General features: G+C 54.6%; 71 protein-coding genes, 5 tRNA genes and 1 pseudogene. 37 read left to right on the top strand and 40 right to left on the bottom strand.

The features are described from left to right. Both NTX59_00385 and NTX59_00380 read right to left on the bottom strand, forming a co-directional pair. The coding region (locus tag NTX59_00385; protein ID MCX5784124.1) for a recombinase family protein at nt 1-1,581 on the bottom strand (1,581 nt) is incomplete at its 3' end. Further along, entirely contained in the window at nt 1,578-1,760 is a 183-nt protein-coding gene (locus tag NTX59_00380) for a MerR family transcriptional regulator (GenBank protein MCX5784123.1), read from the bottom strand. The genes NTX59_00385 and NTX59_00380, both read right to left, overlap by 4 nt. Before the next feature lie 380 nt (nt 1,761-2,140). Here NTX59_00380 and miaB point away from each other — a divergent pair, with 380 nt between their 5' ends. The 20 genes from miaB to NTX59_00280 all read left to right on the top strand — a co-directional run bounded on the left by miaB (nt 2,141) and on the right by NTX59_00280 (nt 18,761). Further along, on the top strand, nt 2,141-3,418 hold the full coding sequence (gene miaB / locus NTX59_00375) for a tRNA (N6-isopentenyl adenosine(37)-C2)-methylthiotransferase MiaB (protein ID MCX5784122.1): 1,278 nt from the start codon (nt 2,141-2,143) through the stop codon (nt 3,416-3,418). Beyond that, nucleotides 3,415-3,891, top strand: coding sequence for a PilZ domain-containing protein (locus tag NTX59_00370; protein MCX5784121.1), 477 nt, complete (start codon nt 3,415-3,417; stop codon nt 3,889-3,891). The genes miaB and NTX59_00370 overlap by 4 nt, the downstream gene beginning before the upstream one ends. 96 nt (nt 3,892-3,987) lie before the next feature. Continuing rightward, the gene (gene miaA / locus NTX59_00365; GenBank protein MCX5784120.1) at nt 3,988-4,965 is read left to right on the top strand and encodes a tRNA (adenosine(37)-N6)-dimethylallyltransferase MiaA; all 978 of its coding nucleotides are present in this window, start codon (nt 3,988-3,990) and stop codon (nt 4,963-4,965) included. A gap of 106 nt (nt 4,966-5,071) precedes the next feature. Next, nucleotides 5,072-6,337 (top strand): GTPase HflX, encoded by a 1,266-nt coding sequence (gene hflX / locus NTX59_00360; GenBank protein ID MCX5784119.1) that lies wholly within the window; start codon nt 5,072-5,074, stop codon nt 6,335-6,337. Between the two features lie 80 nt (nt 6,338-6,417). Beyond that, complete coding sequence (gene plsY, locus NTX59_00355; GenBank protein ID MCX5784118.1) at nt 6,418-7,086, top strand: glycerol-3-phosphate 1-O-acyltransferase PlsY; 669 nt, start codon at nt 6,418-6,420, stop codon at nt 7,084-7,086. After that, nucleotides 7,076-7,654, top strand: a complete 579-nt coding sequence (locus NTX59_00350; GenBank protein MCX5784117.1) for a bifunctional nuclease family protein — start codon at nt 7,076-7,078, stop codon at nt 7,652-7,654. Before plsY ends, NTX59_00350 begins: the two co-directional genes overlap by 11 nt. After that, nucleotides 7,647-7,913, top strand: a complete 267-nt coding sequence (locus NTX59_00345) for an HU family DNA-binding protein (protein MCX5784116.1) — start codon at nt 7,647-7,649, stop codon at nt 7,911-7,913. Before NTX59_00350 ends, NTX59_00345 begins: the two co-directional genes overlap by 8 nt. A gap of 102 nt (nt 7,914-8,015) precedes the next feature. After that, nucleotides 8,016-8,348: a MerR family transcriptional regulator gene (locus NTX59_00340; GenBank protein ID MCX5784115.1), complete on the top strand. Its 333-nt coding sequence runs from the start codon at nt 8,016-8,018 to the stop codon at nt 8,346-8,348. A 163-nt stretch (nt 8,349-8,511) separates the two neighbouring features. Further along, nucleotides 8,512-8,583, top strand: a tRNA-Pro gene (locus NTX59_00335). Between the two features lie 155 nt (nt 8,584-8,738). Further along, nucleotides 8,739-9,875 carry a glycosyltransferase gene (locus NTX59_00330; protein ID MCX5784114.1) on the top strand — a complete coding sequence of 379 codons (1,137 nt, stop codon included), beginning with the start codon at nt 8,739-8,741 and terminating at the stop codon, nt 9,873-9,875. A 213-nt stretch (nt 9,876-10,088) separates the two neighbouring features. Further along, a tRNA-Pro gene (locus NTX59_00325) sits at nt 10,089-10,161 on the top strand. Nucleotides 10,162-10,302: 141 nt separating this feature from the next. Further along, the gene (locus NTX59_00320) at nt 10,303-10,581 is read left to right on the top strand and encodes an acylphosphatase (protein MCX5784113.1); all 279 of its coding nucleotides are present in this window, start codon (nt 10,303-10,305) and stop codon (nt 10,579-10,581) included. Between the two features lie 14 nt (nt 10,582-10,595). After that, complete coding sequence (locus NTX59_00315; GenBank protein ID MCX5784112.1) at nt 10,596-11,660, top strand: sigma-70 family RNA polymerase sigma factor; 1,065 nt, start codon at nt 10,596-10,598, stop codon at nt 11,658-11,660. A gap of 448 nt (nt 11,661-12,108) precedes the next feature. Then, a complete protein-coding gene (locus NTX59_00310; protein ID MCX5784111.1) occupies nt 12,109-12,651 on the top strand; it encodes an adenine phosphoribosyltransferase in 543 nt (180 codons plus the stop codon). A 305-nt stretch (nt 12,652-12,956) separates the two neighbouring features. Further along, nucleotides 12,957-13,028 (top strand) — tRNA-Arg (locus NTX59_00305). A gap of 115 nt (nt 13,029-13,143) precedes the next feature. Next, nucleotides 13,144-13,842 carry a tetratricopeptide repeat protein gene (locus NTX59_00300; protein ID MCX5784110.1) on the top strand — a complete coding sequence of 233 codons (699 nt, stop codon included), beginning with the start codon at nt 13,144-13,146 and terminating at the stop codon, nt 13,840-13,842. A 418-nt stretch (nt 13,843-14,260) separates the two neighbouring features. Further along, entirely contained in the window at nt 14,261-15,487 is a 1,227-nt protein-coding gene (locus NTX59_00295) for an alginate export family protein (GenBank protein MCX5784109.1), read from the top strand. Nucleotides 15,488-15,561: 74 nt separating this feature from the next. Further along, the gene (locus tag NTX59_00290) at nt 15,562-16,938 is read left to right on the top strand and encodes a hypothetical protein (GenBank protein ID MCX5784108.1); all 1,377 of its coding nucleotides are present in this window, start codon (nt 15,562-15,564) and stop codon (nt 16,936-16,938) included. 568 nt (nt 16,939-17,506) lie between these two features. Continuing rightward, complete coding sequence (locus tag NTX59_00285; GenBank protein ID MCX5784107.1) at nt 17,507-18,001, top strand: hypothetical protein; 495 nt, start codon at nt 17,507-17,509, stop codon at nt 17,999-18,001. A 628-nt stretch (nt 18,002-18,629) separates the two neighbouring features. Continuing rightward, the gene (locus tag NTX59_00280; GenBank protein ID MCX5784106.1) at nt 18,630-18,761 is read left to right on the top strand and encodes a hypothetical protein; all 132 of its coding nucleotides are present in this window, start codon (nt 18,630-18,632) and stop codon (nt 18,759-18,761) included. 1,110 nt (nt 18,762-19,871) lie between these two features. Here the strand turns inward: NTX59_00280 and NTX59_00275 are convergent. The 11 genes from NTX59_00275 to NTX59_00225 all read right to left on the bottom strand — a co-directional run bounded on the left by NTX59_00275 (nt 19,872) and on the right by NTX59_00225 (nt 33,170). Beyond that, nucleotides 19,872-21,017, bottom strand: coding sequence for a HEAT repeat domain-containing protein (locus NTX59_00275; protein MCX5784105.1), 1,146 nt, complete (start codon nt 21,015-21,017; stop codon nt 19,872-19,874). A gap of 55 nt (nt 21,018-21,072) precedes the next feature. Further along, the gene (locus NTX59_00270) at nt 21,073-23,934 is read right to left on the bottom strand and encodes a hypothetical protein (protein MCX5784104.1); all 2,862 of its coding nucleotides are present in this window, start codon (nt 23,932-23,934) and stop codon (nt 21,073-21,075) included. Nucleotides 23,935-24,015: 81 nt separating this feature from the next. Beyond that, nucleotides 24,016-25,014, bottom strand: a complete 999-nt coding sequence (locus NTX59_00265; GenBank protein MCX5784103.1) for a tetratricopeptide repeat protein — start codon at nt 25,012-25,014, stop codon at nt 24,016-24,018. Further along, the gene (locus tag NTX59_00260; GenBank protein MCX5784102.1) at nt 25,004-26,212 is read right to left on the bottom strand and encodes a S1 RNA-binding domain-containing protein; all 1,209 of its coding nucleotides are present in this window, start codon (nt 26,210-26,212) and stop codon (nt 25,004-25,006) included. Before NTX59_00260 ends, NTX59_00265 begins: the two co-directional genes overlap by 11 nt. Nucleotides 26,213-26,216: 4 nt before the next feature. Then, the gene (locus tag NTX59_00255) at nt 26,217-26,816 is read right to left on the bottom strand and encodes a lysophospholipid acyltransferase family protein (GenBank protein ID MCX5784101.1); all 600 of its coding nucleotides are present in this window, start codon (nt 26,814-26,816) and stop codon (nt 26,217-26,219) included. 70 nt (nt 26,817-26,886) lie between these two features. Beyond that, the gene (gene cmk / locus NTX59_00250) at nt 26,887-27,597 is read right to left on the bottom strand and encodes a (d)CMP kinase (GenBank protein ID MCX5784100.1); all 711 of its coding nucleotides are present in this window, start codon (nt 27,595-27,597) and stop codon (nt 26,887-26,889) included. A 16-nt stretch (nt 27,598-27,613) separates the two neighbouring features. After that, a complete protein-coding gene (locus tag NTX59_00245) occupies nt 27,614-28,333 on the bottom strand; it encodes a deoxynucleoside kinase (GenBank protein ID MCX5784099.1) in 720 nt (239 codons plus the stop codon). A gap of 159 nt (nt 28,334-28,492) precedes the next feature. Then, on the bottom strand, nt 28,493-29,584 hold the full coding sequence (locus NTX59_00240) for a PilT/PilU family type 4a pilus ATPase (GenBank protein ID MCX5784098.1): 1,092 nt from the start codon (nt 29,582-29,584) through the stop codon (nt 28,493-28,495). 68 nt (nt 29,585-29,652) lie between these two features. After that, entirely contained in the window at nt 29,653-30,795 is a 1,143-nt protein-coding gene (ftsZ, locus tag NTX59_00235) for a cell division protein FtsZ (protein ID MCX5784097.1), read from the bottom strand. Between the two features lie 112 nt (nt 30,796-30,907). After that, nucleotides 30,908-32,137 (bottom strand): cell division protein FtsA, encoded by a 1,230-nt coding sequence (gene ftsA, locus NTX59_00230; protein MCX5784096.1) that lies wholly within the window; start codon nt 32,135-32,137, stop codon nt 30,908-30,910. Nucleotides 32,138-32,273: 136 nt separating this feature from the next. Next, nucleotides 32,274-33,170, bottom strand: a complete 897-nt coding sequence (locus tag NTX59_00225; GenBank protein MCX5784095.1) for a hypothetical protein — start codon at nt 33,168-33,170, stop codon at nt 32,274-32,276. Nucleotides 33,171-33,274: 104 nt separating this feature from the next. Here NTX59_00225 and NTX59_00220 point away from each other — a divergent pair. The 3 genes and pseudogenes from NTX59_00220 to NTX59_00210 all read left to right on the top strand — a co-directional run bounded on the left by NTX59_00220 (nt 33,275) and on the right by NTX59_00210 (nt 33,962). Further along, nucleotides 33,275-33,346: transfer RNA gene (locus NTX59_00220), tRNA-Lys, on the top strand. Nucleotides 33,347-33,488: 142 nt separating this feature from the next. After that, nucleotides 33,489-33,584, top strand: a pseudogene (locus NTX59_00215) (prepilin-type N-terminal cleavage/methylation domain-containing protein). Continuing rightward, nucleotides 33,558-33,962: a type IV pilin protein gene (locus NTX59_00210; protein ID MCX5784094.1), complete on the top strand. Its 405-nt coding sequence runs from the start codon at nt 33,558-33,560 to the stop codon at nt 33,960-33,962. Before NTX59_00215 ends, NTX59_00210 begins: the two are co-directional and overlap by 27 nt. A gap of 206 nt (nt 33,963-34,168) precedes the next feature. Here the strand turns inward: NTX59_00210 and NTX59_00205 are convergent, their stop codons facing one another. Further along, nucleotides 34,169-36,892 (bottom strand): hypothetical protein, encoded by a 2,724-nt coding sequence (locus NTX59_00205; protein MCX5784093.1) that lies wholly within the window; start codon nt 36,890-36,892, stop codon nt 34,169-34,171. A gap of 723 nt (nt 36,893-37,615) precedes the next feature. Between NTX59_00205 and NTX59_00200 the strand changes: the two genes are divergently transcribed. The 6 genes from NTX59_00200 (at nt 37,616) to NTX59_00175 (ending at nt 46,303) form a co-directional block, all read left to right on the top strand. Beyond that, nucleotides 37,616-40,123, top strand: coding sequence for an adenosylcobalamin-dependent ribonucleoside-diphosphate reductase (locus NTX59_00200; protein MCX5784092.1), 2,508 nt, complete (start codon nt 37,616-37,618; stop codon nt 40,121-40,123). A gap of 160 nt (nt 40,124-40,283) precedes the next feature. After that, complete coding sequence (locus NTX59_00195; protein ID MCX5784091.1) at nt 40,284-42,251, top strand: tetratricopeptide repeat protein; 1,968 nt, start codon at nt 40,284-40,286, stop codon at nt 42,249-42,251. Between the two features lie 98 nt (nt 42,252-42,349). Beyond that, nucleotides 42,350-42,982 carry a dTMP kinase gene (gene tmk, locus NTX59_00190; protein MCX5784090.1) on the top strand — a complete coding sequence of 211 codons (633 nt, stop codon included), beginning with the start codon at nt 42,350-42,352 and terminating at the stop codon, nt 42,980-42,982. Between the two features lie 89 nt (nt 42,983-43,071). Continuing rightward, entirely contained in the window at nt 43,072-44,121 is a 1,050-nt protein-coding gene (locus NTX59_00185) for a DNA polymerase III subunit delta' (GenBank protein ID MCX5784089.1), read from the top strand. A 1-nt stretch (nt 44,122) separates the two neighbouring features. Further along, a complete protein-coding gene (gene metG, locus NTX59_00180) occupies nt 44,123-45,601 on the top strand; it encodes a methionine--tRNA ligase (protein MCX5784088.1) in 1,479 nt (492 codons plus the stop codon). A gap of 39 nt (nt 45,602-45,640) precedes the next feature. Next, nucleotides 45,641-46,303, top strand: a complete 663-nt coding sequence (locus NTX59_00175) for an LssY C-terminal domain-containing protein (GenBank protein MCX5784087.1) — start codon at nt 45,641-45,643, stop codon at nt 46,301-46,303. 43 nt (nt 46,304-46,346) lie between these two features. Here NTX59_00175 and pssA read toward each other — a convergent pair whose 3' ends face one another. From pssA to NTX59_00140, 7 genes are all read right to left on the bottom strand, one after another. Further along, nucleotides 46,347-47,156, bottom strand: a complete 810-nt coding sequence (gene pssA, locus NTX59_00170; protein MCX5784086.1) for a CDP-diacylglycerol--serine O-phosphatidyltransferase — start codon at nt 47,154-47,156, stop codon at nt 46,347-46,349. A 95-nt stretch (nt 47,157-47,251) separates the two neighbouring features. Next, nucleotides 47,252-47,878 (bottom strand): phosphatidylserine decarboxylase, encoded by a 627-nt coding sequence (locus tag NTX59_00165; protein ID MCX5784085.1) that lies wholly within the window; start codon nt 47,876-47,878, stop codon nt 47,252-47,254. Nucleotides 47,879-47,939: 61 nt separating this feature from the next. Further along, a tRNA-Leu gene (locus tag NTX59_00160) sits at nt 47,940-48,023 on the bottom strand. A gap of 225 nt (nt 48,024-48,248) precedes the next feature. Continuing rightward, on the bottom strand, nt 48,249-48,677 hold the full coding sequence (locus tag NTX59_00155) for an NYN domain-containing protein (protein MCX5784084.1): 429 nt from the start codon (nt 48,675-48,677) through the stop codon (nt 48,249-48,251). 41 nt (nt 48,678-48,718) lie between these two features. After that, nucleotides 48,719-49,897: a redoxin domain-containing protein gene (locus NTX59_00150; protein MCX5784083.1), complete on the bottom strand. Its 1,179-nt coding sequence runs from the start codon at nt 49,895-49,897 to the stop codon at nt 48,719-48,721. A 12-nt stretch (nt 49,898-49,909) separates the two neighbouring features. Continuing rightward, nucleotides 49,910-50,587 (bottom strand): class I SAM-dependent methyltransferase, encoded by a 678-nt coding sequence (locus tag NTX59_00145; GenBank protein ID MCX5784082.1) that lies wholly within the window; start codon nt 50,585-50,587, stop codon nt 49,910-49,912. A gap of 14 nt (nt 50,588-50,601) precedes the next feature. After that, a complete protein-coding gene (locus NTX59_00140) occupies nt 50,602-51,276 on the bottom strand; it encodes a hypothetical protein (GenBank protein ID MCX5784081.1) in 675 nt (224 codons plus the stop codon). 80 nt (nt 51,277-51,356) lie between these two features. Between NTX59_00140 and NTX59_00135 the strand changes: the two genes are divergently transcribed. The 7 genes from NTX59_00135 (at nt 51,357) to NTX59_00105 (ending at nt 58,183) form a co-directional block, all read left to right on the top strand. Beyond that, entirely contained in the window at nt 51,357-52,853 is a 1,497-nt protein-coding gene (locus NTX59_00135) for a phosphoglucomutase/phosphomannomutase family protein (protein ID MCX5784080.1), read from the top strand. Nucleotides 52,854-52,988: 135 nt separating this feature from the next. After that, entirely contained in the window at nt 52,989-54,272 is a 1,284-nt protein-coding gene (gene eno / locus NTX59_00130) for a phosphopyruvate hydratase (GenBank protein MCX5784079.1), read from the top strand. A 117-nt stretch (nt 54,273-54,389) separates the two neighbouring features. After that, nucleotides 54,390-54,680 carry a septum formation initiator family protein gene (locus tag NTX59_00125; GenBank protein ID MCX5784078.1) on the top strand — a complete coding sequence of 97 codons (291 nt, stop codon included), beginning with the start codon at nt 54,390-54,392 and terminating at the stop codon, nt 54,678-54,680. A 241-nt stretch (nt 54,681-54,921) separates the two neighbouring features. Next, a complete protein-coding gene (locus tag NTX59_00120; protein ID MCX5784077.1) occupies nt 54,922-55,551 on the top strand; it encodes an MBL fold metallo-hydrolase in 630 nt (209 codons plus the stop codon). A 116-nt stretch (nt 55,552-55,667) separates the two neighbouring features. Continuing rightward, nucleotides 55,668-56,294 (top strand): HAD-IB family phosphatase, encoded by a 627-nt coding sequence (locus tag NTX59_00115; protein MCX5784076.1) that lies wholly within the window; start codon nt 55,668-55,670, stop codon nt 56,292-56,294. 91 nt (nt 56,295-56,385) lie between these two features. Next, a complete protein-coding gene (gene lgt, locus NTX59_00110; GenBank protein MCX5784075.1) occupies nt 56,386-57,282 on the top strand; it encodes a prolipoprotein diacylglyceryl transferase in 897 nt (298 codons plus the stop codon). Beyond that, entirely contained in the window at nt 57,263-58,183 is a 921-nt protein-coding gene (locus NTX59_00105) for an RluA family pseudouridine synthase (protein ID MCX5784074.1), read from the top strand. The genes lgt and NTX59_00105 overlap by 20 nt, the downstream gene beginning before the upstream one ends. A gap of 107 nt (nt 58,184-58,290) precedes the next feature. On the opposite strand, the gene NTX59_00100 is transcribed toward NTX59_00105, so the two are convergent. From NTX59_00100 to NTX59_00035, 14 genes are all read right to left on the bottom strand, one after another. Next, nucleotides 58,291-59,892 (bottom strand): DUF1957 domain-containing protein, encoded by a 1,602-nt coding sequence (locus NTX59_00100; GenBank protein MCX5784073.1) that lies wholly within the window; start codon nt 59,890-59,892, stop codon nt 58,291-58,293. Between the two features lie 115 nt (nt 59,893-60,007). Then, nucleotides 60,008-60,430, bottom strand: a complete 423-nt coding sequence (locus tag NTX59_00095) for a DUF4912 domain-containing protein (protein ID MCX5784072.1) — start codon at nt 60,428-60,430, stop codon at nt 60,008-60,010. Between the two features lie 200 nt (nt 60,431-60,630). Beyond that, a complete protein-coding gene (gene kbl / locus NTX59_00090; protein ID MCX5784071.1) occupies nt 60,631-61,878 on the bottom strand; it encodes a glycine C-acetyltransferase in 1,248 nt (415 codons plus the stop codon). A gap of 1 nt (nt 61,879) precedes the next feature. Further along, a complete protein-coding gene (locus NTX59_00085) occupies nt 61,880-62,143 on the bottom strand; it encodes an acyl carrier protein (protein MCX5784070.1) in 264 nt (87 codons plus the stop codon). 181 nt (nt 62,144-62,324) lie between these two features. Next, nucleotides 62,325-64,043 (bottom strand): acetate--CoA ligase, encoded by a 1,719-nt coding sequence (gene acsA / locus NTX59_00080; protein ID MCX5784069.1) that lies wholly within the window; start codon nt 64,041-64,043, stop codon nt 62,325-62,327. Nucleotide 64,044: 1 nt separating this feature from the next. Continuing rightward, on the bottom strand, nt 64,045-64,419 hold the full coding sequence (gene acpS / locus NTX59_00075) for a holo-ACP synthase (GenBank protein ID MCX5784068.1): 375 nt from the start codon (nt 64,417-64,419) through the stop codon (nt 64,045-64,047). 132 nt (nt 64,420-64,551) lie between these two features. Continuing rightward, the gene (locus NTX59_00070; GenBank protein MCX5784067.1) at nt 64,552-65,499 is read right to left on the bottom strand and encodes a PorV/PorQ family protein; all 948 of its coding nucleotides are present in this window, start codon (nt 65,497-65,499) and stop codon (nt 64,552-64,554) included. Next, nucleotides 65,496-67,205 carry a lectin like domain-containing protein gene (locus NTX59_00065; GenBank protein MCX5784066.1) on the bottom strand — a complete coding sequence of 570 codons (1,710 nt, stop codon included), beginning with the start codon at nt 67,203-67,205 and terminating at the stop codon, nt 65,496-65,498. The genes NTX59_00070 and NTX59_00065 overlap by 4 nt, the downstream gene beginning before the upstream one ends. Nucleotides 67,206-67,465: 260 nt before the next feature. Beyond that, on the bottom strand, nt 67,466-68,965 hold the full coding sequence (locus NTX59_00060) for a hypothetical protein (GenBank protein ID MCX5784065.1): 1,500 nt from the start codon (nt 68,963-68,965) through the stop codon (nt 67,466-67,468). Nucleotides 68,966-69,201: 236 nt separating this feature from the next. Next, nucleotides 69,202-71,211 carry an NAD-dependent DNA ligase LigA gene (ligA, locus tag NTX59_00055; protein MCX5784064.1) on the bottom strand — a complete coding sequence of 670 codons (2,010 nt, stop codon included), beginning with the start codon at nt 71,209-71,211 and terminating at the stop codon, nt 69,202-69,204. Continuing rightward, the gene (gene nusB / locus NTX59_00050; GenBank protein ID MCX5784063.1) at nt 71,208-71,639 is read right to left on the bottom strand and encodes a transcription antitermination factor NusB; all 432 of its coding nucleotides are present in this window, start codon (nt 71,637-71,639) and stop codon (nt 71,208-71,210) included. The genes ligA and nusB overlap by 4 nt, the downstream gene beginning before the upstream one ends. Nucleotides 71,640-71,827: 188 nt before the next feature. Beyond that, on the bottom strand, nt 71,828-72,517 hold the full coding sequence (locus NTX59_00045; GenBank protein ID MCX5784062.1) for an OmpA family protein: 690 nt from the start codon (nt 72,515-72,517) through the stop codon (nt 71,828-71,830). Nucleotides 72,518-72,583: 66 nt separating this feature from the next. Next, a complete protein-coding gene (locus NTX59_00040; GenBank protein MCX5784061.1) occupies nt 72,584-74,116 on the bottom strand; it encodes a hypothetical protein in 1,533 nt (510 codons plus the stop codon). Nucleotides 74,117-74,125: 9 nt separating this feature from the next. Beyond that, entirely contained in the window at nt 74,126-74,866 is a 741-nt protein-coding gene (locus NTX59_00035; GenBank protein ID MCX5784060.1) for a MotA/TolQ/ExbB proton channel family protein, read from the bottom strand. A gap of 91 nt (nt 74,867-74,957) precedes the next feature. Here NTX59_00035 and NTX59_00030 point away from each other — a divergent pair, with 91 nt between their 5' ends. After that, nucleotides 74,958-75,233, top strand: a complete 276-nt coding sequence (locus NTX59_00030) for a hypothetical protein (GenBank protein ID MCX5784059.1) — start codon at nt 74,958-74,960, stop codon at nt 75,231-75,233. Here the strand turns inward: NTX59_00030 and NTX59_00025 are convergent. The 5 genes from NTX59_00025 to NTX59_00005 form a co-directional block, all read right to left on the bottom strand. Continuing rightward, nucleotides 75,211-76,152 carry a HAMP domain-containing sensor histidine kinase gene (locus NTX59_00025; protein MCX5784058.1) on the bottom strand — a complete coding sequence of 314 codons (942 nt, stop codon included), beginning with the start codon at nt 76,150-76,152 and terminating at the stop codon, nt 75,211-75,213. The two genes, NTX59_00030 and NTX59_00025, sit on opposite strands and share 23 nt — an antisense overlap. Nucleotides 76,153-76,155: 3 nt before the next feature. Then, on the bottom strand, nt 76,156-77,883 hold the full coding sequence (locus NTX59_00020) for a PorV/PorQ family protein (protein ID MCX5784057.1): 1,728 nt from the start codon (nt 77,881-77,883) through the stop codon (nt 76,156-76,158). A 1,303-nt stretch (nt 77,884-79,186) separates the two neighbouring features. Next, entirely contained in the window at nt 79,187-79,624 is a 438-nt protein-coding gene (locus tag NTX59_00015; GenBank protein MCX5784056.1) for a hypothetical protein, read from the bottom strand. Nucleotides 79,625-79,703: 79 nt separating this feature from the next. Further along, entirely contained in the window at nt 79,704-82,514 is a 2,811-nt protein-coding gene (locus tag NTX59_00010) for a hypothetical protein (protein MCX5784055.1), read from the bottom strand. A gap of 444 nt (nt 82,515-82,958) precedes the next feature. Then, nucleotides 82,959-97,988 carry an IPT/TIG domain-containing protein gene (locus NTX59_00005; GenBank protein ID MCX5784054.1) on the bottom strand — a complete coding sequence of 5,010 codons (15,030 nt, stop codon included), beginning with the start codon at nt 97,986-97,988 and terminating at the stop codon, nt 82,959-82,961. Nucleotides 97,989-98,148 lie beyond the last annotated feature (160 nt).

Genomic DNA, 98,148 nt, shown 5'->3' with positions numbered 1-98,148 from the left:
GGGATACGGGTTGCGGTTTAGGGTTGTTTTCCATTTCTGCTCTGCCTCAATAAATAAAAAATTAAATGGCGCGAAAAATTCTGCATTTCGGAGTTTTTTGTCGGAGATTTTGATGTTCCTGAACACCAGGTTGACCATGCGCTTGCGGTCGGTGGCGCTGAACAACTCTTTCTGCGGATCACCGTCGGAACGGAACTCATGGACCCTCGCCAGATAGTCCGCGGATTTTTCGCGGTCTATCTGGCGCAACTCGTAGAAGGCCGCCAGCTTTTTCAGCTCTTCGCCTTTCTGCATTAATTCTTTGTTTGAGGCCTCAAAAACTTCCTTGGACATGAGGCTTTCTATGTAGGCGTCGGTCAATTTCGCCTGTTTGGCGAAATTGTCCGACAGGCTTTGGCGAACCGCCTTTTTTGCCTTTTTTTCGTCTTCCTGGGGCCTGATGGCCGGACAAGTCATGTTCGGCCATCGGTCCCTTAATTTGTCGTTTTTGAGCAGTATTTCAAGCATGTGCTCAAGATGTGGTTCAATGGCCTCGGCCTTAACGCTTTTGTTGCGGCAGGTGGTATAACTGCGCGTCCTTGAAGAGCAGCGATACCATTTTTTTGTGGCCTTCGTGCGGTGGTTCGATACCGAGGATGCGCCCACATACTTATGATTGCATTTGCCGCAGAACATCAGGCCGGATAACAAGTAGTCCCCCGGCTTGGCCTTGCGCAGGGCGATGCGCTTTTCAGCGCGAAGCTTTTGCGCTTGCGCAAAAACTTCGTCGCTAATAAGGGCCGTGTGTTTGCCTTGTGCGGTAATAATTTTATCAGGAGAGTTCTTTACGTATTTATAACCCTTGGCTGTTTTCTTGGTTTTGTCGTAGTGGTGTGCGTTCCAAACGATCTTGCCGGTGTAGATAGGATTTTTAAGGATATCGCCTATAACCTTGGTGCCGAAATAATTGCCCTTACGGTTCCTTACGCCTTGCTTGGTAAGGATGGTTCCTATAGCCAGGGTGCTTTTGCCCTCAAGGTAAAGGGCGTAAATGCGCCGCACAACCTCGGCCTCGCTTTCCACTACCTCCAGCAGCTTGGCGGCTTTGTTATATTTGTAGCCGTAGGGCGTGTATCTTGAGCCCTGCCAGTTGCCCTGCTGAACGCCTTTGACCATGCCGGGGAATACTCGCTCGGCTATGCGGTTGCGCTCGAACTCGGCAAAACTGCCAAGTTGCTGGAACATAAGCTTGCCGGCCGAGGTTGTGGTATCAAAGGGTTCCCCCGCCGACTTAAAGCCCACGCCGTAGCTGCAAAGCTCCTCTACCAAATTTAAGAGGTCGCGCAGGTTCCGGCTGAAACGGTCCAATTTGGAAACTAACACCAAATCGAATTTGCCGCTTTTGGCGTCAGCCAAAAGTGCGGCAAGCGCGGGCCGCCTGTCCGAGGTGTAACCGCTAATACCGTCGTCCGAGTAGATCTTGTAAATCTCAAGGCCTTCCCGTTTGGCAAAAGCTTCAAGGGTTTCCCTTTGCACCTCAAGGGAATAGCCTTCCTTGGCCTGGTCTTCCGTGGAAACTCTTAAATATAAAGCGATTTTCATTTGGCCACCTTAATTGTTTCTTTCCACTTTTTAAGTTTCTTTAAATCCGTTTCCGTGAATATCGGGAAGTCCCGATAGTCACGGCTAGGTTTCACCCAACCTTTTTTCATCCAGTAGTAAATTGTTTGACGGGTTACGCCTAATTGTTTAGCGGCTTCAACCATGTTGTAGCGTTTCATAAGGATATGATACATCTTTTTACACCTTTTGTCTTTTCTTTTTTATGGGGTAAATGTGCGCTTTTGCGTGGCGTAAAAGCGCGCAAATGGGCGGGCGGGATAAAATAAGGCGGCTAAGGCCGGGTCTGCCCGGCTTGTCGGGCTGTCCCGGCCTTAGCTTCCTTGTTGTATGGGTTGTTTCTGCCTCTTCCGGTGGCGACATAATATTAACAGAAAATCCCGCCTGGGCGCCGCGAAGCAAGCCGAGGCGGGGTTTTTATCAACCGGTGGCCACCGGCTCAACTCTTCTGGTTCTGGAACATCAAAATCTCCGACAAAAAACTCCGAAATGCAGAATTTTTCGCGCCATTTAATTTTTTATTTATTGAGGCAGAGCAGAAATGGAAAACAACCCTAAACCGCAACCCGTATCCCGCCGCCCGGGAAAAGTCTGTATTATTACATTCGGATGCCAGATGAACGAGGCGGACTCCGCGGACATTGCCGCGGCTTTCCACGAAAGGGCTTTCGAACTGACAGAGGATATTTCCAAAGCAGACGCCGTGGTGATAAACACCTGCACCGTGCGCCAGAAGGCGGAGGATAAAGCCGTTTCGCAGATAGGACGCCTCAGAAAATGGAAGCGCGATAAACCCGCCGGCAAGGTTTTCGTAATGGGCTGCGCGGCCCAGCGCCTGGGGGGAAAATTCCTTAAAACCAAATTCCCGTTCATAGACGGCGTACTTGGGGCGAAAGAACTTGGCCGCCTGCAAGAACTGCTTGACGCTCATTTTGAAACGCCGGGAACCGTCCCCGCTGAAATTTTCAAATCGCCGCTTTCGGCTTATGTAACTATCATGCGCGGCTGTTCGCTTAAATGCTCTTATTGCGTGGTGCCCTCGGTGCGGGGAGAAGCCGTTTGTATTGAGCCCGAGGCCATACTTGAAGAGGCCCGCGCCAAGGCCGGGGCCGGCGCGCGCGAGATAGTCCTTTTGGGCCAGACGGTAAACGCCTACCGCTGCGGCAAAACCGCTTTTGCCGGACTGCTTAAAAAAGTCTGCGCCATTAAAGATGTGCGGCGGGTACGTTTCATGAGCCCGCACCCGCTTTTTTTTGACAAGGCGTTTTTTGAGCTGCTTGCCGGCGAGCCTAAACTTTCCCGCCATATACACCTGCCGGTACAGTCCGGTTCGGACCGCATCCTTAAGCTGATGAGGCGCGGCTATACCCGCGCCGGGTACCTGGACCTTATCGCCCGCATGCGCGCGGCCGCCGGAGACGTTTCCGTTTCCACTGATTTTATAGTGGGCTATCCGGGCGAGACTGAAGAAGATTTTTCGCGGACGCTCGCGCTGGCGCGGGAGGGGGGATTTTCTTTCGCCTTCTGTTTCAAGTATTCCCCACGCACTGATAAATCCGAAATGAAAACGCAGATAAGCGAGCCCCTCATGGAGGCGCGTCTTGAACGCCTGCTTTCCGCCGTCAAGGAAAATTCGCGTGACATTTTAAAGAAAAGAATTGGTAAAATAGAGGAAGTGCTATTTGAGACAGAAACTTCCGGCAGGACGTCCACTAATTTCACCTGTTTCACGGACAGGGCAGGCTCCCCCGGAGAGACGCTGAGAGTTGAGATAACCGGCACTGACAAAAACATCCTGAACGGGAAGGTGATAAGATGAAAAAGAATAAAGTTGTAAAAGAAAGACGCCAGCATGTGCGCCTGCCCATACTGCACGGTATACTTGAACCGGTGGATGTCCAGTTTTCAGCCAAAGCGGAAGGCGGTAAAACCAAGCCGCAGCCGGCCATACTTGTGGATCTTTCCGCCGGCGGCATGCGCCTTATTACTTTCCTTGAGCCCCCGCACTCAAATGAGCTCAATATCATCCTTAAACTCGGCGGCATCCGGGAAATACCCGTTACCGGCAAAATTTCATGGGTCAAGGAAAGGGGCGGCGTTTTCATGAACGGCATTTCTTTTTCCAGCATCAGCCCCGACGACCGCAAGCGGATAAACGAAATGGCCGAAGATTACGCCGACTGCGACACCCGCATGATCTTAAAACTCCCGGAAGTGTGCGTTGAAACCTGCCGGGCGCATGGCCTGTGCAACAAGCCGCAAAAAGACGATTTACCTTTCAAGAAGAAGTAAAAACGCCCCGAACAGCGAGTAGCGAATAGGGTATAGCAATAAGGGGGCTTTTCGCTATTTACTATTCACTGTTTGCTGATTTCTGCCCATTAACTGATGTTCCAACCATTCTTCAAGCCCATAACCCTCATGGGGGCTAACGCCTCGGGTAAAACCGAAGTGGCGCTGGCGCTGGCCGCCAGGGTCAACGGGGAAATCATTTCCGCGGATTCAAAACAGATTTACAAATATCTTTCGGCCGGTACCGCCAAACCCGCGGGCGCCTGGACTGAAACGGAGGGCCAAAGCGTTTACCTGGTCAGCGGCGTGCCCTACCACCTGGTGGACATTATTGACCCGCGTTCAAGTTATGACGCCGCCTCTTTTGTGCGCTCGGCCCGCCAGAAGATCAATGAAATAAAAGCACGGGGAAAAACCCCGATAATTGCCGGCGGCACAGGCATGTACATACAAGCCCTTTGGAACGGCCTTGACCCGCTGCCCGCGGCCGACCCCGCGCTTCGCGCGGAACTGGCAGCCAAAGCCGAGCGGGACGGCAAGGAAGCGCTGCACTCGGTTTTAAAGGAACTTGACCCGAAAGCGGCAAGCATCATCCCTCCCGGAAACATCCAGCGCGTTATGCGCGCCATAGAGATAACCAAACTCGCGGGCCGCCCGGTTTCCGAGATCTGGTCGGGGCGTTTTTTTAACGCCCTCCCGGCGCATCTGGGGACTTTCATTTTTTTCCATTGGAAAAAAGAGCTTTTAAACGAACGCATAAAACAGCGCGCCATTACCCGTTTTGACGAATGGCTTCAGGAAACAAAAAACCTGCTGGAGCGCGGTTACCCTGAAGACGCGCCGGGGCTTAAATCGCTGGGGTATCCGCAGGTTCTTGATTTTCACTCAGGACGACTGACCCGCGCGGAAGCCATCCACTCCATTACCATGCTCTCAATGTCCTACGCGAAACGCCAGAACACCTGGTTTTCCAGGTACAAAAACGCCCGGCGGCTGGATCTTGAAAGCTTCTCGGACTACAAGCCGGAAGAAATAGCCGATGATATTGTGAATAGGCTGAAGGCTGAGGGCTGAAGTATGGGAACTGGCGGCGAAGGGCGAATGAAGGGGGGAATTTGTATAAATCAGGAACTCCTTCCCTAACCCCTGGTCTCTGGCCCCTATACCCTGTTGTTAAGATATGATAAAAGCGATTCTTCTGTCGGTTAAACTGAAAAGCCGCGCGGAGGCGGATTTTTCCTCGGATACCTCGCTTGAGGAACTCTGGCGCCTGGCCCAAACCGCTTCTCTTGAGCCGGTGAAAAAACTTACGGTCACCCTTTCCGCTTATAATCCCGCCACGCTCATCGGCTCCGGTAAAATTGAAGAGCTAAAAGAACTTATCAAAGAAACGCGCGCCGGGCTCGTGATTTTTGACAAGGCCCTCACAAGCGCCCAGCAGAGGAACCTTGAACGCCTGCTCGGTGTTCCGGCGATAGAGCGCACATTCCTCATACTTGAGATCTTTTCCCAGCGGGCGCGCACCAGGGAAGGACGCCTGCAGGTAAAACTGGCGCGTTTTTCTTACGCCGCGTCGCGCCTTACAGGCAAGGGCGCGGGCCTTGAGCAGCAGCACGGCATGATAGGGACCAGGGGCCCTGGCGAACGCAAAATCGAATACGAACGCCGGGCGCTGCGCGACAAAATAATAGAACTTAAAGCCGGAATTGAAACGATAAGGAAAGAACGCCGGAACCAGCGCAAAACCCGCGACGCGCTGCCCATGGCGCAGATATCTTTAGTGGGCTATACGAACGCCGGCAAGTCCACTTTGCTTAACCGCCTTACAGGCGGCAGACACTCCATTTACACCGACGACAAACTTTTCGCCACCCTTGACCCGGCCACCAAGCGCGTTAAACTTCCCGGCGGCGGCTGGGCGCTTTTTACCGACACGGTGGGCTTCATACAGAACCTGCCCCACCAGCTGATAGCGGCCTTCCGCTCCACCCTTGAGGAAATAACTTACTCCGACCTGATAATACATGTGCACGACGGAGCTTCCTCTTATCTTAAAACCCAGCACGAAGCCGTGGCTGAAACCCTGAAAACACTCGACCTGGAAGGCATACCTGTAATTAATGTCTTTAACAAGGCCGACCTCGTTAAAAACCCGGCGCTTTCCATCTGGTCGCCGGCGCGCCTGAACCCGGTATTTGTTTCGGCGCTCTCCGGCTCCGGGATGAAAGAACTTTTGGAACTTGCCGAAAAATCGCTCTCGCGCAAATGGAAAGAATACTCGCTCGAACTGCCCGCGCGAAGGAACGATCTGCTCGGGGAACTCTATAAAGCCTGCGCAGTAAAAGAAACTCTTTATGAAGACGGCAGGATAAAAGTGGCCTTCAAGGCGACTCCGGAGAATTACGAAAGGATCGTTAAAAGGATAGCGGCGAGCGTACAGCGGTGAGGGGTGAGGGAATGAATAAGAAACTCCTTCCCTAACCTCCAGCCGCTAACCCCTATCCACTTTTTTATATAATCTGAAGAATGGTTAAAACCTCTCTGCTTTTAATAGCCAGTTACCTGTTGGGAGGAATTCCCACGGGTTACCTTATAGGCCGGCTCAAAGGCATAGACATACGCCAGCACGGCTCCGGCAACCCCGGCACGGCCAATGTTTATCGCACTTTGGGCAAATGGCCGGGAATACTTACCTTCATCGTGGACTTTCTTAAAGGCTTTGCCCCGGCCATGATCGCAATGCGTTTTTTCTATATTGAAGGCTCCGTTGACTTCAGCAAAGGCCACTGGTGGATACCGGTGGCCGCGGGCGGGCTTGCCATAGCGGGACACATCTGGACTCCTTTCCTTGGTTTTAAAGGCGGCAAGGGAGTTGCCACTTCGGCTGGAGTTTTCATGGCTCTTCTGCCCTTGCCGACTACGGGAGCTTTCGTGTTTTTCGGCCTGGCCGTGGCCATAACCCAGCATATTTCGGTAGGTTCCATGGCGGCCTCGGTGGCGCTGCCGGTGTTCTGCTTTTTCCTGAACCCGCCTCAAAGAAAACCGCTGACCATAATGGCCTGCGTGGTCTGCGCGCTTATTTTCTACACGCACATCCCGAATATCCGCAGAATACTGCAAGGCAAGGAACTATCTTTCAAGCACAAACCGGGGACGGCGGCGGAAACGGAAGAAAAAGGCAAAAATGACCGATGAAGCGGGAAACAGCCGTGAAGTGGAAGTGAAAATTTACTCTATAGCCACCAGCCTTACCGAATCAATTATTTTTCTTGATGAATCGGGCGGCACGCGCATTCTGCCCATTTGGATAGGCCCGATGGAAGCGCAGGCCATAGCTATACGTCTTTCCGGATATCCTTCCCCAAGGCCCATGACCCACGACCTTATTTTTTCCATGCTCAAAAAGCTGGGTCTGAAAGTTGAAAAAGTGACTATCACGGATATCGTGGATAACACCTACTATTCCAGCATCCGCGTAACCGGAACCGAGGGACAAAACCCGGTCATTATTGACGCCCGCCCCTCTGACGCCGTGGCCGTGGCCGTGCGCTTTGGCTGCCCCATTTATATAAGCGAGACTGTCTTTTCTAAAACGCAGGTTCTCAGCAAGCCGATAACTGAAGACGAGGTGGTGAAATTCAAGCAGGATCTTAAAAGCCTGAAGCCGAACGATATTATAAACCAGCTTCTTAAAAAGCCGCCGATCCACGGCCCCGAGCCCGGGGAAGAAGACGAAACGCTGGAGGATGAAGAAGATGAATAAGCTTGATCTGATAAAGGAAATAACCAGGCATCTGACCACGGAAAAAGACGCCAAGATCGCGGTAACTAAAACCTTTGAGATAATTGTGGAGGCCCTGCGCGACAATCAGAAAGTTGTAATTTCAAATTTCGGGACTTTTAAAGTCAAAGAACGCCTGCCGCGCCAGATGAGGAACCCTAAAACCAACCAGCGGGTGATGGTGGGCACGCGGCGCAGCATCCGGTTCAAACCTTCAAAAAAACTTACCATAGGAATGTAAGTACGGCAGGGGCTGGAGGACAGAGGCTGAGGAAGAAATATTTAAGATGCGGTATTCCACCACTAACCCCTCACTTCCGACCACTAACCTCCGATCTCCCATATGTCCGAAAAAACATATTTAACCATAAGTGAGATTTCAAGCAGGACAAAACTGCCGCCGCACACTATCCGCTATTGGGAAACGCGCGCCCTTCTGCGCCCGCTTCGTCTTGCAAGCGGCCATCGCCGCTATACTAAAGCCGACCTTGAAACGATAAACGAGCTTAAGGACCTGGTGCTTTTGAAGGGCTATACGCTTACCGGGGCAAAAAAATTTTTACGTTCAAGAAAAAAACCGGCCGCCGGGCAGGCTATAAAAAGTGTAAGCGGGGTAAAGGCCGAATTACTGGAAGAAATACGAAACGAACTTAGCCAGTTCATAAAAGAGCTATAAAATCCAGAGCTGGAAGCGCTGAAGTCTGAAGTTAACGAATTTGAAGAGGAGAATGCTTCGGTTCAGCTTTCCGGAACTTCAGTTCTTCAGCTCTGGCAAAAAAGCGGCTAAAGAATGCTAGAATAGTGATTCAGTTAACAAGTTTTGGTTCAAGTTGCGCTACCGGGGCGTGGCTCAATGGTAGAGCGCTCGCTTGGGGTGCGAGAGACTGCGGGTCCGATTCCCGCCGCCCCGATGGAGCGACTTGAACGCGGCCAAAAGTCACTTTCCGCCAGCCGCCTTTTCCCCGCTTACAGCTTGTGGCTTATGATTTGCTGGCAGTTAACCCACGCAGCGGAAACCGGCCAATGGCCGGTTTTTTTATTATAAAATATCTCTACTGTCCTTTATATGACCACAACACATTCAGCGCAATATCCTTTAAAGATAGGCCTTATTTACGGCTGCGCGCCCTCCGGCCATTACAGCGCCGCCAGGGCGCTCGCTGATTTTTTCCCGGCCGCCATAATTGAGCCGGTGTTTATAAACCTGTCCGAAGTCTATCCGAACATCGGGCCATTCGTCGCAAAAACCTATATCGAAGTTTTAAAAAAAACCCCGTTCCTGTGGAATTATGTTTACGACAACGATTTTGTGGCCTTCGCTTCCGGCGCGTTAAAAAACACTGTTCTCTCTTTTTATTCCCAAAAGCTTTCAGAGCTTCTCACCGCAAAAAACATAAAGGCGGCGGTCTCAACCCAGGCCCTCTCGGCCATGCTGATAGCTAAAAGCTCCGCCCTTAAAAATATTCCGCTTTTCTCCGTACTGACCGATTTCAACGCCCACTCCTATTGGCCGGCTGAAAACGTGGCGGGCTATTTTGTACCCTCAAAAACCGCCGCGCAGGGCCTGCTTAAGAACGGAGCCGATCCGGCAAAGATATTTGTGACCGGAATACCGGTGCGAAAGGAATTTCTGGCCCCGTACGACAAGCAGACGGAAAGAAAAAATATCGGGCTCGCGCCAAACCTGTTTACGGTCCTTATAACCGGCGGCAGCCGCGGCATGGGGGAAATATTTTCAGCCGTTGAAGCCCTGGAACCGTTTTTCGGCAGATTGCAGGCTATGGTAATGTGCGGCGAGGACAAGGCCCTGGCACGCAGGCTTTCACGAAGCACTATGCACAAGAAACGACACCTTAAAATCCTTGATTACACGGATGCCCCGAGCGCCTACTATGGCGCGGCGGATCTGGTGGTGGCCAAACCCGGGGGTGTGACAGTGGCGGAAACGCTCTCGCTTGGCAAACCGCTCATAATTTTTTCTCCGCTGCCGGGGCAGGAAGAACTTAACTCCGCTTTTCTGCTGAAGAATCGCCTGGCGGATCTGGCAAAAAACGGCCGCCAGCTTCAGGCGCTGGTGAGACGCCAGCTTGACAGCAGCCAGCGCTCCGCTGAACACCATATAAAACTGCCGTCAGCCTTCTCAAAGCCCTACGCCGCAAGGGATATCGTCGCGATGATACTTGAAAAGATAATAAAAAATTGAGAGCCGGACGGCAGGGATCAGAATTCAGAAGTCAGTAGCCAGAATTCAGAATAATGAATTCTTTCCATTGCCCTCGTCTTCATTCTGGCTACTGGATTCCGACTTCTGGCTTCTGAGCAACTACAATTCTTCCCCAAAGCAGCGCAAAGAATGCTAGAATAGGTTCAGGTGAAAGTTAACGGGTAACAGGTTTTATTTGCCCGCAGTTCATATCGGGGCGTGGCTCAGCTGGTAGAGCGCTCGGTTCGGGACCGAGAGGCCGTGGGTTCAAATCCCACCGCCCCGATTTTTTTATTACAATTCAACCATTTTCCCCATCTTCAATTTTTAATCCTTCAGCCTTCAGCCCTCAGTCTTCAGCCTTTCCTTCCCCTTGCACTGTCAATATCGCTTGCCTGTTTTTAATCTTTTTAGTATCATTGGTTTAATGAGGATAAGTTTCAGGGTCGTAGGACAAGTACAGGGCATTGGCTACCGCTGGTTCGTTAAAGAAACAGCATCCGACCATCACCTGAACGGCTGGGTGCGCAATGTGACTGACGGTTCGGTGGAAGGCGAGGTTCAGGGCCCTGTTCCGGAACTGAATGCTTTTCTGAAACATTTAAAGAACGGGAACTCCTGCGCCAGTGTGGAGAAAATGGAAACCCAGGAACTTATGGATTCGGGCACCGGGGAAAACGATTTTTACATAAAAGCGTCGATTTGACGAGAGGAAAAAACATGGCAGAAGAAAAAGAAGAAACCGTTGAAAACGAAGAAGAAAAAGCTGAAAAAACCGAAAAACCTGAAAAAGCCGCGGAAAAGGGCGGTAAACTAAGCGATATCAATATTGATTCCACGAATCAATACATCAGGAAAATAAGCCAGATAGACCACAAAATTTCAAGGGAAGAATCGCACGAGCTTTGGAAACGCGTGAAGCGCGGCGACAGGCGCGCCAAACAGCGCATCATGGAGTTAAACCTGAAGCTGGTTATCCCGATAGCCAAGCGCTTCCTTTATCCCGGGGCTGATCTGATGGACCTGGTGGAAGAAGGCAATTTGGGCCTTCTCCACGCAATAGATAAATTTGAACCCAGCAAAGGATACAGATTTTCAACCTACGCCTGCTATTGGATAGAGCAGTGCGTGAGGCGCTCGGTGGAAGAAAATTCAAAATCCATAAGGATACCGCCGCACGCCTGGACCGCGCTCCGGAAATGGCTCAAGCAGTGGGATAAAATGCACGGCAAACTGGGCCGCGATCCAACGATGGCTGAGATGGCGCGCCAGATGCACTGGAACGCCAATCAGGTGCGCACCGCCATCAACGCCTCGGAGGTGGTTACAGGCATGTCTTCAATGGACGCTCCGCTTACCGGCGAAAACGAAGACACCATGGGCGACACCATGAAAGACTCCGATTCCGACAGGCCCGAAAACCTGATCTCCATTTTACGCCTGCATGACGAGCTTAAAACCGCTCTGGTGGAAATAGGCGAACGCGAGCGCATGATAGTTGAATACCGCTACGGTCTTTCCGGTCAGACACCCATGACCTTAAACGACATCGGAAAGAAACTGGGGCTGTCGCGCGAGCGCGTGCGACAGATCGAGGAGCGGGCCCTTCTGCGCCTTCGGCGCGTGGCATCCAGGATGGGCCTTATTGAGCTTGGCAGGCGCCAGGACCACACCAACCTTCAGCCAGGCTGGGACCAGCCGAAATTAAAAACCGACATACTCGGCGAATCCATCCCGACCAAGCCCTATGTGCCCAGAAGCCAGGTAAAAAAGGTGCGCAGGTAAGGGCTTGCAACAAAATAATATGACCATTTGGAGGCCCATATTTGAGCCGGATGCAAGGCGCGACGAGGGGAAACCGCCATGCGGTGTCCCCTCAGCTGGTGGGAAAGGGTGAGCATAGCGGTGCCTATGTGACTGAGGCCGTTTTGATGCACACCGTGCTTGTTACGGCACCTACGCAAGTATTGGAGCAACGCGGCAGCCGGTTCAAAGATGGGCCTCCCCCTGGGGGCTGGTCGCTTTCGGGCTGCGCCTTTGCGGCATTCCGCTAATGTACATATAGTACATGTCGCTACATGCCGCTTCGGCTCGCTCCAAAATCGGCTCAGCCAAAAGGGCATATTATTTTGCTGCAAGCCCTAAGGCGAAGACAAAAAAGCGAAAACCGTATGCGGCTCCGCTTTGCCTTTGGCGGGCTGTCCGCGGCAAAAAAAGCAAAAGGGAATTTTTTATGAGCGAGAACAGCCTGACAGAAGCGACGGAAAAGATAAAAAAAGCAATAAGGGATGTGCCGGATTTTCCCAAAAAGGGGATTTTGTTTAAGGATATAACTCCTCTGTTGGCCGATCCCGCGGCATTCAGGGAAACGGTGAAGCTTATGGCGGAACCGTACCGCGGCCTCGGCATAACCAAGGTACTTGGCATAGAAGCCAGGGGGTTTTTGCTGGCGGCGCCGATAGCCATGGAATTGCATGCGGGACTCGTGCCTGTACGCAAGAAAGGCAAACTGCCCTATAAAACAGTTTCCGCCACCTACGAACTGGAGTACGGCCAGGACACTTTGCAGATACATGAGGACTCACTCGGGAAGAACGAAAAAGTACTGATAGTCGACGACGTGCTGGCAACCGGCGGCACAGCGCGCGCCGTATGCGAGCTGGTTGACAAGCTGGGCGGCCAAGTGGCCGCAATAACCATGCTGATAGAGCTGGAATTTCTCAAAGGCCGGAGCAAACTCACAGGCCGAGAAGTTCATTCTTTGATAAAGTATTGACAGCGGAAGCTAGGCGGCTGGACAGCGGGGCAGCTAGGCAGCCCGGAATTATACAGAAAAGCAAGCGCTCATTATCCGTAGCCGCCCAGCTGTCCAGCATAACACGTAGTGTGATAAACCCGCACGATTACCTTCGTAGTGAGTGCGGGGACCTTATAAAAGAGGTTCAGCGAGCGTCCGCCTGAGGCGGAAAGCGAGCGACGAAGGGGAGCTTAGCTCCCCTTGTGGAGCACCGGGCGCCACCTTATAAAGCCCGGCGGCTAATTCGCCCCGATCGCTGTGCAGTGCGAGCGGGGTGCGACAATGCCCCCGTCGTTCAACGGATAGGACGAGAGTTTCCTAAACTCCAAATAGAGGTTCGATTCCTCTCGGGGGCACGTCAACCGCAGCAAATAGCGAATAGGGATTTAGGGGCGGAATTTCCTTGTTTCCACACCCTATACGCTCGCCGCTAACCGCTAAACGAGAAGATTTACCAAGGAGATAATAACTATGCCCGATAAAACCTGGATAGACAGCGGTAAAAGCGAAGCGCCTAAACGGATGGACAAGGCTTTGGCATGGATAAAGAATAACCGCGAAACTTTTATAGGAACAGCGGTTATAGTGCTGGCCGCGCTGATTTTTGCAGTATATTTTTTCGTGCATTATTCCGACCTGCGCGATACAGCCTGGAAAAATCTTTTTATAGCCCAGCAGGTCGGCTTCAGCGGCCATGCGGCTGAAGCTCAAACACAATTAAGCTCCATTGAAACCACTTACCCAAATACCAGCGCCTATGGCTACGCCATACTTACGAACGGAGACATCTTTTTCGCCCAGGGCAAATATAAGGAAGCCGAGGCCGAATACTCAAAACTGCTGACCGGAGGCGCCAAAGAGCTGAGGCCGTTTGCCCTCTACAGCCTGGCAAAGAACAAAGAAGCGGCCGGAGAGCTGCCGGCGGCCGAAGCCCAGTATAAAGATTTTCTTTCCGCCTATCCGGAGCATTTCCTGGCTCCTGAGGTCCAATGGTCGCTGGCGCATTGCTATGAAGCGGCCGGCAACGCGGATGAAACAAAAAACGCCTGGGAAAAGATAGTTCTGCTTTATCCCGAAACCTCCTGGGCCGCCCAGGCAAAAGCGCGACTGGCTCCCCCGGCCGAACCCGCCAAAAAAGAACCCCCTGTTAAAGCGCCGGTCAAACATTAATGCGGTTGTTCCAAACGTGCCATACCATAGGCCATAAGCCGTAAGCTTTAAGGAGTTCCTTACAAGCCTATGGCGTATGGCTTAAAGCTTAAGGCAGCCTTTTTGCATATGGCCTGCGGCGTCCGGCAGTAGAAAAGGATAGTGACATATAATCCGAAAAGCGCTTGACACTGCGGAAACCTTTTTGTAATAATAAGATTGCTCTGTAAAGGAGCTCCCAAAGGCCAAAAGCCGTGGGGGTCCGCAAAACCCGAAGGGGGGTAAGCGGAGCGCCGATTTAAAAGGCGCTTCTCCTGAAAGGCCGTAGGCCCCTGAAAGGGGCGCAGGCAAACCGGACGCGGGGGGAAACCCCGGCCGAAGGTGGAGCGAAAAGCCCCGGCAACGGGGGCTTACGACAAAGCAAGGAGGAGTATAATAAATGAAAAAAGTAATAGGAATGCTTGCGGTAGTCGCGTTTGCCTCTTCGATGGCCAGCGCCCAACTGCTCAAGAACTTCAAGTACACAGGGAACTTAGACGTTAACGCCACAAGCGGAGATCACAGCATTGTTGCCACGAAAGCTTCGTTCAGCAACATCAATTCCCGCCTCATGCTGGGAATGAACTTCGACCTCAACGATGATGTAAACGCGCAGGTTACCGCCATAAAGAGCGACTATCGCTATTACGGCACTGACAGCCAGAATGTGGACGCGCTCACCGCCAACATAAAGTTCGCGGAAGCTTATATAAACCTGAAGAACGTGCTGGGCATCAACCACAAGGTCGGTAAGCAGTTCTACGGTAAGCCCGGAGACATAGTGATATACTACGGCCCCAGCTACCAGAACCTCGACACCGCCATAGCCAACTTCACCGTCTCCTCACTGGACGGCTGGTACGGCGAATGGGCGAAGAACAAATGGACCGTAACAGGCCTTGCGGCCAAAGTAACGGAAAACTCCCTGGTCGCCGCGACGGACAAAAACCTCTACGGAGTCACCGGGAGCTATGCTCTCTCCGACATCGTAAAGCCGGCCGTTTATTTCTACGAGAGCAACGACGGCGCCAATGTCACCCTCCACAACACGCTTGATGTTGTCGGAGTGAAAGCCGATGGCAAATATCAGGGCGTGGGCTATGGTGTGGAATACGCCATGAACTTCGGCAAAAACAAAGTCACCACCAAAAGCTATAAGGGCTCGGCTCTGAAAGCCAATGCCAATTACAGCCTTGACGCAAAAACCGCCGGCAAATTCGACTTCACCGGCGAATTCGCCATGGGTACCGGCAACAAAGCTACCACCAGTGCCACCAAAAATGAAGAGTTCACCGCGATAAGCAGCAACTACCTGCCCGGTATGATATTCGGCCCATACTACAAGTGTGGTCTCGGCAACCTGACCACATTCAATGTGGGCGCCAAATTCATGCCTAAACAGATAGAAAAGCTCAGCATCGCCGGAACTTTCTACAACTTCGGCTACACCCAGAAAGTGGGCCTTGTAAGCACGATCGGCACCGAGCTTGACTTCGCCGCCACATGGAAACATTCAGAGAATGTCTCTCTGAAAGCTTACTATGCGTCGTTCAGCGCAGACAGCAAATACTCGACCAAAACAAACGCAGAAACGCTGATGGGCCTGAACCTTGGAGTTAAGTTCTAATTCTCATAAAAGAGAAACCAAAAAAGAACCCCGGGTTAACCCCCGGGGTTCTTTATTTTATATAATTAATCCCAATGGCAAAGTCCGGCAAAGGTAAACATATTAGCCTATGGCTTAAGGCCTATGGCTTAAGGCTTACGGCTTATGGCGCGGCCGCGCTCCTTTTTCCAGCGGCCGCTTCCGCCACGAAGCTTGATCTTTCCTCAAATGTGGAACTGAAAGCCTCAAATTACCAGCACATGATATACGGCGAGCGGCGCAATTCACAGCCCTTATATTCCGAAAACGCCACACTGGGTTTTATAATAAAAGACATCCGCCTTGAAAAAACCCGGGACTCAAAAATGGACGTGGGAGTGGTGCTTAAAAGCGCCGGAGTGGGCGCCTCCTCCGACACGGTAATAAACCCGCAATTCCAGGACGCCATAAACCGCCTTCCAAACACCGACGGCACGCCTTTCGTGAAAGAGGCCTATGTAAAAATTTATCATTTTGTCCGCCCCAATATAACCGCCACCATAGGCCGGCAGGCATTTACTCTTGGCCAGGGCATAACGCTCTCGGACGACGGCCTTGGAATGCCGGGCGCAAGGCTGGAGGCCGAAGAACTCCTTAACAGGCGCATAAAGGCCGAGGCGTTTTTTTTCAGGCCGTTCAAAAATTTTAACTACTATAAGATTTACGGCGGCGGCGTTTATTATCCGTCCAACGAAGGCCTGTGGCATATTTACCACTTTTGGGAAAAAGGGAATGACCCGGGTGATACGGTTCACCCCGCCAATGCACTGCTTTACAATCCCCTCTCAACGACCAAAAAATTCACCGGCCTCAGATATTTTCTGAACCACAATGCGCTGGATTTTGACGGAGAGTTTATGCTGCAGAGGGGTCAGGCAAAAATAGCGGGGGGGAAAACAATTGATTACGCCGCCGACGCCTTCCTTATAAAGGGCTCCTGGACCCAGAACCTGGGTTCTTTCGGGCCTTCCCGCGCGCGCATGGCTTATGGCCGGGCTTCAGGCAACCCAAGCGCACCGACCGGGGGGACGGACAAGGCCTTCTTCCCGTCTTTCGGCAGGAAATACGATGGTATTGAGCGCTTCGGTTTCGGCGCTATAGCCGGGGCCACACTCTACGATACCGTAAAAACCTCCTCCACCCCCACCGGCCTGCCTTATGGCGTTTCCGGCCTTAATGTGATAAACCTGGGCATGGACTTGCCCTACAAGAAACTGGTTATCTCCGCGGATTTTTACCGCTTCAAGGCCTCACAGAACATTTCAGCAGGCGGTTCCCTGCAAATAGGCAGTGAATTGGACCTTAAAGCCGTCTACAAAATGGGCGAAGATTTGCAGTTAAACGCTGTTTACGCCGTTTTCAACCCATTAAGCCTCTACTCCCTGACCACCCCCGTTAAGCTCGTTTCCACGGCCCTTTCCGCCCGGTTTTAGAAGCCACCACAAGCTGGAACAACTCAAATAACTCACAAGTTTAATTCGAATATCTTCTACCTGAAGGCTTGACGCTTCGCCGGTAAAATTTCATTGTAAATTTTATGCGTTAGTTCTCAGCCTTCCAAAAACCTGCGCATTTTGCCTTGCCACGCTGTACATCCGCTACTATCGCCCATGTGTCCCGGTAAGCCGCCTACGGCGCGTTACCTGTCCTGTGGGGAGAGCCCCCACTCGGTGGGGGGGCTTGTCTTATGCCCCTCCCACCTGCTTGCGCGACTTTGGAGGGCCTTTCCGGCCCCGAAGCAGGCGGTATGGTGACTTGCTTATGACTTGTGCACAATCCTATCCACAGCCTGTTGGCATATAATTGACATAAACCGGCATATATTGACATATAAATATATATAGGATAGAATAATGACATAAAGAAGGGCCTATACAGTGATAAAGACACAAAGAGACAGAGGACAGGAACCGCCAGGCAGCGGGGCGGCTGGGCAGCTCCATAGAAACAAGCGGGATCATTAGCTCGGGACACATTAGAAGCCGCCTGGCAATAAAAACTATGACAAATCTTAAACTCAGACTAAAGCACCCGTCGGGAGCGGAATTTGAAGCCGAAGGCCCCGCAGAATTTATACTGACGGAAAAAACCAGCTTCCTGAAAACCATAGAAACCGGGGTGACGGCCAGTTCATCAGGCGCCGCGAATCAGGACCAAAGAGAGTCAGAGCAGAACGCCGCATTCTGGGATAGAATAACGACAAAAAAACATGATTTGACCATCCTTAAAATCAAGCCGCCGGATATGACCGCCCGGGAAGCCGCCCTGGTGCTTTTAGCAGCCTCAAAAAACAAAGAAAACAGGCAGAGCGCCAGCGCCATAACACTGTCGAAAGCGGTTAGGGCCTCCGGCTATTCTCCGGATCGCCTTGACCGGCTGCTGGCCGGTGACATCAAAGCGGGCAGAATAACCGCCTCGGGAGCCAAAAGAAACCGTTCCTACGCCATAACGGACTCCGGCATGGAAGCCGCCTGGCTGGCAGCCAGGAAAATATAACGGCAGGCAGGAAACACCCATAATCTGCACGTTTACGGTTCCCGGAGCAGGGAAAATAAGGCATAACCCAAAACAAGACCGAACCGAAACTCCGATTTATTTTTTCGGCAATTCTCCGCCTAAATGCCCTCTAAAAGCCATAAAAGATCATTCATTGTCCCACAGCCGGCTTACCCGCAACACAACTTACGATAAGATATATTATGTTAACTTGTGCTATCCAATAACCCCTCCTGTTTGCTTATAAATAATATAAGTATTTTGTGAATTAGCTATATTTAATAAGCATTATTCCTTAATATGTAATATTGTTTATAGCTTTTTATTACTGGCACTCACGGTGAATCAGGGTTTTGCTGAAATTTTGTTATTTTATTTTTTTTAAAAATTTTTTTTGGCTAAATCAGCGAAATCGGACTCGGCCAAAGGTTGGATAAATCTCAAAAAAGCGTTTTTTTAAAATACCATCAAAGCGCGGACATAAGAACCTGGAGCGAAAGCAAAAAATCAGGCAGCTTTCATAGCCCGTTAAAACACCATCAAAACCTGAAAATGCGTTATAACAAGCGCTCCATCAAACCGCCTCCCCCCCACCCCGGGGATCGCTAAAAACCGGAAAATCGTCAAAATGCTTAAAATACCATCAAAGGCAACGTATCAGGAAACCATAAAATCAGGAAATTTTGGGGGGAATACAAAACACCATCAAACACTTGGAATGGAAAAGCTTGAAATGCAGCGGGGCGCTTTTATTTTTTAAAAAATACCACAAACGGCTAAAACGGTATTTTGAAGGTCTGTTTGTCGTACATATAAGCCAGCCGGCAATTTGCATTGGGGCGCAAAAACACAATAAAAGCCTGAAATCAGCCGGGGTATGGCGAACCTTGTGGCTTATTGGTATGTACTGAAGGGTAAAATGCCTTTTAAATCGCTATAAACGGTATATACGGGGGAAAATGGCTCCAAAAATGAGTTTAGGGACATTATCTCACACTTTTAGCCCGAATCCTTCAGTTGTGACTCTGGCCTGTCGCGGGCCTCTGGCGCTGCCCGCGACTGAAGGATTCGCCCGGAGGGCAGCTCTTTTGGCCAATGAATCAGAATTGCAATGGCCAAAAGGGCTGGCCCCGCCCTTTTGGGGCATAACTCTCTATCCCTAATCGACATTAGCGTAAGACCATTAGCTTTCACTTCACGGCCAAAAGAGCGGGGCTGGGTTACCCCGCCCTTTTACGCTCGTGGGCGATTTTTGAACGCCTTTTTTGTGCGTTTTGTATTGTAAACACATCCGCCCCGCTTATAGTCGGAAAAGGGCGGCCCCTTTGGGGTGAAACTTGCAGTCAACTGCAACTTTCGGGTTAGGGGAAGTTTATAATGAATGGAAGGGTCTTTTTTGGGGAAAACCCATTGGCGTCCGGATTGGCGCTGTCCGACGAGCCATTATACCGAGCGGAATCATCAGGTAACCGGCGGCCAAAAGAACTGCGGCCAGAGTTGACCAGATATCTCTTCCGTCAGGAGCCGCTTTGGAGAGGGAAATATAGCCGGTTATTATAATAATGACGGCCGAACCCGGTATATAGCTGTCTTTCTTAGTAATCCCCCCCTCACGCGCGTCAATTATTCCCTCCGGAAAGGCTTTGGCTGCCTTTCCTGGGATAGTGTTGCTGTTTTTTTTATTTTTATGGGACATGGCAGGGGATTTAAGATTCCAGATCCAAGATTCCGGATTCGAAACTCAAAAACTACGATTCAAGATTGAAGATTTGGGATTTAATTTTGGATCCGCAATCTTCAATCAGCAATTGTTGCTTATTCCTGCCTGTCCGATCTTGAATCCGGAATCTTGAATCTTCAATCCGCTTACCTACTTGGCCGGCGGAGTAAGCCTGGCTATAAGACGCTGACGGATAAAATCAAGCATACCCTTGCTTGTCGGATCCTTTTCAGCCGCAAACATTTCCTCAATAAAGCCCAGGCTGTGCTCGTCGCCTATATTGCCTATCACGTTCAGCGCCTGACTTTTCAGGCTCAGGTCGGACGATTTGGCGAATTCGTAAGCGGTATCAAGGCCGCTTTTGTCGTCCATTTTTGAAAGCGCAAGCGCCGTTTCCACGCGCACAGCCGGATCTTCGTTAGGGTTAAGATTTTTTTTCAACTCATCAAGCGCTGATTTATCTCCGATATTTCCCAACGCGCGCACAGCTTCCAACCGGATATATTTATCATTATCCGCCAGCATCTTTATCACGGTCTGCTCCGCCTTCTTTGACTGCAAGTCTCCCAAAGCGGCTATTGCCACCCTGCGCGAACCGGCGTCAGTGTCGGCAAGCATGGAAATCAGTTGGTCTTCGGCCGGGGCGTATTTCATGGCTCCCAGAGTGTGCGCTGCCGCATATTTTACCGCTGTGGAGGTGTCGTTAAGCGCCTTTAAGAGCGCCGGACCTGAGGTAGGGGCCATTATGTAAGAAAGTGAAATGGCCACGGCCTGTCTGACGGTGGGCTCTTTATCGGTAGTGAGCATCTCGGCAAGCTGCGGCGCGGCCTCGATCGCGGAAAGCATTCCAAGGCCGTCCACGGCGGCTACCCTGACCTGTGCGTTTTCATCTTTCAGCGCGGCTATAAGATACGGCATACCCCTCGGGTCCCGGCTCTGCGACAGAGAATCAGCCCCCTGGCGGCGAACGCCCGGTTCCGCGGCGCTAAGCTTTGCCACCGCCTCGTCAAAAGGGGTTGCAACGGCCGTAGGAGGAACGACATTGGCAGGCGGCCTGCCCCTGTTCGCTTTTACGCCGGCCGGTTCGCTTGTAACTTTTTTTATGACAGCGGCCGGTTTAGTCTGGATCGTTTGAACGCCGGGTTTTTTTTTCAGAGCCGGTTTTGTCTTATGAACAGGCGCCTGCGTCTGCGCGGAGGTCCGTGTGGAGACCACAGTCCCTGTCTGAGCGCCGGCCAAAATCGCAAAAGCGAAAACAGATGATACTGTAAAACCTGTCATATTTTTAAGTTTCATACTATGGATTCTAGTTCTTTTATCTCCTTACAGTCAATAATGAGAATCCCCGCAATTAGAACAACGGCCCGAGATAAACATAAAAGATCTTTCCCCCGTCGGTGGTGCGCCGGGCGTAGTCAAAACTAAGCACCAGTTGGAATGTCTGAAGTATAAAAGTATGTATGTCTATTCCCACTCCGACCGAATTCCTTATTTCTCTGGATTTAGGAAAGCGCGCCATGGACGGATCGGTCCAGCCGCAGGCGGAATCCATAAAAACCTTGCCGTAAACGGCCTTAAAATAGAAGTCGGGGAACATATACCACATATAATAATTCATGTCGCCGGACAGCGGCACCCTGAATTCCGCGTTGTTTATGAACGTCACGGGAGTGTCATACCGGCTGGCGGAGCTGGAATACCCCCTCACCCCGCCCAGCCCCCCGAAGTCAAAAGTCCACCTGTCCCGCCCCGTACTTTCGGCCGCCACGAAGCGGTTGACGAAAGTGGAGCGTTTTGAAAGCGGAAAATATTTAAGGTATTCAAGGACATAAGCGTCGTATTGTAAATTGCCGCCGAATTTTTCCACAGCCTTGACATAGCCGGCCTTCGCGAGCGAACCGCTGACCGCCGTAAGGTAAAGGCCGTTTACGGTGTCGCGCACATAGGAGACCTGAAAAGCACGCGTACGCAGGCGGTCCGCTTTGACGATATCGGTATAAGTATCGGTCTCATTTTTATTTACGACCGTAAACTCAACGCGGTTGTAGCGGTTAAAAGGCCAGGCCGTGCCCACGGACTGCTGAGAAGAACGCTTGTTGAAGTTGAGCCCGTCCGAGCTGGTATTATCATGGGAATTTTCTCCCGAAGCCGCCGCCGTCAGCGGCATGCGCCAGCGGGAATAACCGTAAGCGGTCTGATAATTTAAAAAATCCGCTCCGGAATTATAGCTTGCATACAAGCTCAGGTTATGGCGCCCCAGCATATCGGAGGCCTGCCAGTAATTCATCAGGTACAGCCCGCCCGGAGAAGAAAATATAAAAGCCGGGAAAAAGAGATCGGTGGAGGCGCTGAATTTATAAGGCTTATCCGTGCCCCCCAAAGCTTGGAGGGGCGCCTTGGAGTCCGGGCTCTGGACGGCTGCAGCTGAAAACACCGGCTCATAAAGGAAATTGCGCGCGTCCCCGGAGTAAATATTCATATTTCCTTTCCTGAAACCCGAAAAATACAGGCGTCCGCCGGAATCCGGCGACGGGGTGAAATTCCCTCCCATGGAGCGTGTGAGCCTCAGCGCTTTTCCTGAAGCGGGTTCCAACTGGTAAAGATCGAATATATTGCCTGCGTCGGAAACAAAGAATATTTTTTTTGAATCAGTTGAAAATACCGGGTCATAAATGCTGCCGTCCATTGAAAGAAGGTCTTTCAGGCGGCCGTCAGAATAAAAACAGAGATCTCTTTTCTGGCCCTCAGGGGCGTCCACCTCGCAGGAATAGGCCAGGCCCGAACCGTCCGGCGCGTAAGCCGGCGAATCTTCGTCCTGCGGGCTTTCGGTAAGCCTTTTTAACTCCGTGTAAGGGACATTCCCTTTCTCCGCGCGCGCGGCGTTTACCTCGTAGAGGTCGTTAAAACCCCCGCGCATACCCACAAAGGCGAGCCTTGAGCCGTCGGGGGAAAAGACCGGCTGACGCGCTTCCTGAAGGCCCTCCATGGCGGAGCGGGTTATTCTTCCGTCGGAGGTCCGGTAGAAATAGAGATATTCCCTGTGGTTCTTCTGGCCGGAAAAGACCAGACAGGTCCCGTCCGGAGACCATGCCAGGTTCCTCAAAGGCTTCGTGAAGCGGCCGTAGGGGATATTCTCTATTCCGGAGGTAAACGGATTTAAACGTTTTTCTTTTCCGCTTGAAAGATCCTTAATGAACACGGAGGGCGGCTGGCCGTAGCGGGTGGAGATATATGCGAGTTTTGTCGAGTCTGGGCTTAAGGCCGGACTTACGTTGAACTCGGGGATGCCGCCGGAACCGGAAGTAAGTTTTTTCCCGTAAATTTCCGGCTCGGAGAGACGCTCTTTTTGGGCCTGGGAGAGATAGTTAAGCTCCTCATACTCCCTGAATTTCTTGTCAAAAGCGAAAATATCTATGCCGATAAGCGGCTGCAGCACGGAGCTTGCCTCATAGCGGGTCCTGAAAAGCTCAAGCATCTTACGCGGCTTTTCACTGCCGTACTGCGAGGCAAGAAACCGCATGGCCCGGGCGCCGGTCTTATAAGCCAGCGTCACCTGATGCGGTTTCAGGTGGCCGAACTGGTTCAGTCGCCAGAGCGGAATAAGCCCGCCTGAAAGAGCGGCGTCGCGCGTGTACATTTCTTCGACGGCAAGATCCAGGCCGCCGGTTTCATATTCGGCCATGCCTTCCATCATCCAGGAGGGATAAACGAATGTTTTAAGGATCCGCGCCGATTTCCAGAAACCGTCTATCAGCACGCTGAACTGCATTTCGTGGGTCAATTCGTGTTCCATTACGTCTTTGAGCCAGCCCTTGGAACCGTCGGACCAGACCATAAAGCGGTCTTTAAAAGGCTCGGTAAGCCCGCCCACCCCGTCGGAAACATCGGCGATGCCTGTCTGCTCCATGTCGTTTATCGAGGAATAAAGGAAAAAAGGAAGACGTTTGGAAAGCGACGGGTTAAGGTCCGCCGATTCGCGCTTATAGGCGGCCTCAAGAGTTTGGGCCGCGTAGTCAAGCCAGGGCTTTGAGTCGCCGTAGTAGTGTATGTCAAAATGTTCCGTGGAATAAACGCGCCAGTTAAAATCCCTGACCACCACTTTGTTTTCTTCCTGCGCGCGCGCGGGAAGGATGTATAACGCAAAAATCTGTAAAATTAAAAAAACCGCCGACGGCAGGGGTTTTGACGATCCAGGGCTCGCGCGTTTCTGCATTTCTCCCCGATAGACAGTATCTGCGGAAAAAGTCCGGCAGACCCATGATAGCGGCAAAAGACGGCCGCGGAAAAGTATCCCCTACTTTCTCCTGCTTTCCTGTGTTTTGCGCTGCCTTCTTTCGCTTTCTGCCGCCTTCTGTGCGGCAGCTTTGCGGGCCCTCTCAAGACGTGCCAGGAGCGACTTTGCCTCTTCATGGGCCGGGTTAATTTTTAAAAGCTCACTAAAAGCGGAGAAGGCGCCGTCATTATCCTTGAGTTTCAGGCTTGAATCGCCAAGCAGCCAATAAGCCTGAGCCCGGTCTATAAGGGGCGAATATTCAGCGTTTGCGAGCGTTGATTTTAAACTCGCCGCCGCCTTGGCATAATCTTTAAGGTCATAGGCAATGCGCCCTTCGGTATAAACTGCCCGGAAAGCCGCTTCCCCTCCAAGGCCTTTGAGCGCCAGAAGGGTTTTGGAATAATCCTGATTATTCTTCCAGCGGGCCAGGACAAGATTTTCAAGGACCACGGGGGTTTTGGGATACTTAAGTTCCAAAATCTCATAACCCCGCGCGGCCTCGGGGAAACGGCCGGCGGCGTAATCAAGTTTTGCCAGGCGCATTGAAATTTCAAAATCATCGGGGCGGTTGCGCAGGAACTTGCGATATTCGTCGCCGGCGAAATCATAAAGACCCACACCCTGATACATCACCCCCAGGTAATAAAACAGGCGGTCGTCCGAAAACCCGAGCTGGCGGGCTTTTTCAAAATCTGCTATGGCATCGGGGTAAAACGCGGGGCCCTTTTGGAATTTAAGCAGGCCGGAATTAAAAAGGGCTTTCAGGTCTTCGGGATCGGTCTTCAGGCGCTCCTGGGCGAGCGCGATTTTCCTGTCCAGCCGCTTCTCAAGCGCGGGAGATGTTTGTTCCTCTCTCTGGAACGCCTCACGCTCCAGCCCCCCCCGCCAGGCGCGGGGAACGGCAAGAGCAAAGATAAGAACCGTCAAAAAAAAAACGGAAAGCGCCAGCGGCGCCCTGTAGCGGAGAGGGACTTTATTTACCGCGCCGCGTATAATTTCACGCCATCCCTCATACCTCACCTTCATCCTCCGAATTGTCCAGCAGTATCTGCCCCAGGGTGAGCGTGGGAGAGCCTTTGAGATATTGCTGCATCCTCTTTCGGTCTTCAAGCTCCTCGTGAGAGCGCACGGAAAGCGTAAGCTCGTAGGTGGATGAGTTCACGCCCACGACCACCGCGGTAAGTTCCTGCCCCGCTTTGGGCGCGCCTTCGGAGCCGTACTCCTCCGCGGGGACAAAACCGTCCACCTGCTCCGAGACTTTTACTTTGGCGCCTTCGGGGGCAAGGGCCAGTGTCTTAACGCGCACGACGGACCTGTAACCGAATTTCTTTTTAAGTATATCCACTGGATTCGGCGTAAGCTGTTTTATACCGAAAGAAAGCTTCTCCGTCGCTTTGTCGACCGAGAGCACCTTGCACTTTATGCGCTGGCCGCGTTTGTAGGTTTTAAGAGCTTCGGCCGGATTTTTCCAGGCGGCGTCGGAAAGCCGCACATATCCCTCTATGCCCTGAAACCTCACGAACATCCCCTCGCCGGTAACTTTGGCCACCACCGCGCGCACCACGTGTCCGGCGGTAACAGAACCTATAACTTCGGTCTTGCGGATATTTTCGTCCTCTTCAAGCACCTGGCGCCTGGAAACCACCGCTTTGCGGTCTCTTTCGGAAAAGTCCACGATGTAAAACTTTATCCTGGCGTTCGGCGGGAGATAATGTTTATGGGCGCCTCCGATCTCGGAAAGCGACAGCGGCATGAAAACCCGCAGGCCGGCCAGGTCCACCGCATAGCCGCCCTTTACTATCCCGGTCACGCGGCCTTTCAGCCTTTCCTTGGCCTGAAACATCGTTTTTGCCCAGTTCCAAGCCATTTTCTCCCGGGCTTTCTTGTGGGAAAGCAGGGTGTGACGGCCTTCGCCGCCCTTTTTCTCAAGCACCGCTATTATTTCCGCGCCCACCTGCGGGAGCGATTTTTCGCCTTCAAAGTCGGTCAGCGGGATAATAGCCTCTTTTTTCTCTCCGATGTCCACCAGAACATGCTCAGGGGTTATCTGCACCACTTTCACTTTTACGATGTCCCGGGAATAAATTTTTGAGGTGACTTCGGCTTCAGCCTTCAGGAGCTCATCCATGGACATTTCTTCATCCGCTCCGGATTTAACCTCCTTTTCCGCGGGATTGACGTCCTCATTTATCTGCTGTGGAATTTCATTGGTTTCCATGGGGTTACTGCTCCTTAGTTATTGAAAAAATATCCGACATGAGCGATTTTGAAAATTCTTCGTAAGATTCTCTTGGGGTGGCTCGCGCCAGGGGTTCAAAATGCCTCACATTTCCGAACTTAATTGTTATTTTACCTAATTTTAAGAAATTTTCGGTATTAAAAATTCTCGCGCACAGCACAGGGGCGCCGCTTTTGGCCGCAAGCATGGCGGCGCCAAGCTTGGGCACAAGAGGCCTGCCCGGCCTCGCACGCGTACCTTCCGGGAAAACCACAAGACAACCGCCGCCATTGAGCGCCTTGAGGCCCGCCCTGAACGCGCCCAGGTCGCCGCCGCCGCGCCGCCTGTCTACCGGAATAGCTCCCCAGCTTTTGAATAGCGCGCCCAGCGGAGGAAAAGCAAAAAGCTCTTTTTTAGCGAGCATGCTTATCTTTCGCGCAAGCGCCACGTGGGCACCCAGGGCGGGAGGATCGGCGTTTGAAACATGATTGGCCACTATTATAAGCGGGCCGCCGCGCGGTATTTTCTCCAGTCCGGATATTTTTATGGAATTGAAAATCCGGAAATAGAGTCTTATAAAGAAAAAAACGACGTTTATGCCCACTTGGTTTGTTCCTGTTTTAAGGCGGTAATCAGTTGCCGGTTAACTGCGGTATTCGGTATTCAGTAACTGGTTACTGATCACTGTTTTTAGCGGCTTTCTCGATGGCGCTGCGGCAAAGCTTTACGATTTCCTCCACCGCCTGGGCGCGCGTGATGCGGGTGGAATCAAGATAAAAACCGTCTTCGGCTTTTTTAAGCGGATTGTTCTTGCGCTGTGAATCCTGAGCGTCCCGCTTTATTATGAAGTCAAGAATTTGCGCATACTCGGCCCGGAGCCCCTGCTCGCTCAACTGCCGGAAACGCCGTTCGGCACGGGCTTCCGGAGAAGCGTCAAGGTAAATTTTAAGCTCCGCGTCGGGAAAAACGTTGGTTCCGATGTCACGGCCTTCCATGACAAGTCCGCCTTCAGCCCCGGCGCCTCGCTGCATATCGCGCATAAAACCGCGCACGCGGCCGAGCAGCGCAAGAGCGCTTGTGGCCTTGCCCACGCTTTCAGTGGTTATCTCGCGGGTCAGCGCGCGGCCGTCAATGGAAACCAGCAGTTCGGACCCCGTGCCGCGTGCAAAACCCCACTTCAGTTTTCCCGCAAGATCCATCAGAGCGTCTTCATCAGCCAGATCAAGGCCGGCTTGAAGCGCTTTCCAGGCAAGCGCCCTATACATCTTACCGGTACTCAAAAAACCATACTTCAGGCGTTCAGCCACCATCCTGCCGACGGTGGACTTTCCCACTCCCGCCGGGCCGTCTATGGCCACAATAATGCCGTTTTTCCGCTTTGACATTTGGGAGCCTTGAGAGTTACTTAGCCACCGGCACCTTATTTGGAAGGTTTTCCTTGTTTTCCATGCCAAGCTTACGCAGCGGGCGCACCCATTTGGTGAAATTTGAGGGTTTAAGCGAATATTCATGCACCAGGCGCGCAACCTCGCTTATGGGATGGTAAGTCTCCCAGTTAAGCCGCAATATACGCACGCCGGCGTCTTCCATTTCGTCCACGAACTGGTAATAATTGTCCTGCAGGCTCCGCAGGTATTCCGGCGTTATGGTACGCTCCATCTCGCGCCCGCGCGACTTGATGCGCGCTATCGAAGTTTCCACCCGGCAGTCAAGGAAGATCATCAGCTGCGGGAACACCAACTCGCGCAAAACCATGTTGTCGAAAAGGTCAAGGTAGGTGTTGTAATCCATGTCGGTTATTATCTTATCCGGGTGCTGGTTGAGCATGCGCGCGAAGATAGTGTCTTCCCATATTGTCCTGTCCTGCACCACTCCGCGGATCTTGCCAAGGCTTATGCGCGAAACGAATTCCCTGTGCTGGCGGAAGCGGTGATTTAAAAGCCAGATCTGCATGATGGTGCCGTACTGCTTCATGTCGTCGTAGAATTTCTGAAGGTAGGGATTGCCGCCCACCTCTTCAAGCACCGGCTCAAAATTAAGCGCCTTGGCCAGTTCCATGGTCAGCGTCGACTTGCCTACGCCGATAATTCCCGCGATGCCGATATAGCCTTCAGCGAACATAGTTGCCTTCCTTATGAAACAAAATGAAAATTTTCCGCCATACGCCGTAGGCCGTACGCCATAAGCTTTTAAGGAGTTCCTTAACTGGCCTATGACCTATGGCTTACGGCCTATGGCACGGCTGGAACAGCCGTATGACTTATGGCAGGCCGCCGTGGTCTACCTTCCCTTGCTTTCCATCTCCTGCTCTATGCCTTTTATGGCAAGCAGCACATCGTCGGGGTTGGAGGCGGCCTGCATTATGTCCTCAAGCTTTGCCAGGCCCGCTTTGTGCAGTTTGACCAACGACTGGTTAAAACTCTGCATACCGTAAAATGCGCCCTTGGGGATGGCCTGGTTTATACCATCCATGTTATTTTCAGCCAGCAGCTTTTTTATATGGGGCGTGGCGCACATCACCTCAACGGCCGGGATGCGGCCGCCGTTTGAGCATGGCAACAGCCGCTGCGAAATAACGCCTTTAAGCGTTTCCGACAACTGCATCCGCACCTGTGTCTGCTGATGCGTGGGGAATATGTCTATTATCCTTGAAAGCGTCTGCACGGCGTTTAAGGTATGAAGAGTGGCAAACACCAGATGCCCGGTTTCAGCCGCGGTAATTGCCGCCTGCGTGGTTTCCAGATCGCGCATTTCCCCCACCAGTATAACGTCCGGATCCTGGCGAAGCGCCGCGCGCAGCGCATCGACAAAAGAAGTGGTATCGGCGCCCAGTTCCCGCTGGCTGATAATGCACTTTTTTTCCGTGAACACGAATTCTATCGGGTCCTCTACGGTTATAATATGGCTTTCCCACTTCTGATTTAAATACTCTATCATGGCGGCAAGCGTTGAGGTTTTGCCGGAGCCGGTTATGCCGGTGACCAGAATAAGCCCGCGCTCGCTGGTAAGCAGCTTCTTCAGGGACTCAACCGGCAGGCGCAGTTCTTCAAAAGTCGGAATTTGGCGCGGGATATGCCTTATCGCCACGCAGACCTTGCCTTTCTGCACAAAAACATTAAAACGGAAGCGTCCTATTTCCCCGCCGTCAACAGAAAAATCCGCCTCGTGCTTTTCGTTGAAAATGGATTTGAGCCGCTGGTTCATGAGCGGGAAGATCATGGCTTCGACTTCTTTGCCTGTCATGGCGGAGGCATTTATCGGAGTGATAGTGCCGTTGATACGCAGACAAACGGGGGCGTCGCTGCGGACGTGCGTGTCGCTCGCTTTGTTTTGCACCATCACTTTTAAGAGCATATCCAGCGTTATTGCCATTGAATTTTCCTTAGGGGGCGCTGAAAAAGTTTACTAAAAATAACTTTCCGGCGGTAAAACCAGCGCCCCTACTTCAGCCTTTTTGAACCGGCCTTCCGCCTGAGAAAAGCGGGTTTTTCCATATCTTCCGCGAACTGCGAGGAGACCTGCTCTGGAACGGCGGAAAAATCGTCCGAACTATAATCCCTGATTTTACTGCGGGGACGCCTGGACAGATCCGATATTAAATCGTTTTTCTTTGCCGGAAAGCCGGTGGCGATAACGGTTATTTTCAACTCATCGCCCATCTCTTCATCGTATGCCTGGCCGTATTTCATAAAAACATCGGGATTAACAGATTTCATGATGTAATCCATGGCCTCGCTGATTTCCGACAGAAGCACATTCCTTGAGCTGGTGAAGTTGACCAGCAGGCCCTTGGCACCGTCAATAACCGCGTTTTCAAGCATGGGGGAATTTATGGCCTTGGCCGCGGCGTCCGTGTGTCGCGAGGGTCCTGAGGCGCGCCCTATGCCTATAAGGGCCTCGCCCGATTTGGTCATTATTTTTCTCACATCCGCAAAATCCACATTAAGATCGCCGGCCTTGGTTATAAGGTCTGAAATGCCCTGTATAGCCTGGCGCAGAACATCGTCAGCCAGGCGGTAGGCCTCGTTTGTGGTAGTTTTGCGGTCCACTATTTCCAGCATCCTCTGGTTGGGAATTACAAGCAGACAGTCCACATACTTGCGCAATTCGTGAATGCCGGCCTGCGCCTGGGCGGCTCTCACGGCGCCTTCAAAGTCAAAAGGTTTTGTAACCACGCCTATAACCAGCGCCTTCGTATTGTCTTTGGCCACTTCCGCCACCACCGGCGCGCCGCCGGTGCCGGTACCGCCGCCCATGCCGGCCGTTATAAAAATAAGTTCCGAATCGGCGACAGTTTCCTTTATAGTATCCACGGACTCAAGCGCGGCTTCACGGCCCCGCAAAGGGTCTCCGCCCACCCCAAGGCCCTTGGTAAGGTTTTCGCCTATCTGTATACGGTTTGAGGCTTTGCTGCGCCGCAAATCCTGGGCGTCGGTGTTAAGCGCCACAAACTCCACCTGGCGCACATCGGCTTCCACCATGCGGTTGACGGCGTTGCCGCCTCCGCCGCCCACTCCGATAACTTTTATGCGGGCTTCCCTTTCGTTCAACTCCCCGCTGTAGCGTATTCTCGTTTCTGTCATATAAAAATTATAGCGAATAGCGAACAGTAAGATAGCGAATAGTGGGAACCGGGAGAACCCTGCTATTTACTATTCGCTATTTGCTTTCTTACTATTTGCTTGCTACCTCAGCCTAAAACAGGTCCTTCAGCCAGCGCCACGCCCTTTTTTCAAGCGACACTCTGGCCGCGCCGGGCGTGTCGGTGTTCCAGGTTTTCAGGTTGGGATAGCAAACAAGCCCCAAGGCGCCCAGGTAAGGCTGGGTTGAGTATTGCGGCGGACACTCAAGGATCGGCTGCACCGGAGCGCCCAGCCGCGACTGCTTCAGGTCAAGCAGCTGTTCCGCCGCCGAACTCATGCCTTTTAAAAGCGCGGAACCGCCGGTAAGGATGGCCCCCCCCGGAAGGTCGGAATAATTCGAATTCTGAACAGCGGCGTTCACCCTTTCGTAAATTTCCTCGGCCCGCGGCTGGATAAAATCAAGCAGGTCGCGCGGCTTCACTTCTTTTTTGGTCACGGAGTCCAGACCGGTGATTGTTATGGTTTTATCATCCTCAACAAGATTCGAGAGCACGGCGCCGTACTTCTCCTTTATCTCCTGGGCAATGGCCATCGTGGTGCCAAGGCCGTAGGCAATGTCGCGGGTTATATAGTCGCCGCCGGAGGATATCTCTTTTGAAAAATGCACGCTTCCCTCGTAATAAATGCCGGCCGAGGTGGTTTGACCGCCGATGTCTATAAGCAGGCAGCCCAGGTCTTTTTCCTCGCTTGAAACCACAAGCTCCCCCACCGCGAGCAGCGTGTATATGGTATCGACCACGCGGAAGCCCGCCTGCGACACTGACTTCATCAGGTTGTTTATGTGGGAACTCGATGCGGTTACTATGTGCACGCCCACTTCCAGAAGAGAGCCTTCCATTCCCACCGGATTAGGCACTCCGCGCTGGCGGTCGAGAGAGAAGCCCTGCGGGATCACATGAAGTATTTCCCTGTCGGAGGAAATGGGAACGGCTTTGGCGGTTTCTATGACGTTCGACACGTCTTCGGCCGTTATTTCACGGTCGGTGCGCGCTATATTATAGGCGCCGCGGTTATTGAAAGATTGTATGTGCGCTCCCCTCACACCCAGGTAAACCTCGCCCACTATTTCCTTGGCCTTTTCCTCCGCTTCCTCCATAACATCCGCGACAGCGCGGGCGGTTTCCGAAATATTGACAACCACCCCGCCTTTCAGGCCTTTGCATGCCACCGAGGCGCCGGAGAGAACCCGTATTTTGTCGTCCTCAGGATTACGTGCGGCAATAACGCAGGTAACCCGGCTTGAACCCATATCAAGCCCGGCTATAATCTCTGATTTTCCCATATTAAGCTCCAATACCTGCCCCGCTCTTTTGGCTCTACATCGGGCCCAAAAGGGCTGGGCCCGCGCAGGTGCCGTAAGGGCCTATGGCTTTCAGACGGCCAGAAGCCCGGTCTATAAATGAGATATAAAAATCTTGTTATTGCGCCGTCCGCGGTCTGGAAACAAAAATCCTGCCTTCTTTGAAAAATCTTAAATCCACACTGACAGGAAACTTTAACTTTAAGGAAACATCCTTCAAGACCTCGTTCAATCTTAATATTTTTAAGCGCGTGAATTCAAATTCTCCCCATAGCACTTCGCAGCCGTTCTCAAGGAACAGCCTGCAAAACTTTTCCCGCGGCCGGTATTCAAGGCGCGTCGGAGGGCTGGAAAAATTTTTACGCAAAAGGCCTATATCCCCGATAAAACCGGATAATGCCGGCAAAGCCCCATCCTCAAAACTGTCATCCCGGCGATTCCGGCCTGCCCCGCTCTTTTGTATCTGCGTCGGGACCAAAAGGGCGGGATTTCCAATACCCTCAAACTGCCCGTAAATTTCAGTCCGCAAGCCGGTTTCAGCCACCTTTGAGAAATTTTCCGTCAACAGCCTTCCGCTTTCAGACAGATAAGCTGTGGTCCCTCCGGGAAGGAACACAGGCGATACCACCGGCTCAAGGCGCACCGTGACAAACGCGCCTCCGCTAAAAAAATTACGCCTGACTAAAACGTCGCGCACCGCCGTGTGGTGGTTTTTGATCTCAAGAGCCAAAAGGGAGCAATCCGCCGATGAAAGCGGCCGGCCCTGCCTGGCTAGAAAAAGCCCTCGCGCGTATTCATTAATGGAAGGTACGGGACAATCCAGTTTCAGCTCTTTGAGCCGGAACGAAAAAAACGCGCCCGGGGAAAAACCTGAAACGACCCCGAATGACTTGAAACCGCCATAAACCGCAAGCGCGGCAGCAAGCGCAAGTCCAAGAAACAGTCGGGAGCGTTTAAGGAGCTGTTTACGCACCTTGCCCCTGAAACGCACTTTATAGCGCCTGTTTACCGGCATGCCTACATTATATTCTATTTCGGTTCCTTCAAGCTAAAATTGATGCGGAATTTGCAACGGTAGTTTATTTTTGTATAATCTAGCGGTCGTTTAGGTTGTTTTGGGCGCCCGTAGCTCAGGGGTAGAGCATTCGCCTTTTAAGCGAGTGGTCGCGCGTTCGAATCGCGCCGGGCGCACGAACTTCATTGAAAATCACATAAGGTTCACTCAAAATAGCGTGATATGCTATACTTTCATACGAGCCGGAGTGAATTAGTGATACCGGCCCGCTCCGCATTAGGCGGGCTGTCCGCGGCTAAGTTGAACGGAGGGGTATATATGAAAAATAAAAATAGGGCGGGTTTCACGTTAATAGAACTTCTGGTAGTCGTGCTCATCATCGGTATTCTGGCTTCCATCGCCATACCCCAGTATTTTAAAGTGGTCGAAAAATCAAGGGTGGCTGAACCTCAGAATATATTTTCAAGCATTGCCTCGGCCGAGGAACGGGCTATGGCAAGGAACGGCCAATACACCAATGACTTTAACCTGCTTGACCTGACTCTTAAAAACACCTCCGGCACGGACTGCACCGGAACGGCCGCCTGCGCGATGAAATATTTCAGCTACACCATACCGTCGGCCACGAACGTCACATTTACAATTACAGCCACCAGGAACTCCGGGGGCACCGCACCAGCGATACCCGCAAGGTATTCAGGCGGCTATACGATAAGCTACACCGTGCCCGGCAACTCTTTATCCTGCGGCGGAGCGGGCGCAGCCAACTGCACCATTGACCTTATAAACTAAGAAGTTTTTTGATCAATAATAAAACCCGTCCCCCGAGCTTCGGGGGACGGGTTTTTTCTATGCCTTATTGATATCGGAAAATTGGCAGACGCCCCCTTCCCGACTTTTAGGGGACGCCGCATGGCGGTTTCCCCTCCTACGCGTGCCCCGCCTTTTCGGTCCCAATATATATTCAAATAGAGCGGGGTGTGTGTTAATTTTTCGGGTTATTGATTCCCCCGTGATTTCAGCTCTTCCTGAAGCTGTTCCACAAGCTTTTTGCTTTTCTCGTACTCCATGCTAATCTGCTTCATTTTATCGAATTCCGCCGCAAGCGTTTTAAATTCGGCGTCTTTGGCTTTTAAGGCGGAATTTACACCCTGGACCTCATTTTCCAACGCGCTTCTCCTGGTCCTCTCTTCATCGTAATTGTTCTTTGCCCTTTCATAATTATTCTTTGCCCTTTCAAAGTTTTTAGCCAGGTCCTGGGCCGCGCCCCTTAATTGCTCCGCCACCACGTCCTTTTCGTTCAGGGCGTCGCGAAGCGCCGCTATTTCTCTGGCGAACGATTTCTCTTTTTCCGTAAAATCTTTCCCCAGTATATCCCGAATGACGCCGGCTTGTTTTTTTTCTTCCTCCAGAGTCCTGAAAAACTCCTCCTTAAGAGCGATTATTTCCTCGTCTTTCTTCGCGACAGAAGCCCGCCAGAATTCCATTTCCTTTTTGACGGAATCGGCCTGCTTTTCGCTGGCGGCTTTCTGCTCTTCCGCGTTCTTAAGCTTGAGCATCATGTCGCTGATCTTCTTCTCGTCATCGCTGACAAAGATCTCAAAGTTCGACTTGAGCGTTTCGGATTGATATTTCAGCTCCCGGCATTCCTTCTCTTTGGCGGAGAATTTATCGGACAAAACCGCTATTTCATCCGCGGCGTTCCTTTTTGCCTGAGCCAGGTCCGCCTGCAGCGAGTTGAGCTTCGTCTGCCTTTCCTCGGATAGTTTTTTCAAGGCCTCGGTTTTCGGCAGGCTATCGGCAAGCTTGGAGCGGAAATCTTCGAGCGTGCGGCGGTATTCGGCTTCCTGAACTTCATGCGCCCGCTTGAAAGCCTCGAATTCCTGATCCGCTTCCGACAAGGCCGTCTGTTTTTCATCGCAGGCGCGACGCAAATTTTCCTTAAGTCTGGCCGCTTCCCGGTCTTTTTCAGCCAGCTGCTCGTCGTAATATTTTTCCTTCTCGGTGTATATCCTGGTGAGCTTCTCGTGTTCAAGAAGCACCATTTCTTCCCGTTCAATTTTTAAAGCTTCAATATTGCCTCTAAGCTGGGACAGTTTTTTTTCGGTGAATTTCCTTTCCTCGGCAAAATTCTGGGCCTGGGCGTCAAGCTCCGCCTTGCGGACTGCGGAAGATTCGGTAAGGGCGGCGGCGCGCTCTGAGTCATGGACGGACTTGAGCTGCACCCTGAGCGTCTGCAGGTCAGCCTCGCGTTTTTCGCCAAGGGCGTCGAGCTCACGGCGAAGCGCGGTTATTGAGCTTTGCAGGCCGGCTTTATCGCGCGAGACCTCTTCCACATCCTTCCTTAGATGGGCTATCTCCTCGATTTTCATGCGCAGGCTGTCTTCGTAAATGCGGCCGCCGGTTTCGATCTCGCTTCGAAGCGCGGCAATGTGTTTTTCCACCTCAACTTTAAGCCGCACCTCATACTCGGACTGCAGCTGTTTCTCGCGGAAAGAGTTTTCCTCAGCTTTCAGGCTTAACTGGGTCTGCAGTTGTTCCACTTTCTGCACTGCCGACTCGCGGTCAGTCTGCATGGTTTTCATGGTTTGCTCAAAGATTTTAAGGTTGCGCGCCAGGTAATCTATTTCTTCCTGGCGTTTTTTGAGTTCCTGCTTATAGTTTAGGTCAACCTCGCCCAGCTTCTCCGCTAACCGGTTGCGTTCGTGCTCAACCGCTATTTTAAGACGCTTGGGAATTTCCATTTCCATGTCGCGGTAATGGCTCTTTTCGGTTTCAAGAGCCGCGGTCAGCCGCGAAATCCTGCCATCAGAATCTTCACGCCGGTTTTTCTTCTCTATTTCAAGCGTTTTTATGACGCCCTCAAGGCTTGCGAGGGCGTCCTTATAGCGTTCAAGATCCTGGTCGCGCCTGCGCACGGCCTCGGGCAGATCCTTGAGCTGTTTATCAACAAGGGCGAGCTTAATCCTGTAGTCCTCTATTTCCTGGTTTTTCTCCAGCAGTTTTTTATCTATTTCGAGGTCTTTCTGTTTCAGCGCCTTTTCGCGCTCGTCCACCTCTTTCTGCCAGCTGTCACGGCTCCACTTGAAAACAGCCTCCTGCTTTTTCAGCTCCAACGCCGCGGCGGCCTCGCGCTTTTCGAACTCTTCCAGCCGCGTACTGTAGACTTTTTCCTGCGCGGCTTTGCCCAATTCAGCCTCTTCTCCTATTTTTTTCCTTTCGCTTTCAAGCCTGGCCGAATAGAGTTTTTCGAACTCCTGCTGCTTAGACACCTGTTCCTGGCGCAGCTGCCAAAGTTCCGACTCAACCTGCGACCAGCGGACGCGGAGCTCTTCGGATTTTTTCTGGTAATCGTCAAGCATTTTGTTTTCTTTCTGCTTCAGGATCTCTTCCTGTTTAGAAAGCTTATCCACCAGTTCTTTTTCACGCTCGTTAAGGCGTTCAAGCTTTGAGCGGAATTGGTATTCAAGCGAATCCTGCTTTGATTTCATCTCCTCATCATGACTGCGCAGGATTTTCTCAATTTCGGCGTTTTTGGATTTAAGCTGGTTCTCAAGGAAAGCCGACTGGCTGGCCCGATCCTGCAGATTCTGACGATTTTTCAGCCCCTCTTCTTGCAGGACGCGGATTTTATCAAGCGACCAGCGCAGGGCCAGGCGCGCGGTTTCCACGTCGTTTATGGTCTGCTCGTTAAGGGAATTTTCATCAAATTTTTCATTCATAGAATTCTCCGTTTCCGCCGGTGACTCTGGCCTGTCGCGGGCCTTTGGCGCGGTCCGCGACTGAGGCGGACCCGCCGGTTTGTTTGGCGGGCAACTCAACTTGTCGGAACTACATATTCAATTATAGGTATCTGCCGCTAACTTAATGTTAATATTCAGTTAAATATATGTTGCGCGCGATACCCCGGCGGTTTTGATAACCCGCCGCCTGCTTATTTGCCGAAGGCCCCGCACTTTGGCGGGACCCCTTCCGGCAGATTAATCCACAGCGCCTCCGGCCTGTTCCGCCTTAGGCGGATTGTCCGCGACCGGCGGACATCGCATGGCGGTTTTCCCTGCCTTTCTGAAAAAGTGCGGGGCGGGCGGGGTAATTGTACTAAATTCGCCTTTTTGGGAATTGTTTCAGCCGGCGGGAGGTCCTTATTCCTGCTGAAATTTAACGCGAATTCTCTCTTCCGGAATTGCGCTTTTTCCCCTGCCGCCCGGGGATTTACCGCGAGAAACCGGGAATAGCCGCGGTCTCCGCTTTTTAATGCATGGCTTTTCATTCCCGGCTTTACACCTCCCTATTTGCCGCTGCCGTCTTAAAATTTGACAAACGATTGAAGGATTGATAGATTAGAGTTAATTCCAAACTTTTTAGTTCAGGGTTCCGCAAGTCCAACCTTTAGAACTTTCCTAAAAAGACGGGGATAAATACAAAACCGGGGAGTCTCAAGCGACATGAAAACAATGACAATGGAAAAAAGAAAAATAGCGCTCAGCGAAAACCAGTCCAAGGTGATAAAGGACAAGTACCTGCGGGACGAAAACACCGTTGAGGAGCTTTTTGAGCGCGTTTCGCACAACATCTCTCTTTCGGAAATAATTTTCAATCCTGAAGCGGAAAAATGGGGCGCCTTTGAGGGAGTGCGCTGCCGCATAATGGAAACCAATACTGACGGAAATCCCACACGCACCATCCTTTTTCACGACGGGCTGTTTGAATGCTCGGAGCGGGAAGAGAACTTCCTTAAATTTATTTCAAACCTTGAAAAAATACACAAAAACATAACTCCGGCCAAAGAAGCGGCTCTCCGCTGGCAGACCGAATTTTACAACATGATGGCGGATTTTGATTTCCTGCCGAATTCCCCGACCCTTATGAACGCGGGCCGCGATCTGCAGCAGCTCTCGGCCTGCTATGTGCTCCCTGTGCCGGACTCCATGGAGGGCATTGCAAAGGCGCTTACCGCACAAAGCCTGATACAGAAATCAGGCGGCGGCACGGGGTTCTCGTTTTGCCGCGTCCGGCCGAAGGGCGACGTTGTAAAAAAGACGAACGGCGTAGCCTCAGGCGCTATCTCTTTTATGAAGCTCTTTGACAAGCTTACCGATGTGGTAAAGCAGGGCGGCACGCGGCGCGGCGCGAACATGGGCATACTGCCCTATTGGCACCCGGAGATAAAAGACTTCATCACCGTAAAGTCGCAGCCCGGCGTGATGGAAAATTTCAACATTTCCGTGGCGCTTGACGACAAATTCATGAAAGCGGTGGAAACCAATTCTTCTTATGATCTGATCAACCCGCACACCAAAGAGGCGGCAGGATCGTTGAAGGCGCGCGAGGTGTTCAACACGCTGGTTGAATCCGCCTGGACGAGCGGCGACCCCGGCATAGTTTTCATAGATAAGATAAACGAAACGAACTCAAATCCCACCCCGGCGCTGGGACAGATAGAAAGCACGAATCCATGCGGCGAACAGCCATTGTTGCCCTGGGAATCGTGCAACCTGGGGTCCATAAATCTGGCCAACTTCGTTACCGGAGATATAACGCGCGGACAGCTTGATTACGAACGGCTGGGAAACACTGTTTCAAAAGCTATACGTTTTCTGGACAACGTCATAGAGATAAACAATTATCCTCTGCCCGAAATCGAAAAGATAGCCAGGGGCAACCGCAAAATAGGCCTCGGCGTAATGGGCTGGGCTGAAACCGCCGTAAAACTGGGCGTTGCCTACGACAGCCCCGAAGGCCTTAAAAAAGCGGAGGAGGTAATGAAGTTTATTAATGACAAATCCCTTGAAGCTTCCGAGGAACTGGCCAGGGAACGAGGCGTTTTCCAAAACTGGAAAGGCTCCATTTACGATGCGGAGAGCAAATATTTCAAAGGCGTGGCCGCAAAACCAAGAAACGCCTCGCGCACTACTATAGCGCCCACAGGCACCATAGCTATAGCGGCCGGCCTGCAGGGCTCGGGCATAGAGCCTTTCTTTGCCGTGGCCTATACCCGCTACAACGCCAAAGCCCTTGAAGCCATAAAGAGCGGCAAGGACGCCGAAGCCAAGGATACTTTTTTCGAGGTTAACCCCTTGTTCAAGAAGATAGCGGAGAAGAACGACTATTTCGGCATGGAAGAAAAAGCTCTTTGGAAAAAGGTGGATTCAAACCATAAAGCGGTCAGGGGAATACCGGAAATCCCGAAAAACATACAGGACTTATTTCCCACCGCTCATGATGTATCCGTAGAATATCATGTAAAAATTCAGGCGGCTTTCCAAAAACACATAGACAATGCCGTCTCAAAAACCATTAACATGCCCACAAGCGCCCTGGTGGAGGATGTGCGGAACTGTTATCTGCTGGCTCATAAACTGGGCTGCAAGGGCCTGACGGTTTACCGCGACGGCTGCAAATCGCAGCAGGTTTTAAATATCGGCTCCACCCTGCCCCAGGCAAAAAGCAAAAAGAAAAAAATACCGTACCAGTCTTTCGGCGTGTCGTCCGAGTATTTTCAGCTGAAAACCGGCTACGGACCCCTGCACATACATATAAACTATAACGAGCACGGCCCCTACCAGGTGTTTACCAACATCCCCCCGCTCGGGACCGAAATAAGCGGCCTTACCGCCCTCATAGGTATTTTGCTTTCAAAATATCTTACTGAAGGCGGCGACCCGATAAAGGTAATAAAGCATCTTAACTCGGTTAAGGGCGACAGGCCGATGGGGCTGGGAGAGAACCGCATTAACTCCATCGCGCACGGCATAGCCATCGCGCTCAGGAGCCACTTAAAGCGGACCGGCATGCTGGCCTCCGACCAGGACATTAACGGACAGGAAAAGCTGGAGCTGTGGGAAATCACGCGCACCCAGTACTGCCCGAAATGCTATTCTTCAAACGTGTCGTATGAATCAGGCTGTTCCGGCCCCACCTGCCATGACTGCGGCTATTCGGAGTGTTCTTAACGGCAGCGAATAGCGAATAAGGAACCCCGCCTCAACCGCGGGGTTTCTTGTTTTTGACTTTCCGAAGAACTCAACCACCGGTCCCTATTCGCTTTTCGCTATCCCCTGTTTTTTTACTATACTGTCTATATTCGGATGTTAACTTCCGTGGACTATTTAAATGTCAAAGATAATCATATTCCTGTTGCTTATTGCTCCGGTTCTTGCGGCGGAAACTCACAAAAAAACCGATACTTACCAGGCAATTGCGGACGAACTCCTGAAAGACTGCACAGGCATCAATAAAACAATCGCCGTGACAGGATTTTCATATTCCGACGGCCGGGATTCCAGGGACGGCGGCGTTGTAGCCGGGAGAATAACCGCCAAACTGCTAAAAGTTAAAAAAAACAAGATAATTGGGCGAAAAGAGATAGATAATGCGTTTGAAGAATTAAAACTCCAACGCTCCGGCGCCATTGGCTCCGATTCCGCAAAAGAGATAGGCAAAATGCTGGGAGCCGACTGGATAGCAGTAGGGACCCTGACTGAATTGCCGGACAAACAAATAGCGCTGAACGCCCACCTGGTCGATGTTGGATCCGGTGAGATAATAAACGCCGCCAACGCCCGGATAAAAAAAGACTGGCTAAAGCAGTACAGAAAACTTCTCGCGGAAGAAAACAAAGCGATTGAGAAAAACCCGAAGACTGCACAGATATTTTACGAAAGGGGAGTAATGTACGCTGACCTGGGAGAATACGATAACGCCATAGCCAGCTTCGGTCTGGCGATCAGCCTTAATCCGGCCCATTTGAAAGCTTATTTTGGCAGAGGAAACGCATACTATCATAAGGGCAAGTATGACAAGACAATTGAAGATTGTTCCAAAGCGATAGCGATTGACCAGAAGTATACTGCGGCATATATTATCCGCGGAGACGCATATAAGTTCAAAGGCGAGCGTGATAAAGCAATTGAGGATTATTCCGAGGTTATAGCGATTAACCCGAAGGATGCCATGGCGTATTCTGTCCGCGGCCTGACCTATGACGATAAGAACGAATATGACAAGGCAATTGTGGATTTATCCAGGGAGATAGCGATTGACCCGAAGTATGCAGAGGCTTATACTATGCGCGGAATTGCCTATGGTCATAAGGGTGAATATGACAAGGCGATCGAAGATTTATCCAGGGCGATAGAAATTGACCCGAAGTATGCCGAGACATATTCCAACCGCGGGATCGTCTATGCTCACAAGGGTGAGTATGACAAGGCGATCGAAGATTCTTCCATGGCGATCGAAATTGATCCGAAGAATGCCAAGGCATACGGCAGCCGCGGACTTGCCTATGATTTTAAGGGCGAGTATGATAAGGCGATTAAAAATTATTCCAAAGCGATAGCAATTGATCCAAAACTTGCTACGGCATATTGTAACCGCGGAATTGCCTATGCCAATGAACACGGATATGACAAGGCGATCGAAGATTTATCCAGGGCGATAGCGATTGACCCGGAGTATGCCGAGGCATACTCTAACCGCGGAATTATCTATACCCACAGTGGCGAGTATGATAAGGCGATCGAAGATTTGTCCAAGGCTATCGCGATTGACCCGAAGAATGCCAAGGCATATGGCAGCCGCGGACTTGCCTATGATTTTAAGGGCGAGTATAATAAGGCGATTCAAGATTGTTCCCAGGTGATAGCAATTGACCCGAAGCTCGCTGCGGCATACTGTAACCGCGGAATTGCCTATGCTAATAACCACGAATATGACAAGGCTATTGAAGATTTATCCAAAGCGATAGAAATTGACCCGCAGTATGCCGAGGCATATGCAGTCCGCGGATCGGCCCATGCCCAGAAGCGCGAGTATAACGCGGCAATCGAAGATTTTTCCAAGACAATAGCGATTGACCCGAAGCTTGCTAAAGCATATAAAGCTTATGGCAGCCGCGGACTTGCCTATTATCAGAAGGGCGAGTTTGACAAGGCAATTGAAGATCTATCCGAAGTGATAGCAATGGACCCGAAGGATGCTCCCGCATATTCTTTCCGCGGAAATGCCTACCGTGCGAAGGGTGAGTTTGATAAGGCAGCCGCTGACGAGGAAAAATACCAAAGCCTGCTTAAAAAATAGCCCCCGCCGGGAGATTTTTATTTTTTCAACATTAAGACACTCAACCGCTATTCGCTATTCGCTTTCCCCTACCCTTAGCCCTTTGCTATCATATAGCTATGAAGAGAGGTTTTTTCATCGTTCTTGAGGGCCCCGACCGTTCGGGAAAATCCACTCAGGCTAAACTTTTGAAAGAATGGCTTAAAAGCAGGGGGTTTTCCGTTATACTGACGCGCGAACCGGGCGGAACCAAGGTTTCCGAACAGGTGCGCAAAATACTTTTAGATCCGAAAAACGACATAGCGCGCCTGACCGAACTTTTTCTTTACGAATCTTCCAGGGCCCAGCATACGCTTGAGATAATATTGCCGGCTCTCAAAGCGGGCAAGGTGGTTATCTCCGACCGTTTCACTCTCTCCACCACCGCCTACCAGGGTTATGGCCGCGGCTTGCCCATAAAAACCGTAAACACGCTTAACGCCGCAGCCACCTGCGGCCTGCAACCGGATCTTATTTTTGTTTTTGACATCCCCGACAACATATTTGCCGAAAGGGAAAGACGGGCGCAAAAGCTTTTGGGGCCCGACCGTATAGAACTTGAGTCTGCCGCTTTCAGGAAAAGAGTGAACAGGGCTTATAAGATCCTGGCCAAAAAACCCGGCGTGGTGCGCATAAACGGCGCGCTATCCGTAACAGATATCCGTCAAAAGATCATCGGGCGCGTCGGGCGGCTGGTAGGCGGGAAGAATTAAAGATTCAAGATTCCGGATTTAAGATTGGATAAGCAGAAAGAATTGGAAATTGTCTTCTAAACTTGAATCTTGAATGAGGTGTTTTTTACATGGGGCTTTCTCAAATTATCGGCCACGATAAAATGGTGGCGCGTCTGAAGTCCATGCTGGTCTCGGAACGCGTGCCGCCTGCACTGCTGTTCACAGGCCCCGAAGGCGTAGGGAAGTTTTTGGCCGCCAAAGAATTCGCCAGGGCTCTAACCTGCCTGCATAAGCCTCTGGAAGAGCCAGTTGCCGAAGAAAGCCTTTTCAACTCTCTTTCAGAACCCGTCACTCATAACTCATCACTCATAACTCATAACTCAGATGATGCCTGCGGCGTTTGCGCCTCCTGCCTGCAGATAGACAGCGGAGCCCACCCTGATGTCAGAATTATAGACACCATTTTCCAGGCGGCTCTTCTTGACGAGGAAGAAAGCCGCAACCTGAAGGTGGACACCATACGCGAGGTTTGCCGCTACGCTAATCAGACACCCATCCTTTCCGCCCGTAAGGTTTTTATAATCCGCGACGCAGAGGCCATGGTGCCGCAAGCCCAGAACGCGCTTTTAAAAACTCTTGAGGAGCCGCCGCCAGACACTGTGCTTATACTCACAGTTTCAAAGAAAAACGCCCTGTTCTCAACCATAATATCCCGCTGCTACATCCTTGACTTCACCGCCCTGCCGCGCCCGGCGCTTGAGAGGCTGCTTGAGGCGCAAGGGCTCTCTCTTAACGAAGCAGCCGCATTAAGTTCGCTGTCGCAGGGCTCGCTTAAAAAGGCTCAGGATTTACTTAAGCTTTCCGACCGCCTTAAAGGCGCACCCCCGCTTGACGGAATGGGAGCGTTTAAAATGTCCGCGTCGCTCCCTAAGGACACCCACCGCGCAAGGCATGAGGTGGGCACACTGCTTGATTTGCTGCTCGCCGGAGCCAGGGTCCGCTGGGCCGCCGCGCCGGAGGGCTTAAAAAAACCGCTTTCCGCCCTGGTGACAAAGCTGCTTGCCTTGCGGCGCATGATAACCCAGAATGTATCCTATGCCCTCATACTTGAAACAGCTTTGCTTGAAAGCGAAAAACTCGGCATTTTACCTGAGAACATAATAAAGCAGGAGACTTAAAATGGATAAAAAATATTTCTATATAACCACCCCTATTTATTATGCGAATGACAAACCGCATGTGGGCCACGCCTATACCACGCTGGCGGCCGATGTGCTGGCCCGGCATTTACGCGCCGCCGGGAGGGATGTTTATTTTCAGACCGGTACCGACGAACACGGCGCGAATATAGAGAAGATAGCCCGTGAGAAAAATATCGAGCCTAAAACCTGGTGCCGCGAGATTTCAGCCGATTTCCGGAATCTCTGGAAAACCCTGAATATCAGCTACGATTATTTTATCCGCACCACGGACCTCGACCATGAGCGCAGAGTGCAGGCCGTTTTTGAACGCCTGATTGAAACAGGCGACATCTACCCCGGCTCTTACAACGGCCTCTATTGCCGCTCCTGCGAGAATTTCATGGATGAGGGAGAGCTGATAAACGGCAATTGCCCCGTGCACGGCAAGCCGCCGGAACAGGTCAGCGAGGAAACTTATTTTTTCAAACTCTCAAAATACCAGGGCCCGCTGCTTGAGCATTACGCCAAAAATCCGGATTTTCTGGCCCCAAAGCACAGAGCTCAGGAAATAATAAATTTTGTGAACTCGGGGCTGAAAGACATCTCGGTTTCAAGGACCAGGGTAACCTGGGGAGTGCAAGTGCTCTCAAACCCCAGGCACACGGTTTATGTGTGGTTTGACGCCCTTTTGAACTACGCCACCGGCGTAGGCTACCGCCCGCAAACCCCGGACCCCGCTTTCGCGGAAAAATGGCCGGCGGACGTGCATTTTGTGGGGAAGGAAATTTTCCGTTTCCACGCGGTAATCTGGCCCGCCATGCTTATGGCCCTCGGGGTTGAGCTGCCCAAAAAGATTTACGCCCACGGCTGGTGGACTGTAAACGGCGAGAAGATGTCAAAGTCAAAGGGCAACTTTATAAATCCCGAGGACATCGTGCGGGAATACGGCCTGGACGCCTTCCGCTATTTTATTTTCAGGGAAGTGCCTTTCGGGGCGGACGGGGATTTTTCACACGACTCCTTCAAGCGGCGCTATAACGCGGACCTCGCCAACGATTTCGGGAATCTGTTTTCACGGGCGCTGAACATGGTGAACAAATACCTGGAGGGCCGTCTTCCCGGCAAGCCGGAAGGCGGGGCGCTTTTCACTGAATTTTCAAAGCGCACAGCGGAGATAGACAAGAAACTGGAACAATTGCAGTTTGGCGAAGCCCTGGACCTTATCTGGCAGGCGGTTTCCATCCTGAATAAAAAAATCGACACGGAAAAGCCATGGGAAATGGCAAAGAAAGATCCACAGGCCCTGAAACCGCTGCTTCACGATCTGGTATGGTGTCTGCGTCTTATAGCCGGCTGGGTATACCCCTTTATGCCCGACACTTCCGCCAAAATGCAGATGCAGCTGAGCATAGGCCATGAGAGCGCCGCGGGAGCTGAACCGCATAAAATACCCGCGTTGTTCCCTAGAAAGCAGTAACCGGTAGCCGGCAATCAGTGACCGGTAAAAATATTTCCTATGTTTTTAAAAATGTTTAGAAAGCCGTTACTGGTTACCGGTTACTGGTTACTGATTACCGCCACCCTTCCGCCGCAGGCGCGGGCGGGCTGGCTCTTGTGGGAAGCGCCGAAAGAGGTTGCCTCTCCGGCTGCGGAAAAAATTATTTACTCCGCCAAAGAGCCGGCTGATTTAACATCCGAATTCGTCTTTTCCCCATCCGGCAAAGAAAAGCTGCCGGCAAACTTGATTTTTTTCGCCAATCTTTCCGATCTGCGCTCTTTTTCTGCGGCAGTCGGCTGGACTGAATGTGAAACCCGGCTGTTTGATTCCATCGGCCAGGCCCTTAAAAAACTTTATTCAGGCAGAAAACCGACAAATTTTCTTCCCGCCAAAAGCTGGCTGCTTGGGGGAAAAACCCAGGACCTCTCTTTTTGCGGGGCTCAGGGGAACCAGTTCGAGATTTACTTCTGGCGACTCCCCTTCCGCGGCCAGGGCGGAACGCCTTTTTGGGCCGGGGCAGTTTATGGAACGGGAGCGCAGGACACGTTTAACGCCGCGCTAAAAAACCAAAAAGTCAAAAAATCCAAAATTAAAAACGCCCGTTCAGCCGCTGATAGCGCCAAAGGCCAGCGGCAGGCCAGTGTCACTAAGAACGAGGTGTTTTTAATTTCACTCCGCTGATATTAAGCGAATAGCAAATAGGGAATAAGGAGCTCCTTAACCACTATTCGCTGACCACAGGCTTGAAAGCCCTGTAAATTCCTATTATCACGCCTGTCAGCGCGTATATGGAAAAAAACGTGAATAAGGCGTCCTGCGGGCAGTAAACTATAAGCGAAAACACCGCCAGTATCAAGAGCATGCCTTTGACTGAATTCGGTTTAAGCACATTGCCCTGTTTGAAAGCCGCGTAGGGCACGGAAGAAACCATTAAAAGCGCGAGCGCGATCATGATGAACGGAATCACTCCGTAAATGAAAGGCATCTGGTTCATCACGAGTTTTATGCTGCGCACCCCGCCGCCGGCCTCAAGCATGCTGTATGCCAGTACGAAGGAAACCAGTATGCCCGCGGCCGCAGGTATGGGCAGGCCTTGGAAGTAATGTTTGGAACCACCGCCGAAATGCGATTTAACATTAAAGCGGGCAAGCCGCAAAGCCCCGCAAAGCACATATAAAAACGCCACAGGGTAGGCCCAGAAGCCGTAATCCTTCAGCACAAAATTATAAATGAGATATGCCGGAGCGATTCCGAACGAAATCCAGTCGGAAAGGGAATCTATTTCCACTCCGAAAGAGCTTTCCCCGTGCACCAGGCGGGCTATACGGCCGTCCAGCATATCCATGAAATAGGAAAATATAATAAGCCAGGCCGCCGGCACATATTTACCGTCCGAGGCCGCTATTATTGAAAAAAACCCGGCAGCCATGTTCGCGATAGTGAACAACGAAGGCAGAACCACGGCGCCTGTTTTCTTTATTTTGGACAGGTCAAGTTTTCCCTGCGGGTTCTGAATTGCGTTGTTTTCTTCCATAATTATCACTCCTCAGGAAGACAGGATTCAGGAGTCAGAATTCGGAATTTCACTTCTGACTCCTGACTTCTGAATTTCCACTTCCGGCTGTCTGACTACCAAAGTCCCAATATAGTTTCGCCGCCGGCCACCTTGTCTCCCGGTTTAACAAGCACCCGGGCGGTGTTCGGAAGGTAAACGGCCACCTGTGACCCGAAATATATCATGCCTATTTTCTGTGAAGTTTTCACTTCCTGTCCCTCGCGGACATAGCAGGCTATCCTGCGGGCTATTGAACCGGTTAGCTGCTCCACGGCGAATTTACGGCCCGATGGATCTGAAAACCACATCAGGTTCCTCTCGTTCTTAGCGGCTTCAGGCTTATACGCGATGGCAAAACTGCCTTTTGAATATTTCACGCTTTCCACTTTTGCATCCGCGGGGGCGCGCTGTATATGGACATTGAAGATGGAAAGGAAAATACGCACCACTGTCACATCGGGATTCTCTTCCACGCCCACGCTTAACACCGTGCCGTCGGCAGGGCAGGCGATCTCACCCGGAGCAAAAACCTTATCGCGCTCCGGGTCCCGGAAAAAATAAGCCGAAAAAGCCGAAAAAACAAGCCCCAGCAGAAGGGCCGGCACGCCCAGCCACCTCGACCAGACCGAAATTATTCCTCCGACCGCCGCCACTACGATGCCGGTTATTACTAATTTGACCCCTTCAGGTGAAAATCCCATATTACTCGCTCCTAATTTTGCATTTTTTTAAAAATCAGTTCGCAATTTAAACTTATACAAATGGGCATGGTGGGACTCGAACCCACACGGCCTTGCGGCCAACGGATTTTAAGTCCGTCGCGTCTACCAGTTCCGCCACAAGCCCTTACAAAAGACTCGCCCGCTACCTCAGCGGACGCCCGCCGCGCTGGTGGGCGAACCCGCACGGAGAGAACTCCAGCTGATTTTAAGTCAGCTCTGGCTACCAGTTACAGCACCCGGGCTCTTTGCCGCTAATTTTACCATTTTTCCATCCTGTCCTATCTGAAGCGGACAAACCGCTCTTCAATCCGCACTCTTGAATCCTCAATCGTTCCTGCGCCGCAGGGAACTACCTGTCGCCTTTTTTCAGTTCATTTTCGCAGAGGCGGAAAAAAGAGTCGCAGGGCAGGCTTTTAATTCCGTCCAAGGCCGCTTTATCCCGTATCCCGCTGTCGGAGGTGACAATAACGGCTCTTGTGCCTTCCATGCTCAGAAAATAGGCCCGTTCAAGAAGGATATCGTCCGCCTTTCCCTCATCTGAGAAATAGACGTTTATGGACGGCCCGGCTGAACCGCCGGTAGATCTGAATCCCCCGTCAAAAACGACCCTGAAACACGAAGCCTTTAAAGGCTCCGTGCGCGCAACTTCGCCAAGCCAATGCAGGAACTCGGCTTCCAGCGCGTCGGAGTTCACTCCCTCCTGGGCTGCCCAGGAACTCCGAGAGAAATTTGAGCCGTCTATAAGGTAAACCGTGGGTTTTGAGGAAATTTTTCTCACTTTTTTTCCTAATCGCCGCCTGTTGTCCCATTTTGCATTTTTCACTTTACATTTTGCATTTTCTTTCTTACTTCCAGAACATTTATTTTTCGGAAACCTTTTTCAAGGCGCAGCCCCAGTTGAACGGGGAGCTCGGCGTTTATCGTCTTAAAGTCGCCGCTCTTAAAATCAAAACCGTAAGAGTATCCGGCATTAACTCCGGTTTCGTCCACCACCGGGGTATCCAGCCGCTCTTTCAAGGCCTGGCATAAGACATCAAGGCCAAAACCTGTTACGGTAAAAACATTCCCCTCCTCTGAAGCATTAGGCGCCGTTCCTTCGCCGGTTTTCGCAAAACCCTTTATTCCTCCGGGGGTTTTTTTAAGGATATAAACCTCCGCCTTCTTTTTAATAAGCGTAAGTTTCAGTCCCAGCGCGTCTTCAAGCCCGCGCGAGAAAAAGTCTTTATAGTCCTTGCCGTTCTCTAAAGGCAGGCTCACGCGCACATCATAATGAGCGCCGGCGATATCCGCTGTTTCTTTGTCAGGCTCTATCTTATCCGCGGATTTAAAAACGTGCTGGAGAATGAAAAAAAACGGCATCGCGGAAGCGGAAATGGAAGCCGGCCCGTAACTGGCCCGGCCGCTCTTTTTCGCGGAACGCGCTATATAAAATTCAGCCAGAGGCTTGGCGGCGGAGGTGCTGTCTTCCACAGCCGGCGCGTCCGAGTGAAGCGTTATTTTCCCCTCAAGAAGAGACTCAATGGTGTTTTCAGTGACCTCGCTTGGATAGGTAAAAGCGGCCACTTTTGACGTTTTATCAATAAGCACCGTATGCGGACGCCCATAAACCCTGAAGCTCTTAAAAACGGAAGCCGGCGCTTCAGGCGCGATCCAGCCTTTCATCTCGTGTTCCTTCATAAAGCCGCGCACAACGGTTTCTGATTCGTCCGTAACCGAGATAAAAACCACCGGCTTACCGCGGAATTTTTCAGCCAGCCCGTTTATATGCGGTATGTTATCCACGCAGGGCTCGCACCAACTGGCCCAGAATTCAAGAACCACCGCTTTACCTTTCAGGTCGCGCCAGTCGCTTAACTCTTTCAAATTAGAATTTATAAGTTTTTTCAGTTCCAAAACCGGCGCCGGCTTTTCTTTTTGGGCGATGGCGGGCCGTTCCTCGGGTTTGGCGGAACAAGCCGCGATAAACAGCAAACTCATCAGCAGGGCGTTTTTTTTCATATTTTCCCCTTCTTATTTGACTCCCAGAGCCAGGCCCTCATCGGTCGGCAGTATTGAAGCCGCGGAAAAACGGTCGGTGTCAAAAAGCACATGAAAAAACTCGCGCATGGCCCTTGCCCCGGTATTTTCAGCGTGTTCACCGCACTCAGGGCAAAGTTTACCCTTGAAAAAAACCCCGTCTACGGCCACAAGCCCGCCGGGGCGCAGATTGGCCGCCGCCCAGCGCAGACACGCGGGATGGTTAGAACCGGCGCTTATAAAACAGAAATCAAAAGGGGCGAGTTTTGAAAGGGTCTTCAGGCTTTCAAGCGGCTCACCCTCAAGCACGGTGACTTTTTTTGCAAGCCCCGAAATTTCAAGCGTTTCTTTGGCGATGGAAACCAGCGCGGGATCAGCTTCAAGGCTGTAGAGCCGCGCGCCCTCCGGCATGCCGCGCGCTATCCAATGCGCCGCATAGCCGCCAAGCGCGCCTATTTCCACGGCTTTTTTCACGCTTGAGGCGCGCACCAGCGTTTCAAGTATCCGCCCCTCCCATACCGGGACGGCTAATCCGCCAAAGCCGGCTTTCCCCATCGCCTCAAGGGCTTTGGCGCCATTACCTTCATCGGCTCCGCTTAATCTGCTCAGATAGGCCAGCGTTTCCGGGGTATGATATTCTTTCGAGAAAATGTCTCTTTTTTTATTGTCCATTTGAAAAGCGGTTTCTACAGTTTAGCTCTGTGCAGCGTTATTCCAAACCTTACTCCGCGTGTTTTACTCCCGCCGCACATCAGCACCGGAAAAGGAAAGAAATCTTTTTCATTAAAAGCGGCGGCGCAAAATGCGCCCGCAGCCCCCGCAAGCTCCGCCTGCGCCTGAAAATATAGCGCGGGACAGGTACCGGTGACACTGGCCTGTCGCGGGCCTATGGCGCTGTCCGCGACTGTGACACTGGCCTGTCGCGGGCCTATGGCGCTGTCCGCGACTGAAGATTTGGCGGCGGCATAAGGGCAAACCGCGTAAAAATTTAGTGTCAGCAGCAATTCCCCCGCCTCCGGAAGACCAAAAACTTCCTTCACGGTACCGGGTTGTGCCTGCCCGGGGGCCTGAGGCAACGCCAGTTCAAAAACGATGGGCCGGTTTTTAACCAGCGGCAAAGGAATAGCGCAAGGTCCGGAGGAACAATCCTGCGACCACACCGATACATAACCGTTTAATGGCAGTTTAAGCGCCGGGCTGGTGACCGGTCCCCCCGGACTTGTGAACGCTGAAACAACTGGCGCGGCAGGAACTGAACCCGACAGATTGCCCTCCTCCCAGGATACTCCTGCTTCGGCGCCGCCACCGGCCGCTGTCAAGGGAACCTCAAAGAATAAAAGTGTCAATAAAAGTTTCAGCATAATTTAATTTATATTTTACAAAATTACGGCATCCAAAGGTTTTTTTGCTTTAAACGGCCTTTTTTGCTATATTTCAATCTATGTCAATCACAAATATCAAATTCGGCACTTCCGGCTGGCGGGCCGTTATCGCCGATGAATTCAATGTACAGAATCTGCGCAGAGTCGCCCACGCCGTGGCCGAGCATATTAAAGAAAGCAGGGAATACGGCTTCAGGGGCGAGGAATATCTTTTAAACCTTGAAAGATCCGCCGGGCCGGCGCCCAAAACACCGCATATAATTATCGGTTATGACACCCGCTACCTATCCGAGGATTTCGCGAAAATAACCGCGGAGGTTTTCGCCGCTGAAAACATAAGCGCGGTAATTTCAGATATAGAAGCCCCCACCCCCGCGGTGGCCTGGCTGGTGATTAAAACAAAAGCCGTGGGCGGCGTGATGATAACAGCGAGCCATAACCCCGCGCATTACAACGGCTTTAAATGGACCCCTTACTGGGGCGGCCCGGCAACCCCCGAAATAACGAACGACCTGGAGGCCAGAATAAGCGCCCTGACGCTTGCGGAGGTGGAGAAGTATATGCCCTTTGAGCGGGGACTGTCCGCCGGCATCATAAGAAAAGAAGACTTCCACACCGACTATCTCAAACAGCTCTACTCGCTGCTTGACGATAAAGCCATAAAAAAAGCGGGGCTTAAAGTGGCGGTGGACTCGGTCAACGGCGCCGCCAGAACCTACCTTCGCCCAATGCTTGAAAAACTGGGCGCGAAAACCCTGGGCTTGAGGGAAGAACGCGATGTGCTTTTTGGCGGCCGTTCCCCCGACACCGAAGCGGAAAATCTCGCCGCCTTAAGCGCCGCCGTGGTGAAGAACAAATGCAACCTGGGCCTTGCCTGTGACGGCGATGCCGACCGTTTCGGCATTATTGACTGCGACGGCACCTGGATTTCCCCTAACCTTGTGCTGGGTCTCGCTCTTGAGCATTTGGTAAAGAACCGCGGCCTTAAGGGCAAGGTGGCCCGCTCGGTAATGACTTCCCATTTTGTGGATTCCATAGCCAAATATTATAACCTTGAGGTCAGAGAAACCGCGGTCGGTTTCAAATACATAGGAAATCTTCTTCGCACCGGCCAGTACCTGATAGGCGGCGAGGAATCCGGCGGACTTTCCATAATGAACCATGTGCCGGAAAAAGACGGTCTGCTTGCCTGCCTGCTGATGGCTGAGATGGTAGCCTGGGAAGGCAAATCCATAAAGCGCATTTTATCCGACCTGAACAAAAAAGTGGGGACTTTCGTCAATTCCAGAGTGAATCTGCGCCTTGGCGCCGGCTCACATATGGAAAGCCTGGTGGAAAAGCTGAAAGCCAACCCGCCGCTCGAGCTTGCCGGGGGCACGGTCTGGCGCATAGACCACACCGACGGTTTCAAGTTCATCCTGAAGGACGGCAGCTGGCTCGGGCTGCGGCCGTCCGGCACGGAGCCGCTGGTGCGTGTTTACGCCGAGGCTCAGACCAGAGTAAAAATGGAAACCCTGCTTGAATCAGGCAAAAAAATAATCAGCGGGAAATTTTGACAAGAAACATGCGAATAGCTAACGAATTAAAGGATATGCGGATATACTGCGAATATGCGCGGAACTTACAGGGGTTTGAATTCATTTGCATGAGCCTTTAATTCACATGGTTAAATTAGGAGACAATAAAAATATATGGACGCTAAAATAAAAAAAGTCACGGCCAGAGAAATACTGGATTCAAGAGGATTCCCAACGGTGGAAGCGGATGTTTACCTGTCAAACGGCGCTTTCGGCCGGGCGGCGGTGCCAAGCGGGGCCTCCACCGGCTCGCATGAAGCGCTTGAAATGCGCGACGGCGGGAAACGCTACATGGGGAAGGGCGTGGTAAAAGCGGTGGACAATGTGAACAAGCTCATCGCCCCCGACATCACCGGCATAAAAGCCGACCCGCAACGGATAGACGGCCTTATGCTTGAACTTGACGGCACCCAGGCTAAAACCAAGCTTGGGGCCAACGCCATACTGTCCGTTTCCATGGCGCTGGCTCGCGCGGCCGCCGCCTCGGCGAAGCTCCCTCTTTACGCTTACATAAGAAAAGCCTACGGTCTTAAAGAAAAAGACTTTCTGCTGCCCACTCCCATGCTTAACATCATCAACGGCGGCAAGCACGCCGACTCCGGCATAAGCGTGCAGGAATTCATGATAGTGCCGACCGGCGCCGCGAACTTCACTCACGCTATAATGATGGCCTCGGAAATATATCATACCCTTAAGGCGCTGCTCGCTAAGGGCGGCTATACCGTTGCCGTCGGCGACGAGGGCGGTTTTGCCCCCCGTATATTCACCCATGAGTCGGTGCTTGAAACTATAGTGGAAGCCATAAAGGGCGCGGGCTACAACACCAAAGAAGTGCAGATAGGCATTGATTCCGCCGCCAGTGAATTCTACCAGAACAGCAGCTATGTTTTTGAAGGCTCAAACCTGAACCACCAGGAACTGACCGCTAAATACACCGAATGGAGAAAGAACTTCCCTATAATCTCCTACGAGGACCCGCTGGCCGAAGACGATTGGGAAGGCTGGGAATATCTTTCAAAGCAGCTGGCAAAAAAAGCCCTTGTGGTGGGCGACGACATCTTTGTCACCAACCCGGAACGACTGAAGAAAGGCATAGAGGAGGGCGTAGCCAACGCCATACTGATAAAGCTGAATCAGATAGGCTCGCTCACCGAAACCGTGCATGTTATCGAGCAGGCGCATAAAGCCGGCTATGCCACCGTCATTTCCCACCGCTCCGGCGAGACGGAAGATCCTTTCATAGCCGACCTTGCCGTGGCCACTAACGCCGGCGCCATTAAAACAGGCGCCCCCTGCCGCTCGGAGCGCCTGTGCAAATACAACCAGCTCATCCGCATAGAGGAAGAACTGGGCAAAAAGGCGAAATACGCTAAAGACATGATATTCAGGTTCAAATAAAGGCAGAGACTGGCGGCGAGGGGCTGGGGGTTTAGGGAAGGAGTTCCTTATTCTCTACTCTCTGCCCTAACCCCTAGCCTCTATACCCTGTTCCAACCCCCTGCTTTTTATTAGCCGATGAAACTCCATTTATTTAAAAATAAACTCAAATATATCATCAGCGCGATAATTATTCTGGCCGTGCTTAGCAGCCGCGGACTTAGGAACCTGGTGAAAAATTACCTGGAATACCGGCGTCTTGAACACCGCCAAATCGAGCTGAAATTGGAACGCATACAACTTAAGGAAAACCTTAAAATAGTAAAGGACGGGGCATATATTGAGCAGGCGGCAAGAAAGGAGCTGGGGCTGGCCAGGACCGGAGAACTAGAATACCGCTTCCCCCCGCCCAAGGATGGGGATAAATGACCCAGGGGCAGAGGTTAGAGGCGAGGGACTAGCGTAGTGACTCTGGCCTGCCCCGCTCTTTTGGATCTGCATCGGAGCCAAAAGGGCGGGGCCTGTCGCGGGCCATTACATCGGCACCCCCTCCCGAACAGCCATCCCAGTGGGGCACCGCAGTGCGGTTCCCCCTACTGTCCGCGACTGAGGGTAAAGAATAAGGAACTCCTCCCCTAAACCCTAACCTCTATACGCTAGCCGCTGATTTATGAAAATAGAACAGCTGAAAGTCGGCCCGATGGATAATTTTTCATACCTTGTATGGGATGGGAACTCCAGCTACGCCGCAGTTATAGATCCGGCCTGGGAGGGAGAAAAGATAGAAGCCGCGATTTTAAAGAACGGGCTGGAGCTGAAAATGGCGCTGCTTACCCACGCTCACCCGGACCATGTAAACGCGCTTCCTCACCTGGAGTCCAAACACCCCGGCCTGCCGGTGTACCTGCACGAGGCGGATATCTTCATGCTTGAGAGGGAGCCTAAAAATCTCAATAACGCGCAAGACGGCGCCGCGCTTGAACTTGGGCATTTGAAAATAAAAGTTATCCACACGCCGGGCCACACCCCGGGTTCGGTGTGTTATCTGGCGGACACGGCTGTTTTTACCGGAGACACGCTTTTTGTAGGTGAATGCGGGCGGGTAGATCTGCCCGGCTCAAGCGCCGAGGCTCTTTATGAAAGCCTGCGCAAACTGGCTGCGCTTCCGCCCGCGACCGCCATGTATCCGGGGCATTCCTACAACGGCGATACCTCCACACTAGGCGTTCAGAAAGAGTATAACCTGTATCTCCAGCTTGCATCAAACAACAAGGCCGACTTCCTGAAGGCGGTACGGTGATTACGGTACGGCTTAAGGGGCGAGGGGCGAGGGGCGAGCATAGAGGGCACAGAAATAAGAAATTCCTTCCGCTACCCCCTGTTCTCTCAACCCTATCCCCTGCTGCTAAATGGGCCGTGGTAGCCGACTTTGACGGCACCATAACGACACGCGATGTGGGCGACTCCATACTTTTACGTTTCCGGGCGGCCACAAGAAAAGAAATTGAAAATTCCTACTCTTTCGGCGTGTCCATGGATAAATGGATGCGGGAAATTTTTCTCAGGCTGCGGGTTCCCCGAAAAAAGATCCAGGACCATGTACGGGCCTCTACCCGCCTTAGAAACGGTTTCAAGGAGTTTGCCGTTTTTTGCGCCGAAAATTCAGTGCCTTTTGAAATAGCGAGCGGCGGCATAGATCTGTACGCGGAGCCCGTTTTTTCAAAATATGGCCTGAGGGCAAAGTCTTTTTTCGGAAAGGCCCGCGTTACCGGAGCTGGAGTTAAAATAACCTATCCTTTTTTAAAGGGAAAAACCCTGGACGGGTTTAAAGCGTTCAGAGTTCTGCGTCTGCGCCGGCTGGGCTGCAAAGTGATATTCTGCGGCGACGGCACCACCGACCTTGAAGCCGCGCGCGCGGCCGACAAGGTTTTCGCGGCAAAGAAACTTCTGGGGCATTGCCGCGCCATGGGTATTAAGGCGGCAAGGCTCAAAAACTTTCACCAGGTGCGCGAGTTTATCCGCAGGAACAGGCTAAAGGCTTAGGGCTGAAGGCTGAAGGGAATAAGGAATTTCTTAATAAATCCTCAGCCCTCAGTCTTCAGCCTTCAGCCTGCTTCTTTTGTATCATTTAACTATGCACCCCTTTATATTTGAAGCTGGGCGATTCCATTTGCCTGCCTATGGGCTCGCGGTGGCCGCAGGCTATCTGGCGGCTTTGCTTTATGTAAACGCCAGGGCAAAAGCTTCCGACCTTGATAAAGAAAAACTGCAGGACCTCGTTTTCTGGACTATTATAGCGGGCATGGCCGGCGCGAAATTTTTTTACGCCGCAACCTATTGGAGCTCGTTCGGAAACAGTTTCTGGGGAAGAACGGTTTATCTGTTTAAAACTTTTCAGTACGGTTTTGTTTTTTACGGCGGGCTGCTCGCCGGCGGCGCGGCGTTCTTCATAAAAGCGCGCAAAAGCGGCCTTGATTTTTTAAAAACGGCCGATCTATGCGCCCCTGCGCTGGCGCTTGGCCACGCTTTCGGACGGCTGGGCTGTTTTTGTGCCGGCTGCTGCTATGGCCGCCCCACGGACTCGATTTTCGGGGTGGTGTTCGCTAACCCGCTCTGTGAAGTGAACCCGGCGTATCTCGGAATTAAAATACATCCCACCCAGCTTTATGAGGCCGCCGGCAACCTGCTTCTTTTTCTGATCCTGAACCTTATGCTTTTAAAAGAACAAAAAATCGCACGCTCGCCGCGCGGAGCCGGCGGGAAAGCTGACGGTCAAAGTTGCGGCGGAGGGCGCGGCGGCGCGGTTATACTGACATACGCGGCCTTATATTCCGCGCTCCGCTTTTCGGTTGAATTTTTGCGCGGTGACGACCGCGGAGGCTTTACGCTTGGACTTTCACCCGCACAGGTCATTTCACTGCTGGTGTTTATTTCGGTGATTCTCTATTCGCTGTTCTCTGCCCGCTATTCGCTATCCGCTATTCGCCATTCGCTATCCCAAACGAGGTTATATGAAAAAAAACAGTTATAAATTGATTTTTACCGGTCAAATAAAACGCCTGGACGCTTTTATTTCGAGCCGGCATGAAGAATTTTCAAGGGAATTTTCAAAAAAGCTTATTGCGGACGGCCTGGCGCTGGTTAACGGAGAAAAACGCAAACCCGCCTATGTCTTAAAGGAAGGCGACCAGGTGGAGATTTGCCTTCCGGAACGCGCGGAGAAGCCGTTTGAGTTCGAGAAGCTGGTTTTATTTGAAGACGCAACCCTGCTTGCCGTAGCTAAACCGGCGGGTTTATGCGTACATCCGACTGATTCCAACTGGGAACGCACGCCGCAGGCCTCCCTCCTGCGCGAAGAAACCCTGGTCTCGCTTCTGTTCAGCGCAAGGCCGGAGTTGGCCGCTTTGCCGCGCCTGGGGCTTGTACACCGCCTTGACCGCGACACCAGCGGGGTAATGCTGGTATCCAAAACCGAACCCGCCCGCAAAGCCTTAACGGAGCAGTTCAGGGACCGCCTTGTAAAAAAGCTCTACCTTGGAGCGGTAAGCGGCCGGCCCGTAAAAGACACAGGGATAATAGACGCGCCAATAGGCCGGGCTTCCGGTTTTAAAAAAATAAAAGTGTGGGAATACGGGCGTGATGCCGTTACCGAATATACCGTAAAAGAAAAAACGAAAAAGCACGCTCTGCTTGACATAAGCCCGCACACGGGCCGCACCAACCAGATAAGGATACATCTGTCCTACATCGGCCACCCTATCATAGGCGACAAACTCTACGGCGGAGAGGCCGCCGCCAGAATGCTTTTACATTCCGCCAAGCTGATTTTTTCTCACCCGGACACCGGCAAAAACAAAACTATTTCGGCCCCGGTGCCCCCCGAATTTAAAAAAGCATGGGAAGAAGTGAAAGCGGGAGAAAAAAAACATTGAAGAATTAAGATTGCAGATTCAAGATTACAGACTGGCTGGCAAAACTTCTTTGTATTCTGTGACTTGTGGCTGATTTTAACCCGTATTGCGCAATGGCGCGATACGGGTTAAAATTTTGACACTGAAGAAAACACCCTGAAATCAAGCCTGGCAAAAATATTATTTTGGGTCTCAAGCTCGCGCAGATTTGTTTCGTCCACTTTTTTCTCCAGCACTTCGCTAAGCAGTCGCCGGGCATTGGCCGCGTGGGACTCAAGCCTGTCTTTGGCGTAGCCGCCATGGGAACCGATGTAAAGCAGGAATGCCCAGTCCGAGGACTGGGCAAGCAGCACCTCTTTGGCCGCCTGGTTAAGCGCGCGTTCCATCAGGCGCGGCAGGTCCTGGCTGCGAAAGCGGTTTGCGCTGTCTATCATCCTTTCGGTTATATCCGCCACCAGCGGATAAATAAAATCGTTGGTTTCATTGAGCCACGGGTCAAAATAGCCGTTTTCCCCCCATGAGGAGATCTGCGGCGTCAGCTCCTGCGGCTCGGAGCAGGAATTTATGTATTCGCTTGGCGTCACGAACTGCAGCGGCAGGCGTTCAGAGCGGATGCGGCGCAGCATGCTTTCAAGAAAAGCCGGCCCCTCGAACCACCAGTGCCCGAACAATTCAGCGTCGTAACAGCCCACTATCACCGGCCTTATACCTTTTGAAGCGTAAAGCCCGTCTATCTGCGCCAGGCGCTTGGCCAGAAAATCCTCCGCGTGCCTTTCCACCGTAGCCGCGGCCTCGTCGGGGTCGTAAGGAAGCTTCTGGTTCAGAGGAACATTGGCGCCCGTTATTTTGTAATACTTCAGCCCTATGGGCCGCCGCCCCCCTTCGCCAAGGTATGGTTTCAGGTATTGTTCGTCAGCGTCGTAACCCAGGTCGCGGTAAAATTCTCTGTATGCCGAAGCGCCCGGGTAGCCGAACTTGGAACTCCATACTTCCCTTGAAGACTGCGCGTCGCGGGCAAAAAGCGACACTCCGTTAGGCGTGCGGTAAGCGGTATACACTCCGTTTTTGGGGGAGTTGGCGAATTCCACGGCGTGCGCTTCGGTAAAAAAATATTTAAAGCCGGAAAGCTTAAGATACGGGTTCAGGCTTGGGGCGTAGGCGCATTCCGGCAGCCAGAAGCCGGCGGGTTTGCGGTTAAAACGGTCGAAATAATCATCGGCGGCCACGCTCATCTGGGCGCGCAAAGCCTCCGGATGCGCCAAAAGCGGCAAAACAGCGTGCGTGGCCGAGCAGGTGATTATCTCTATCTGGCCCGCGTGCTGAAGGGCCTTGAGCGGTGTAATAAGGTCGCCGCTGTATTTGTGCAGCACTGCGGCGGCGTCGGAATAGAGCTTCTGGTAAAGTTCAACCGTCTTATGGAAAGCCGGCTCCGAGGCCGTGCGTTCCAGTTCGCACTCAAGAAGCTCAAGCCTTGATTCAAGATATTCGCCCAGTTTTTTTTCGAGAGCCTCGTTTTCAAGCATGGCCCCGAGCGTCGGGGAAATGGAAAGCGTCACTCCGGGGCGTATGCCGTCGGCCACCAGACGTTCAAAAACCGAAATAAGCGGGATATAGGTTTCAGCCACGGCCTCAAAAAACCAGTTTTCTTCAAGGTACTGGCTGCTCTGCGGATGATTGATGTAAGGCAGGTGAGCGTGCAGCACCAGCATCATAGAGCCTTTGGAGCTCATAGTAGTACCTCGGAGGATAGCGGAGAGGGGCTAGCGGCCAGGGTAGGAAGATTACAAAAAAATAAGAAACTCCTTTCGCTAACCCCTAACCCCTCGCCTCTATTCTCTGTTTTATTCACGGCAGGGCCTTCTTCATGAATTCCGCGCTGGCATAAGTTGAGCCGGCGGCTAACGGAGAGGAAACCGGCAGGGTGACGGAGTTCGATTCAAGCAGCTTCTCACAGGCGCCGTCCGGCTTAACGCCGTATAGCGCGGCAAAATACACCCTGCCTTCAAGCGGCGGCTTCAGGTACGCCTTGAGCGCGTCCCAGGCAAAAGCGGCTTCGCCGGCCGGCGTCTTGTCGTCACCGTAAAAAAGGCGCACCTTTATTTCGGAGGCGTAGGAGCCGTTCCTGAAAGCGGCGGCCTTATGGGCGCAGAACTGCCAAAAAACAAAAACGGAAGCGGGGTTCCTGGCAAGCATTACCAGCCTGTCCGTTTCCAGGGGCTTTAATTTTTCCTGCGGGGTTTGCGCCACGCCGGGTCTCAATTCTCCCATAACCTATAATCTACAAAAAAACGCCGCAAATTAAAATGTTTATTTTACCCGAAAGTTACTCAATACAAAACGCCTTCAACTGCAATTTCCGGAAAGTGAAATAGCAGAGGAAATAAAAAAACCCGGGAAACCGGGTTTTTTTATTTAAGAGTATAAGCCTGTTTCGCCCCTCACTTTTCAAAACTCCGCTTCAACACTACCTACAGTCCGTACATGGCGACAATTTCCTCTTTAGTCTTTCCCAATATCCCATACTTCTTCCCCACCTTTATGAAGGCGGCCAGGGCTTTGTCCAGATGATGCGTTTCATGCGCGGCCGAGAGCTGCGTGCGTATGCGGGCCTGGCCCTTGGGAACGACCGGGAAGAAGAAGCCGATGGCGTATATACCCTCGTCAAAGAGATCACGGGAGAAGTCCTGGGCGAGCTTCGCGTTGAACAGCATGACCGGCACGATAGGTGTGTCGCCGTTCTTGAGGACGAAGCCGGCTTCGGTCAATCCTTTGCGCCAGTAGGTAGCGTTTCTCTCCAGCTTATCCCTGAGCTCGGTGCTTTTTGAGAGAAGATCAAGCACCCGGAGTACGCCCGAGACCACTACGGGCGCTATCGTGTTCGAGAAGAGATAGGGACGGGCCTTCTGCCGGCACAACTCCACAATTTCCTTCCGGCCCGAAACGCAGCCCCCCGAGGCTCCGCCCAGCGCCTTGCCGAAGGTGGTGGTAATGATGTCTATTTTTCCCACGACCCCGTATTTTTCGTGCGTTCCCCGCCCGGTCCTGCCGATGAAGCCGCTTGAGTGGGATTCGTCCACAAAAAGCATGGCGCCGTACTTCTCACAGAGTGCCGCCATCGCGTCAAGAGGGGCCGTGTCTCCGTCCATCGAGAACACGCCGTCCGTAATGACGACCATCAGCCGTTTGTCGGAGTGAAGCTTAAGCTTCTCCTCAAGATGCTCCATGTTGGCGTGCTTGAAAGTGTCCCGCTGGGCCTTGCACAGCCTGATGCCGTCCACGATGGAGGCGTGGACCAGGCGGTCGGAGATCATCACGTCCGAATCGTCCAGAATAGCCTCAAAAACCCCCGCGTTTGCGTCCATGCAGGACGGAAAGAGGATCGTATCTTCGGTGCCCAGGAACTCGGTCATGCGCCGCTCAAGCTCCCTGTGGATATCCTGCGTGCCGCAGATGAAGCGCACCGAGGACATCCCGTAGCCGCGCGTGTCCAGGCCCGTGCGCGCGGCCTGGATCACCTCGGGGTGGCTGGAGAGGCCGAGATAGTTGTTGGCGCACATGTTTATGACTTTCTTGAGCGCCGCGCCCGCCGGGAACTCGACTTCTATGTCCGCGGCCTGCGCGGAGTGTATGTAGCGCTCGACCTTGAAGATGCCGGCGCTGCGGAGCGCGTCGAGATCCTTCTGATAGTGTTCGCGAACAGGGTTCGTGAAGGCCATATCAAACTTTCCCTGCCACGAATGTTTCCACGAGCGAGGTTATCTTATTAACGCTGTCGAAAGCCTCCGGAGTGGCTTTGTCGTCGGGGATCTGGATCTTGTACCTGTTCTCCAGAAAGCGCTTCAAAGACACCATTGAGAAGGAATCCACTATCCCCCCGGAGATCAGCGCCGTGTCACAGTCGATCTCCTGGTCATCGTCCTCCAGATACTCTGCTTTCACGTATTTCAAAACGGCACCGCGGATATCTTCAGTCGTTTCCATTACAGTCTCCTTAGCAACAGTTTAGGCAGACAGGATTCAGGAGTCAGAATTCAGAATGGCTGCATCTTTCTCGTCGCTAGCGTTTTTATTCTGACTAGCCTATGGCTGTGCCGTAACAGACGCTATGCGTATCAGACGGCCTCCTGATTTTGACTTCTGGCTACCTGAGTGGTTATTCTCCTTAGTCGTTTTCAAGCGTTGACGTATCGCCTATTTCCTGTCCCCATTCCTTAGCCTTGAGGACACGGCGCATGATCTTGCCGCTGCGTGTCTTGGGGAGAAGGGGCGTAAACTCTATCTCCTGCGGCATGGCGAGCGGCGAAAGCTTCTTGCGGATGAAGTTCATGATCTCAAGGATAAGGTCGTCGCTCCCTGCGAAACCCGGCTTGAGCGTCACGAAAGCTTTAACCACCTCCATATTGATCTCGTCGGGCTTCGAAACCACGGCGGATTCCGCCACCGCCGGATGCTCCAGCAGCGCCGACTCCACCTCGAAGGGGCTTACCAGGTGCCCGGCCGTGTTGATTATATCGTCGTCGCGCCCCACGAACCAGTAGTACCCGTCCATGTCGCGGGTAGCCCGGTCACCGGTAAGATACCACCCGTTCCTAAACTTTTTCTTGTAGGCTTCCTCATTGTTCCAGTAACTGCGGAGCATCGCCGGCCAGCCGGGTTCGATGGCTATCAGGCCGATTTTTCCGGTCTCCGTGAACGGCTCGAAGGTCTGCATGTCAAGCAGCGTCGCCTTTATGCCGGGGAAAGGTTTACCCATGGACCCGGGTTTTATCTTGAGCCCGGGATAGTTCGATATCATGATAGAGCCTGTTTCCGTCTGCCAGTAGCTGTCGTGGAACGGCAGGCCGAACACGCGCTCTGACCACACCACGGCTTCGGAATTCAACGGCTCGCCTACGCTGGCCAGGTGCCTCAGGCTTGAAAGGTCGTGCTTCTTTACAACTTCATCTCCGGCCTTCATCAGCGCCCGTATCGCCGTCGGCGCGGAGTACCAGACCGTGACGCGGTGTTTCTGGATGAACTGGTACCAGCTTTCCGCCGTGAACCCCACGTCCAGCACGCATTGGGTCACGCCCAGGCTCCACGGGCCGATTATACCGTAAGATGTCCCCGTCACCCAGCCCGGGTCAGCCGTGCACCAATAGATGTCGTCGTCATGCAGGTCAAGCACCCACTTGGTGGTCAGGTACTGGGAGATAAGCGAATAGTGAACGTGGTGGGCGCCCTTAGGCATCCCCGTGGTGCCAGAGGTGTAATGAAGCACCGAGGGCGACTCCGCCTTGGTGGCTGCGCACTTAAAATCCTCTACCGGTGTTGCGTGCTCCAGCGAGAAAGCGACTTCGCGCTCCTGGAGGGGCTTTTTGCCGTCATCGTCCACCACGATAATATGTTTCAGGCAGGGGAGCTTCTCGCGCAGCTTGCGCACCTTGCCGACATGCTTGCGCTGGGTGATAATGGCCGTTGTCTGCGCGTTCTCAAGCCTCACAAGCAGCGATTCATCGCCGAAGGCCGAAAACAGGGGCTGGGCCACGGCGCCGGTCTTCAGGACGCCCAGGAAGCCTAGATAAAGCTCGGGGATCCGGTCGAGAAACAGGCAGACCCTTTCCTCCCTTTCTATGCCCAGGCCCTTAAGGAAAGCGGCGATAGTGTTCGACGCGAGGCGGAGGTCATTGAAGGTATAGCGCTTCTCCACGCCGCCCATCCCTTCCCATATAAAAGCGGTCTTGCCGGCCTTGCCCATATTGCAGATCCGGTCCGTGCAGTACCAGGCGATATTTATGTCGTTGCCAGGTTTATAACCGAGTTCCTCTTCGGCAATAGCCCAACTGGAGCCTTTCACCCGCTCCTCATAAGACCCGATATTCGGCTTGGTTATTGTTTGCATTTTATCCCTCCGTAATTACTACCGCGCTTGAATAGTCCTTAATGTGCGTCAGCGACACATGAATGCTGCGGATCTTTCGCTTCCGGCAAAGTTCTTTAGCCTTGCCCCGCAGGAAGATCTCAGGCCGGCCCAGCCGGCCGTTTATAACCTCAACCTCTTTAAAAGCGAGGCCGCCGCGATAACCTGTTCCCAGGGCCTTGAAAAAAGCCTCTTTGGCGGCGAACCGGGCCGCGTAATTCCTGGCCTTGCCGCGTTTAGGCTCGCAGTAAGCTATTTCCCCGGCCGAGAAATACCTTTCCTTGAAACCGTCGGACCTGCCGATTTCTTTGGCAACCCTGGCCACCTCTATAATGTCGGTTCCTATTCCGAGAATCATATTGTAATCCAATAATACACTATTCAAAAAGGACTGACAAGTGTCGCAATAAACCGCTTGCAAACAAGACGGATAACTTTCATAATTCGTCCCATTTGCCTCCTAAATTCGCGTCAGGAAAATAAAGTTTTTCTAAAACCCGCAAAAGACTGAAACGAGCAGGCGGGCGTCAAGATCCTTTGACGTTTCATAGCCGAAACCAAAACTCCAGTTTTCTTTTTTAACGCCAACGCCTAAGGTTAAACCTTCTTCGGGCCGGTCCATAAGATAGCCTAACCGTAAACTCAAAATTATGGAGGGGTTTTTCATATTAACCTCAAGTCCGGACTGATAATATCCCTTCTCCTTATAACTCCGGCTCCAGTCTGAAGTCAGGACAAGGTCGTAGTCGGAAAAATCGGACAAAACGGGCCCGTTGAGCCCCATTTTATATGCAACTCCGGCCCGGAGCGTTTTAGGAGCGGGGTCGCTTTTTTCCTCAAATTTAACCGCATCACCGTTGTTTAAAGACGCCGCTCCGAAACTGAAACCGTTTGCCATCGCGTAGAGCAGGCCAAAATCGTAATTCCGGGCTGAAGCGGATGCCGCCTCGGCCAAATTAATACTGGTGAATTTAAAAGTGGCGCCTATAGCCAGCTCCGGCACAGGGGTGTAAGCGGCTGAAATCATTCCGACCTTGTCTAATTCCGCGGTAACCGGACCGTTGGTGCCGTCTGAAAGGTCCAGGTTCATCTTCCCGGAATCATAATACTGGAAAGCCGGGGTCAAAACAAAACCTTTAAATTTTACCGGGACAGAGGCAAAACCGTAGCTCCCCCCGGCAAAACCGTTCATGTATGACATATAAGCGCCCGTTCCGGGCGCAAAGCCAAGCCCCGCCGGATTATACATAACGCTTTCAGCATCTCCCGGCACCCCCGTAAAAGCCCTTCCCATGCCTGAAGACCGCGCCCCTATGGGGCGGTTAAGTATGGGCGCGCCTGTAAGGCCGGATTCCGCGCGCGCGCGGCCGGCGCCAAGCGCGAAAGCGGCAGCGATCAAAAAAACGGCGCAAGCCCTTATTGCGGGTAAAACCCTCATTTTATAACCACCACTTTTTCAGTTTTATCTGTGTTGGGCCCCTTGATATGAACAAGATAAAGACCGCTCGCCACTACCGCCCCGTTTTCATTCTTGCCATCCCATGAATAATTAAAAGAGCCGATGTTTTGCGGCCCGCTGTAAACAGTCTTCACAAAACCGCCGTTCAGTGTGTAAACCTTAATCGTTACATTACCGCCGGAAAAAACCGTCACGGCTATTTTGCATTTTACAGCCGGGTTTTTCAGCGGCCTGAAGAGATTATCTTTCAGCGCCACCGTACCCGCGGGAGGCCGTGAGGTGGCATATGCCTTCAGCGTGACGTTGGTGGGCTGGCCGCTGGAGATTCCGGTCAGGGCGGTCCAGGATGCGCCGTCACTGCCGGTATAACTCTGCCCTGATGAGGAAGCGCCGCTGGAGTAGCCTGTAAATAGCGCCTCTACCGGTATCGGGAACGTATTGCTTGCGTTTGTGACTTTGACCACCGCCGAAAACAGCTGCCCCCTGGCGACAGCCAGGTCGCCGACCGGCACGGTATAATAGCCGGGCGAATTAAAAGAACCGCTCGCTGAATAAGCCAGGGTTCCGCTGGCCGGCTGGCCCGCGGTCACACCGCTGTAAATATAGATCGTGTAGCTGGTGGAGGAGTCGTTTGTGTAAAAACCGACCGCCTTGAGCCATTCATCCGCCGCCGCGGTGAAAATATTGGAATACCAGGCGGTAGTTGAGTTATAACCTAAATCCGTAACCCATCCCAGCTTGTCATAGCCGTATTCCCGCGTATAGCCGGTGACAGCCTCACCCGTGAAAGCGACGGTATAGTCATCCCGTCCGAATATGCCGTCATAATAGGAAACATAAAAATAGCCGTTGTCGCCCCAGCCTGTGCCCCATGAATTTTTGCAGATAAAAGCGCCGTCGCCTCCCGGCGTAACGGAGAAGTTTGTTCCGGGATAATTGTCATCCCAGCCGATTAAGGTAACCTCGTGGTTGCTGCTATAAGCGCCGGTGGAAATATTGGCGTAAAAGGAATGGGTGCCTGACTTATAGTAGCTGCTATCATAGTAGAACGAAACGCCAAGACCGCCGTAGGCCAGTAAAGCGCTCTTGATGCGGTCGTTATCCGCGGCGCCGGCGCGCGCGGTGAGGAATATTATATTTTGCGCGTGTTTAACCACGGTGGAGCTGCCCTCCACAAGCGGTCCGCTCCAGCGCGCCATGTAGGCGGCGGACATTTGGTTGTATCCGCCGTTGCAGGAACCTATATCAAACCCGCTGTTGGCATCCAGATCCGCTTCAGACAGATCCAGCGTCTCCCCGGGCCTGAAGTATGACTCCATAGAGCCCATCGCGCTGAAAGCCCAGCAATCGCCGCAGGAACCCTGGTCTTTCACCGGGGTCACCCTGTTATGATCGCGCAAATCATAGGAAGCCGGGTACGAAACTTTTACGCCGCTGTTCGACGCAGTTGCGGCCGGGGAACCGGCTATGGCGATTACCGGAGACGGGATTTTGCCCAGTCCGTGTCCGGACGGGGTTTTGAGCGTCTTCGCGGCGCCGTGCAATTTCAGCGCTTCAAGATACTGGACAAATGCGGGATTAAGCGGCGCCAGCCGGGGCTTTCCGTCTTCGGCATAAGCCGCCGGGATAAGCGCCGCCGCGGCGGCAAAAGCTAAAATTAAAATTCCGGCGAAGTTTTTCAGCATATACAAAGAATGGTCTATTATCGTTAATTTGACAGCCGCCCCCTGCCCGCAGCCGAAAGGGTGAAGACTGCCAGGAAGCAGGTGTTTAGGCTGATAAATGCCATACGCCATAGGCTTTAGGCCATAAGCGGATACATAACAAGCCCTAATATTTCCTTGCAGCTTATGGCTTATGGCATACGGCTTAAAGCAGTTTTTTTGCCTTCAGCCTGCTCTTCCTTCGGTCTAATAGCCTTTCTAATGGCCCTCAGCCTTCGGCCTTAGTGTTTCAGGTGCCTTATGCCGGTGAAAGCAAGGACGGCGTTCTTCTGGTCGCAGAATTTGATGCAGGCCGCATCTTCCGCCCAGCCGCCGGGCTCTATTACCGCGCTCACTCCCCGGGCGAGTATTTCCTCAAGCGTTTTAAGCGGCAGAGCGGCGTCGGAAGCGGCGGCAAGAGGAGCTTCGGCTTTAAGTATGGGGTGCCTTTGGCCCGCTTTCATGGCGGCCAGGCGGGCGGAGTCGTAGGTGGAGCTTTGCCCCGCGCCTATGGCAACTGTGACCGAATCCGTGGCCAGCACAACAGCATAGCTTTTGGCGAAAATGGCCGCGCGCCATGCCAGGCGGAGAGCGCGGGCCTGGCCGGGAGAGGGGATTCGCTTTGAAACTATTTTAAATTCGGTGGCCGGGGCGAAATTATCCTTCTCTTCTATCAGGAGCCCGCCGGAAAGGGAGAAAAGCTCCATTTCACCCGGAGCCGCCAGCGGCACAGCCAGCTTTACGACCTTCAGGCCTTTTTTTGCGCGCAGGATCTTAAGCGCTTCACCTGAATAACCGGCGGCGATAACCGTTTCGATAAAACTTTCCGACAGCGCCACGGAGGTCTCCGCGTCAACTTCCCTGTTAAAGGCCGCCGTGCCGCCGAAAGCTCCCAGCCGGTCCGCGTTAAGAGCGGCTTTGAAGCACTCCGGCAAATTCAGGCCGGCGGCGGCCCCGCAGGGATTGGCATGTTTGGCCACCACGCAGGCCGGTTCTTCAAAATATGACACCATTTCAAACGCGGTTTCCATGTCAAGATAATGATTCAGGTTGAAATTCCCGCCCTGAAGTATTTTAGCGGAATTTATTCCGGTAGGCCTTGCGCCGCTTAAAGCGTAAAAGGCCGCTTTCTGATGGCGGTTCTCCCCGTAGGAGAGGTCTTTCACCTTTTTAAGGCTCAGCACGGTCTCTCCGCGCAGGAAATCCGTTTTACCGGAGAGATAGCGCGCGAGCGTCCCGTCGTAATAGGCGCAATAGGCGTAAGTCTTGGCCGCCAGCTCTTTTTTCCGTTCCGGAGCGAGTTCGCCGTTTTGTTTTAAGATTTCAAGGACAGGGGCGTAATCTCCGGAGTCGCAAAGAACTGTTACTGTTTCAAATTCTCTGGCGGCGGCCCTCAAAACGGCGGAATTGGCCGTATCGAGATAGAGCGACATTTCTTCCGCGCCAAGGTCTTCCTGCCCGGCCAGGCGGGCAAGCGGGTAAAGGTCGCAGACCACAAGCGAGGGCGGCGGCACTTCCACGCCGTTTTCGGCCAGGGCGCAGGCGCCTGTAAACAGCGCTTTAAGCACGGCGACGGGCAGAGGCGGCGAGAAGCGCGCCTCTTCGGCGTCAATACCAGCCTGTTTTAAAAATTTATAGGTTGAACCTGAGGCGTAAATGTCAAAGCCAAGGGCCTCAAGCCCGGCCGCGAACCCGACAAGGCCCGTTTTGTCGTAGACGCTCAGATAGGCGGTTTTGTCCATATTCAAAATTGAGTCTTTTGCGCTCCGGAGAACGGGCCGATCATGGGATTACCCTTGCGCCACGTAGGAAACCCTCCCGTGGTTTCCCTCCAACCTGGTTGGAGCCTCCCATCCGCTATGTGGCTCCAGGGTAACCCCATGCTCGGCCCTAAAGTCGCGCCGGAAACGGTAAAGACCTATTCCTGTAAAATATAAGGTGGTTGTTCCCACCCAATTACACCTTGAATAGCCCGCCCTTACCCGACAAGCTCTAAAAATTCAGCTTCGCTGAGTATCGCAACGCCTAACTTTCGGGCTTTGGCATATTTGGAGCCGGGGTTTGAGCCGGCCACCACAAAAGAGGTTTTGGCCGACACGCTGGAAGTTTCTCTCCCGCCAAGCGCGAGCACCTTGCGCGCCGCCTCTTCCCTGGTAAGGGCGGACAGCTCCCCCGTAAAGACAAAAGTTTTCCCCTCAAGCTTTGAACCGGCCGCGGGGCCTTCGGGCTCCCGCATATTCACGCCCAGCGCCTCAAGTTCGGAGATCAGTCCGCGCGTTCCGGCCCCGGCAAAAAATTCAATCACAGCTTCGGCTATCACCGGCCCCACTTCTTCCACGCGCGCCAGATCCTGTTCCCCCGCTTTCAGCAGATCGGCCATTGTCTTAAACCTGGCCGCGAGCAGGCGGGCATTTTTCTCGCCTATGTGGCGCACGCCCAGAGCGTAGATCAGGCGCGAGAGAGGCTGTTTTTTGCTCTTCTCGATTTCATCCAGCAGATTATCCGCTTTCTTGTCTTTAAACAGCTCAAGCGCCAGCAAATCCTCTTTTTTAAGGCGGTAAAGATCGGAAAATTTTGAAACCAGTTTTTTTCCCAGCAACTGTTCCACCGAAGATCCGCCAAGGCCGTCTATGTTCATGGCGTCCCGTGAGGCGAAATGCAGCAAACCCATTTTTATCTGCGCCGGGCATGACGGGTTAACGCAGCGAAGCGCGACTTCCTCTTCGTCTTTGCGGAGAGGTTCGGCGCAGGAGGGACAGACGGATGGAGCGATGATCCCGCTTTCCCCGCCGGAGCGGGCGGTTAAAACCACTTTCACTACTTTAGGAATAACTTCGCCCGCCCTTTCTATTACCACTTTATCGCCTGTTTTAAGGCCCAGACGCGCTATCTCGTCGAAATTATGAAGGGTGGCGCTTGAAATAACGACTCCGCCGCACTTGACCGGCTCAAGTTCCGCCACCGGGGTAATGACGCCGGTACGGCCCACCGAAAAGGTGACATTTTTTACCGTGGTGGTGGCCTGCTGGGCGGGATACTTGAAAGCTATGGCCCAGCGCGGGCTCTTGGAGGTAAAGCCCAGCAGTTTCTGCGAGCTGTGGGAGTTGACCTTTACCACCAGCCCGTCTATTTCATAGGGAAGCGCAAATCTTCCGGAAGCGTAGTCTTTGTAAAATTTCAGGACTTCGGAGGCGTCTTTGCAGGGCTTTTCAGAGACGAACGGCACGGGGAAACCGGCTTTTTTGCAATACTCAAGATAATCCCAATGGGTCCCGGGCGCCTCCATGCCTTCAAGGTGGCCGTACGAGTGAGCGAAAAATTTCAATTTTCTCCCGGCGGTCACGGCGGGATCCTTCTGGCGGAGCGACCCGGCGGCGGCGTTCCGGGGATTTGCGAAGGGCTCCTCTCCGGCGTTCAGTTGCTCCTCGCGTATAGTTTCAAAATCTTTTTTGCTTATATAGACTTCACCGCGGGCCTCAAAAAAAGCCGGCGGGTCCTCGACATTAAGCTTAAGCGGCACGGCGCGTATGGTCCGGACATTCAACGAAACATCTTCGCCGGTTTCCCCGTCGCCCCGCGTGGAAGCCCGCGCGAACACGCCGCGTTCATATTCTATGGAGCAGGAAAGCCCGTCTATTTTGGGTTCCACCACCAGCTCGTAAGTTTCCCCCTTGAGGCCGTTGCGGACCCTGTTGTCCCATTCGAGGAATTCCTCCCCGCTATAACAGTTGTCAAGGGAAAGCATCGGGATCTTATGGGCCACCGGGGCGAACGCGCCGGAAGGGCGGCCGCCCACGCGCCTGGTCGGGGAATCCGGGGTTATAAAACCGGGATGCGCGGCTTCAAGCGCCTTCAGGCGGTTCAGCAGAACGTCGTATTCGCCGTCCGATATTTCGGGGTTGTCCAGGACATAATAGAGGTATTCGTGGCGCCTTATTTCTTTTTTCAGGGCCTCTATTTCTTCGGACGGGGACCGCTGGCTTTTCATTTTACGGGATTTTTATTTAGCAGATCGTTGTTCTTGGCCACGCTGTCCAGCACGCCGTTCACGAATTTTCCGGAATTCTCGGTGGAATATTTTTTAGCCAGTTCTATGGCCTCGTCTATGACCACAGGCGGCGGCGCGTCTGCGAGCACCATCAGTTCGCAGACCGCCATGCGCAGTATGGAGCGGTCAGTGGCCGACATCCTGGCCAGGTCCCAGTTGGTGCTGGTGGAACGGATGATGGAATCTATTTTTTCAAGGTTGGAAATAGTGGCGGCAAAAAGCTCTTTGTAAAAATCGAAGGTTTTTCCCTCAAGGGCGAAATCGGTCATCTGAAAACTGGCCAGCACGCTGTCGGGACCGTAAGCGCCGATGTCGGCCACATACAGTGACTGCAGGCAGTTTTCTCTGGCAAGCCGTCGTTTGCTCATATAAAGAACCTTATGAACATATAATACTACATTTGCCGGGCAGGTAAGATGCTTCGCTAAGATACTTAACCCGAAAAAACCCGTGGTTTCCGGGAAAATCACGGTCCGATCGCCGGCTCCGGATTACAAAAGCAAAAACCGGGAGGAGCAAACCCTCCCGGCCTCAAAAATTATTGCGCCCGCGGTAATTATTCGGTCTTCAGCAGCGAGATCTCTATGCGGCGGTTCTTGGCGCGTCCTTCCAAAGTGGTGTTTTCCCCCACCGGACGGTTCTCGCCGTATCCGATGCCGGCCAGCCTCTTGGGGCTCATTCCCGTTCCTTCCAGGAATTTTATGACGCTGTAGGCCCTGGCCATCGACAATTCCCAATTTGTGGCGTAACGGCCCTTGTGTATGGGAACATTGTCGGTGTGTCCCTCCACCAGCACGTCGTTAGGCATTTTTTTGAGTTCCTCGGCTATCGGCCTGAGAATTTCTTTAGCCCTCTCTTTCAAGTCCGATTTGCCGGAGTCAAAAAGCACCGCCTCGGTGAGAACCAGCCTCACCCGGCGCTCGTTGGAGTCTATCGCGACCAGGTTGGACATCTGATTGCTCTCCATGCTTTTCTTGATATTGTTGGCCACGTTGTCTTCCTGTTCCTGGACTTTGGCGCGCTCAATGCGCTTTGTGTCTATCTTGCCGCCGAAAGCCTTCTGGATGTTGACGAGAGACTCTTCGTATTTGCGGCTTTTGGCCTTATCCGTCTTGGCGATGGAGAAAGAAAAGAGGACGAGAAAAAATATCATCAGGTAGCTCATCAGGTCGCCGTAGGTGACGGCCCAAAGAGCGCCTCTGTTCAACTGGTTTTCCAGCTCATCCCGCCGGTTCTTATATATCATGAGGTTACTTACTTTTCTCCCCGAAAACTCCTTTCAGGCTGTCGGCCCGAGCGGCCCGGAACCGGCCTACCCGGAGATCATAACCTGCTCGTCCAGCGGGTTGGATATGCGTCCTTCCTTTATCAGTTTCAGCACGGCCCCCACCAATTCCTCCACCGCTTTTTCCGCCCCCTCCTTTGAAGGAGCGCCATACCTCATCGTCTGCTCCACCATCTGCCAGGTTTTCTCGGCCATCTGCTTGCGGATCTTGTCTTTCAGCGCCTGCGGGAAACTCCAGATCGCGGCGGAAAGAGTTTCTATCTTGAAATTCCCTATAACGAACGACATGTCCCGGTCGGAAAGCAGGCCTATGTCCTCGGGCATGAATATTTTCCGCCTGACCAGACGGGCCGTTTCCGGGTCTGTTTTTGAGAGCTTTTCCAGCATCTCCCTTTTGGTGCGCAGATCCACCTGCTCAAGCACGTCCACGACCTGCTGCAAGCCCCCCAAAGCGCCGCTAAGACGCCGCTCAAGCTCGTCTTTAATGGTGTTTATGATGTCCGGATCGACGAAACGCACCTTGGCCAGGTTCGCCATGACCTCGGACGAGGCATCGGGAGGGAGCATTGATAAAAATTTATTCCGCACCTCAGGCTCCAGGTGCGCGGCGACCAGAGCCACATTGGCCGGGTCCTCGTTGCTCATTAAATTCACCAGGAAGCCCAGCTGGTCAAGCTTGACATTGAAGACCACCCTCTGCTCCTCCTCTTCGGCTGACTCTTCCTTCTCTTTTTTCTCGCCCGACGGCATTTCCAGTTTTTCTTCCGGGCCGCCAAATCCCAGCCCTCCTCCGGGCGACCCCAGACCTTTACCGATATCCATGGTTATCTGCTGGTGGCTCTGCTGGGCTTTGGCCATGGTGTTCATAGCCCCGGCCAGCTTAAGGAACCCTACGGCCACCACTATCAGGGCGATAACGCCCATAAAGGTAAGGATAATATATTTAAATACCAGGTTCATGGCTTCGGGCGTATACCAGATCGTGCGCCAGAACGGGGCGAAGAAAGTCCTGATAATGATCAGCTCGTCCCCCCTCTTCGGGTCCATGGAAAGCATTTCCGAGACAACGCTCCGGACAGCCTGCGCCTCGTTCTCCGCAAGGTCCTTGTTTAGAATAACCGTTACTATAAGCTGCTTTATGAATGAAGCCGGATAGATCGTCTGCCTCTGATAGTTGCCGCCCCCCGGCCTGTCCTTATCGCCTATCATAGTGGGGAAACCCGGAAGCAGGTATTCCGCGGACATCTGGTTTTCCACGGACGTGCCGTCCCACTTGAACATGCCGTCTTTAACTACGGGGGCGGCGGACTGGGTGGTCATATCCACTTTCTCGGTGCGGGTAAAGTCCATGGACGCCTGCACCACCACCTTGGCCTGGTTGGGGCCGAGCAGTTTGAGCAGGACTTCTTCAACCTTTATTTCGAGCGAGCGCTCATATTTAGCCTTATCGTCCAGGGGCATGTTCTGCCCCCCGGCGGTCCGGGGCCAGGGCAGCAGGCAAAAGAACGCGAAAGCGCATATCTTCAGCAAAGCCCCGCCATTAAAGCATATAGGTTTCATATATCAACCTTACACTATATAAGACTGCAGCCTCCGCTCCACCACTATAGGTATGCTGCCTTTCATTATTTCCAGCACGCCGTCCAGGATCATGGACTTCAGCTTCACGTCCAGCCAGATCTTGGAGCGGATCTTGCCGGCTATCGGCACGCAGACCATATTAGCCATAAATATGCCGTAAAAAGCGGAGGTTATGGCCACACCCATGGCCGGGCCCACGTTCTCCGGGTTGGAAAGGTCGCGCAGCACTCCGATGATGCCTATCAGCGTGCCCATCAGGCCGAACATGGGCATCAGGATGCTCATGGTGCGGTAGACATTGGCCAATTCGTTGGTCTCGTCCGCCGCCTGGTTTATCTCCTGTTCCATGACCTGCTTGACGAAATTGTAGTCATTGTACTCCAGCGCGGCCATCGAAGCGCGGGTCAGAAAGCCGTTCGCTACGGTGGGGTCCGCGTTCTTAAGGGCGGACAGGCCTTTCATCCTGCACTGCTCCGCCAGGCCGGTTATAACGGGGATAACCTTATGTATGTCGGCTATATTATCGTAGAAAATAAGGGCTTTCAGTTCCGTGAAGGCCTTTATCAGGTATTTGAGCGGCGTATTGATCAGTATCGCCACCATACCTCCCCCCACCACTACGAAGACGGCGTGCATGTTCACCATGGACGAAGAAAGCTGGCCGGAAGCTACGCCCAGGATAAGCAGGATTACGAAAGCTCCCGCGCCGATAATAGTGCCAAGTTCCATTGTAGTCTCCCGTTGTAAAGTACAGTTCAATTATACAGAAGCGATGTTTCAGAAAGGTTATATCAATATTACATTATAAATGATTCTACCAATGATTCTACTGAAAAATCCTCTCCGGCTCAAAATCAACTTTGAAAAAGACCATCGCGGCAGCTTGACCGGCGGACAAAAACCGTTTGCGCGCGGCCCCGGAGAGAAATTTTTAAGCGATTTTCGTGCCATTTTTAAAACAGGAGGTTTTTCAGCGGAATCTATAACTATGGACATCGGCGCGGGTAAAAGCCGCTCATGCTACTGCGCCGCGGCGCCGCCCGCCCGCGAAAGCGCGCCGGATTTTGCGGTTCTTATACTCCGACGGGAACCTTAAACCAGAAAGTGGAGCCTTTTCCAAGGCCCGGGCTGGTGACGCCGATGTCGCCCTTGTGCGCCTTGACCACCTCCTGGGCTATGGCAAGGCCGAGGCCCCATCCCTGCTTGCGGAGCTTTTCGTCTTTCTGATATTTTGCCTGGTAGAATTTTTCAAAGATCCTCTTTGTCTCGCTCGGATGGATGCCGATACCCGAGTCTTTCACGTACGCGGCGAGATATCTCCCCTCCCTGCGCATGGTCAGTTCCACCCTCTTACCGGCGGGCGTGAACTTTATGGCATTGTTGAGCAGATTCATCAGGACCTGCGAGAGCCTGAATTTGTCGCCGTTCACCCGGCAGTCGGCGGGCAGCTCGCCGACACTGAGTTCCACGCCTTTTTTCTGCGCGTTTATGGAAACACCCGGCAGAATATCCCTGGCTATATCGGCGTAGTCGAAGACCGCCTTTTCCATCTTCAGCTTGCCCGCCTCTATTATGGCCAGGTCGGTAAGGTCGGCAATCAGGCGGCCCATCTGATCGCTGGACAAAACGATATTCTTAAGGTACTGCTCCTCTTTTTCCCCCACGCCCCTCTTGAGCAGCAGTTCGGTGAAGCCCCTGATGGAACCCAGCGGGGTCCTGACTTCGTGCACGACCATGGACAGGAACTTGGATTTCATGTCGTTAAGGCGGCTCAGCTCCTGGTTGGAAAACACCAGTTTTGACGAGAGGACTTCCAGCTCGCGGTTGCGCTGGAAGATCTGGCTCTGCGCCATGGCGATCTGCGCCATGTACTGCTGAATGATCATGTTGGAAACATACTGGCGCTGGTTCAGCGAGCCGGACTGCACGAAACCGGAAACCTGCGACACCACCAGGAAAGCCGCCCCGAGCAGCAGGAGGATCATCGGAATGAAGACTATAGCGAGAAACTCCATAAATTACTTCCACCCCTGTGATTCCATGAACTGCCTGACCACGTTGTCGCCGGGATTCAGCCTGAGCGCTTTCACGTAGGCCTTCTTCGTCTTTTCCTTATCGCCCATCATGAAGTACGCGGAACCCAGCCTGGTCCAGGCCATGGTATTGGTGTCGTCCAGGAGAACCGCTTCTTCGCACTCCCTTACCGCCACGGTGAACTCCCTTATGTAGAAAGCGGAGGCCGCTTTCCGGAGCTTTTCCTTGACAAGGGCGGTCTTAGGCAGTATCTCATCGCGCCTTATGTTGTCATGGGTCAGCTGGCTCATCACGTTCAGCAGTTTTTCGAACACGGCATCGCCGCTGATGTTGGAGCCCCAGGCCGCGTGAGCCAGCAGGAACGCTTTGCGGTCGTTGCCGTTCACGTATGCCATGACGGTCTCGTGGCCGGCATCGGCCTGCTCGTTGTTCTTCGCAAAAACCTCTTCGAGGCCGGGGGTGTCCTTTAACTGCAGGTCTTTTATTATCTCCGACAGGCGGCCCGCTTTCTCGCCCCACTCGCCGGTTTTCAGGCCGGGCTCCAGGTTGAAGGCTTTGTTCAAGTTGGCTTCGGCGGACACGTACCGGCGCTTATCGAGGTCTTTTTTGGCCAGTTCTATGAAGTCGTTGGCGAACACCTGGAGCTTCTCGATCTTATCTTTCGTGGTTATCAGCCTTGCGTTTTCAACGCGCTGTGTTTTCCCGGCCAGCGGTGAGCGCGCGGTCGTAGCCCCGAACTTCATGGTCATGCCGAATTTATGCATGGCGCCCAAGTCCCCGAAAGGCGACATCGAGTAATCCAGGTCCACGAATGAAAACTTGAAGCCGAAGCCGAACCGGACCCCGGAGCCGATGGTCTGGCCGGTCCTGTAGCCGGCCCGGAACGACAGCAGTTGGAACGCCTCGTATTCGGCGCCCAGGTTGATGGTATATTTATCGTAATTGGAGAAGGTGTTGTCCATGCTCAATATAAGGCTTGAATCGCCCTTGGGATGAGAGAGCCAGGAAGAGCCCAGCGTGACGGACAACGGCAGCGGGGATGAGAGCTTGTCAAATTTGAGGCCGGGGCCGAGGTTCCGGACCGTGAACGCGAACCTGACCTCCTGGGCCGGGACTTTCCGCATCCAGTATTTGGCGGGCCTTAAATAATATATCGCGCCAAGGTCCATAGCGAAGGTGGCGGCGGAAACGCTGTCCAGCGTCTCGCTCACGCTCTTGAGGGTGGCTCCGAGGTTGAGAACCGGGCGCTCTATCTCGTCCTTCATCAGCGTGCGGCCGTAAGAGGCGGCTATCGCCATGTCGGACGACTGGATGTTCTTTGTCTTGAAACCCGCCGCGTCATAGCCCTGGAAAGGGGCCACGGTCAGCCGGGTTATGCTGAGGTCCAGCGTGGAGCCGTAGCTCAGCGGGTAAGCCACGGAAACATATTGGTGCGCGACGTCCGAAAAAGAGGCGTCGTAGGTGGCCACGAATTCGCGCTGCTCTACGCTCGCCAGGCCCGCCGGATTCCAGTACGCGGCGTAGGCGTCCTCGGTCACCGAGGTGTAGGATTCCCCCATCGCGCTGGCGCGGGGGCTGGGCGTGAAATTCAGGAAAGAAGCGGCGGTGGTGCCGGGACTGCCGGCATTGACGGAAACGCAAAAAAAACCTGCCGCGCAAATGATTTGCGCTGCGAGTATTTCTATCAGTCTTACGAGGTTTTCGCGTTTCATAGATATCTTATATCTATAGTCTACGAGGTAAATGCCCCCCAATCCCGAAGAAATACCGAAGTTATTAGTAAATTATTATTACATGCGCTTACCCGTCAAAGCGGGTGCTTTAACCACAAAAACGCCCTTGAATACGCGCATTTTCGGGGTTGGGGGACGGTATAACCAGGGAAGCGCTGAAAAATGGCCGGTTTAGCGCAAAAGTGCCCCGGGAATTACGGTGAGAGCATACTTAAGCGCTTGAAAGCAGAGGGCTTTCGGCGATCCGGCATTACCTGGCGGCTGCCGGCGGTCCGGAGGATAGAGCTGAAGAACTGGCCGTTTGATGGCCATAGGTCGTCTGAAAGCCATAGGCTCTGAAACGACACCTGCGCAAGCATTGGCCCGAATACGGCACTGGCTTGTGCATAGGGGACGTTGCTTAAACGCTTAAATGTTCACTTTTCGCTGTTTCACGACCCTGCTTGGCAAGCCGGGGCGCGGCGCCGGATCTTGTTCCCGGTTCTCTAATCAACCGCGTTCCGCCGGCCCGCCCCTTTTGTCTTCCGCAAATAACAGTGTAAAGCCCTTCCCCGGACAATGCGCAACTGCCTGCCGGCCCATGATTTCCTGACTTCCGCAATGAGGCACTCTGACACCCGCGTATCTTGCTGGAACGGGCGCCGGCGCTTTCCCCGCGCGCTCCGGGACCGGGTTTTAAAGAAGAATCCTGAAGTCTTCCCTTTTTTACAACAAGTTTTCCCCTTGAATAAATGGAGCGGGTGCCGCCGGAGCCGGGCTAGCGGGGCCTTCGTGAACCTGAGGCTTGCGTAAGCGCCGAAGGTGAGACCCGGCTTTAGAGCGAAGCATAATTATGCTTCGCGTCCGGGTCGCAAGGGCGGAGGCGGTTCTCTACGCAGCAGAACCGCCGAGCCGGGGCCGCGCAAAACCGCTATGCGGTTTATGCGTGGCAGGATGGGAAGCCGGCCACGGTGTGGACGGCTGTCCCCGCGTTCCGGTCCGGCGGCAGGCCCAGCCCTTTTGGCCCAGGAACCATGGCTAATCACCTCCACCTTGTATAAATTGACTGTTGCCGCGAAGCCAAAAGAGCTGGGCAGGCCCCGCGAACCCGTAAGGCCGGCTGCCGGACAAAAAACATTCCTCCCTCTTACCCGTGAGGCACCCGGATTTCAAGAGAGTTGCCAATGAAGAGACGGTGATTTTTAGGGGGCCTGCGGAAGTCCGGAACCGCCTGCCGGCCCGTGATCCCGGCAAGCGGATACTCCATCAACATTTAAGTATTTAAGCAACGTCCCCTATGAGGTCAGAAATGATAATAGAACCCGAGATTTATCACATACTCAACGCAATTAATGCCCGTATTGCCCGAGCTCAGCGAGATAAAGGTCGGGGCAAAATCCATAAGCAAAGAAAGGTTTTTGGCCGCGAAATATTCACCGCCGACGAATAACGCGGTTTCACGCCCGGTCCCTTTCATGTTCCGCGTGTCAAATGTAATATAGCCGCCTTCCAGTCCTATAAAGCTCTTCAGCGTGTCCGACTGATGAAAATTCCAGTAGCCCCGGCCGGTATAAGCCCGCACCCCCAGGCCGGTGATATATCTTCCCTCGGCCGAAAAAACCTTAAAATCGTATTTCAGGGAAATATAGGGACAGCCCAGGCCGAGGCTGAGATCTCCGGCATAGGAAAACTCCGCGAAAAATGATAAAAACAGGAAGATCAACAACTTATACCTTTGCATACCGCGTTTGTCCTTAATCCGCCTGCGCTGTCGTATCTCCGCTAAATTTCAGCCGCCGGGAACGGTTGGCCGGCTGCCGTCAATAATGCACTTGTGTCGGCGTGTCGCTGTCGTTCATATCTCCAAGACCTAATTGCCCGAAATTATTAAAGCCCCAGGCCCAGAGCGTCCCGTCTGTCTTTATTGCCAGCGTGTGAGACCCGCCGCCGGAAACGGAAGCCCAGTCGGTATCGGTTCCCACCTTCGTAGGGACGGTCTGCTGCGTTGTATCCCCGGAACCTAATTGCCCGTGATTGTTATAGCCCCAGGCCCATAAGGTCCCGTCCGCTTTTATTGCCAGTGTGTGAGACCCGCCGCCGGAAACGGAAACCCAGTCGGTGGAAGCTCCCACCTGTACAGGGTGTTCATTTGATGGAACTATATCTGTATTTCCAAGACCTAATTGCCCATGGTTATTATATCCCCAGGCCCAAAGCGTACCATCTGTTTTTATTGCCAGTGAGTGATAATCGCCGCCGGAAACAGACCACCAGTCGAAGTCAGCTCCCACCTGCTTAATGGTGGATTGGTCGGTTAAAGAGTCAATGCCTAATTGCCCAGTGCTATTAGCTCCCCAGGCCCAGAGTGTTCCGCTTTGTGTTACCGCCAGCGTGTGAAACTCGCCGCAGGCAACGGAGACCCAGGACTTGCCAAGCCCCACCGGCGTAGGTTGATTTGGCTGGTCTGCGATATTCCCATTCCCTAATTGCCCATAGCTATTGCCTCCCCAGGACTTGAGGAAGCCGCCCGTTCTTACTGCCAGCGAGTGATACGCGCCCCCGGAAACGGAAGACCACCAGCCGTCAGTTCCCACCTGTGTGGGGGTGGGCGTTGATATTGCGTTTCCAATACCTAATTGCCCGGCATCATTTAATCCCCAGACCCAGAGCGTCCCGTTTGTTTTTATCGCCAGCGTATGATTATCGCCGCCGGAAATGGAAGCCCAGTCATTGTCAGTTCCCACCTGTGTGGGGGTGGGCGTTGATGTTGTATGTCCAAGGCCCAATTGCCCCAGATCATTGCGCCCCCAGGCCCAGAGCGTCCCGTCCGTTTTTATCGCCAGCGTGTGCTCCCTGCCGGCGTAAACAGAAGCCCAGTGAGTGAAAGAAACCACTATGATCATGCTTGACTGGACGGACCCGCCATTACCGTCGGAAACAGTGCAGGCGACTGAAAAAGTGCCGCTGGAAGCCGGCGCGGTCCATGTAACCTGATAGCCGGAGCCGGCCAGCGTGCCGGAGGCCGCGCTCCAGACGTAAGTCAGCGCGTCGCCGTCCGGATCGGCCGCGGCGCAGGTGACCGTTGTGAATGTTCCGGTGGAAATGCTTGGGGGACTTGCGGTCAATGAAGTAATTACCGGCGCATGGTTCGCGGAGAAAACCGCCACATTTGTGCTGGACTGGACGGACCCGCCCTGGCCGTCCGACACAGTGCAGGCGATCGAATAAGTGCCGCTGGAAGCCGGCGCGGTCCAGGTAACCTGGTAGCCGGAGCCGGCCAGCGTGCCGGAGGCCGCGCTCCATACATAGCTCAGCGGCGTGTCGCCATCGGGGTCGGTCGCGTTACAGGTAAGTGTTGCGGCTGTCCCGGTGGAAATACTCGGGGAACTTGCGGTTAATGAAGTTATTACCGGCGCATGGTTCGTGGAGAAAACCACCACATTTGTACTGGACTGGACGGACCCGCCTTTGCCGTCCGACACAGCGCAGGCAATGGGATAAGTGCCGCCGTGTGCCGGCGCGGTCCATGTAATTTGGTAGCCGGAACCGGCCAGCGTGCCGGAGGCCGCGCTCCAGGCGTAGGTCAGCGCGTCGCCGTCCGGGTCGGACGCGGCGCAGGTGATCGTTGCGGCTGTTCCGGTGGAAATGCTCGTGGGACTTGCGGTCAATGAAATAATTACCGGCGCATGGTTCACAGCGGAAACCACTATATTTGTGCTTGACTGGACGGACCCGCCATTACCGTCGGAAACCGCGCAGGAGATCGAATAAGCGGCGCTGGAAAGCGGCGCGGTCCATGAAATCTGCGGACCTATGCCTGATATTGTGCCGGAGGCCGCGTCCCAGACGTAAGTCAGCGCGTCTCCGTCCGGGTCGGCCGCGTTACAGGTGATCGTTGTGATCATCCCGGTGGAAATACTTGGGGGGTTTACGGTAAATGAAGAGATCACCGGCGCATAGTTCCCGGCAGAAACCGCCACATTTACGCCTGACTGGGCGGACCCGCCCTGGCCGTCCGACACGGCGCAGGCGATCGAATAAGTGCCGCTCGAAACCGAGGTCCAGGTAACCTGCGGGCCGGTGCCGGCTAGCGTGCCGGAGGCCGCGCTCCAGGCGTAGGTCAGCGCATTGCCGTCCGCGTCGGAGGCGGCGCAGGTTATTGTTGTAACCCCGCCGGTGGAAATACCCGGGGGATTTGCGGTCAATGAAGTAATTACCGGCGCGCGGTTTATGGTAAAAACCGCCACATGCGCGCTTGACCGGACAAAACCGCCCTTGCCGTCGGAAACCGTGCAGGAAACGGCGTATGTGCCCGAAGACAGGGGCGCGGTCCATGTAACCTGCGGGCCTGCGCCGGAAATAGTCCCGGTTGCGGCCGACCAGCTGTAAGTCAGCGCGTCGCCGTTCGCGTTGGAGGCGAGGCAGGTTAGAGTTGTGAACGTGCCGGTGGAAATACTCGCGGGATTTGCGGTCAGCGAAATAATTACCGTCGCGCTGTTCTTCTTGCTCTGAAGTTTGCTTACGGCATTTTTAACGGCGGAAGGCAGGCCGAAGCTTATTCTGGCTTCGGCAACGCCCGGGATGAGCAGCGCGGCGGCCAGTAATGCCCGGTAAACCAGTTGTCGTGTCATATTAGCCGGAAAGTTTCAGTTGAAACTTTCCCTTCGCGGAGCTCAGGTGCGCTTCGCGCGGCATACGCCCTCGCTGACCTGGCGCACATAGCGCTTGGTCAGCGACCCGCTGCTGCGGGGAATCCTGCGTTTTTTTGTTCACCTGATTTGTCAATGGCCGTCTGATGGACACCGTACTTTTGTAGACGACCCTTTCCCAACTGCTTAAGGGACACCGCATGGCGGTTTCCCCTCCTACGCAAGTATTGGAAACCATGTTGAACTGCAGGATTCGGGTTAGGGGACGTTGCTTAAACGCTTAAATGCTCCCGCGCCGCTTTTTCCGCCGTTCCATCCCCCGCGCGATCACATGAGATAAACGCCCCTCAATATCTATTCCGGCATTGTCCCGGCACAGCGCAATCATGAAACATTTAAGTATTTAAGCAACGTCCCATATGCCCCTTATTTCACAAAGAAGCGGCTGTTCCAGAGGGTGTTGCACACGCCTGAGCCGTAGGTGCCGCTGCAGTAACTCCCGAGACAATCGGCGGAGGACGCTGGATTGGCGACGCGGCAGATCTGGGAATAATTGCAGCTGGCGGCGCCGCATGCGGCCCTGTCTATGCCCATATAAGGCCGCGCTGCGCCCTGCCAGGTTGTGCCGCAGTCAATGCATGAGCCGAACCCGGCCATCATATTGTCCTGGCTTACGTTGTAAGACATCGGGCTAAGACGGATCAGGTCGGCTTCCCCGCTGGAGCTTGGATTGACGTCGGCATACAGGCAGCCTCCCTGCCTGATAATGTCGTCCTGGCTGCTTGTTGAGCCTACGCTAGAGGCATTCGGAGCTCCCGTCTCGCAGGCGTCCGTGCCATGCACCGCCACGATGCCTGTTGTAAAGAAGGAGCCGAAGGTCCTGTGGGAGGTCATCGGCCAGCTCCGCCAGCCCAGGATCGAACCGGCGGCCCCCGTATTGGCCGATTCTATCATCAGGTAATCGGCGGCCAGGCCATAAGCGGCCGGGCTCTTGTAATCGCTGGCGAAGCTATTGTCAAAGTTGCGGTACTCGGCCTGCGTGGTCCAGAAATTCTGGGCGTTGTAGCCGACACTGTTCCCGTCGGCCGGGGCGATATTGGCCACCAAGGTCCAGCCGCCTCCGTTCGTGGTCATATCGCAATACGCGCGGAAGGGAGTCGCGGCCGGCTGGATCCAATACACTCCATCGGAATTATTGCCGGCCGTTTTCAGAGCGGCGCACGAGGCAAGCGGCGTGGTTACGGTAAACCCTCCGCTGAGCGTGCTTGTCAGGCCGCCTTGATTTGTGACCACCACATCCTTGGCGCCAAGCGTCAGGACCGGCATAATAACGACAAGCTGGCCGCTGTTGACGGTAGTTACCTGCGTTGCCGCGACCCCTCCGAAAGTTACAGTGGCGGGCGCTGAAAAACCGGACCCATTGAGAGTGATCAAATAACCGCCAATCGTGGGGCCTGTGTTGGGACTTACACTTCCCAAAGAGGGAGTGGAGGTCCAGTAGGAGGGGTCCTTTGAATAGCGAACCACTACGATGCCGGAGCCGCCCGCGCCGCCAGGGTTATTGGAGTTGTAATGCGAACCGCCGCCGCCGCCGCCGCCGGTATTCGCGGCGCCTGCGCCGCCGGGCTGGTTACATTGGGCAACTATATACCCGCCGCCGCCGTCGGCGCCTTGGTTTAACCCGCCCGTGCCGCCGCTGGTCGCGCAGGTAGCGCCGCCGCCGCCGCCGCCGAAACCGCCATTGCCGCCGCAGACGGTGTAGCCGCCGCCGCCGCCGCCGCCGCCCCAATAATAAGCGGTTCCCAAGATCATATTACGAACTCCGGGGCCGCCGGGACCGGGGCTGGTTGAACCAACGCCGCCGGCGCCGCCGCCGCCGCTGGGATAATAACAGCCGCCGTTAGGCCCGCCGGCATAGCCCTGCCCGGCGGTGCCCGCGCCCGGACCGGGATTAGTGCAACTGGCGGAACCGCCGCCGGAGCCGCCGGCTGCGGCTGGATTAGTGGCGGTGCTGTATTCCGAACCGCCGCCGCCGCCGCCTATCGCCGTAGTCACTCCGAGGAACAGGGAATTACCGCCGCTGGTTCCTCTTACCTGGTTTACCCCGGCTGGAGCGCCGGCGCCGCCCGCGCCCACATTCACGGAATATGCTCCCGCGGAAACAGCGTAGGAGGGGTTATATACCACGCCTCCGGCGCCGCCGCCGCCGCCCATGTCGGAGCCGCCGCCGCCGCCGCCGGCGACCACAAGGACTTCAACATTGCCGCCGCCGAGGACGTTCAAGGATGAAGCGCCGCTGTAAAATGTGTGAATGTGGTACGGGCCCCAGTCGGATTCCGTGCCGCCCGTGGCGGAAACCATGTTATACGCGGTAAATCCTCCGGTAAGCGTGCTTGACTGGCCGCCCGGATTGGTAACAACCACATCCTTGGCTCCGCCCGAACCCAGATTAGGAAGAAGAACAGTTATCTGGCCGCTGTTAACGGTGGTTTCCTGTTGTACCGCGACTCCTCCGATACTTACAGTGGCGGGCGCGGCAAAACCGGACCCCGTGAGGGTCAGCATATATCCGCCCGCCGGATTGCCGAAAGTGGGACTTATACTTCCTAAAGAGGGAGCGGAGTTCCAATAGGAGGGATCTTTTGAATAGCGGACTATTACGATGCCGGAGCCTCCGGCGCCGCCGGAGACCACATTCCAGTCGCCGCCGCCGCCGCCGCCGCCCGTATTTGCCGTCGCGGCAGGCCCGTTCGCTCCAGAACCCCTTGCGCCATTCGCGCCGCCTCCGGCGCTCGCAAATCCTTGTGATGTAGCGTAACCATAGTAGCCGTTCCCCCCGCCGCCGCTGGCATAGTAAGTGAGAGTCCCGGTGATATCATTTGGACGTCCCGGCCCGCCATTTCCGCCTTTAACCTGCGAGACCGAATTTTCTCCCGGGCCGCCCGCGCCGCCGCCGCCGCCACCCACATAGTACGCCGGACTCCCTTCGCCGGAGCCGCCGGCATAGCCCTGTCCGGCAGTTCCCGCGCCGCCGGGCCGCCGTGTCGGAGCCGTATCCGAATCGCCGGCGCCGCCGCCGCTTCCGCCACTGTTTCCTGGAGCGTAAGTATCATTATACACGCCGCCGCCGCCCCCGCCTATAGAAGTTATGCTTGAGAAAATAGAATTGCCGCCATTCGAACCGCGGTTCATACTGTAAGGCGATGTAGCTGGGCCGCCCGCGCCGCCGCCGCCCACTGTGACCGCGTACGCGGTATTAGTGATAGGGAAACTTGTCACGGCGCTGTATCCGCCGGCGCCGCCGCCGCCGGCAAGCTGTCCGCCGCCGCCGCCGCCGCCGGCGATCACAAGGGCGTCAACATTGCCGCCGGTTGCAACGCTCAATGTGCCGCTGCCGGTAAAGGTGTGGATGTGGTACAGCCCCCAGTCAGATTCCGTGCCGCCTGTCGCATACATCGTTGCGGCAAATCCTTTAGTAAGCGTGCTGGACAGGCCTCCCGGGTTCGTAACCACTACATCTTTCATACCGCCCGCGGCCAGAGGCGGAACCACGGCGGTGATCTGGCCGCTGTTGACGGTAGTGGCCTCCAGTGTCGTCCCTCCGATAGTTACAGCGGCGGGCGTGGCAAAATTAGATCCTGAGAGAGTGACCGTATATTGGCCTTTCCCGGGACCATAGGTGGGGCTTATACTTGATAAAGTGGGCTGGGCGCTCCATAAGGAGGGGTCATTTGAGTAGCGGACTATCACTATGCCGGCGCCGCCCGCGCCTGAGCCGCGGCTCCAGCCGCCATTGGCCGCCCAGTAGGAACCACCGCCGCCGCCGCCGCCGGTATTTATAACTGCGTTAGGATAACCGCTCCCCAGTGTTGTTCCGTTAATCTGATTGGTGTAAACATTGTAATTATACTGCGAAGTGGTGCCTTCGCCCCGGCCGCCGCCGTGATAGCCGTCTCCGGCGCGCTCAGTGGAATTGCCGGCGCCGCCGCCGCCGCCGGCATAATATTGCAGCGCACCGGAGAGAGCGCTCGGGAATCCGTACCCCCCGTTTCCGCTCGGAGCGCAGTTGCCGCAGACATTACCGCTGATTCCCGCGGCACCCGCGCCGCCGCCGCCGCCGCCGGTCCAGGTATAGCCGGCAGCCCCGCCGGCATTGGCAAAGCCGCCCGGCTGGTTGGCGCCGCCGCCGCCATAATTATTGGTAGCGCCGCCGCCGCTGCCTCCGGTCAGACCCGCGCCGGTGCCTGTGCTGCCGCCGCCGCCGCCGCCAAGGGCCGTGAGCGAGCTGAAAACGGAATTCCCTCCATTATTGCCCCGGGCATTGGTGGAATTGGCTATCCAATTGCCGCCATACCCGACCGTAACAGCATATGCCTGTGCGGTAACGGGGAAGGCATTGTTTACTATCACGCCGCCGCCGCCGCCGCCGCCGTTGGCATTGGTAGTACTGTAATTTCCACCGCTGCCGCCGCCGGCGACAACAAGGACGTCCACATTGCCGCTGCCTACCACCGTAAATGTGTCGCTCTGGTTAAATTTGTGAATGTGGTATCCTCCCGAATTATATTCCATGCCGCCTGTCCCGTAAACCATGTTATATACATTAAGCCCTCCGGTAAGCGTGCTTATCTGGCCGCCCGGATTTATAACCACCACATCCTTAACGCCGGCTGCCTGGGGAGGAACAATAGCGGTGATCTGGCCGCTATTAACGGTAGTCACCTGTTTCGCCGCGACCCCTCCGATAGTTACGGTAGCGCCTACGGCAAAGTTGGAACCTGAGAGAGTGACAGGGTCCCCGCCTCTTGGAGAATCTACGGCGGGGCTTACACTGGTTAAAGAGGGGGTGGCGGCCCATAAAGAGGCATCGGTCGGGTAGCGGATGACTACGATGCCTGAGGTTCCGTTAGCGGCGACCCCGCCCGCATTGCCGGCGCTGCCTCTAAGCGAATTCGCCGAATCGCCCGGAGTTGTTGCGTACGCGGCTGTTAAATTCGCGGCATTGACATAACTCGGGTTGTAGTATGCCGAGCCGCCGCCGCCGCCGGCCATAGTGTTGGGCTCGCTATACCCTCCCCCCGAACCTCCCCAGTAGCCGCCGCCGCCGCCGCCGCCGTAGCTGTTGGATTTGGTCACTCCGCCCTGAAGCGCTCCCTGGCCGCCCGCATTGGTGATGCCGTCGCAGCTCGCGTCAGCCGCCGCGGATTGAGTGCCGGGATTGCCTCCGTAGGCTGTTTTACCGTCATACATTGAAAACCCTCTTTGTCCGCTGGTACCGCCGCCGCCGCCGCCGCCGTTTCCGGCTTCCGCGCGGCTATTGCCGCCGCCGCCGCCGCCGCCCGCGATCAGATAAGCGTTACCCTGGGCAACGGACGTCACGAATAATCCCGAATAACCGCCGCCCCCGCCGGTGTAGCTGTTGCCGCTGCCATTGCCTGTAGCCGTTCCCCCGCCTCCGATAGCTCCTAATCCGGCGGCGCTATTAACCACGCCGGGGCCGCCCACTACGACAGGATAGACCGTGCCGTTAGCTACGGTTACTGTGCCGTTGGCCGCTCCTCCGGCGCCGCCCGGAGAACCGGAAACCCAGCCGGCGGAACCTCCCGCGCCGCCGCCGCCCCAGGCAAATACCTGGACAGTGCCGCCGCTGACGACCGTAAAATTGTCTTTGGTGTTGTAGGTGTGATAGTGATATCCTCCCGAATCGGACTCCGTGCCGCCCAGCGCATAAACCATATTGAACGCGGTAAATCCTCCGGTAAGCGTGCTTGAACCGTCGCTCGGATTTGTGACCACTATATTCTTGGCGCCGGCTGAACCCAGGTCCGGAACAAAAACGGTTATCTGGCCGCTGTTGACGGTAACCGCGTTCGCCGCGATCCCTCCGATGGTTACGGTGGCGCCTGCGGCGAAATTAGATCCCGTGAGAGTGATCGTATATCTGCCCGACGTCCTGCCGGCGGCGGGGCTCACGCCTGTTAAAGAGGGAGTGGCGGCCCATAAGGAGGCGTCTGTCGCGTAGCGGATGACTACAACGCCGGGGTTGCCGTTATTGCCGTTACCTGTATATGGGCCGCCGTTGCCATATGAACCTCTGAGCGGATTTGCAGAATCACCCGGCGTCGCTCCCACAGCCTGGGTTAATATCGCGCCGGTAACATAACCCGGGTTATAGTAGCCCGAGCCGCCGCCGCCGCCGCACATATTGTGAGGAACGCAATTGTAATAACCGCCCGCTGAGCCGCCCCAATAGCCGCCGCCGCCGCCGCCGGCGTAGCTATAGGACCAGGTTACGCCGCCGGAAAGAGCCCCGGCCGCGAGGCCTGTACCGTTGCTGTAGAAACAAGAGCCCGAAGTGACAGACGCTCCCGCCGCCGACTGAGTTCCGGGATTTCCCGGTAACCCCGGGGATGGAATGTATGGGCAATATCCGGCCTGCCCGGTGGTCCCGCCGCCTCCTCCTCCGCTATTTCCCGTGCCATACGTGCCAAGTGGACCGTCAGCGTCGCTGGAGCTGCCGCCGCCGCCGCCGCCGGCGATCAGAATAGAGTTACCCTGTGCGATGGACGTAAGGAATATTCCCGAATAACCTCCGCCGCCGCCGCTGTACTGATTATCGGCGTTACCATTTGACGAGTACCCCCCGCCTCCGACCCCGAGCACGTTAGTATAATTCCAATAGCTGTTGATCATGCCGAACCTGCCCGCGACGACGGGATAGAGCGTATTATTGGCTACGGTCACTATGCCGCTGGCCGCGCCGCCGCCGCCGCCGTAAGAGCCATAATTCCAGCCGCCGATACGGCCTCCGGCGCCGCCTGCGCCCCAGACAAATACCTGTACAGGGCCGCCGGTGTCGACAATAAAGTCGTCGATCAGGCCGTAGGTGCCGGTAAAGGTGTGGTAGTGGTAGCCTCCCGAATCGGATTCCGCGCCGCCTATCGCGGAAACCGTTGCGGTAAATCCTCCGGCCTTTGTGCTTGACCCGCCGCCCGGGTTCGTGACTACCACGTTCTTAGGGCCGATTGAAGTCTGAACCGGGACAACAGCGGTGATCTGGGTGCTATTGACGAAAGTCGCGGCCGCCGTTATTCCTCCGACAGTTACAACGGCGGGGTTGGCAAAATTGGACCCCGTGAGAGTAATCACGGTTCTGGCTCTTCCGGAAACGGGGCTTACACTTGTCAAAGAGGGAGTGGCGGTCCATAAGGAGCTGTCGGTCGAGTAGCGGACGATCACGATACCGGAACCGCCGGCGGCTCCGGCGCCGTTGCCGCCGCCGCCCCCGCCGCCCGTATTAGCGGTTCCGGGATAACTGGTGCCGCCCCTGGCGCCGCCGCCCAGGCCGCCAGCGCCATAATATGAATTGCCGTCGCTCGAGCTGCCGCCGCCGCCGGCGTAATATGTCCAGGCTCCGCTGATATCGTATTGCAACCCGTTCCCGCCATAGCCGGAAGTGGTTGAGCCGGCGCTCCAGTTAAGCACTCCGGTGTCGCCCGGGCTGACTCCAACTCCGCCCGGATGGCCGGCCCCGCCGCCGCCGCCTGAACCGCTATATTCATTCTGGCCGCCCTGGTTTCCGCCGCCCCCGCCGCCCGGATAGCCCTGGCCGCTGTAGGGCGCGGCTCCGCCGCTGCTAAAGCCCATATTGCTGGTGGCTCCGCCGCCGGAGCCGCCGGCTGCGCCGGCCTGGCCGGCCCAGCCGCCGCCGGCGCCGCCGCCGTACGCGGTTATGCTTGCAAGCACGGAGTTGCCGCCGTTCGAGGCTGTGTTGGAGCCGCCCGCGACGCCGCCGCCGACCGTCACCGTATAGGCCTGGTTGGTAAGAGTGGTTACAGGGCTGTATACCAGCCCGCCGCCGCCGCCGCCGCCCACATCGCCGCCGCCGCCGCCGCCGCCGGCGACCACAAGTACGTCAAACTTGCCGCCGGTGGGGACCGTAAGCACGTCGGTGCCGAGGAATGTGTGAATGCGGTATGTTCCCGAAGTAGATTCCGCGCCGCCTGACGCGGAAGGCGTCGCGGTAAACGCCTGGCTAAGCGTGCTGGACAGGCCGCCCGGATTTGTAATTACCACATCCAAAAAGCCGGCCGCGGTCAGAGGCCGGACAATAGCGCGGATCTGTGTGCTGTTAACAGTGGTTGCGGCCGTCTGTACCCCCCCGATAGTTACAATAGCGCCTATAGCAAAATTAGACCCTGTGAGAGTGACCGGATATCCCCCTCTTCCTGAGCCCGAGGCGGGACTTATGTTTGTTAAAGCGGGCTGGGCGTTCCATAAGGTGGGATCGGTCGGGTAGCGGACTATAACGATGCCGGAGCCGCCCGCGCCGCCATAGTTATTGGAGTTGTAATGCGAGCCGCCGCCGCCGCCGCCGCCGGTGTTGGCGCCTGCGGCGCCGCCGGGCGTGTTAGTCTGGGAATTTATAACTCCGCCGCCGCCGGCCGCCCCGTTGTTATAACCCGCGCCGCCGGTGGTGGCGCAGACAGCGCCGCCGCCGCCGCCGCCGATGCCGCCGCTGCCGCCGCAGTCGGAATAGCCGCCCCCGCCGCCGCCGCCGCCCCAATAATAATCGGGCCCTAAGATCGGGTTCAGAACTCCGGGGCCGCCGGGGTAGGGAATTCTCTGGCCGGGCCCGTTCGCGCCGCCGCCGCCGCCGGCATACCACGCGTAAATTCCCCAGCCGCCGTCATAGCCCTGCCCGTAAGTCCCGGTGCCCCGGTTACCGCCATAGCTCGAACTCGGCAGCTGCGCGCCGGCGGAAGCTCCGCCGCCGGAACCGCCGTTGCCGGCCGGATGAGTGGTAACGGAGTATTCCGAACCGCCGCCGCCGCCGCCTATCGCCGTCGCCAATCCGGGGAATGAAGAATTGCCGCCGTTAGAGCCGGCCGCCTGACTGACGCCGGCGGGAGCGCCGGCGCCGCCGCCGCCGATAATTATGGTATTGGCTCCCACGGAAGCATTATAAGAAGGGCTATATACCACCCCGCCGCCGCCGCCGCCGCCGCCCATATCCGAGCCGCCGCCGCCGCCGCCGGCCACCACAAGGACTTCAATAGTGCCGCCGGCCAGGACGTTAAAGGTGTCGTTGACGAGGAATTTGTGGATGTGGTATCCTCCCGAATCGGATTCCGTGCCGCCTGTCGCGGAAACCAGGTTCGCCACGATGAACTGTCCGGCCAGCGTGCTTGACTGGCCGCCCTGGTTAGTAACTACTATATCCTTGGTGCCTATCGGCAGAGCCGGACCGATAGCGGTGATCTGGGTGCTGTTAATAGTGGTTATCTGCGTCGCCGATACCCCTCCGATAGTTACACCGACAGGGCAGGAAAAACCGGATCCGGTGAGAGTAAGCGAATATCCGCCTACCGCCTTGCCGAAGCCGGGAGTCACACCCGTTAAATTGGGAGCGGCGCCCCAGTTGGTGGGATCCTTTGAGTAGCGAATGATGACAACGCCGATGGCGCCGGCGCCTGAGCCGCTGCCCCAGCCGCCATTGGAGGCCCAGTAGGAACCGCCGCCGCCGCCGCCGCCGGTATTTGCGATCGCGGTGGGGGTACCGCTTCCTCCTGTTGTCGCATTAACCTGAACAGGGTAAGAGTTGTAGTTATAGAATGAAGTGGTGCCCTCTCCCCGGCCGCCGCCGTGATAGCCGTCTCCGGCGCGCTCGGAGGAATTGCCGCTGCCGCCGCCGCCGCCGGCATAATATTGTTTTGAACCGGATATTGCGGTCGCATAGCCGGTTCCGCCATTTCCGCTCGGACTGCAGTTGCCGCAGACATTACCGGCAACTCCGGCGCCGCCGGCGCCGCCGCCGCCGCCGCCGGTCCACGTATAATTGCTGGCCCCGCCGGCATTGGCATAGCCGCCCGGCTGGCTGGCTCCGCCGCCCGGGTTGCTATTCCCGGCATAGCCGTTGACATAGGCTCCGCCTCCGCCGCTGCCGCCGGTCAGGCCCGGCCCGCCGCTGGAACCTGAACCGCCGCCGCCGCCGCCGCCGATGGCCGTGAGCGTGCTGAACACGGAATTTGAACCATTGTTGCCCCGGGCGTTGGTCGCGTTGGCAATTGCAAGGCCGCCAACCCCGACCAGAACATTATATGGCTGCGCGGTAACGGTTACCGCCCCGTTTTCAACCACGCAACCGCCGCCGCCGCCGCCGTTGGCGTTGGTAGTGCTGTGGTTTCCCCCGCTGCCGCCGCCGGCGACCACAAGGGCTTCAACAGTGCCGCCGCTGAGGACGTTAAAGGTGGCGGCGCTGTTAAATGTGTGAATGTGGTAGAGTCCCCAATCAGATTCCACGCCGCCTTGCGCGACAACCATGGTATACGCGGTAAATGCCCCGCTAAGAGTGCTGGACTGGCCGCCCAGATTTGTAACTACCACATCCTTGGCGCCGGCTGAACCCAGATTCGGCATAACAACAATTATCTGGCCGCTATTGACGGTAGTTTCCACTATTACCGGGACCCCTCCGATAGTTACACTGGCGGGCGCGGAAAAATTGGACCCTGTGAGAGTCATAGTATTTCCGCCTATTGTACTGCCTTTGACGGGGCTTACGCTTGTCAAAGAGGGAGCGGCGTCCCAGTTGGCGAAATTATTTGAGTAGCGGACAACTACGATGCCGGAGCCGCCCGCGCCGCCGGTCGTGGTCTGCCACAAACTTCCGCCGCCGCCCCCGCCCGTATTGGTTCCGCCGACGCCGGCCGGATTGCCGCCGGTACCGCCTGAATTTAAAGCGCTTCCTCCGCCCGCGCCATTGTAACCGGCGCCATCCTGGGCGCCGCCGCCGCCGCCGCCGCCCAACCCGCCATAGCCGGCGTATCCCGGGCTGTAAGTTCCGCCGCCGCCGCCGCCCGCCCAATAGTAATTGGTACCCAGAATGTCGCTTGTGATACCTATACCTCCCGAACCTCCTCCATAAAGGCTGGTGTTCAGGGCGGAATTATCGTCGACGTTAGGAGCGGGGCCGCCCGCGCCGCCGCCGCCGCCGCCTCTGCAGGGACTCCCGGTTCTTGGGATGATTTGACTGGCTCCCTGATTGCCGTAAATAGTTCCAGGATTGCCGCCTAAATTATTTCCGGAGCTTGCGCCGCCCACAGGCATCTGCGAGTCGGTCGATGAACAGCCCCCGCCGCTCCCGCCCGCGACCCCGTTAGTTCCAGCGTGGGGCCCGCCGCCGGCGCCGCCGCCCGCGGCGGTAGCGCCGAATATTGTGCTGGCCCCGCCGTTTGAGCCGGTACCGTTCACGCCGCCCGCGCCCCCCCCGCCGACTACTACGGCATAACCCGCCTGTGTAACTGTCGCGGTCATTTTAAGAACGCCGCCGCCGCCCCCGCCCCCGCCAAGGCCGCCCGCGCCGCCGCCGCCGCCGCCGACCACAAGGGCTTCAACAGGGCCGCCGCTGAGGACGCTCAAGGTGCCGCCGCCGGTGAATTTCTGGATGTGGTACAGTCCCGAATCGGACTCCGTGCCGCCTGTCGCGTAAGCCATTGCGGCGAATCCTTTAACACGCGTGCTGGACAGGCCGCCCGGGTTTGTAACTACTACGTCTTCCATACCGCCCGCGGGCAGAACCGGAACAATGACACTGATATGCTGGGAGTCAATGGTAGTCGCCTCCACTGTCACCCCCCCGATAGTCACGGCGGCGGGTGTGGCGAAATTAGACCCCGTGAGAGTGATAGGATATTGGCCTCTTCCGGTGCCATAGCTGGGACTTATGCTTGTTAAAGTGGGTTGAGCGTTCCATAAGGTGGGATCGGTAGAGTAGCGGACTACGACATAGCCGGAACCGCCCGCGCCTGAGCCGGTACTCCAGCCGCCATTGCTCGCCCAGTAGGAACCACCGCCGCCGCCGCCGCCGCTATTAACGATGGCGGTGGGGGTACCGCTGCCTTTTGTCGTTGCGTTAATTCCGACGGTATAAACATTGTAATTATACTGCGAAGTGGTGCCTTCGCCCCGGCCGCCGCCGTGATAGCCGTCTCCAGCGCGCTCGGAGGAATTGCCGCTGCCACCGCCGCCGCCGGCATAATATTGCAGCGCACCCGATAGTATGCTTGGATAGCCGGCTCCCCCGTTTCCGCTCGGACTGGCGTTGGGATTAAAATTACCGCTGATCCCCGGGGAACCGGCGCCGCCGCCGCCGGCGCCGGTCCAGGTATAGCCGGCAGATCCGCCGGCATTGGCAAAGCCGCCTGGCTGGCTGGCGCCGCCGCCGGAATTGTTATAGGCGGCGCCGCCGCCGCTGCCGCCGGCCAGGCCCGAACCTGCGCCTGTGCCGCCGCCGCCGCCGCCGCCAATGGCCGTGAGCGAGCTGAAAATGGAATTTCCGCCATTGTAGCCCTGGTGGTTGGTTGAGGCGGCAACTGCAACACCACCAAGCCCGACCGTAACACTATATGTCTGCGGGGTAACGGCGAATGTCGGCTTGGAAATCATGCCGCCGCCTCCTCCTCCTCCGTTGGCATTAGTAGTGGTATAATTCCCTCCGCTGCCCCCGCCGGCGACCAAAAGGGTGTCGACATTGCCGCCGGTGAAGACTGTCATCGGGTCGGTGTAGTAAAATGTGTGATAATGGTAGTCTGCCGAATCGGATTCCGTGCCGCCTGCCGCATAAACCGTAGCGGTAAGGGCCCCGGTAAGGGTGCTTGACTGGCCGCCCGGGTTCGTGACCACTATATTATAAACTCCGGTCGAGGCCAGGAACGGAATAATAGCGGTAATATGGCCGCTGTCCACGGTAGTTGCCTGCGCTGAAAGCCCTCCGATAGTTACAGCGGCGGGGGTGGCAAAATTAGACCCTGTGAGAGTAACCGCAGACCCGCCTCTTCCATAGACGGGACTTACGCTTGTTACAGAAGGAGCGGCATCCCATAAGGATGGATTTGTCGGGTAGCGGATGATCACGATGCCGGAACCGCCATTACCGCCACTGACTACATTCCAGTCGCCGCCGCCGCCGCCGCCGCCCGTATTTGCGGTAGCATTGCCCCCGTTCCCGTTCCTGCCGCCATTACCGCCGCCGCCGGGGCTTGCGACTCCCGCTATTGTGGAATAACCATAGTAGGCGTTCCCGCCGCCGCAGCTGGCATAGTAAGCGGGCGTTCCGGAGATAGTGGATTGCAGTCCCGCCCCGCCATTCCCGCCGCGGACGAAGCTGGCCCCGCTTACTCCCGGACCGCCCGCGCCGCCGCCGCCGCCGCCCACATAGTACGCCGTACCCCCTTCGCCGGAGCCGCCTTGATATCCCTGGCCGGCGGTGCCCGAACCGCCTGCCCGGCGTTGCGGGGCCGTATCCGAATCGCCGCCGCCGCCGCCGCTGCCGCCATTTTTTCCTACGGCGTAAGTATTATCATACACGCCGCCGCCGCCGCCGCCTATAGAAGTTATGGTCGCGAAAACAGAATTGCCGCCGTTCGTACCTTGGTTCATATTGTAAGGCGCCGTAGCGGGGCCGCCGGCGCCGCCGGCGCCAACCGAGAGGCTGTACGCGGCATTGACAACCGCAAAATCCGCCACATAATTATATCCGCCGGCGCCGCCGCCGCCGGCAAGCTGCCCGCCGCCTCCTCCGCCGCCGGCAACGACAAGTACTTCAACGCTGCCGCCGGTGGCCACGGTAAACGCGCTGGTGCCGACGGCGGTAAATGTATGGATATGGTATCCTCCGACATTAGATTCCGTGCCGCCTGTCGCGGACATCATGTAGGTGAAAGCTATTGCCTTCATGCCGTAGCTTTGGTCGGGGAGATTTAATACCGTCACAGTTCTGGCGCCGCCGGTGGCGCTTGCGGGCGTGGTCGCGGTAATTTGCGTGGCCGTGAGCGTGTTAACGACCGCCTCGACAGTTCCGACATATACTTTCCCGCCGGCAACAAAGCCGGTGCCCGTGATAGTAATGACCGTCCCCTGCGGTCCGTAAGCGGGGCTCACGGTCGTGATCGCGGGGACTGTGAGGTTGGCGACTATCGGGTAGCGGATGATCACCATGCCGGAGCCGCCGTTGCCGCCGGGCTGCGCGGCTTCACTGGCGTTGGTCAAGGAACCGCCGCCGCCTCCGCCGGTATTAGCGGCGCCATTAGTTCCAAGCCCGGTAGCCACCCCTTTCCCGTCTCCCCCGCCGCCCCAGCCGCCGGCGCCCCTGGCGGTACTGCCGGACCCGCCGCCGCCGCCGCCATAATAAGCGGGTGTTCCGGAAATAAGATACGGACTCCCTATTCCGCCGTAGCCGCCTGTAATATCGCTCCTGGAATAGCCGCCTGTCTGGCCGGCGCCGCCGCCGCCGCCGCCCGCGCTTGGGGTTCCGCTGTCATAACCATTATCGTTCCCGCCGCCAAAACCCTGTCCCGAAGTACCGGCGGCGCCATCCAGACTTTGTCCGTTTTCCCCGGCCCCGCCGCCTGAGCCGCCGACGGTGGGAGCGATGGTCCAGGTTCCGCCATAACCGCCGCCTTTCGCCGTCAAAATAGAAAAGACAGAATCTCCGCCGTTATTGCCGGCGGCAAAACCGCTGACGCCGATTCCGCCCGCGCCGACCGTAACGGCGATGCTGCCCTGCGATACGGAAACTGCGGAGTTATAAACGACTCCTCCCGCGCCGCCGCCGCCGCCGCCGATGCTTGTGCCGTTAGAACCGCCGCCCGAACCTCCTCCGGCGACCACAAGGACCTCTACCTTGCCGTCGCAGACGACGTTGAACGTGCCGCTGGCGGTAAATTTGTGAATACGGTACGAACCGACGACCTCCCCGCCCGGCACGCTGCCGCCTGTCGCGAACACGCCGCCGACACAATTCCAACCGCTGTTATAATAATACTCCAGGTTCCCTATTTCGCTGTTAAACCGCAGCATGCCGTTCACGGCGGGGACAGGACGCTGCGCTATGGTGCCGAACGGGATTTTGAGGGCGTCGGTGCCGTTGATGTCCAGTTTGGCGGCGGGATTCGTAGTCCCGATGCCGACTCTGCCCGACGGCAGCCAGGTAGTAAGGGGAGCCAATGAGCTGCCGCCGGTGCTCAGCATGACGGCGGCGGGAGCATAAGACATGCCGCCTGTATAAGTTACGCCGTCGTTCGCGAACACAACAGGCGCCCATGCGAAATTGTCGCCCGCTCTGCCGACGGCGTGAAAAGCCTGGCCGCCGGTCGCGTGCGCGGAAATGCCGCCGTTCACATCTAGGGTCGTCGCAGGGCCCGCCGTGCCGATGCCGACTCTGCCCGAGGAGTCAATTGCAAATTCACTTCCCCCGCCTGCGCGGTCAACGCGATAGAAGCCGCTGTTGTCCGTATAAGTATTCCATGTCTGGGCGCCGGTGTTGTTCTTGACGGTAAAACCGCTGTTTCCCGTCCCGGTTACGGCGATGAAAGCGCTCCCCGCGGAATAGACATCAAGTTTGTTGCCGGGCCCCGTAGTCCCGATGCCTATATTGCCGATTGAATTGACACTCAATACCCTTGTAACCGCCGCGTTGGTCCCGGCTGCGGCGGTGATAAGGTTAAGGTTAGTGTCATTGCTCTCGATGCCGAAAGTCGGAGCGTTAGTGGAAGTAAGCTTGGGAGTTCCTGTGACGGAACTTGACCCCAGATGGCCGTTAAGGAATATGAACTGA

It is taken from the genome of Elusimicrobiota bacterium (genome assembly GCA_026388155.1).
Classification (GTDB): domain Bacteria; phylum Elusimicrobiota; class Elusimicrobia; order Elusimicrobiales; family UBA9959; genus UBA9634.
This window is presented reverse-complemented; position numbering and strand designations above follow the sequence as displayed.

What these genes read in the sequence shown, in the direction of transcription:
- nusB (MCX5784063.1), bottom strand. Translation starts at nt 71,639, where the DNA reads ATGAGCAAACGACGGCTTGCCAGAGAAAACTGCCTGCAGTCACTGTAT.
- NTX59_00085 (MCX5784070.1), bottom strand. Translation starts at nt 62,143, where the DNA reads ATGGAAACGACTGAAGATATCCGCGGTGCCGTTTTGAAATACGTGAAA.
- NTX59_00260 (MCX5784102.1), bottom strand. Translation starts at nt 26,212, where the DNA reads ATGGAAACCAATGAAATTCCACAGCAGATAAATGAGGACGTCAATCCC.
- eno (MCX5784079.1), top strand. Translation starts at nt 52,989, where the DNA reads ATGGACGCTAAAATAAAAAAAGTCACGGCCAGAGAAATACTGGATTCA.
- kbl (MCX5784071.1), bottom strand. Translation starts at nt 61,878, where the DNA reads ATGGCCTTCACGAACCCTGTTCGCGAACACTATCAGAAGGATCTCGAC.
- NTX59_00060 (MCX5784065.1), bottom strand. Translation starts at nt 68,965, where the DNA reads ATGGACAAAACCGCCTATCTGAGCGTCTACGACAAAACGGGCCTTGTC.
- acpS (MCX5784068.1), bottom strand. Translation starts at nt 64,419, where the DNA reads ATGATTCTCGGAATAGGAACCGACATTATAGAGGTGGCCAGGGTTGCC.
- NTX59_00185 (MCX5784089.1), top strand. Translation starts at nt 43,072, where the DNA reads ATGGGGCTTTCTCAAATTATCGGCCACGATAAAATGGTGGCGCGTCTG.
- acsA (MCX5784069.1), bottom strand. Translation starts at nt 64,043, where the DNA reads ATGCAAACAATAACCAAGCCGAATATCGGGTCTTATGAGGAGCGGGTG.
- NTX59_00095 (MCX5784072.1), bottom strand. Translation starts at nt 60,430, where the DNA reads ATGGGAGAATTGAGACCCGGCGTGGCGCAAACCCCGCAGGAAAAATTA.
- NTX59_00105 (MCX5784074.1), top strand. Translation starts at nt 57,263, where the DNA reads ATGAAAAAAAACAGTTATAAATTGATTTTTACCGGTCAAATAAAACGC.
- NTX59_00285 (MCX5784107.1), top strand. Translation starts at nt 17,507, where the DNA reads ATGACAAATCTTAAACTCAGACTAAAGCACCCGTCGGGAGCGGAATTT.
- NTX59_00270 (MCX5784104.1), bottom strand. Translation starts at nt 23,934, where the DNA reads ATGCAGAAACGCGCGAGCCCTGGATCGTCAAAACCCCTGCCGTCGGCG.
- NTX59_00140 (MCX5784081.1), bottom strand. Translation starts at nt 51,276, where the DNA reads ATGCTGAAACTTTTATTGACACTTTTATTCTTTGAGGTTCCCTTGACA.
- NTX59_00245 (MCX5784099.1), bottom strand. Translation starts at nt 28,333, where the DNA reads ATGTTCGCTGAAGGCTATATCGGCATCGCGGGAATTATCGGCGTAGGC.
- NTX59_00150 (MCX5784083.1), bottom strand. Translation starts at nt 49,897, where the DNA reads ATGAAAAAAAACGCCCTGCTGATGAGTTTGCTGTTTATCGCGGCTTGT.
- hflX (MCX5784119.1), top strand. Translation starts at nt 5,072, where the DNA reads ATGATAAAAGCGATTCTTCTGTCGGTTAAACTGAAAAGCCGCGCGGAG.
- NTX59_00340 (MCX5784115.1), top strand. Translation starts at nt 8,016, where the DNA reads ATGTCCGAAAAAACATATTTAACCATAAGTGAGATTTCAAGCAGGACA.
- NTX59_00025 (MCX5784058.1), bottom strand. Translation starts at nt 76,152, where the DNA reads ATGGAGTTTCTCGCTATAGTCTTCATTCCGATGATCCTCCTGCTGCTC.
- NTX59_00125 (MCX5784078.1), top strand. Translation starts at nt 54,390, where the DNA reads ATGAAACTCCATTTATTTAAAAATAAACTCAAATATATCATCAGCGCG.
- NTX59_00205 (MCX5784093.1), bottom strand. Translation starts at nt 36,892, where the DNA reads ATGAATGAAAAATTTGATGAAAATTCCCTTAACGAGCAGACCATAAAC.
- NTX59_00380 (MCX5784123.1), bottom strand. Translation starts at nt 1,760, where the DNA reads ATGAAACGCTACAACATGGTTGAAGCCGCTAAACAATTAGGCGTAACC.
- ftsZ (MCX5784097.1), bottom strand. Translation starts at nt 30,795, where the DNA reads ATGACAGAAACGAGAATACGCTACAGCGGGGAGTTGAACGAAAGGGAA.
- NTX59_00240 (MCX5784098.1), bottom strand. Translation starts at nt 29,584, where the DNA reads ATGGCAATAACGCTGGATATGCTCTTAAAAGTGATGGTGCAAAACAAA.
- NTX59_00370 (MCX5784121.1), top strand. Translation starts at nt 3,415, where the DNA reads ATGAAAAAGAATAAAGTTGTAAAAGAAAGACGCCAGCATGTGCGCCTG.
- NTX59_00300 (MCX5784110.1), top strand. Translation starts at nt 13,144, where the DNA reads ATGCCCGATAAAACCTGGATAGACAGCGGTAAAAGCGAAGCGCCTAAA.
- NTX59_00295 (MCX5784109.1), top strand. Translation starts at nt 14,261, where the DNA reads ATGAAAAAAGTAATAGGAATGCTTGCGGTAGTCGCGTTTGCCTCTTCG.
- miaA (MCX5784120.1), top strand. Translation starts at nt 3,988, where the DNA reads ATGTTCCAACCATTCTTCAAGCCCATAACCCTCATGGGGGCTAACGCC.
- NTX59_00350 (MCX5784117.1), top strand. Translation starts at nt 7,076, where the DNA reads ATGACCGATGAAGCGGGAAACAGCCGTGAAGTGGAAGTGAAAATTTAC.
- NTX59_00320 (MCX5784113.1), top strand. Translation starts at nt 10,303, where the DNA reads ATGAGGATAAGTTTCAGGGTCGTAGGACAAGTACAGGGCATTGGCTAC.
- NTX59_00015 (MCX5784056.1), bottom strand. Translation starts at nt 79,624, where the DNA reads ATGCAAAGGTATAAGTTGTTGATCTTCCTGTTTTTATCATTTTTCGCG.
- NTX59_00040 (MCX5784061.1), bottom strand. Translation starts at nt 74,116, where the DNA reads ATGAAACCTATATGCTTTAATGGCGGGGCTTTGCTGAAGATATGCGCT.
- NTX59_00345 (MCX5784116.1), top strand. Translation starts at nt 7,647, where the DNA reads ATGAATAAGCTTGATCTGATAAAGGAAATAACCAGGCATCTGACCACG.
- NTX59_00310 (MCX5784111.1), top strand. Translation starts at nt 12,109, where the DNA reads ATGAGCGAGAACAGCCTGACAGAAGCGACGGAAAAGATAAAAAAAGCA.
- NTX59_00200 (MCX5784092.1), top strand. Translation starts at nt 37,616, where the DNA reads ATGAAAACAATGACAATGGAAAAAAGAAAAATAGCGCTCAGCGAAAAC.
- NTX59_00280 (MCX5784106.1), top strand. Translation starts at nt 18,630, where the DNA reads ATGCTTAAAATACCATCAAAGGCAACGTATCAGGAAACCATAAAATCA.
- metG (MCX5784088.1), top strand. Translation starts at nt 44,123, where the DNA reads ATGGATAAAAAATATTTCTATATAACCACCCCTATTTATTATGCGAAT.
- NTX59_00175 (MCX5784087.1), top strand. Translation starts at nt 45,641, where the DNA reads ATGTTTTTAAAAATGTTTAGAAAGCCGTTACTGGTTACCGGTTACTGG.
- plsY (MCX5784118.1), top strand. Translation starts at nt 6,418, where the DNA reads ATGGTTAAAACCTCTCTGCTTTTAATAGCCAGTTACCTGTTGGGAGGA.
- NTX59_00315 (MCX5784112.1), top strand. Translation starts at nt 10,596, where the DNA reads ATGGCAGAAGAAAAAGAAGAAACCGTTGAAAACGAAGAAGAAAAAGCT.
- NTX59_00100 (MCX5784073.1), bottom strand. Translation starts at nt 59,892, where the DNA reads ATGAGCTCCAAAGGCTCTATGATGCTGGTGCTGCACGCTCACCTGCCT.
- NTX59_00165 (MCX5784085.1), bottom strand. Translation starts at nt 47,878, where the DNA reads ATGGGATTTTCACCTGAAGGGGTCAAATTAGTAATAACCGGCATCGTA.
- NTX59_00070 (MCX5784067.1), bottom strand. Translation starts at nt 65,499, where the DNA reads ATGAGGGTTTTACCCGCAATAAGGGCTTGCGCCGTTTTTTTGATCGCT.
- tmk (MCX5784090.1), top strand. Translation starts at nt 42,350, where the DNA reads ATGAAGAGAGGTTTTTTCATCGTTCTTGAGGGCCCCGACCGTTCGGGA.
- NTX59_00030 (MCX5784059.1), top strand. Translation starts at nt 74,958, where the DNA reads ATGATTCTACTGAAAAATCCTCTCCGGCTCAAAATCAACTTTGAAAAA.
- cmk (MCX5784100.1), bottom strand. Translation starts at nt 27,597, where the DNA reads ATGTCAAAGCGGAAAAACGGCATTATTGTGGCCATAGACGGCCCGGCG.
- NTX59_00045 (MCX5784062.1), bottom strand. Translation starts at nt 72,517, where the DNA reads ATGATATATAAGAACCGGCGGGATGAGCTGGAAAACCAGTTGAACAGA.
- NTX59_00145 (MCX5784082.1), bottom strand. Translation starts at nt 50,587, where the DNA reads ATGGACAATAAAAAAAGAGACATTTTCTCGAAAGAATATCATACCCCG.
- NTX59_00275 (MCX5784105.1), bottom strand. Translation starts at nt 21,017, where the DNA reads ATGAAACTTAAAAATATGACAGGTTTTACAGTATCATCTGTTTTCGCT.
- lgt (MCX5784075.1), top strand. Translation starts at nt 56,386, where the DNA reads ATGCACCCCTTTATATTTGAAGCTGGGCGATTCCATTTGCCTGCCTAT.
- NTX59_00120 (MCX5784077.1), top strand. Translation starts at nt 54,922, where the DNA reads ATGAAAATAGAACAGCTGAAAGTCGGCCCGATGGATAATTTTTCATAC.
- ftsA (MCX5784096.1), bottom strand. Translation starts at nt 32,137, where the DNA reads ATGGGAAAATCAGAGATTATAGCCGGGCTTGATATGGGTTCAAGCCGG.
- miaB (MCX5784122.1), top strand. Translation starts at nt 2,141, where the DNA reads ATGGAAAACAACCCTAAACCGCAACCCGTATCCCGCCGCCCGGGAAAA.
- ligA (MCX5784064.1), bottom strand. Translation starts at nt 71,211, where the DNA reads ATGAAAAGCCAGCGGTCCCCGTCCGAAGAAATAGAGGCCCTGAAAAAA.
- pssA (MCX5784086.1), bottom strand. Translation starts at nt 47,156, where the DNA reads ATGGAAGAAAACAACGCAATTCAGAACCCGCAGGGAAAACTTGACCTG.
- NTX59_00020 (MCX5784057.1), bottom strand. Translation starts at nt 77,883, where the DNA reads ATGAAACGCGAAAACCTCGTAAGACTGATAGAAATACTCGCAGCGCAA.
- NTX59_00065 (MCX5784066.1), bottom strand. Translation starts at nt 67,205, where the DNA reads ATGCTGAAAAACTTCGCCGGAATTTTAATTTTAGCTTTTGCCGCCGCG.
- NTX59_00330 (MCX5784114.1), top strand. Translation starts at nt 8,739, where the DNA reads ATGACCACAACACATTCAGCGCAATATCCTTTAAAGATAGGCCTTATT.
- NTX59_00290 (MCX5784108.1), top strand. Translation starts at nt 15,562, where the DNA reads ATGGCAAAGTCCGGCAAAGGTAAACATATTAGCCTATGGCTTAAGGCC.
- NTX59_00010 (MCX5784055.1), bottom strand. Translation starts at nt 82,514, where the DNA reads ATGACACGACAACTGGTTTACCGGGCATTACTGGCCGCCGCGCTGCTC.
- NTX59_00195 (MCX5784091.1), top strand. Translation starts at nt 40,284, where the DNA reads ATGTCAAAGATAATCATATTCCTGTTGCTTATTGCTCCGGTTCTTGCG.
- NTX59_00135 (MCX5784080.1), top strand. Translation starts at nt 51,357, where the DNA reads ATGTCAATCACAAATATCAAATTCGGCACTTCCGGCTGGCGGGCCGTT.
- NTX59_00225 (MCX5784095.1), bottom strand. Translation starts at nt 33,170, where the DNA reads ATGCCGGTAAACAGGCGCTATAAAGTGCGTTTCAGGGGCAAGGTGCGT.
- NTX59_00035 (MCX5784060.1), bottom strand. Translation starts at nt 74,866, where the DNA reads ATGGAACTTGGCACTATTATCGGCGCGGGAGCTTTCGTAATCCTGCTT.